The 115,343-nt window shown below is 43.4% G+C and carries 99 protein-coding genes, 7 tRNA genes, 1 pseudogene and 1 riboswitch; of the genes and pseudogenes, 38 read left to right on the top strand and 69 right to left on the bottom strand.

Features of this window, described 5'->3' with window-relative positions; genetic code table 11:
* Window positions 1–6: 6 nt before the first annotated feature.
* The 8 genes from ABEF84_RS01925 to ispH form a co-directional block, all read right to left on the bottom strand.
* Window positions 7–450, bottom strand: a complete 444-nt coding sequence (locus ABEF84_RS01925; protein ID WP_347473284.1) for a type IV pilin protein — start codon at window positions 448–450, stop codon at window positions 7–9.
* Window positions 444–896 (bottom strand): prepilin-type N-terminal cleavage/methylation domain-containing protein, encoded by a 453-nt coding sequence (locus tag ABEF84_RS01920; RefSeq protein WP_347454473.1) that lies wholly within the window; start codon window positions 894–896, stop codon window positions 444–446. The genes ABEF84_RS01925 and ABEF84_RS01920 overlap by 7 nt, the downstream gene beginning before the upstream one ends.
* A gap of 10 nt (window positions 897–906) precedes the next feature.
* A complete protein-coding gene (locus ABEF84_RS01915; protein ID WP_347473511.1) occupies window positions 907–4,824 on the bottom strand; it encodes a PilC/PilY family type IV pilus protein in 3,918 nt (1,305 codons plus the stop codon).
* A gap of 19 nt (window positions 4,825–4,843) precedes the next feature.
* Complete coding sequence (locus tag ABEF84_RS01910) at window positions 4,844–5,617, bottom strand: pilus assembly protein (protein ID WP_347454475.1); 774 nt, start codon at window positions 5,615–5,617, stop codon at window positions 4,844–4,846.
* Entirely contained in the window at window positions 5,618–6,586 is a 969-nt protein-coding gene (locus ABEF84_RS01905; protein WP_347454476.1) for a PilW family protein, read from the bottom strand.
* On the bottom strand, window positions 6,586–7,137 hold the full coding sequence (gene pilV / locus ABEF84_RS01900; RefSeq protein ID WP_347473285.1) for a type IV pilus modification protein PilV: 552 nt from the start codon (window positions 7,135–7,137) through the stop codon (window positions 6,586–6,588). The genes ABEF84_RS01905 and pilV overlap by 1 nt, the downstream gene beginning before the upstream one ends.
* Before the next feature lie 2 nt (window positions 7,138–7,139).
* Window positions 7,140–7,625, bottom strand: coding sequence for a GspH/FimT family pseudopilin (locus ABEF84_RS01895; RefSeq protein ID WP_347473286.1), 486 nt, complete (start codon window positions 7,623–7,625; stop codon window positions 7,140–7,142).
* Window positions 7,626–7,788: 163 nt separating this feature from the next.
* Window positions 7,789–8,739, bottom strand: coding sequence for a 4-hydroxy-3-methylbut-2-enyl diphosphate reductase (ispH, locus tag ABEF84_RS01890; RefSeq protein ID WP_347454479.1), 951 nt, complete (start codon window positions 8,737–8,739; stop codon window positions 7,789–7,791).
* 134 nt (window positions 8,740–8,873) lie between these two features.
* Between ispH and gmk the strand changes: the two genes are divergently transcribed.
* From gmk to bfr, 6 genes are all read left to right on the top strand, one after another.
* Window positions 8,874–9,497 (top strand): guanylate kinase, encoded by a 624-nt coding sequence (gene gmk, locus ABEF84_RS01885; RefSeq protein WP_347453512.1) that lies wholly within the window; start codon window positions 8,874–8,876, stop codon window positions 9,495–9,497.
* 74 nt (window positions 9,498–9,571) lie between these two features.
* Window positions 9,572–9,853, top strand: coding sequence for a DNA-directed RNA polymerase subunit omega (gene rpoZ / locus ABEF84_RS01880; RefSeq protein WP_004650579.1), 282 nt, complete (start codon window positions 9,572–9,574; stop codon window positions 9,851–9,853).
* A 211-nt stretch (window positions 9,854–10,064) separates the two neighbouring features.
* Window positions 10,065–12,167, top strand: coding sequence for an HD domain-containing protein (locus tag ABEF84_RS01875; RefSeq protein ID WP_347473287.1), 2,103 nt, complete (start codon window positions 10,065–10,067; stop codon window positions 12,165–12,167).
* A gap of 75 nt (window positions 12,168–12,242) precedes the next feature.
* Window positions 12,243–12,626, top strand: coding sequence for a RidA family protein (locus tag ABEF84_RS01870; protein ID WP_347473288.1), 384 nt, complete (start codon window positions 12,243–12,245; stop codon window positions 12,624–12,626).
* A 188-nt stretch (window positions 12,627–12,814) separates the two neighbouring features.
* Window positions 12,815–13,009, top strand: coding sequence for a bacterioferritin-associated ferredoxin (locus ABEF84_RS01865; protein ID WP_347453509.1), 195 nt, complete (start codon window positions 12,815–12,817; stop codon window positions 13,007–13,009).
* 239 nt (window positions 13,010–13,248) lie between these two features.
* The gene (bfr, locus tag ABEF84_RS01860; protein WP_347454482.1) at window positions 13,249–13,713 is read left to right on the top strand and encodes a bacterioferritin; all 465 of its coding nucleotides are present in this window, start codon (window positions 13,249–13,251) and stop codon (window positions 13,711–13,713) included.
* A 67-nt stretch (window positions 13,714–13,780) separates the two neighbouring features.
* Here the strand turns inward: bfr and ABEF84_RS01855 are convergent, their stop codons facing one another.
* On the bottom strand, window positions 13,781–15,415 hold the full coding sequence (locus tag ABEF84_RS01855; RefSeq protein ID WP_347454483.1) for a Wzy polymerase domain-containing protein: 1,635 nt from the start codon (window positions 15,413–15,415) through the stop codon (window positions 13,781–13,783).
* Between the two features lie 87 nt (window positions 15,416–15,502).
* On the opposite strand from ABEF84_RS01855, the gene ABEF84_RS01850 reads away from it, so the two are divergent.
* Together ABEF84_RS01850 and ABEF84_RS01845 are read left to right on the top strand one after the other, a co-directional pair.
* Window positions 15,503–16,681 (top strand): glycosyltransferase family 4 protein, encoded by a 1,179-nt coding sequence (locus tag ABEF84_RS01850; RefSeq protein WP_347454484.1) that lies wholly within the window; start codon window positions 15,503–15,505, stop codon window positions 16,679–16,681.
* Complete coding sequence (locus tag ABEF84_RS01845) at window positions 16,678–17,706, top strand: glycosyltransferase family 4 protein (RefSeq protein WP_347473762.1); 1,029 nt, start codon at window positions 16,678–16,680, stop codon at window positions 17,704–17,706. Before ABEF84_RS01850 ends, ABEF84_RS01845 begins: the two co-directional genes overlap by 4 nt.
* On the opposite strand, the gene ABEF84_RS01840 is transcribed toward ABEF84_RS01845, so the two are convergent.
* The 31 genes and pseudogenes from ABEF84_RS01840 to ABEF84_RS01690 form a co-directional block, all read right to left on the bottom strand.
* A complete protein-coding gene (locus ABEF84_RS01840; RefSeq protein WP_347473761.1) occupies window positions 17,707–18,792 on the bottom strand; it encodes a glycosyltransferase family 1 protein in 1,086 nt (361 codons plus the stop codon).
* 82 nt (window positions 18,793–18,874) lie between these two features.
* Window positions 18,875–20,302: a glycosyltransferase family 1 protein gene (locus ABEF84_RS01835; protein ID WP_347473760.1), complete on the bottom strand. Its 1,428-nt coding sequence runs from the start codon at window positions 20,300–20,302 to the stop codon at window positions 18,875–18,877.
* Between the two features lie 56 nt (window positions 20,303–20,358).
* Entirely contained in the window at window positions 20,359–21,255 is an 897-nt protein-coding gene (locus tag ABEF84_RS01830) for a GDP-mannose 4,6-dehydratase (RefSeq protein ID WP_347473759.1), read from the bottom strand.
* 19 nt (window positions 21,256–21,274) lie between these two features.
* On the bottom strand, window positions 21,275–22,309 hold the full coding sequence (gene gmd / locus ABEF84_RS01825) for a GDP-mannose 4,6-dehydratase (RefSeq protein WP_347473758.1): 1,035 nt from the start codon (window positions 22,307–22,309) through the stop codon (window positions 21,275–21,277).
* A gap of 209 nt (window positions 22,310–22,518) precedes the next feature.
* Window positions 22,519–23,943, bottom strand: coding sequence for a mannose-1-phosphate guanylyltransferase/mannose-6-phosphate isomerase (locus tag ABEF84_RS01820; protein ID WP_347473757.1), 1,425 nt, complete (start codon window positions 23,941–23,943; stop codon window positions 22,519–22,521).
* 319 nt (window positions 23,944–24,262) lie between these two features.
* Window positions 24,263–25,867, bottom strand: coding sequence for an IS66 family transposase (gene tnpC / locus ABEF84_RS01815; RefSeq protein WP_347473756.1), 1,605 nt, complete (start codon window positions 25,865–25,867; stop codon window positions 24,263–24,265).
* A 74-nt stretch (window positions 25,868–25,941) separates the two neighbouring features.
* Window positions 25,942–26,277, bottom strand: coding sequence for an IS66 family insertion sequence element accessory protein TnpB (gene tnpB, locus ABEF84_RS01810; RefSeq protein ID WP_000618091.1), 336 nt, complete (start codon window positions 26,275–26,277; stop codon window positions 25,942–25,944).
* Window positions 26,274–26,354: pseudogene (locus ABEF84_RS01805) on the bottom strand (IS66 family insertion sequence element accessory protein TnpB); the annotation flags it as partial. The gene tnpB (ABEF84_RS01810) and the pseudogene ABEF84_RS01805, both read right to left, overlap by 4 nt.
* A gap of 22 nt (window positions 26,355–26,376) precedes the next feature.
* Entirely contained in the window at window positions 26,377–27,981 is a 1,605-nt protein-coding gene (gene tnpC, locus ABEF84_RS01800) for an IS66 family transposase (protein WP_347453595.1), read from the bottom strand.
* A 74-nt stretch (window positions 27,982–28,055) separates the two neighbouring features.
* Complete coding sequence (gene tnpB / locus ABEF84_RS01795; RefSeq protein WP_000618091.1) at window positions 28,056–28,391, bottom strand: IS66 family insertion sequence element accessory protein TnpB; 336 nt, start codon at window positions 28,389–28,391, stop codon at window positions 28,056–28,058.
* Entirely contained in the window at window positions 28,388–28,771 is a 384-nt protein-coding gene (locus tag ABEF84_RS01790) for a transposase (protein WP_001055585.1), read from the bottom strand. The genes tnpB (ABEF84_RS01795) and ABEF84_RS01790 overlap by 4 nt, the downstream gene beginning before the upstream one ends.
* Window positions 28,772–28,934: 163 nt before the next feature.
* Window positions 28,935–29,318, bottom strand: coding sequence for a transposase (locus ABEF84_RS01785; protein ID WP_347473755.1), 384 nt, complete (start codon window positions 29,316–29,318; stop codon window positions 28,935–28,937).
* 21 nt (window positions 29,319–29,339) lie between these two features.
* Complete coding sequence (locus ABEF84_RS01780) at window positions 29,340–29,723, bottom strand: transposase (protein WP_347473755.1); 384 nt, start codon at window positions 29,721–29,723, stop codon at window positions 29,340–29,342.
* A 21-nt stretch (window positions 29,724–29,744) separates the two neighbouring features.
* Entirely contained in the window at window positions 29,745–30,779 is a 1,035-nt protein-coding gene (locus tag ABEF84_RS01775; protein WP_347473754.1) for a glycosyltransferase, read from the bottom strand.
* A gap of 97 nt (window positions 30,780–30,876) precedes the next feature.
* A complete protein-coding gene (locus ABEF84_RS01770) occupies window positions 30,877–32,592 on the bottom strand; it encodes an ABC transporter ATP-binding protein (RefSeq protein ID WP_347473753.1) in 1,716 nt (571 codons plus the stop codon).
* A gap of 3 nt (window positions 32,593–32,595) precedes the next feature.
* Window positions 32,596–33,444, bottom strand: coding sequence for a glycosyltransferase family 2 protein (locus ABEF84_RS01765; protein WP_404798973.1), 849 nt, complete (start codon window positions 33,442–33,444; stop codon window positions 32,596–32,598).
* Between the two features lie 69 nt (window positions 33,445–33,513).
* Window positions 33,514–35,337, bottom strand: coding sequence for a hypothetical protein (locus ABEF84_RS01760; protein ID WP_347473751.1), 1,824 nt, complete (start codon window positions 35,335–35,337; stop codon window positions 33,514–33,516).
* A gap of 102 nt (window positions 35,338–35,439) precedes the next feature.
* Window positions 35,440–35,796 carry a prepilin-type N-terminal cleavage/methylation domain-containing protein gene (locus ABEF84_RS01755; protein WP_347473750.1) on the bottom strand — a complete coding sequence of 119 codons (357 nt, stop codon included), beginning with the start codon at window positions 35,794–35,796 and terminating at the stop codon, window positions 35,440–35,442.
* A gap of 195 nt (window positions 35,797–35,991) precedes the next feature.
* Window positions 35,992–36,552, bottom strand: coding sequence for a TPM domain-containing protein (locus tag ABEF84_RS01750; RefSeq protein ID WP_347473749.1), 561 nt, complete (start codon window positions 36,550–36,552; stop codon window positions 35,992–35,994).
* Window positions 36,546–37,598 carry a TPM domain-containing protein gene (locus ABEF84_RS01745; protein ID WP_347473876.1) on the bottom strand — a complete coding sequence of 351 codons (1,053 nt, stop codon included), beginning with the start codon at window positions 37,596–37,598 and terminating at the stop codon, window positions 36,546–36,548. Before ABEF84_RS01745 ends, ABEF84_RS01750 begins: the two co-directional genes overlap by 7 nt.
* Window positions 37,599–37,632: 34 nt before the next feature.
* A complete protein-coding gene (locus ABEF84_RS01740; RefSeq protein ID WP_347473875.1) occupies window positions 37,633–38,223 on the bottom strand; it encodes a LemA family protein in 591 nt (196 codons plus the stop codon).
* A gap of 173 nt (window positions 38,224–38,396) precedes the next feature.
* Window positions 38,397–39,818, bottom strand: a complete 1,422-nt coding sequence (locus tag ABEF84_RS01735; RefSeq protein ID WP_347473748.1) for an FAD-dependent oxidoreductase — start codon at window positions 39,816–39,818, stop codon at window positions 38,397–38,399.
* A 73-nt stretch (window positions 39,819–39,891) separates the two neighbouring features.
* Window positions 39,892–44,367: a glutamate synthase large subunit gene (gltB, locus tag ABEF84_RS01730; protein ID WP_347454498.1), complete on the bottom strand. Its 4,476-nt coding sequence runs from the start codon at window positions 44,365–44,367 to the stop codon at window positions 39,892–39,894.
* Window positions 44,368–44,836: 469 nt separating this feature from the next.
* Window positions 44,837–45,688 (bottom strand): hypothetical protein, encoded by an 852-nt coding sequence (locus ABEF84_RS01725; RefSeq protein ID WP_347454499.1) that lies wholly within the window; start codon window positions 45,686–45,688, stop codon window positions 44,837–44,839.
* Between the two features lie 13 nt (window positions 45,689–45,701).
* Entirely contained in the window at window positions 45,702–46,781 is a 1,080-nt protein-coding gene (gene aroB, locus ABEF84_RS01720) for a 3-dehydroquinate synthase (protein ID WP_347454500.1), read from the bottom strand.
* A 28-nt stretch (window positions 46,782–46,809) separates the two neighbouring features.
* Window positions 46,810–47,346: a shikimate kinase AroK gene (gene aroK / locus ABEF84_RS01715; protein ID WP_034585528.1), complete on the bottom strand. Its 537-nt coding sequence runs from the start codon at window positions 47,344–47,346 to the stop codon at window positions 46,810–46,812.
* A 36-nt stretch (window positions 47,347–47,382) separates the two neighbouring features.
* The gene (locus ABEF84_RS01710) at window positions 47,383–49,557 is read right to left on the bottom strand and encodes a type IV pilus secretin PilQ family protein (RefSeq protein ID WP_347473747.1); all 2,175 of its coding nucleotides are present in this window, start codon (window positions 49,555–49,557) and stop codon (window positions 47,383–47,385) included.
* A 16-nt stretch (window positions 49,558–49,573) separates the two neighbouring features.
* On the bottom strand, window positions 49,574–50,101 hold the full coding sequence (locus tag ABEF84_RS01705) for a pilus assembly protein PilP (RefSeq protein ID WP_034585535.1): 528 nt from the start codon (window positions 50,099–50,101) through the stop codon (window positions 49,574–49,576).
* Complete coding sequence (locus ABEF84_RS01700) at window positions 50,101–50,820, bottom strand: type 4a pilus biogenesis protein PilO (RefSeq protein ID WP_404798971.1); 720 nt, start codon at window positions 50,818–50,820, stop codon at window positions 50,101–50,103. The genes ABEF84_RS01705 and ABEF84_RS01700 overlap by 1 nt, the downstream gene beginning before the upstream one ends.
* The gene (locus ABEF84_RS01695; protein ID WP_347473746.1) at window positions 50,817–51,461 is read right to left on the bottom strand and encodes a PilN domain-containing protein; all 645 of its coding nucleotides are present in this window, start codon (window positions 51,459–51,461) and stop codon (window positions 50,817–50,819) included. The genes ABEF84_RS01700 and ABEF84_RS01695 overlap by 4 nt, the downstream gene beginning before the upstream one ends.
* Complete coding sequence (locus ABEF84_RS01690; protein ID WP_034585542.1) at window positions 51,461–52,519, bottom strand: pilus assembly protein PilM; 1,059 nt, start codon at window positions 52,517–52,519, stop codon at window positions 51,461–51,463. Before ABEF84_RS01690 ends, ABEF84_RS01695 begins: the two co-directional genes overlap by 1 nt.
* 166 nt (window positions 52,520–52,685) lie before the next feature.
* Here ABEF84_RS01690 and ponA point away from each other — a divergent pair, with 166 nt between their 5' ends.
* Window positions 52,686–55,217, top strand: a complete 2,532-nt coding sequence (gene ponA / locus ABEF84_RS01685; RefSeq protein ID WP_347473745.1) for a penicillin-binding protein PBP1a — start codon at window positions 52,686–52,688, stop codon at window positions 55,215–55,217.
* 44 nt (window positions 55,218–55,261) lie between these two features.
* On the opposite strand, the gene ABEF84_RS01680 is transcribed toward ponA, so the two are convergent.
* From ABEF84_RS01680 to ABEF84_RS01635, 10 genes are all read right to left on the bottom strand, one after another.
* Entirely contained in the window at window positions 55,262–56,566 is a 1,305-nt protein-coding gene (locus ABEF84_RS01680) for an IS4 family transposase (RefSeq protein ID WP_347453003.1), read from the bottom strand.
* 115 nt (window positions 56,567–56,681) lie between these two features.
* A complete protein-coding gene (locus ABEF84_RS01675; protein WP_347454506.1) occupies window positions 56,682–57,485 on the bottom strand; it encodes a putative RNA methyltransferase in 804 nt (267 codons plus the stop codon).
* Window positions 57,486–57,543: 58 nt separating this feature from the next.
* The gene (mraY, locus tag ABEF84_RS01670) at window positions 57,544–58,662 is read right to left on the bottom strand and encodes a phospho-N-acetylmuramoyl-pentapeptide-transferase (protein ID WP_034588439.1); all 1,119 of its coding nucleotides are present in this window, start codon (window positions 58,660–58,662) and stop codon (window positions 57,544–57,546) included.
* Entirely contained in the window at window positions 58,663–60,066 is a 1,404-nt protein-coding gene (gene murF, locus ABEF84_RS01665; protein ID WP_034588441.1) for a UDP-N-acetylmuramoyl-tripeptide--D-alanyl-D-alanine ligase, read from the bottom strand.
* A 12-nt stretch (window positions 60,067–60,078) separates the two neighbouring features.
* The gene (locus ABEF84_RS01660) at window positions 60,079–61,575 is read right to left on the bottom strand and encodes a UDP-N-acetylmuramoyl-L-alanyl-D-glutamate--2,6-diaminopimelate ligase (RefSeq protein WP_347453495.1); all 1,497 of its coding nucleotides are present in this window, start codon (window positions 61,573–61,575) and stop codon (window positions 60,079–60,081) included.
* Window positions 61,576–61,586: 11 nt separating this feature from the next.
* Window positions 61,587–63,410 carry a penicillin-binding protein PBP3 gene (gene ftsI / locus ABEF84_RS01655; protein WP_347453494.1) on the bottom strand — a complete coding sequence of 608 codons (1,824 nt, stop codon included), beginning with the start codon at window positions 63,408–63,410 and terminating at the stop codon, window positions 61,587–61,589.
* 15 nt (window positions 63,411–63,425) lie between these two features.
* Window positions 63,426–63,761: a cell division protein FtsL gene (locus tag ABEF84_RS01650; RefSeq protein WP_347453493.1), complete on the bottom strand. Its 336-nt coding sequence runs from the start codon at window positions 63,759–63,761 to the stop codon at window positions 63,426–63,428.
* Between the two features lie 10 nt (window positions 63,762–63,771).
* Entirely contained in the window at window positions 63,772–64,683 is a 912-nt protein-coding gene (gene rsmH, locus ABEF84_RS01645; protein ID WP_347453492.1) for a 16S rRNA (cytosine(1402)-N(4))-methyltransferase RsmH, read from the bottom strand.
* A gap of 217 nt (window positions 64,684–64,900) precedes the next feature.
* Window positions 64,901–65,920: a sulfate ABC transporter substrate-binding protein gene (locus ABEF84_RS01640; RefSeq protein ID WP_347453491.1), complete on the bottom strand. Its 1,020-nt coding sequence runs from the start codon at window positions 65,918–65,920 to the stop codon at window positions 64,901–64,903.
* 242 nt (window positions 65,921–66,162) lie between these two features.
* Window positions 66,163–67,167: a sulfate ABC transporter substrate-binding protein gene (locus ABEF84_RS01635; RefSeq protein WP_347453490.1), complete on the bottom strand. Its 1,005-nt coding sequence runs from the start codon at window positions 67,165–67,167 to the stop codon at window positions 66,163–66,165.
* Between the two features lie 391 nt (window positions 67,168–67,558).
* On the opposite strand from ABEF84_RS01635, the gene ABEF84_RS01630 reads away from it, so the two are divergent.
* The 6 genes from ABEF84_RS01630 to ABEF84_RS01605 all read left to right on the top strand — a co-directional run bounded on the left by ABEF84_RS01630 (window position 67,559) and on the right by ABEF84_RS01605 (window position 70,859).
* Complete coding sequence (locus ABEF84_RS01630; RefSeq protein ID WP_034588463.1) at window positions 67,559–67,882, top strand: hypothetical protein; 324 nt, start codon at window positions 67,559–67,561, stop codon at window positions 67,880–67,882.
* 153 nt (window positions 67,883–68,035) lie between these two features.
* On the top strand, window positions 68,036–69,544 hold the full coding sequence (gene gltX, locus ABEF84_RS01625; protein WP_347454508.1) for a glutamate--tRNA ligase: 1,509 nt from the start codon (window positions 68,036–68,038) through the stop codon (window positions 69,542–69,544).
* Window positions 69,545–69,601: 57 nt separating this feature from the next.
* Window positions 69,602–69,677 (top strand) — tRNA-Ala (locus tag ABEF84_RS01620).
* 34 nt (window positions 69,678–69,711) lie between these two features.
* Window positions 69,712–69,787: transfer RNA gene (locus ABEF84_RS01615), tRNA-Glu, on the top strand.
* 158 nt (window positions 69,788–69,945) lie between these two features.
* Entirely contained in the window at window positions 69,946–70,287 is a 342-nt protein-coding gene (locus ABEF84_RS01610) for a hypothetical protein (RefSeq protein WP_347454509.1), read from the top strand.
* Between the two features lie 176 nt (window positions 70,288–70,463).
* On the top strand, window positions 70,464–70,859 hold the full coding sequence (locus ABEF84_RS01605) for a tetratricopeptide repeat protein (protein ID WP_034588496.1): 396 nt from the start codon (window positions 70,464–70,466) through the stop codon (window positions 70,857–70,859).
* Window positions 70,860–70,911: 52 nt separating this feature from the next.
* On the opposite strand, the gene ettA is transcribed toward ABEF84_RS01605, so the two are convergent.
* A complete protein-coding gene (gene ettA, locus ABEF84_RS01600; protein WP_034588465.1) occupies window positions 70,912–72,573 on the bottom strand; it encodes an energy-dependent translational throttle protein EttA in 1,662 nt (553 codons plus the stop codon).
* A 321-nt stretch (window positions 72,574–72,894) separates the two neighbouring features.
* Between ettA and ABEF84_RS01595 the strand changes: the two genes are divergently transcribed.
* The 11 genes from ABEF84_RS01595 (at window position 72,895) to ABEF84_RS01545 (ending at window position 85,927) form a co-directional block, all read left to right on the top strand.
* Window positions 72,895–74,172 (top strand): aminotransferase class I/II-fold pyridoxal phosphate-dependent enzyme, encoded by a 1,278-nt coding sequence (locus ABEF84_RS01595; protein ID WP_347454511.1) that lies wholly within the window; start codon window positions 72,895–72,897, stop codon window positions 74,170–74,172.
* Between the two features lie 298 nt (window positions 74,173–74,470).
* Window positions 74,471–75,358, top strand: coding sequence for an SDR family NAD(P)-dependent oxidoreductase (locus tag ABEF84_RS01590; protein ID WP_034588469.1), 888 nt, complete (start codon window positions 74,471–74,473; stop codon window positions 75,356–75,358).
* Window positions 75,359–75,576: 218 nt separating this feature from the next.
* Window positions 75,577–76,359 (top strand): bifunctional phosphoribosyl-AMP cyclohydrolase/phosphoribosyl-ATP diphosphatase HisIE, encoded by a 783-nt coding sequence (hisIE, locus tag ABEF84_RS01585; protein ID WP_034588472.1) that lies wholly within the window; start codon window positions 75,577–75,579, stop codon window positions 76,357–76,359.
* Between the two features lie 15 nt (window positions 76,360–76,374).
* A complete protein-coding gene (locus tag ABEF84_RS01580; RefSeq protein WP_034588475.1) occupies window positions 76,375–77,877 on the top strand; it encodes a UvrD-helicase domain-containing protein in 1,503 nt (500 codons plus the stop codon).
* A gap of 31 nt (window positions 77,878–77,908) precedes the next feature.
* The gene (locus ABEF84_RS01575) at window positions 77,909–79,297 is read left to right on the top strand and encodes an AAA family ATPase (protein WP_034588478.1); all 1,389 of its coding nucleotides are present in this window, start codon (window positions 77,909–77,911) and stop codon (window positions 79,295–79,297) included.
* Between the two features lie 412 nt (window positions 79,298–79,709).
* A complete protein-coding gene (locus ABEF84_RS01570; protein WP_347473744.1) occupies window positions 79,710–82,547 on the top strand; it encodes a monovalent cation/H+ antiporter subunit A in 2,838 nt (945 codons plus the stop codon).
* A 4-nt stretch (window positions 82,548–82,551) separates the two neighbouring features.
* Window positions 82,552–82,917 (top strand): Na+/H+ antiporter subunit C, encoded by a 366-nt coding sequence (locus ABEF84_RS01565; protein WP_347453482.1) that lies wholly within the window; start codon window positions 82,552–82,554, stop codon window positions 82,915–82,917.
* Window positions 82,917–84,728, top strand: a complete 1,812-nt coding sequence (locus ABEF84_RS01560) for a monovalent cation/H+ antiporter subunit D (RefSeq protein ID WP_347473743.1) — start codon at window positions 82,917–82,919, stop codon at window positions 84,726–84,728. The genes ABEF84_RS01565 and ABEF84_RS01560 overlap by 1 nt, the downstream gene beginning before the upstream one ends.
* The gene (locus ABEF84_RS01555; RefSeq protein ID WP_347473742.1) at window positions 84,728–85,246 is read left to right on the top strand and encodes a Na+/H+ antiporter subunit E; all 519 of its coding nucleotides are present in this window, start codon (window positions 84,728–84,730) and stop codon (window positions 85,244–85,246) included. The genes ABEF84_RS01560 and ABEF84_RS01555 overlap by 1 nt, the downstream gene beginning before the upstream one ends.
* Entirely contained in the window at window positions 85,243–85,518 is a 276-nt protein-coding gene (locus tag ABEF84_RS01550; protein WP_347453479.1) for a monovalent cation/H+ antiporter subunit F, read from the top strand. Before ABEF84_RS01555 ends, ABEF84_RS01550 begins: the two co-directional genes overlap by 4 nt.
* Before the next feature lie 10 nt (window positions 85,519–85,528).
* The gene (locus ABEF84_RS01545; RefSeq protein WP_347453478.1) at window positions 85,529–85,927 is read left to right on the top strand and encodes a Na+/H+ antiporter subunit G; all 399 of its coding nucleotides are present in this window, start codon (window positions 85,529–85,531) and stop codon (window positions 85,925–85,927) included.
* A 152-nt stretch (window positions 85,928–86,079) separates the two neighbouring features.
* On the opposite strand, the gene ABEF84_RS01540 is transcribed toward ABEF84_RS01545, so the two are convergent.
* The 11 genes from ABEF84_RS01540 to tpiA form a co-directional block, all read right to left on the bottom strand.
* Entirely contained in the window at window positions 86,080–86,484 is a 405-nt protein-coding gene (locus ABEF84_RS01540; protein WP_034587510.1) for a ribosome-binding factor A, read from the bottom strand.
* Complete coding sequence (gene infB / locus ABEF84_RS01535) at window positions 86,484–89,201, bottom strand: translation initiation factor IF-2 (RefSeq protein ID WP_034587511.1); 2,718 nt, start codon at window positions 89,199–89,201, stop codon at window positions 86,484–86,486. The genes ABEF84_RS01540 and infB overlap by 1 nt, the downstream gene beginning before the upstream one ends.
* A gap of 10 nt (window positions 89,202–89,211) precedes the next feature.
* On the bottom strand, window positions 89,212–90,696 hold the full coding sequence (gene nusA, locus ABEF84_RS01530) for a transcription termination factor NusA (protein WP_034587513.1): 1,485 nt from the start codon (window positions 90,694–90,696) through the stop codon (window positions 89,212–89,214).
* 35 nt (window positions 90,697–90,731) lie between these two features.
* Complete coding sequence (rimP, locus tag ABEF84_RS01525; protein ID WP_034587514.1) at window positions 90,732–91,256, bottom strand: ribosome maturation factor RimP; 525 nt, start codon at window positions 91,254–91,256, stop codon at window positions 90,732–90,734.
* A 223-nt stretch (window positions 91,257–91,479) separates the two neighbouring features.
* Window positions 91,480–91,556 (bottom strand) — tRNA-Met (locus tag ABEF84_RS01520).
* Between the two features lie 86 nt (window positions 91,557–91,642).
* A tRNA-Met gene (locus ABEF84_RS01515) sits at window positions 91,643–91,719 on the bottom strand.
* A gap of 66 nt (window positions 91,720–91,785) precedes the next feature.
* Window positions 91,786–91,862, bottom strand: a tRNA-Met gene (locus tag ABEF84_RS01510).
* Between the two features lie 81 nt (window positions 91,863–91,943).
* Window positions 91,944–92,020, bottom strand: a tRNA-Met gene (locus ABEF84_RS01505).
* 48 nt (window positions 92,021–92,068) lie between these two features.
* A tRNA-Leu gene (locus ABEF84_RS01500) sits at window positions 92,069–92,153 on the bottom strand.
* Window positions 92,154–92,206: 53 nt separating this feature from the next.
* Window positions 92,207–92,536: a preprotein translocase subunit SecG gene (secG, locus tag ABEF84_RS01495; RefSeq protein ID WP_034587516.1), complete on the bottom strand. Its 330-nt coding sequence runs from the start codon at window positions 92,534–92,536 to the stop codon at window positions 92,207–92,209.
* Between the two features lie 13 nt (window positions 92,537–92,549).
* Complete coding sequence (tpiA, locus tag ABEF84_RS01490; RefSeq protein ID WP_347473741.1) at window positions 92,550–93,341, bottom strand: triose-phosphate isomerase; 792 nt, start codon at window positions 93,339–93,341, stop codon at window positions 92,550–92,552.
* A 282-nt stretch (window positions 93,342–93,623) separates the two neighbouring features.
* Here tpiA and pilB point away from each other — a divergent pair, with 282 nt between their 5' ends.
* The 4 genes from pilB to coaE are packed head-to-tail and all read left to right on the top strand — an operon-like array spanning window position 93,624 to window position 98,073.
* Window positions 93,624–95,333, top strand: a complete 1,710-nt coding sequence (pilB, locus tag ABEF84_RS01485; RefSeq protein WP_347473740.1) for a type IV-A pilus assembly ATPase PilB — start codon at window positions 93,624–93,626, stop codon at window positions 95,331–95,333.
* Between the two features lie 31 nt (window positions 95,334–95,364).
* Window positions 95,365–96,597 (top strand): type II secretion system F family protein, encoded by a 1,233-nt coding sequence (locus tag ABEF84_RS01480; protein ID WP_034587521.1) that lies wholly within the window; start codon window positions 95,365–95,367, stop codon window positions 96,595–96,597.
* A 14-nt stretch (window positions 96,598–96,611) separates the two neighbouring features.
* Window positions 96,612–97,469 carry an A24 family peptidase gene (locus ABEF84_RS01475; RefSeq protein WP_034587523.1) on the top strand — a complete coding sequence of 286 codons (858 nt, stop codon included), beginning with the start codon at window positions 96,612–96,614 and terminating at the stop codon, window positions 97,467–97,469.
* A 4-nt stretch (window positions 97,470–97,473) separates the two neighbouring features.
* Complete coding sequence (coaE, locus tag ABEF84_RS01470; RefSeq protein WP_034587525.1) at window positions 97,474–98,073, top strand: dephospho-CoA kinase; 600 nt, start codon at window positions 97,474–97,476, stop codon at window positions 98,071–98,073.
* A 24-nt stretch (window positions 98,074–98,097) separates the two neighbouring features.
* Here coaE and ABEF84_RS01465 read toward each other — a convergent pair whose 3' ends face one another.
* From ABEF84_RS01465 to ABEF84_RS01455, 3 genes are all read right to left on the bottom strand, one after another.
* On the bottom strand, window positions 98,098–99,018 hold the full coding sequence (locus ABEF84_RS01465) for a DMT family transporter (RefSeq protein WP_034587527.1): 921 nt from the start codon (window positions 99,016–99,018) through the stop codon (window positions 98,098–98,100).
* Window positions 99,019–99,051: 33 nt separating this feature from the next.
* Window positions 99,052–99,801 (bottom strand): 23S rRNA (guanosine(2251)-2'-O)-methyltransferase RlmB, encoded by a 750-nt coding sequence (gene rlmB / locus ABEF84_RS01460; protein WP_034587529.1) that lies wholly within the window; start codon window positions 99,799–99,801, stop codon window positions 99,052–99,054.
* 152 nt (window positions 99,802–99,953) lie between these two features.
* On the bottom strand, window positions 99,954–100,277 hold the full coding sequence (locus ABEF84_RS01455; RefSeq protein WP_034587531.1) for a pyrimidine/purine nucleoside phosphorylase: 324 nt from the start codon (window positions 100,275–100,277) through the stop codon (window positions 99,954–99,956).
* A 413-nt stretch (window positions 100,278–100,690) separates the two neighbouring features.
* On the opposite strand from ABEF84_RS01455, the gene recN reads away from it, so the two are divergent.
* The 3 genes from recN (at window position 100,691) to ruvX (ending at window position 103,458) form a co-directional block, all read left to right on the top strand.
* The gene (gene recN / locus ABEF84_RS01450) at window positions 100,691–102,352 is read left to right on the top strand and encodes a DNA repair protein RecN (RefSeq protein WP_347473739.1); all 1,662 of its coding nucleotides are present in this window, start codon (window positions 100,691–100,693) and stop codon (window positions 102,350–102,352) included.
* Between the two features lie 115 nt (window positions 102,353–102,467).
* Complete coding sequence (locus ABEF84_RS01445; protein WP_347454521.1) at window positions 102,468–103,022, top strand: YqgE/AlgH family protein; 555 nt, start codon at window positions 102,468–102,470, stop codon at window positions 103,020–103,022.
* Window positions 103,015–103,458: a Holliday junction resolvase RuvX gene (ruvX, locus tag ABEF84_RS01440; protein ID WP_347473738.1), complete on the top strand. Its 444-nt coding sequence runs from the start codon at window positions 103,015–103,017 to the stop codon at window positions 103,456–103,458. The genes ABEF84_RS01445 and ruvX overlap by 8 nt, the downstream gene beginning before the upstream one ends.
* Window positions 103,459–103,518: 60 nt before the next feature.
* Here ruvX and ABEF84_RS01435 read toward each other — a convergent pair whose 3' ends face one another.
* Entirely contained in the window at window positions 103,519–104,142 is a 624-nt protein-coding gene (locus ABEF84_RS01435; protein ID WP_347473737.1) for an alpha-ketoglutarate-dependent dioxygenase AlkB, read from the bottom strand.
* A 151-nt stretch (window positions 104,143–104,293) separates the two neighbouring features.
* Here ABEF84_RS01435 and ABEF84_RS01430 point away from each other — a divergent pair, with 151 nt between their 5' ends.
* Entirely contained in the window at window positions 104,294–106,096 is a 1,803-nt protein-coding gene (locus ABEF84_RS01430; protein WP_347473736.1) for an ABC transporter ATP-binding protein, read from the top strand.
* Between the two features lie 81 nt (window positions 106,097–106,177).
* Here ABEF84_RS01430 and ABEF84_RS01425 read toward each other — a convergent pair whose 3' ends face one another.
* The 3 genes from ABEF84_RS01425 to ABEF84_RS01415 form a co-directional block, all read right to left on the bottom strand.
* Window positions 106,178–107,134, bottom strand: a complete 957-nt coding sequence (locus ABEF84_RS01425; protein ID WP_347473735.1) for a hypothetical protein — start codon at window positions 107,132–107,134, stop codon at window positions 106,178–106,180.
* 1 nt (window position 107,135) lies between these two features.
* The gene (locus tag ABEF84_RS01420; protein WP_347454527.1) at window positions 107,136–108,269 is read right to left on the bottom strand and encodes a glycosyltransferase family 2 protein; all 1,134 of its coding nucleotides are present in this window, start codon (window positions 108,267–108,269) and stop codon (window positions 107,136–107,138) included.
* A gap of 603 nt (window positions 108,270–108,872) precedes the next feature.
* Complete coding sequence (locus tag ABEF84_RS01415; protein WP_347454528.1) at window positions 108,873–110,222, bottom strand: TolC family outer membrane protein; 1,350 nt, start codon at window positions 110,220–110,222, stop codon at window positions 108,873–108,875.
* 292 nt (window positions 110,223–110,514) lie between these two features.
* On the opposite strand from ABEF84_RS01415, the gene ABEF84_RS01410 reads away from it, so the two are divergent.
* From ABEF84_RS01410 to cpdA, 4 genes are all read left to right on the top strand, one after another.
* Window positions 110,515–111,555: a hypothetical protein gene (locus ABEF84_RS01410; protein ID WP_347454529.1), complete on the top strand. Its 1,041-nt coding sequence runs from the start codon at window positions 110,515–110,517 to the stop codon at window positions 111,553–111,555.
* 89 nt (window positions 111,556–111,644) lie between these two features.
* Window positions 111,645–111,775, top strand: a riboswitch (TPP riboswitch).
* A gap of 87 nt (window positions 111,776–111,862) precedes the next feature.
* Window positions 111,863–113,761 (top strand): phosphomethylpyrimidine synthase ThiC, encoded by a 1,899-nt coding sequence (gene thiC, locus ABEF84_RS01405; RefSeq protein ID WP_347453464.1) that lies wholly within the window; start codon window positions 111,863–111,865, stop codon window positions 113,759–113,761.
* 76 nt (window positions 113,762–113,837) lie between these two features.
* Entirely contained in the window at window positions 113,838–114,461 is a 624-nt protein-coding gene (locus tag ABEF84_RS01400; RefSeq protein WP_347454114.1) for an NUDIX domain-containing protein, read from the top strand.
* Between the two features lie 5 nt (window positions 114,462–114,466).
* Window positions 114,467–115,279 carry a 3',5'-cyclic-AMP phosphodiesterase gene (gene cpdA, locus ABEF84_RS01395; protein ID WP_347473734.1) on the top strand — a complete coding sequence of 271 codons (813 nt, stop codon included), beginning with the start codon at window positions 114,467–114,469 and terminating at the stop codon, window positions 115,277–115,279.
* Window positions 115,280–115,343 lie beyond the last annotated feature (64 nt).

Raw genomic sequence — 115,343 nt, 5'->3', positions numbered from 1 at the left:
TTTAGATTAGCGGCCGTCCCAATTAGAGTTAGCTGTAGGAGTACAGGAGGAACCTTTAGTCCAACACCTATATCCTTGATAGTTTAATACCAATTCGCCATTGCCATCCTGCGTGCTCGATGACACTGGTTTGGCCGTCAATAACCACGTATCTCCAGTCACATCAGAAAGTTCAAATTCATACAGTTTTTTTGAAGCATTCGGATAATCCGATGACACGCCAAGATCACTTAAGGTCAAAGCATTTCCATTGGCTTTGACATAAGAGGAATTAAGTACTTTATAGCGTTGTAATAATCCGGCAATCCTAGTCATTTCAGCTTGAGCATCGACACGGTTAGCTTTAACAACATATTGAGTATAGCTGGGATAAGCGATAGCAGCTAAAATCCCAATTATTGCCACTACAATCATTAATTCAACTAATGTGAAACCTTTATTATTTACCATGGCTGACTTCCTGTTTGTGCACTATCATCCCAAGGCTCACATTTAAAATCCACATCACTCTCTAAACGTGATTTACACTTTAAACCTGTGCTACTCATAAGAAAATAATAGTTTTTAGGATCGGTTGGCGGCTCTACTTTAATAAACCATCCTCGTCCTTGAACTCCATCACCTAACCCTTTATTGGTACTATCTAAATCATAGATATTTAAACTATATCCATCAGGAAGTATCACATTCGTGGCAGTGAAATTTCGATAATTAAAATTTCTGGCACGATACCGTTCTAATTGCTCAGCAACTTTTAATATTTCCTGCTGAGCTTTCGCCTCATTATTTTTCCTGATGGTTTCCTTATAGCTTGGTATAGCGATTGCAGCAATGATCGCAAGGATCACCACCACAATCATTAGCTCAATCAAGGTGAAACCTTTGCTATCCTGCATAAAATTTCTCCTAGCGCTCATACCAACGCTGCGAAATAAATTTCGTCTTACCTTGATATGTTTTCAGGGTTTTATCTGTTGGTAAGTTTAAAACCAAGCCCCGTTTTTTGTCGATACCACCAAAACTGATACCAATATTTCCTTTACCTAATTCGATATCCTCTGGACGTGATTCTTGTTCATAGCTTCCATCAGCATTTTTCTTTAAACATTGGCCATAAGGTAAACAGAATTGTTTGGCAACACTTTTCCCTCGTACGCCCCCGTAGCAATTTACATCATCAATATCCACTGTAGCATCAAACACACTGGTATATAAATCATTAGCAATTACAACGTTGTCATTTAAAATACGGTTCTTATTAGCTAAAGGATAATACCATCCACCATATGTTAAGGTTGTAGCAGTATTACCATCAGCATTTTCAACTAATTTATTACCGCCAGAACCTGAAACCCTTACATCTACTGTAGTTAGCTCACTATCAGACATTACAGGCAAGTTTCTTTTGGTGACATCCTTATCATAAATAACATACAACGCATCACTCTGATCTGATTCAGACATTGGGAAACTTAGGTTACCTGAGCCAATTGTCACTACACCAAATAATCCATTACCCTCATTATGAACACTAAATGTTGGCGTGCTATAAAAACGCGGAACATTTGATGCTGTAGACATATCCATAATTCGGACAGCACGTTTGGCAAAATTAGTACTTTCACCTGCTGATTTTGATGAATCCAAATCGACTCGCCATAATTGGCCACCTAAGTCCCCAAAGTACAAGTGATCTGCAAGACCATCATTATTTCTATCAATAGCCTTAATTTGACTGACCACACTACGTTTCATGTTTGCAACATGCAGCGAATCAGATGAAGCTGCGCTTTCATCAGCATGCGCACTCGCCCACCAGAGCAGAGAACCATTTTCTGCATCAAATACATATACACCAGCACCTTTATCTGTACTTGATGAAGGTCGGAAATTTAAATTCTCATAAGCATCGTCATAACCACCACCTACGATCATGACTAACTTACGTGTACCTTTCCAGTTCACCCAGGTAATCGTTGGTTTGGACCAACTTTGTCCCATATAACTTAACGGGCTATATGCTGCCGCTCTCTGTGGATCAATTCTAAATTTGATTTTTGGTGTTCCACCTGATGAAGTGACATCAGATAAATCCAGAGCATAATAGCTTCTACCTCCCATTCTGAGACCGCCATAGAGCCATTGTTTACCATTCTTAACACTCACTACAGGCTCATTTGCAGAACTACCGCTTTGAGTTGCATATTCAGTATAGGCTGTCCATTGTCCATCTATACCATATTTCAATAAATTGCCTTGTTGAAGCTGATTTAAAAAGCCCTGATACTGATTTTCAATCATTTCATTTGGCACAAAAGTAAATACTTCTTTGCCCGCATCAGAATCAGAAGCACTATCACCTGCACGCACAATATGTAATAAACCTTGGGTTGTACCAAAGACTATTAGATCATCTCGATTAATATAGGTTAAATCGCCTGTCTGGGTATCAAACTTCGTTTTACCTTCTTGTGTAATCAATATTGGCTTAGAGTGCATGACTGCACCCATTTGTCTTAATGTCGCATTTGCATTAGTCAAGAAATTGCTAAAGGTTGTTTGCGCTCCAGCGGTATTACTTGCTAATTGATTCGCTAAAGCCGATTTCACATCGTAGCCAAATAAAGCTGCAATATATCCACGTTTAGGATCTTTAGCATAGTTATTTACATTATTAAGGACTTTTAGATCACTGGTTTTGATCTGTAATAAGTTCGAGTTATTGGAAACAGTAGTGACTTGACCATCCTCTGTGATTTTTCGATCAGTAAAAATTTTACGTTCTACATTATTATTCATACCAAGTTTAAGCTGACTTAAAGCACCACCTACGAGTACCTCTATATCCTCTTCTATTTCAACATTATTAACTGTTTTGATTTTAGTAATCATTTTTTTAATAGATGTATCTGCCCAATAGTCTTCTGGACTATCTACACTGACACCAGTTACTTCATCAACAATTTTGTCATTATTTTTATCGCGAAGAATATTATTAACAACTTTATATTTCTTTAAGTTACCAATCCATGTGGTTACCTGTGCATCAGGTGCTGGATCAAATTGAGGGAAATAACCCCAAGGCTGAATATTTTGGGTATCTAAATTATCTACCGGTACAGTCACTGAACCTGTAGTCACAGGTGGAATATATTTTTGAAGTTTTTTCAAAAATTTTAAAACGCTATCTACGACAGCTTGATCATTATTACCAACATAACTCCCCCCACCTCCAAGAATACCCCATTTGTCAGCATCCTTTTCATCAGAAGTACTTTTGTTGCTAAAATCATTACCAAAACCAACAACAGCTGTTTTAATACTTACTCCAGCAGGATTTAAGGTTGGGTCTAAAAGCGCTTTTGTATAAGCTCCGATGCAATCCCAACCATTACGCGAAGTCATTTTTGAATCTGAACTATAGCCAGATGTGAACTTGCCTAAAGTACTATCATTGTTACAAGAAAAACCACTAGACTTCGTATCTAATGTTTTTTTCATAAAATTTTCTAATACTGTTCTATCATGTTGCTTGGTTGCATTACTACTGCCACTGCTATAATAAGTTGGCGCACCATCAGTTAAGAAATAGATACCTTGAGTATTACACTGTTTTGCTGAAGTCACGGATGCTGGTGCAATATACTTTGTATCACCACTAATACCTGATCGATTGGCACTAAATCCTGATATGGATCCTGCATCAGCAACACCTGACGTTGTTTGCCCCATCATATAGGCAGCAACTTCAGCAAAAGCATAACCTGTAGGTGTACCACCTACGGCATTTAAAGCATTGACACCACGAATCATTCGCTTACGATGTGTTTCATAAGCAGTACCTGTATACGTTTGTATAAACTCACCTACAGCTGTCGCTGTTTGTGACCTAGTCTGCTTCTTCTTCTCGATAGCAGTCTCAGTTTCTCTTTCTTCAGTACAATTATAAGAAGGCCGACCCGTATCCTTTCTACACTCTGTTTGGCTATTTTGGGTAGAGGTTACTGTTCCAATATCTGACCAACCTGAATTATCTGAAGGAGACCAATTATTGAAGGTATAAACTTCATCCTCAGTACTAGCATATTGAGTTAACTCCGAAATACTTTTCGTAGACTGTACCCAAGTTTTACATACTGTAGCAGAGGTAGTCCACTCAACACATTCCTCTACACCTAGGGCATTACCCCTTTGTTTCGAAACCGATACTGCACCAGTTGATATAGATCCATCTCGCGACCAACTACTCCAAGTTGTCCAACCTCCCCAAGCCCCCCAGCTAGTCCAATTACTCATCCCCCTCCTAGAACTTGTTCTAGTTCTAGTTCTAGTTCTAGTTTGACTTCTTAGTACGTCTTGAGTTTGAGTTCGTGAGCCAATATACGTTGTAGGTGTTCTGACTCTATAAATCTCTCTAACACCTAAGCTCGTCATCTCCCCTAAAGGCTTGGCTTCAATAGTAATTCTCCCAAATGGACCATTTCGATTTGGAGAACTAAACTCAGATAAACCTACCACTAATTTGTCAGGTAATGGTTCTATTCCATCAGAAACACTGCCTTGCAACAACTTGATCATTCCCTCTTTAAGCTTATCTACCCTATTTGGGGAACAACCACTATTGGTATTGACCGTACCATTAGAATTATCGCAATAAAGCATACTTCCTGATAAGTCAACCATAAACATGATAGTCGTCTCTGAGCTTTGAGGTGCCTTATACAACTCTGTGTCACTTGCAAAACTAGGTAAAGCTGAGCAGATTAAAGAGGTCAGAATTGCCGTATGAACAGCAACTGTTAATTTTTTATATTTTGTTTTCATTTCAAAATCCCCAAATTTCTTAGCTCTTAGATGCATAACTAATCACGGCATAATCCACGACCTGTTGACTATAAGGAACGCCCAATTTGCTAAAACATTCTGCGACTGTTTCCTGTCCAGGAAATTGCTCAGACTTCACATTGATATGCTTCTTGAAACAATCATTGACATCCGTACTAAATGAACTCCAACCACTCCCCGAACCACTTGCAGCACCAGGAATAATAGTAGTAACTACCACCTGCACAGGCTGAACCTGATCTAGCTGTACTGTCGATACATCTGTTCCCAAAGGGTAGAATTTAAATGGGACATCTGTTTGCATACTGGTTTTCTTCACTGCCACCTGTGAAATCATAAAATCACGGCTACTACTGTAATCTGCAGAGGTATACTGGCAAAAACCTGTTGTACCCATTTCGGAATTATTAATCCCATTAGTATTGTTAGTAGGATAAATAATACTCGCTTTGTTAATATCAAATACTTTCGACTGGTTCTTAGGTCTAAAACAAAACACCAATTCTTTATTTATAAAAGCATCGGACTTCACCATACCGAATAAGCCTAAAGAACTTAAATTTTTCTGGAAAATGGCTGAATCCTGATTATCTCTTTCTAATGCAAAAAATACCGCATCTGCAGTCTGCTTCATTAAACTTTGTGCCTGGCTGTTAGTTGCCACATTCAAACCCACCAAACTTTGCTTAACCGCTAAAGTTCCTATAAGAACCATAAATATCAGCACAAACAATACAACTATTAATGTTGCTCCTCGTTGATATTGCTTCATTTATAACTCCTCCATAAGACCATAGCCATTTCTTAAAGCAACGGTTTGACTAACAACATCTCTCACATATTTTTCAGTCAAACTTGAATTAAGCGTGACATCAGAATTTAGGACTCTAAAAGAGTTAGGTAACGCATCATTTCCGCTAATCGTGTCATATCCACGAACTAAAGCCCCTATTTGCACAGACATGATACGAGCACGTGGATTGCCATCTTTTTCCAAACTATTGTCTGCCCCGATATATTCATCAATAGTCATATAACTAAATTCATCAGAGTCATTTTGTTTGACTCCCAGCAAAACATGGAAATAATCCACACGACGCATAATTATTTGACCATTGTCACCAAAATTTTGTATCCCTGTAGGCAAAGCATCGGTAGCAACTAAGCTTTTGTAACGGCCTGCATCACAAGCTAAAGCCAAATCTTTAGTGTCCCCATCTGCTCTTAAAAAATATCGCTGTACAATGAATAAACCTTGATCAATTTCATCTTGAGTTATGGCATTACCTTCACAATCAAAACCATTTGGATCGAATGCTTTGTATTGAATAACCAGTTGATCACTCGCTACATTTACATTACTTGGACCAACTTTAGATCTGGTGAGTTTTGCTATATCTACGGATGAATTTTGTAAATAGAGAGGAAGATTGGCAGATTGAATTTCTTCATCTTCTTCTGTCAATGATGCATAACTTTTAAAGCTTGTTAAAACAATGCCACTATATTTATTGCGATCATTAATAATGGATAAGTCTGCATCTAAATTTGCAAGCTTTATATCCTTGATCAGATAATTCAAACCAAAATTACCGTTATCTTGTAATTCAGCTAGGCTTTTCTGCAAATTATAATTAATACTTCCTGTTAAGAAGAGCTGGAGACCGGCCCCAATAACAATTAGCCCTATAACCAAGGACACCATAAGCTCAATGAGGGTGAAGCCTTTAGAATATTTCATTAGTAAGCCTCCAAAACCACACATTTAGAATCGGATAAAAAGCTGCCATTATTGGTACACGCAGTATCACCACTACCATCGATCGGCTGAGTTTCTCCCCAAGCAACATAAACACAATAACGTTGTAAGCTCATACTACCTGGGCATTCATTAAGTGCGACTTTCATACCTGCTCTATATGCACGATATAAAATTTCATTTGCGTCTTCTTGAGCAAAATCTTCACTTGAACATTTAGAGGCTCCTTTGCATGCAGGAGTATGGCTAGATATCGAGTATTTTCCAGCCATTGCCTTACTATAAGCATCAATTAACTCTTCGACATCATCTGCACTCACAGGAATTGACTTAGATAAACCTGACTTATTCGCCCTCATCCTTTCAGATAAATCTCTTGCTAAATTCATTGCTTGAATACGACTCGAGGCATCTAACGACGCCTCCATGGCTCGAACTTGCAATACAGAGAATCCTAAAACCCCTATAGACAGTAGAATTAAGGCCACCAGTACTTCTACAAACCCTACACCTTGTTGGTTTTTTATTTTCATTATTAACACCCTCCAACAAATGCAGAAGTTTTACTGCTGGATACCCGCCCAAAATGGGTTAAAGAAATAAAATTTTCAGCTTCCCCATTGGTTATTGTTATCTCTAAATTTGCTGGTAATCCATCAACATTACCTTGGGGTAAAAATTTAATTGAACTCAAAGGTGGAGACATTTCTGTAGTAGACCAGGACCCGCCTACACAAGCTCCCTCAATAAATTCCAAAGTTACGCCTTCAACTGGATTCCAATAGCGGTTAGCTGGATCGTCCTGACCATTTGTACCCAAATGCACAGTAATATCTTTACGATATAAAACAGCATCAGATCTCGCTTGGGTCAAAGATTCCTCTAAATCTGTAGTAGTTTTTTGTATTGATCGCTTGTCCATCGTGTCCTGAAATTTAGGAGCTGCGATAGTTGCAATAATCCCAAGTACTGCAATGGTTACCATGAGTTCAATTAACGTAAATCCATTCTTTTTCTGCATACCCTTCCCCAAGGCAATAAAACTTTACCTCATTAAAAATAGTATCGAAAGAAATTACAAAACCCACACGAATAGAGACAAACGGCATAAAAAAACAGATAACTGCAAAGTACAATTACCTGTTCATTTAGAAATAAAAATCAGTAAATTAAATAAGTCTTTGTCATGCTTGAGTAACTGGGATACGCAATTCTTTTGGTAGACTAAAAGTTATATTCTCTTCCCGACCATGTAATTCTTGCGGAATAGCAGCTCCCCAATCCTGTAAACGCTGAATCACTTGCTTAATCAAAATTTCAGGTGCTGAGGCTCCCGCAGTCACCCCAATCTGAGTTTTCTCATTGAACCATTCCTGTTTTAACTCATCTGCATTATCTACTAGATAAGCTGGTTTACCCATACGTTCTGCCAGTTCACGCAAGCGGTTAGAATTCGATGAATTTGGGGATCCCACAACCAGCACCACATCACAACGTGCTGCTAAATCCCGTACCGCGTCCTGACGGTTCTGAGTCGCATAACAGATGTCATCTTTACGTGGTCCCTGAATATTCGGGAATTTCTTACGCAAAGCATCAATAACTTTAGCTGTATCATCAATCGATAAAGTAGTTTGGGTGACAAAAGCCACCCGATCTGGATTTCGGACATTTAAAGCTGCAACATCTTCTTCATCTTCGACTAGATAGATGTCACCACCATTTTTTTTGTCATACTGTCCCATCGTGCCCTCTACTTCTGGATGACCCTCATGGCCAATCAAAATTGCTTCAACCCCTTCACGAGCATATTTGGTCACTTCAATATGAACCTTAGTCACTAATGGACAAGTTGCATCAAAGACTTTCAGCCCACGGCGTTCCGCTTCTTGTTGTACTGCTTTAGACACACCATGCGCACTAAAAATCACAATATTGTCATCTGGCACTTCATCCAGCTCATCGACAAAAATCGCACCGCGCTGACGCAGGTCATCTACTACAAATTTGTTATGAACGACTTCATGACGCACATAGATCGGTGGATTGAAACATTCTAAAGCCCGGTTCACGATCGCGATGGCACGATCCACACCAGCACAGAAACCACGCGGGTTGGCTAAAACAATTTGCATAGAATCCTCAATACTCACTCAATTTATAGCGTAACAATTGAAATAAATGTCAAACAATCGACGTACAACTATTTAGTTTAAAGCAGCTCTGCTCTAAAATAGAGAAGATATTTTATCATATCAGGAAAAATATCATGTCGGGTCTCTTGTTTGTCGTTTCTGCTGCGTCCGGAACAGGCAAAACATCCCTCGTTAAGGCATTACTTGAACGCGTCAATAATCTTCACGTTTCTGTTTCTCATACGACACGCGGGCAACGACCTGGTGAACTCGATGGCGTACATTACCATTTCTCTACTAAAGAAGACTTCTTAAATCTGGTCAATGAAGGTGGCTTCATTGAATATGCAGAAGTATTTGGTAACTATTACGGTACTGCTCAAGCGACGGTAAAAGAACAACTCGCCAAAGGCCACGATGTATTATTGGAAATCGACTGGCAAGGTGCACAACAGGTTCGTCGTTTATTCCCTGAATCCAAACAGATTTTCATTTTACCACCTAGCCAGTTTGACCTGCGTCAGCGTCTTTCAAATCGCGGTACCGATTCTGTTGAAGTGATTGAACACCGCCTTAGCTGCGCGGTTGAAGACATGCAGCAATATGTCAATTTTGATTATGTGATTATTAATGATGACTTCAACAAGGCCCTGCATGACCTTGAAGCTGTGATTATTGCCAATCGTCTGGTATTGTCTCAACAAGCCCAGCGTCATGAAAAACTGATCCAGGCTTTAATTACTCCAAAGGAAGAGTGATTAAAACTTGAGTCTTTAGACAAAGCATTTTATACTTCGCAGTCTGTTAAAATATTATCCAAACGAGAATTCCTATGGCACGCGTAACCGTTGAAGATTGTTTAGACCATGTAGACAACCGCTTTGAGCTTGTACTAGTGGCAAGCAAACGCGCGCGTCAATTGGCACGTCAGGGCATTGAACCAACTGTAGAATGGGACAATGACAAACCGACTGTTGTTGCTCTACGTGAAATCGCAGCTGGTCATGTTTCTAAAGACATTCTGAAACAACGTGATCAAGATTACCAAACATCTAGCCTTGACCTTGCACTTTCTGCAAATAACCTGAATTTAGATGGTTTTTCTTTCCAATAAGACGCCAATCTGCAAAAAAGCCTAGTTTTAAACTAGGCTTTTTTATTTTCTGACTTTTATATTCTGCGTAGAACGGTTATAACATAAGGTTCAACAATTAAGTTTGTCTTATTTTTCTGTGAAGAAGAACGGAATAATTCGACTTTGCGACTTGCATTTCTCCCATGTATTCGCATATTTTTTGTATAGAATTCAGTTTTAAAGGTGTTATATGCCAGGCCCACAGGTCAGCCAAGCCAAGCAACAGCTTAATATCATCATCGACGCTTATTTGAGTGCCAGTGAAGTCGAGCGCGTGCTTGCGGCCTGTGATTATGCCGATATTGCCCACGATGGGATTACCCGGAAAAGTGGTGAACCATATATTCTGCATCCGATTGCGGTGAGTTGTATTCTGGCGCATATGCGTCTGGATACCGAAACCTTGATGGCTGCCCTGCTGCATGATGTCATTGAAGATACTGAATTCACCAAAGAAGATATCACCGAAAAATTTGGCAAGACTGTAGCTGAGCTGGTCGATGGTGTGACGAAACTTAGCCATTCAAGTGATAAGGAATACAATAAAGCCGCTTCTTTCCGTAAAATTCTGCAAGCCACTTTACAGGATCCACGTGTCATTATTGTGAAACTGGCGGATCGTTATCACAACATGACCACGCTGGATGCGCTGCGCCCAGATAAACGTGCGCGTATCGCCAAAGAAACCTTTGAAATTTTTGTCCCAATGGCGCGTCTGGTTGGCATGAATGAGATGGCAGACAATCTAGAACACCTCTGTTACCAGAATCTCGATCTGGACATGTATAACAATGTACAAGCAGCCTTACAGCAAACCAAAGCTAAACGCTGTGAATATCAGGCGATCTGGGAACAGAAACTACATGAACTACTCGAAAAAAATGCCATTCAAGGCCGCATCAAAAAGAAAAATAACAATATCGAACTCCTCCGCCACTTCGTTAAAAATGATCTCAATCTGCAAGAACTGACTCATAGCCATGCCTTTGAAATTATTTTACAGAGCATTGCTGACTGTGACCGTTTTGCCGAGTTATTAAAAGAAAGTTTCCAGATATTAAGTTTTGAAGATCATATCCGCCGCCCACTGCCCGGTGGTAACCAGTCTTTAAATATGCGCCTGAAAGGTGTGAAAACTACGCTTTCCTTGACCATTCAAACTGAATTGATGCGAAAGGCTGCCCGTTTTGGCGTGGTGCTCGGTGAAAATGCGCCGCAAGCCTGCCGTTCTGCGATTCAGGCATCGATGCAAAACCTGAACGTGCTGGTGGATGGCGACTGTGCCAAAACTACCTTTAATGAGTTGCTAGACTATCTGCACCAGGAAAAAATCTGGGTCTATACCCCGCATGGTCACCTGCATGAATTACCACAAGGCGCAACGGCAGTTGATTTCGCCTATTCCGCTAGCCTGTTCCTCGGCAACCATGCCGTAGGGGCAAAGATTGACGGTGAAACCAAGCCCCTGTCTACCCCTCTCAATAGCGGTCAGGTGATTGAAATCATCACAGATGTTCTGGCTTCACCAAACCCGGACTGGCTTAGCTTTATCAATACCCAAAAAGCCCGTCGTGCCATTCAGAATATTTTGCGCAACCAAGATATCGATGAACAGCGTATGGTCGGTGAACAGGCACTAAATCGTGCCCTAAAATTATTTAATCGTTCTATTCAAGACCTAAATGAAAGCGACTGGAATAACATTCTGCAATGGCGGCATATCCCAACCCGTGAACGTCTGTATGAACAAATTGCAGTTGGCGACCTTTTGCCTCAGCTGGTGGCCAACCATCTATTTGCTCAAGACACTGAGCACAATGCGAGTTCAAACCGCCTGATTCAAGGGACTGAAGGTGTTGACGTTAAATATGCCCATTGCTGCAATCCGGTTCTGGGCGATCCAATTCAAGGCCATCTGACTCGTCGTGGCCTGATCGTACACCGCGCCCGCTGTGCAAATCTACTGCATGAGCAGCATCTGCATCCAGAAAATATCATGCCATTGCACTGGACCGATGAAGACAATGAAGATATCAGCTTCACGGCTTACCTATCCATTGAAATACCGATGAATGATGAGCAGATTTCCGATCTGATCTATCAATGTCGTAAGGCGCATTCCGGTGTTGAATCGGTGCGTAATTATGAAGGCAAGACTTATGTCAACGTGGTGGTGCATAACCGTAAGCAGATTGCCCAGCTGATCCGGGATCTGCGCATGCAATATGGTTTCCCACGCATTAACCGTTTACCACAACCAATCAGTATTGCAGAAGCTTCGAAGGCCAGTTAATCATTTAAAACGATAATGCTTTTGCCCATGCAATTGTTCGAATATGATGTATGTTGATGATATAAGGAGTAATTGATGTCCCGCCAAGTGATCCATACTGAAAATGCCCCTGCTGCGATTGGTACCTATTCGCAAGCGATTCTTGTTGGAAATACCTTGTATCTTTCAGGTCAGATTGGCTTGGATCCATACAGCATGGAACTGGTAGAAGGCATCGAAGCTCAGATTCGTCGTGTATTTGATAACCTGAAAGCTGTTTGTGAAGCTGCGGGTGGTACGCTGGCCGATATTGCCAAACTGAACATCTACTTGACTGACCTTTCTCATTTCCAGTTAGTAAACCAGATCATGGGTGAATACTTTGCTCAACCCTACCCTGCACGTGCTGCATTGGGCGTTGCCAGCCTGCCTAAGGGCGCTTTGGTCGAAATGGATGGCGTCGTAGTTATTAATCAATAACTTATAATCCATTAAAAGATACCACCCTTGCGCGAAAGCCCGAGTATTACTCGAATTTCCGCTCAGGTGGTATTTTTTTATCTAAATCAACCATCAGATTAAACGCATTTTCAAATGATTTTTATTGACAAACGATAATAATTATCAATAATACTACTTATCTTATTTCATTATTGTGGTTGGATCAGATGTACGTTTGTTTGTGCCGTGGCATTACCGATCAAGATATTAAAGAAGCAGTTGCAAATGGTGCGGAAAGCTACCGCGAAATCCGTGAATTGCTGGATTTGGGTACCTGTTGTGGCCGCTGTGCACCAGAAGCACGTATGATCATTAGTGATGAAGTAGCACAAATTGCCGCGCGTCTGGCAGTAGCAGCATAAGCTATTCCAAATTTATTTCCTATAACCATAATGATAAACCAATGATCTTCGATCATTCTTCCTCCCCCGCCTGACTCTGGCGGGTTTTTATTGCTTGCCATTTCACCTGAACCTTTTTGAGTGCGATTTTCATTTGCAGTTCAATAAATTACTCGCCATGATCCACTTGATTGATTTAAGATAAGTTCATTCAAAGCCCATCGTGATCAATGGGTTCACAGGCTATATGGAGTGATACGATGAAAGGCAATCGTGATGTAATTAATCAGCTAAACCAGGTGTTGTATCACCACCTTACAGCGATTAACCAGTATTTCCTGCATTCACGCATGTTTAATGACTGGAGTATTGAGCAACTTGGTTCTGCAGAATATAAAGAATCGATCCGCCAGATGAAACATGCGGACAAAGTGATTGAACGTATTCTGTTTCTAGAAGGTCTGCCAAACCTGCAGCACCTCGGCAAACTGTATATTGGTCAGCATACCCAGGAAGTACTGCAATGTGACGTGCGCAAGGTCAAAGAAAACATTGAAGTGATCCAGCAAGCCGTCGCACTGGCTGAACAGCAGATGGATTATGTGACTCGCGATCTGGTTCAAGAAATTCTGGAAAAAGAAGAAGAATATCTGGACTGGACCACAACTCAGCTTGACCTGATTGAAACTGTTGGTATCGAAAATTATATTCAAAGCCAGCTTTAATTCAGATACACATAAAAAAGCCATCATGATGATGGCTTTTTTATTGGGTTAATGAATGGTACGAAAATTATTTTGGCCTATCTTTCATGACATCTGCATAACTTAATTCAGTCTTCTGAATGGTATTCAAACGCCACAGCTGATGATGTGCTTCTTCTATATAGCCGTTAAAAGCCAGCAAACGAATGTACTTGATGAAGTTGTACTTGGTCGGATAGCTCGCCACCAGCTTTTCATACTGATGAATCTGTTCTTTACTCGCTTTGGAATAAGGGTTTAAACGAATCCAGTTAATCCGGTGATTAAATTCAGTCAACAAATAAATCGGTTTCTGATTGGTAATTTTTTCTGGTTCATGTTCATAACGGATGCTCTGTCCCAGTTTTGGTACTACGGTATCGTAATCACGGTAAATAACCGCCAACAGAACAACCCCAACCGCAAAAATAACTTTTATGAACCAGGTTGGCATGGTAAAAGTTTTGTATATATCTGTTCGCTGGGCCAGCACTGTGCCCATAATAAAACCGACTGGTAACAAGAAATAAGCATAGTGCTGCGGAAACTCAAACATCATATGCGTCACAAATGCGCCGATCATCAACATGCCAATCACGGATTCTGGTGTTTTCACCCAGCGTTGCAGCTGGTAGCCCAGATAGCCGAAATAAGCCAGAAAAGGTACACCAATCACGGCACCATTCCAAAGCAGGAAATCGATAATGAAGTTATGGGCACTACGGATCCAGACTGGCCCTTGCACCGTATCTGTAATAGAAACAAACGCCACACTGGTCTGATACCAGCCATATCCCCACCATGGTTCTGCGGTAATCGCATGCAGCATCTGTTTCCAGATCGCCATACGTGACATATCCCCAGTGGCACGGGATACCAGTTCACGGCTATAGATTTCCATGCCTGTTAGTTGTGCAATAAATGGACTTAATAAAGGAAAAAGCAAAATACAAAAGATAAAAAACAATAGCCAAGCTGTACTGTAATACCATTTCAGGCGAATAATGCCTTTGTATTGATAAAATGCCAGATAAAACAGAATCGCAGTTGAAGCCACCCATGCTGTCCGAGATTGACTTAAAGCCACACCCATCACGATTGGCACCGCGCAAGCGATTAGCCATTTGGTCTGGATTTTTTTCTTTTCATATAAATATAGGCAACTCATCAATGCGATGAGCAGAAAAGTTGCCATATTATTGGGTTGGGCAAAGTTCGCAAATGGGCGTGTGGTACCGCTAATATTCATCATGCCCGGCAACACAGCATCCAGATTAGACCACTGACACAATGCAATTAGCCCCGTGATTGTCCCTGAAGCTAAAAATACATAGCTGAGATTAGTAAAGGTTCCTTCCCGATCAAACTGTCCTATTGAAAGGTTATAACCTAATACAATCGCCAGCCAGAAACTCAATACATAGAGTGCTCCCATCATGGCAACACTAAAGAAAAATACCTGCCCTGCCAGCAACTGGATCAAAGGGACACAAGCCAGCACTAATAAAGGCAAGCCTATCGCAGGCAGTTTAATTTTTTCTTTTAAGAAAACCGTTACTAATACTAATAAAGCAAAAAACGCATATAACTCACCAGTATAAGTCACCCATGGGCGGTAATGTACAGGCATCAGCCATGCTAGAGAGATGAGAATAGCTGCTATTAGGGCGAGCATGAATTTCATGTGAACATCAGGCAAAAAAGGTTTTGCACATGATAATCAAAAAATAGTTGGCTGTGAAAAAAGCGTTTAAAATTCTAAGAATCCAGTATGATATTAACGGGGATCAAATTTAGATTTATTATTGATATGAACCAAAAAAAAATTTTAATTATTACTCGAAATCTTCCGCCTTTAATTGGAGGCATGGAGCGCCTTAATTGGCACATTGCTGATGAATTGAGTAAAAAACATGACATTCTTCTATTAAGCCATACGGAAGCAAAACAACACGCACCGAAGAAATGTCATTTTTTTGGCGCAACTCTAAATCCTTTACCTGTATTTTTGATTTTAGCTTTTTTTCAGACTTTTTTGATTTGTTTACGCTATAAGCCAGACGTTCTCTTTGCTGGCAGTGGTTTAACTGCTCCGATTACAGTGTTTTGGGCAAAACTTTTTAGAAAAAAAAGTATCGTTTATATACATGGATTAGATATAAATAATGGTAGTCGAGCCTATAAACTATTATGGCTTCCTTTTATTCGTCAGGCAAATCAAATTATTACCAACAGTACTCCTACAAAAAATCTAGCAATTAAAAATAAAGTTGAAGAAAGCAAAATTGAAATTATCCATCCTGGTGTTAATTTCCCCCCCCCTTCAAAAGATCCAAATCTTATAAATAAATTAAAAGGTAAGTTCGATCTACATGATAAAAAAGTCTTATTGTCGGTTGGTCGCTTGACAGAGCGAAAAGGTATTTTAGAATTTGTTGAATATTGTCTTCCATCTATTGTAAATGCTGAGCCAAATACAAGATTAGTAATTATTGGTGATACCGCTACTCACGCTTTAAATAACAAATTTCAAACCCAACACCAAATCTTAGAAATTGCCAAACAAAATCATATAGAAAAAAACGTCGTATTTACTGGGGCTATTAAAGATGAAGAGCTTTCTCAGTTTTACTATTTAGCAGATGCACATATTTTCCCTGTTAAACATATCCCCGAAGATCCTGAAGGTTTTGGAATGGTTGCTATAGAAGCAGCAGCACATGGAATACCCACGATAGCATTTGCCACAGGAGGAGTGATTGATGCCGTACAACACAACAAAACAGGCTATCTTATACCTTGTCAGGATTATCGAGATATGACTAATAGTGTAAGTAAAATCCTAAAAAATAAAAATTTAATATCAGATCAAGAATGTACACGATATGCTGAAAAATTTGCTTGGTATAATTTTAAAAATAATATTGAAAAAGTAATGGCAATTTTATGAAAAAAATTAAGCCTGCAATATGGTTTCCAGCAATTAAAACTAATACTGGTACCGATAAATTTACAGAGCAATTAGTTTCTGCTTTAAATCAAAGAGGATTAAGAGCTGAAATTACTTGGCTACCTCACCATGCAGAATATTTACCTTGGCTAGTCCCCGTCCCTCCACAACCGGACTGGGCAAATATTGCACATATAAATACCTGGTTACATCCAAGATTTTATCCTAAGAATATTTCACTAGTTGCGACCTTACATCACTGTGTCCAAGATAAATTTTTTCTTCCATATAAGACTGTTACACAAAAGATATATCATAAATTTTGGATTACTAAAATTGAAAAACATTGTTTGAAAACTGCTGATTTAGTTACAACTGATAGTCAATATACAGCTCAATGTATTAAAGATATTTTCGGTAATGATTATGCTCATGTTATCTATATTGGTATAGATAGCAAAACTTTTCATCCAAACGAATTATTAAGACCATTTGATAAAAATAAACCTTTTAAACTGTTGTTTGTTGGAACTAATTCAATTCGTAAGGGCTTCGATTTATTACCAGAAATAATGCAGAAGCTTGGTGAGGATTTTCAGCTTTTCTACACATCAAATGCTGAACAATATGAACCATTACCAAAAAATATGATTCAGTTACCCCCTCAGAAAACAACACAAGATTTAGCTAATACATATAGATCTATGAATGCTTTAATTTTTCCTTCAAGACTTGAAGGTTTTGGATTAGTAGTCGCGGAAGCAATGGCAAGCGGTTTACCAGTAGTAATAGCAAATAGTTCTGCATTAACAGAATTAGTTACACACTGTGAAACAGGCTTTTTATGTGAAAAAGACAATATTAGCGATTTTGTCCAAACTATTAGAAGCTTAAAAGAAAATCCAGAACTATGTAGAGAAGTAGGTAAAAAGGCTCGAAATATTGCAACCACGAAATTTAGTATTGAGGAAATGGTGAATCAATACATTGATCACTATACTAAATTAGTTAACATGGAAAAATAATTAAATATCGATATCATTGAATATCCTTAGCATACTCTCGGCACCAATTTTCCATGACATTCCAACTTTAGACATCGGTTTTTCTGAAGATAGTGCATTAAGAATGCCATCTGCTAAGCTATCTACCGATAAAGGGTTAATATAAATGCTCTCATCACCCCCTGCTTCTCGAAGTTCAGGTATATCAGAAGCAACAACTCTTGTACCACAGGCCCTCGCCTCTGCTGCAGGCATTCCATACCCTTCATACAATGAAGGCAGAACAAATACTTCTGATCCAGAATAAAGTGCTGCTAGATCTTCGTTAGGGATATAACCCAACTCCAAAATTCCATCAATATTTTGATCAATTTGATATTTTAATTTTTTGTTTTTCCACCCCATTTGTCCTACTAGAACTAAATTTAAGTTAGAGAATCCCTTATTACGTATAATTTTAAATGCATTCAACAATGTTATAAGGTTCTTACGAGGTTCTAAGGTTCCAATAAATAAAATATAAGGATTAAATAAGTTATATTTCTGACGTACTGCTAATATTTCTATAGAATTTCTTGGAGAAAATTCTTTACCTGTTCCAGGAACAACAATAGAATCTACCTGTCTATTTAGTAGATCTTTTACTCTCTCCGCTGTTCCTGAAGAAATAGCCACCACTTTTGTTGCATTGACAATATCTTGTCTAAAATACAATCGATGCGCAAGCATATTAATAAATGGCATCGTCTCAGGACATATTAAATGATTTAAGTCATAAACTGTTGCTACGACAGGAATGTTACCAATAAGATATGATGGATAAAGCGTTCTTGTAGCCCAAAAAACATCTAGATTATCTTTTTTTATAAGTGATGCAGATCTCCATTTTAGCCAGAAATAACCTGACATTAATGGATATGATCGATTTGATCTAATACAAAAATGTTGGAGATTTTCAGGGAAAGATAGTGAGCATCCCTCTGGACAATAAGCAATAAACTCTATATCTGGGCTCAGATTCACCATTTCATCTAATAAATTCCATATATAATTTCCAATTCCTGTACGCTTTCTAGCTAAATCTCTTGCATCAAACCCTATTTTCATAACATCATCAATCTATCATTATTTATTTTCAAGCAACTTAGTAAAAGAAATAAATAATATTTACTTCTTATATGACTATCTATTAAGATCTATATCGCCTAACTACACTTTCATAGATTAGTATTAATATTAGCCTTAGCTTTAGTACCAATTTTAACCCTCGCCCCATACCCAAACCTGCCATTAGCCTTAACTTAATATGTCTTAAAGTTAATTTATTTAATATTTTTTTTTGATTATAATATGCAATTTTCCACCACTCTTCGGGCTCGAACACCTTTTGCTCAGATACTTGATACTGAGCAACACAATTTTCTAAAGCAATCAAAGCTTTTTTTGCTGATCTTTCCCATGAAAAACTTTTAGAACGGGCTAATCCATGTCTTATAAGCTCTGCACGAAAATTTGGATTAGTCAATACTTCTTCTATTTTTGAAGCAATCTCATGCTCATCAAATGGATCAAATAATGCATCTTCTCGGCCTACGACCTCTGGCAAACTTGATGTATTCGAACAGACCACTGGAGCTCCACAAGACATTGCTTCCAATACTGGTAACCCAAACCCTTCATGCCAAGACGGGAACACAAATAGTTCACATAAATTATAAAATAAAATCATCTCTTCATCGGAAACACTACCTGTTATGATCACATGACTAGGGTCTAAATCACACGATTTAATACAAACTTCTAAGATTAGACGATCTATTTTTGGTAATTTTCCAATAATTGCAAGTTGCGTATTATTCTTTATCTCCGCTGGTAAATTTGCAAAAGCTTTAATAAGACCTAAAAGATTTTTACGTGGATCAGATGCGCCTGAATACATGATAAAAGGCTTTTGTAGACCAAATTTCTGGAGTATATTTTTTTTAATATCATGTTCGATATTTAGTTGTTTAAATTTTGAATCTGCTGCTGCTGAAATATTAATAATCTTATCAAGGGTTACACCTAAATACTCAATGGCCTCAAAGCGTGAGAAGCTAGAAATAGTAAGTAAAAGATCAGCCTGACGTAAGTACTCCAACTTCTCTAGATAGAATAATTCAAATTCTGGATTTGGTGTAAGATAGATATTTTTATATACTAAAGGTATCAAGTCATATGAAGTCACAGCTGTTAATAAACGACTAGGAGAAAGTCCAATACTATGAACAGCATTATCCACAAAACCTTCAATAAGGCTACTGATATACACTATATCTGGTTTCAAGTTAACCAAGAATTGTTCTCGAATTAATTCTGCATTATACCGACGTTTCCTATTGCTCGATTTTGAACCAAATACTGGTCCAGGAGCATACCAAATTAAAATATTTTCAATTGGTAATAAATCTTTAAATGTATCTTGAATTGGAATAATGCTTTCAGAAAATAAACCATTTAAAACGATTAAGATTTCGTGCTCACCTCGTTGACGTACCATTTCTTTCACTATTTCTATTGAATAGCGACCAATACCGCGATAGCGACTCGCACTCTGAGCACCTTGTAAATCAATCACTATCCGCATATCAAAGAAGCCATTTTTTAAACATGAAAGCTATATAATCATCTGATCTAAAAGCTATAATTAAACATCCATTGCAATGTATTTTTTAGAGGAATAGCCGGTACTTTACCAATCACGCTATCTAGTTTTGCACTAGTTCCGATCAACCGATGAACCTCATTCTCCCGTACAAAAGCAGGATTTACTTTAATTTCTGGACTATAACCTGATATTTCTCTCATCATTTGTAATACTTCAAGCAGCGAGTAACCTTGTCCAGAACATACATTAAATACCTCTCCTTGAGTTTTAGATTCAAGCAGTAACCGATAACACTTTACAACTGAACGTACATCAGAAAAGTCTCTCACTATATTCAAATTACCAAGTTCTAATAGAGGAACACGCTGCTTGAAATGATCAACAATTTTAGGTATTAAAAAATTTACTGATTGGCCTACGCCTGTATAATTAAAAGGGCGAACTACTGTTATTGGCAACTTATCCCCCCATAACCGAGCCATATATTCCATACCTAGTTTACTGACAGCATAATCATTAGCTGGTGCTGCCAAAACATTTTCATCAACAAGTTCAACCGAAGCATTACCGTAAATATTTGCACTACTTGCAAGTAATATAGAACGAGGAATATGATGACTTTTAAGTATTGCTTCTAATAAATTGCGAGTCCCTACAATATTCGTACGATAGATAGCATCCACATCATTATGAGCAACAAAAGCAATAGCAGCCAAATGCACCACTATATCTGGCTTTACTTGAGTGATAATATCTACTAGCTTTTCACGATCAAGCACATTACATTCATAGTTTATACTTGACTTACTTTGTACCGGCTTTGTTGAACTTAGGCCAATAATACTATAACCAGCCATGCGAAGCTCTTCTGCCAAGTAATAACCAGTAAACCCATTAATTCCTGTAATAAGTGCAGTGGGCAAAATAAACTCCAAAATTAGCCTAGAATGAAAACCCTTGAGCATTACGACGTAAATCTGCCTCAACCATCATCTTGCAAAGTTCTTCAAGACTAGTCTTTGGCATCCAACCTAATTTATTTTTTGCATATGTTGCGTCACCGATCAGCAAATCTACTTCTGCTGGTCGATAGAATTTTGGGTTGACTCTCATTACAGTTTTACCTGTAGCTATATCAATTGCAATTTCATTAACACCCATATTCTGATATTCGACAGCGATTCCTGCAGCTTTAAATGCCATAGTAACAAAATCACGTACTGTTTCAGTTCGATTAGTTGCTAGTACAAAGGTATCGGGTTGATCTGCTTGTAATATACGCCACATCCCTTCAACATATTCTTTAGCAAATCCCCAGTCACGTTTCGCATCAAGATTACCCAATTCCAATATATCAAGTTGGCCTAATTTAATTTTTGCAACGCTATCGGTAATCTTACGAGTAACAAATTCACGCCCCCGTAATGGCGACTCATGATTAAATAAGATACCACTTGATGCAAAAATTCCATGAGTTTCACGATAATTGATAGTCATCCAATGCGCATACAGTTTTGCTACACCATATGGACTACGCGGATAAAATGGTGTGTCTTCTTTTTGGGGAATCGCCTGTACTTTCCCAAACATTTCTGAGGTAGACGCTTGATAGAATCGAATCTGAGGGTTAACTATTCGGATAGCTTCCAATAAGTTTAAAACTCCAATTCCTGTAATTTCAGCAGTTGTAATAGGCTGCTCAAATGATACCCCAACAAAACTTTGTGCTGCGAGATTATAGACTTCTGTTGCTCCCGTAGTCTGTAACAAGCGAATACTTGCAGACAGATCCGTTAAATCGTATTCAATTAAATTTAAATTATTATTTCTTTCGATACCAAGCTCTTCAATACGCCAGAAATTGACTGAACTGGTACGTCGATAAGTACCGTAGACTTTATATCCTTTGTTCAAAAGCAACTGTGCTAAATATGCTCCATCTTGCCCCGTAATTCCTGTGATAACTGCTGTTTTCATATTCAGTCTCTATTAAACATTACTACTACGAGGGAATAACCCCTTCATTAAATTAATCAAACATCCAATAAGTCTAAAACAAGTTGCTAATAGAGCTATTTGACAATATTGTCATACACATTTTTGTTTCCCCCAATTCACGTATAATGAATACACGCTTGAAAAAATCTAAAATTTAAATCAATTCAAACAAACATATAAAAGTATTGTTATATTCGTCCATAGTCATCTTTCAAACGCACAATATCATCTTCACCTAAATAGCTACCTGATTGAATTTCAATTAATTCCAAAGGAATAGAACCAGGATTTTGTAAACTATGGACAGCACCTACCGGAATAAATGTGGATTCATTTTCAGTAACATAGTATTGCTTTTCTCCATGAGTTACTTTTGCTGTACCTTTAACTACAACCCAATGTTCCGCTCTATGATGATGTAATTGCAAAGATAACTTAGCTTTTGCATTTACTGTAATTCGTTTAACTTGATAACGTTCACCAATATCAATGCAATCATATTTTCCCCATGGACGAATGATCTCTCTGTGTTGCGAGAATTCTACCCTCTGCTCATTTTTCAGTTGCTGAACAATTTTTTTAATTTCTTGTGATTTTTCTTTATTTGCAATTAAAACCGCATCTTTTGTTTCAACAATGATCAAATTTTCTATACCTAATACAGTTACTAAACGAGAAGATGAATGGATATAATTGCCTTGACTTTGTTCAGCAATGACATCACCAAATATTACGTTTTGATTTTGATCTTTTGTATTAGATTGCCACAATGATAACCATGACCCCAAATCATTCCAACCAGCATCAAGACAAACAATCATGCCTTTAGCAGTATTCTCCATAATTGCATAATCAATTGAGTTTTCTGGACATTTTTCAAAGTCCTGCAAACTCACACGAATAAAATCTAGATCTACCGTCTTATTCTTCCAAGCCTTCAAACAACTCTCATAAATATCTGTTTGAAACTGTTGTAGCTCCTGTAAAAATAGTGATGTTCGAAACATAAACATTCCACTATTCCACAAATAGTTTTTACTAGATACATATTGATGAGCTGTTAATAAATCTGGTTTCTCTACAAACTTATCTAGTTGATAGACACTTTCTTCTTCAACTGGTTGATCAAGTCGAATATAACCATAACCTGTATGTGGCTCCGTTGGTGCAATCCCAAAGACAACTATTTTTTCTCGTATAGCTTGTTGTTCAGCAAGTAAAATGGCCTTCTGAAAGGCAAAGACATCCGCAATATAGTGATCTGCAGATAGAACCAGCAAACTTATCTGTTGATTAGGATGAAGTTCTTGTGCCTGCAAAGCAGCAAGTGTAATCGCTGGAGCAGTATTTTTTGCACAAGGTTCAAGTATAATCGAAGCATTTTCAATATCGATCTGTCTTAACTGTTCTGCCACTATAAACCGATGAGTTTCATTACAAACAATAATAGGAGGAAGAACTGATTTCGGAAAATTATCTAAACGCTTTAATGTTAGTTGCAACATGGTATATTTCGGATCTACCAAGTGTAAAAACTGCTTTGGATAGGATTGCCTTGAAAGTGGCCATAGTCGTGTTCCAGATCCCCCAGCTAAAATCACAGGTACAATCATTACTTTATCCTTACTTATTACACAATTCTAACTACGTCCACAATGGCTAATCTATCATAAATAGTTAAGTCAATATTTTTAAAAATCAACAAAAAACATAAATATATTAAATAAGCTGTTGATATGCTTTAAGGATACATCTTGAAATGTTTGTATAACTATATTTTTCAGAAAATTTAGCAGAAGCATTAAGAAGACTATCTTTATCAATAAGCATAATTTCTCTAGCAAGTTCATAACAAGCTGGCTTATCTGTGATTTTTATAGGATGAAACTCTTCGTTTAACGTAAGCGTCCGCTGAACCCCATGCCTATTTTTTTAATTTGAGTTGGATTTCCAGCGATGTGGTAGTAATTCTTCTATTTGGGTCGCTTTATGCGTCGGCAGCCTTTTCAGCACATCACTTAAATAGGCATACGGATCCAGCCCATTTAGCTTTGCTGACTGGATTAACGTCATGATGTTTGCCGCTCGCTGACCACTGCGCAGCGAACCTGCAAACAGCCAGTTCTTGCGCCCCAACGCCCAGGGACGCATCTGATTCTCGACCCAATTATTGCAAATAGGTAGATTGCCATCATCCAGATAGCGGCTTAAAGCTGGCCAACGCTTCAGAGTGTAATTGATCGCCTTGGCGGTGGGAGAACTCGATGGCACTGTCAGATGATATTGGTTGAGCCATTCATATAGTTGTTGCATCACTGGTTGACTATGCTGTTGTCGGTATTCGCGGCGGTCTTCCGCTGTACCATCGGTCTTTTTCCTGAGTTCTGCTTCTATCGCATACAGTTTCTGAATCAGCACCAATGCCTGTTCAGCGACCTGACTTTTCCCGGTCACATGCAGTTCATGGAATTTACGACGTGCATGGGCCATGCAGCCCACCTCTATGACCTGGCCTGATTTAAAGCGTGCTTTATAACCACTGTAATCATCACAGACTAGATAGCCCTGCCAGCCTTTCAAGAACTCTGCAGCATGCTGGCCTGAACGACTATCCTGAAAGTCATAGATCACTGCCTGAACTGGATTGTACTGTGTAGTGGCATAGGCCCAGACATAACCTTTCTTCGGTTTTTTATCATTCTCACCCATCCGCATGATGGTGACCGGTGTTTCATCTGCATGCAGCACCTGCTGTTGTAGTACCACCTCTTTTAAGGCATTGGCCAGAGGTTCCAGTTCTACACCGCAGCGACCTATCCAGTCAGATAAAGTTGATCTAGAAAGTTCGATTCCCGCCCGCTGATAGATCAGACGTTGACGGTACAGCGGCAAATGATCGGCATATTTCGATACCAGCACATGGCTGAGCAGTTCAGGTGAAGCAATGCCTTTATCAATCACATAGGCGGGCATCGCTTGCTGAGTCAGGGTGTCACACTGATCACAGACCCATTTACCACGCACATGCTGTTCCTTATAGAACTGTGCCGGTCTGAAATGCAGTTTTTCACTGACATCTTCGCCGATACGACGGAGTTGGCAGCCACAAGCGCATTGGGTTGATGCAGGTTCATGCTCAATACGGATGGTGTGTAGATGATCTGGCAGTGGTCGACGTTTAGGTTTATTGGTTTTGGCTTTCTGTGTCGCTGCATCGGTTTTGTCTGCATTTAGCCGTTCCAGTTCTAGATCAACCGCGGCAATATCTTCTTCAACCGCTTCGTCCCACAGGTGGATTTGTTTGGTCGTTAAGTGTTCATTCTTCTGGGCGAACTTATGCCGTTTAAACAGCGCCAGTTCATGCTCGTATTTTTGAGTGAGAATAGAAAGATGTTGAACTTTGGCATCCAATTGCTGGTTTGATTTTTCTAATTCTTGATTTGATTGTGCCAGAGACTGATGCTGCAGCGCCAACTGCCTGGTGAATTCCAGCAGTTGTTCATGGGTCAGTTGGCTTAAGTCAGGCAGCGTATTCATGACCGCAGTATGCCTGAGGTCATGAGAAGAATGAAATAGAACGTTTGGAGAATAGCAGAGTGGAACAGCCTGGTTTAGAGCATCGTCACCACCTGCTGTCGTCCAATGCGCTGCCAGGGCAAACCTTGGATCAGTGCCTGTAACTGTTCCGGGCTGAGGGCCACGGTTTCACCTTGGTGAACTTGAGCCCAGTGGAATTTTCCCTGTTCCAGCCGCCGGGCACACAGCCAGATGCCCAGTCCATCATGTACCAGCACTTTCATACGATGGCCACGTTTATTACAGAACAGGTAAGCACAATGCGGTTTGATGTAGCCAAAGGCTCTCACCACCTGAGCCATGGTCGTATCCATACCTGCACGCATGTCCATGGGCTGAGTAGACAACCAGATTTCATCAATGCGGATCATGTTGCAAGTGCCTTGAGTAATTCTGCCAAGGCAGGTATTTCTGATGTCTGCCATTTTAGCTGAATATCAGTAAGCGTCCGCTGAATCCCATACCAATTTTTAATTCGATTTAGGTTTCCAGCAGTGTGGCAGTAACTCTTCAATCTGGGTCACTTTATGTGTCGGCAGCCTTTTCAGCACATCACTTAAATAGGCATACGGATCCAGCCCATTCAGCTTTGCTGACTGGATTAACGTCATGATGTTTGCCGCTCGCTGACCACTGCGCAGCGAACCTGCAAACAGCCAGTTCTTGCGCCCTAAGGCCCAAGGTCGCATTTGATTCTCGACCCAATTATTGCAAATAGGTAGATTGCCATCATCCAGATAGCGGCTTAAGGCTGGCCAACGCTTCAGAGTGTAATTGATCGCCTTGGCGGTGGGAGAACTCGATGGCACCGTCAGATGATGTTGGTTGAGCCATTCATATAGTTGTTGCATCACTGGTTGACTATGCTGTTGTCGGTATTCGCGGCGGTCTTCCGCTGTACCATCGGTCTTTTTCCTGAGCTCTGCTTCTATCGCATACAGTTTCTGAATCAGCACTAATGCCTGTTCAGCGACCTGACTTTTCCCAGTTACATGCAGTTCATGGAATTTACGACGTGCATGGGCCATGCAGCCCACCTCAATGACCTGGCCTGATTTAAAGCGTGCTTTATAACCACTGTAATCATCACAGACTAGATAACCCTGCCAGCCTTTCAAGAACTCTGCAGCATGCTGGCCTGAACGACTATCCTGAAAGTCATAGATCACCGCCTGAACTGGATTGTACTGTGTAGTGGCATAGGCCCAGACATAACCTTTCTTCGGTTTTTTATCATTCTCACCCATCCGCATGATGGTGACCGGTGTTTCATCTGCATGCAGCACCTGCTGTTGTAGTACCACCTCTTTTAAGGCATTGGCCAGAGGTTCCAGTTCTACACCGCAGCGACCTATCCAGTCAGATAAAGTTGATCTAGAAAGTTCGATTCCCGCCCGCTGATAGATCAGACGTTGACGGTACAGCGGCAAATGATCGGCATATTTCGATACCAACACATGGCTGAGCAGTTCAGGTGAAGCAATGCCTTTATCAATCACATAGGCGGGCATCGCTTGCTGAGTCAGGGTGTCACACTGATCACAGACCCATTTGCCACGGACATGCTGTTCCTTATAGAACTGTGCCGGTCTGAAATGCAGTTTTTCACTGACATCTTCGCCGATACGACGGAGTTGGCAGCCACAAGCGCATTGGGTTGATGCAGGTTCATGCTCAATACGGATGGTGTGTAGATGATCTGGCAGTGGTCGACGTTTAGGTTTATTGGTTTTGGCTTTCTGTGTCGCTGCATCGGTTTTGTCTGCATTTAGCCGTTCCAGTTCTAGATCAACCGCGGCAATATCTTCTTCAACCGCTTCGTCCCACAGGTGGATTTGTTTGGTCGTTAAGTGTTCATTCTTCTGGGCGAACTTATGCCGTTTAAACAGCGCCAGTTCATGCTCGTATTTTTGAGTGAGAATAGAAAGATGTTGAACTTTGGCATCCAATTGCTGGTTTGATTTTTCTAATTCTTGATTTGATTGTGCCAGAGACTGATGCTGCAGCGCCAACTGCCGGGTGAATTCCAGCAGTTGTTCATGGGTCAGTTGGCTTAAGTCAGGCAGTGTATTCATGACCGCAGTATGCCTGAGGTCATGAGAAGAATGAAATAGAACGTTTGGAGAATAGCAGAATGGACCAACCTAGTTTAGAGCATCGTCACCACCTGCTGTCGTCCAATGCGCTGCCAGGGCAAACCTTGGATCAGTGCCTGTAACTGTTCCGGGCTGAGGGCCACGGTTTCACCTTGGTGAACTTGAGCCCAGTGAAATTTGCCCTGTTCCAGCCGCCGGGCACACAGCCAGATGCCCAGTCCATCATGTACCAGTACTTTCATGCGATGGCCACGTTTATTACAGAACAGGTAAGCACAATGCGGTTTGATGTAGCCAAAGGCTCTCACCACCTGAGCCATGGTCGTATCCATACCTGCACGCATGTCCATGGGCTGAGTAGACAACCAGATTTCATCAATGCGGATCATGTTGCAAGTGCCTTGAGTAATTCTGCCAAGGCAGGTATTTCTGATGTCTGCCATTTTAGCTGAATATCATTATTCGTATGAGGCACGGTGATACACAACGTGATCCTCTCATCAATAGGTTGGCTGATTGCAGCAGTGTAAGGCAAAGCAATAAATGCTGGATTCACATGAGTAGGATCCTGTACGGCACCCTCATGATGGCTGAAGATCCTGATCCAACGACTGACAAGGTTGGCATTAATACTATGTTGCAGTGCGACCGAAGCGATCGAGGTATTAGGATTTTTACAGGCATTGACAATACTGAGTTTGAATTCTTTGCTGTATTTTCTGCGTTTTTTAGCAACAGGAGGTGTTGCTGAATATATATCCATGTTCATGGATTAAGTCCCCACTTGTTTTTAGGTGGGAACTAAATTAAGGCTTATAGGATCGCTTGGTAAGGCTGTGTTAGCCGGATGCTTACTATTTTCTGCGTTTTTTAGCAACAGGAGGTGTTGCTGAATATATATCCATGTTCATGGATTAAGTCCCCACTTGTTTTTAGGTGGGAACTAAATTAAGGCTTATAGGATCGCTTGGTAAGGCTGTGTTAGCCGGATGCTTACGAATATCATTATTCGTATGAGGCACGGTGATACACAACGTGATCCTCTCATCAATAGGTTGGCTGATTGCAGCAGTGTAAGGCAAAGCAATAAATGCTGGATTCACATGAGTAGGATCCTGTACGGCACCCTCATGATGGCTGAAGATCCTGATCCAACGACTGACAAGGTTGGCATTAATACTATGTTGCAGTGCGACCGAAGCGATCGAGGTATTAGGATTTTTACAGGCATTGACAATACTGAGTTTGAATTCTTTGCTGTATTTTCTGCGTTTTTTAGCAACAGGAGGTGTTGCTGAATATATATCCATGTTCATGGATTAAGTCCCCACTTGTTTTTAGGTGGGAACTAAATTAAGGCTTATAGGATCGCTTGGTAAGGCTGTGTTAGCCGGATGCTTACGAATATCATTATTCGTATGAGGCACGGTGATACACAACGTGATCCTCTCATCAATAGGTTGGCTGATTGCAGCAGTGTAAGGCAAAGCAATAAATGCTGGATTCACATGAGTAGGATCCTGTACGGCACCCTCATGATGGCTGAAGATCCTGATCCAACGACTGACAAGGTTGGCATTAATACTATGTTGCAGTGCGACCGAAGCGATCGAGGTATTAGGATTTTTACAGGCATTGACAATACTGAGTTTGAATTCTTTGCTGTATTTTCTGCGTTTTTTAGCAACAGGAGGTGTTGCTGAATATATATCCATGTTCATGGATTAAGTCCCCACTTGTTTTTAGGTGGGAACTAAATTAAGGCTTATAGGATCGCTTGGTAAGGCTGTGTTAGCCGGATGCTTACCGTTTAACTCCTTAAAACTATCAGTAGGATAAGCAATAACTGGACACTCATTTGCAAAAGCCAAGTTAAGAGCACCAGACGAAGCTTGTCCATAATATCTATTACTATAGGGATACACACAAATATCAACTTCACGAATCAATGCATTAAGTTGATCATCACTTTCCACAAAACCAGTAATGTACACTCGATGTTTTAACCCTTCCTTATCTATAAGATCTGTAATGACATTATATATATTTCCCTTATCAAGGGGGTGCATCCCACCAATAATCGCAAACTTATAATGCTCAGGAAGATATTTCAGCGCCTTTACTGCATCTGTAATATTTTTATGCTCATTCATAAAACCAACCATTGCATATATGATATCTTCTGGCGAACACTTTAGCTTCTCTGTAATTTCGGTACTTACATGTTTGAAATCCTTCAATTTAAGTACAGGAATTGTGATTTGTAATATTTTATTTAATTCAATCCCATACCTATTTAGATCATTGCTAGTATTTTTATTATGAGTAATTAATAGATCTGCTTTTCTGATTGGGTAAATATGGTTTTTATTAATTCTAAAATGGCGCCATTTTTGACGTAAATAATTGATAATAAAACTACTTAATTGTGTACTTTTTAGAATCACGCTTGGAGAAGTATGAATTGTTACTACAACTTTCTTGTCCATAGACTTTGCAATGTTAATAATTTGAGCAAATTGACTCCCAGAATAAAGAGCAAACTCATGTTGTATATGAAGGATATCAAACGATTCCAGCTCTTTAGCAAGTTTATGCTTAACGACATTGAATTCATCTTTTTTCATTAAGCGTGTTTTATAAGGTCCTGGATCAAAGAATTTTGTTTCAATCTCTACATAATTAGCAAAAATATTCATAAAATTTTCTTGGTATTTACCAATACCACAATTATCAGAGCTACAAGGACTAAATTGTAATACATATACCTTTTTCATGATTATATACGTTCCATAGATCTACTTGATTACATCATCTCATGCTATCGCTGATATTTTTAATCAACCTTTTTTTATAACCCTGATAAATTAGTATTTATAGTTTCAAAAGCCAGTCACACCCAGCTACCGCACTTTCTCGATGCGCAATGATCACTAAGGTTACTTTCCCAGCTAAACGCTGAATTGCTTCATTTACTGCTTCTTCTGTGTCTTTATCCAAAGCACTTGTTGCCTCGTCCATAAAAATTACTTGTGGTTTTTTATATAATGCACGAGCTATTCCAATTCGTTGCTTTTGCCCGCCTGACAGCATTACCCCTCGTTCACCAACAATGCTAAAATAACCTAAAGTTAATTGATTTTTAATAAAATCATCAATTTGTGCCAATTTAGCCACATATTCAACACGATCTAGATCAATATTCTCTTTAGGTATACCAAAAGCGATATTCTCTGCAATTGTTTTATCTACCAAATAAATATTTTGCGGCACGTAACCAACTAAGTTTCTCCATGCTGCAATGTTCTGATCATTCAACTTAACCCCATCAATCAAAATTTGACCGTCTTGTGGAGTGAGCAAACCCAACATAATATCCATCAATGTACTTTTACCACTCCCGCTCTTCCCTACTATACCGATAGAGCTATTCTTAGGAATACTAAAACTCATATTTTTCAATACTGGCTGATCCAGACGATTTGGATATGAAAAACTAATATTTTCTATACAGATAGAATGTTCAAAATTTAAAGTCAAATTCTGGTTATGTTCACATTGAAGATATTTATTGTTCTCTATAGAAAACTCAGCTTGAAGAACCGAAAATATCTGACCAGAAAATTTTATTTGTGAAATAGAGCGATAAATATTTTGTGCTGCAGGTAACATGCGGTAAGCAGAAAAACCATACAAACCCAGTACAGGAAAAATATGTGAGACTTCTTTACCAGAAACTACTAAAATCATCGCCAGGCCAATTAAGCAACCATAGCCTACTGTTTCAATAATATTAAGGGGAACTTGTCCTAAAGTATCACGTGTCGCAATATGTCTAGCAAATACCCTTGATGATTGTTCAAATTGATCAATATAACCTTGTTTGGCATTATTGATCATTACATCTTTAATACCTATTAATGCCTCTTGGCAAGCCTGGTAACGTACTTGATTTGCTTGAGTGAATTCTTGCCCAATTCGAGTTAATTTTTTTCTTACTAAAGTGTATATACTGACATAAAATAATCCTATTACTAATGCAGTTATAATAGCCATAAGTGGATCATATAAAAGCAATATGCTGATCATAGCAATCAATACTACGCCGTAAGATATTAGAGTTAATACAGGCAAAATCATATTTAAAATGAGCTGATCAATCTCAGATAAAATATTTTTAACTAATGTAGAACTATTGCGTTGAATGAAAAACTCGTAGTTTTGCTGTAAGTAAATTTGGAGTAAACGTGTCGCAAAATAATGTCGCTGTAAACTTGCAAAACGATTTACAGCATACTGTGTCACAATTTTAAATAATGTTGAGCATATAACAATAGTTAAGGAAATAAATCCTAAAAGCAGTATGAAATTTTGTTTATTAGACGTACCTGTAATTTTATAGAGATGATTTAGATAATAATTCGATTCTATCACCTCAATATTTGATAACACAGCCAAGAAAGGCATCACTGAAATCACACCAGTCGACTCTATCAATGCCATGATGAGAATTAAAATTAGAACATAGAATAATTTATGCTTATCAAGAGGAGACAAAATTTGCCAAAGTTGTTTAAAACTCGTTAACACGGTTTATTTCTCTTTATACATCAAAGCTGTAATTTGTTCTGATATTAAACCCATCAAAAAAATCATAATACTCCCTGTATAAAGCAATGCACTCATATTTGTGAACCGCCCCATTTCCCATAATGTATAACCATACCACCCTGTTGCCATTAAGAACAAAACAATCGCAATCGGCAAAAACATTTTTAAAGGTGAAAACAGTGTCGCAATTTTAAAGATAATTAAAAAGAATCTCACCCCATCCTTCATCGGGCTGATATGACTTTTACCTATACGTTTAGCCGCATGAATAGGTACATAAGTGACCGAGTAACCCGCTCTAAAAAAAGCCATCGTGCTGGTCGTTGGATAAGAAAAACCGTTTGGCAACAAATATAGGAACTCTCTAAATTTTTCTGCACGTACTGCACGAAAACCCGAGGTTAAGTCTTCTACCTTATGTTCCGTCATATAGGTTGCTAAATTATTATAAAGACTATTTGCAATCCCACGTCCTAAGCTTGCCTGAGAACCTTTCTGTCTTGCACCTACAACTAGATCATATCCCTCTTCTATTTTTTTTAATAATCCAGGAATATCATTTGGATCATGTTGTCCATCTGCATCCATAAAAACGATTACATCTCCCGTTGCATGGCGGGCGCCAGTCTTTATGGCTGCACCATTACCTTTAGAATATGGATGTGAAACGACTTTAGCTCCTGCATTTTCTGCTATTACTTTCGTATTATCTGTAGAGCCGTCATTGACTACGACAATCTCAATATTTAGACCTAACAACTGAATACCTGAAATTGTTTTCCCAATGCTTCCCTCTTCATTCTTTGCAGGTATAACAATGGATATCCACATTTCAGAATTCATTTTGAGCCCCTATATAAATTTCAAACAACACACATAAATAAATATTTTAAAACAAAATTAGCTATTTCTACTTTGCATTAGTTTAATCCAATCTACATAATCCTTGTTTGCTTTATTTTGCTCTAATAAAGCATTCAAAATTTCTTGGTTATTTTGATCATGTACTAAATGGGGTGGTATCGCTTTCTTAAATAACTCTAGCGCTAATGAAGAATTTTTACCGTATTGGTAAACGAAAATTGCAAGTTGTAAATAATCCTGTTCCGCTAAATTTGATGATTCTGCATAAGTCTTAATCGCTTTGTTAAGTTGAGGAATATCTATCGTATAGCCTTTGCGTACATTATCCATCAACAAATATAATGACTGCTTTCTTGACCATCCCTCTGGAGTTGACCTTAAACTTTTATAATAATTTTCCCAATCCTTTCCATCATCAGTTCCAAGCAAACTTTTATAAATAATAATATTTCCATCTAAAGAAGCAGACTGTATATATTGTTTTGCTTCCTCTGTTACGGCAATAGCATTGTATAATTCAGTTTTCTTTTTAGTCTGATTATATCGTCTAAAATAGACCGTAGCATATTGATTCCATGCACGCACAGACGTGGGTTCCGCTTGTGTCATTTTTTTCCCTAAAAGCACACTATCTCCCCATACATAAGCTAGTGTTGCTGTACTAGACAAACAAAATCCCACAACGAATATATAGCTTATTATTTTTAATTTACGTGTCATAGCATATTTTTCAGCAATCAATCTCAATAAGTCAAAAACTGCCAAAATTATACCAATTAATGGAAAGTGATTACGATGTTCAAAGATAAGCTCTAACCCGACAATATTACTTGTTAAAAAATGACCAGCAAAGAACAATAATATGCCAAATGCAAATAATGGTCTTTTATTACGCCACTTGATTGCCCATATAAAAAGCGTGACTAAAAAACTCAATGAGATTATGGTCGTCCAAGGTGAAAAAAGTCCACGTGATACTGGATAAGTATCATAGATAAAAGGGAACGCACTTGGTATAGGTAACAACATTTGCCCAATATACATAACAAGCACTCGAGTCTGGGTCAGCAATCGCTCTAAACTTGAAAAATCACGACCAGGGTAACTTTCCCAATACCAATGATTCGGTATCACAAAAAAGATAAATAATAGGACTGCACTAATACCAAACAGTGTATAACACTGTTTCAAGCCCTTGCTAATTTTTAGTTCAGCTGCATTAAATCTTAATACTGTGAGTTCTAAAACCAAAAGATATAAGGGAAATAAAACTGCATCTTCCTTACACATTAAAGCAAAGAACCACAAAACAACGACAGTACTACCATAAAAATAGTATCCTTTTCCTTGTATTTGATTATGTCGCATGCTTAGGTAAGCCCATAACCCTGCAAAAATAAACAGAGTAGTCATGGTCTGCATACGCTGTACAACATATAAAATGGAAGATACTTGTATTGGATGAATTGCCCAAATAGTTGCAAGAACCAAAGCCCAATAACTTGCTTGTTTTTCTTGTATTTGAAGTAAAATAAATAACTTTTTCAGAAACCCGACCAATACGAGAATACTAATAAAATGAATAAATAGATTGGTTGATTTAAAAGTATAAGCATCCATAGCACCTGCACGCCAATAATCGAGTGCAAAGGTCAACATAGGCAGTGCCCGTTCACCATGACCATGATGGAAGCTTAAACTTGCATAAATTAATTGTTCTAAACTAAATTGATCTAAATATAAAATATTATTTTGCAATATAGATGGATTATCATCCAGTATAAAATCACCATTCAGTCCCGGTAAATATAATAGTATTGCAAAAAAACTTATTATTAAAACAGTGATTCTAAACTTCACCCTTACTTATCCTAACTCATATTTTTTATTTAATAATGTAAAAAAGGAAAGCACTCGAAAGTACTTTCCTTTTAAATTAAATTTAAAATCATCAAAAATGAATTAAGATTCTAATTCACATGAACCTGTACCAGCTTTACAAATTGATTTTTTCTTCAATGAAGCATTGCCGCGTTCAATTGGTGTAAACTCTTTATCAGCATTGCCAGTATAATCTGTTATGCTAATAGATTGCCCCGTAGCACAAGCTTTACCAGCAAACGCTGTAGGTGTATCACCATTCGCAGCATCAGCAACCGCAGTTCCTACATAAGCTTTGGCTTCAGCTAAACATGCGCTATTTGCAGACTTTTGCATATAGTCACGGTAAGCCGGAAGTGCAATCGCAGCCAAAATACCGATGATCGCTACAACGATCATTAATTCAATAAGAGTAAAACCCTTTTGAGTAGTTTTCATAACATTCTCCACAAATGTATTGTTTAATTATTAAGCTTTAAAAGCTAATTTATAAATAGCATCAAGTGTGCCAATACTTATTATAATATTTTCAAGATAAAAAACAGTAGTTTGAGAAAATATTTTTCAATTTGTGATTTTTATGTTTTCTTTTGTGTAAGTAATTGACAAATATTGTCAGTTAGGTGACATAGATTAACCCAATATAATCGGTTTATTCCCTAATTCATTTTTTAAATCCACTATCTTCCGATCATAATATTGATCCAAAACTTCTCCTATTTGCTTTACCCCCTCAATGACTCCTTGTCTAAATTTATGTTGTCTTAATTGCTGAATAATATTTTGGCAAATTTGATCCCAAACTTCCTGAGTCGTTGCCTGTTTAATTCCCCGATCAATCACGATTTCAACTTTATGTTCACATAAGTTTAAATAAAGTAGCACACCACTATTATATTCAGTATCCCAAACCCCAAGTTCAGCAAATAGCTGTCGTGCACGGGCGCAGGTATCCTGATAATAGGCCTGCTTTGCAGGAATACAGGCTTCGATCACCACCTGGATTTCACCGACATGCCCATGCTCAGCTTCTTCCACTGCTAGAGCGATCGCATATTCATCCTGCTTGGTAATAAAACGTTTAGTTGCCTGTAAATAAAATAAATGTTTGAGCCAACGCTTCAAACTTGGCTGCACCAGTTCCTGCAATTTTGGTTGCGTGACAATTTCTGTCGAATCAGTTGTTGTTACCATGAGCCTGATGCTCCTCCCCCACCAAAACCACCGCCGCCTCCACCGAAGCCACCACCAAATCCACCGCGCCCGCCGCCGCCACGACCAGCGCCCGATGCAAAGGCATGTAGAATCAATTGGGCCAGTGAAGTAATCAAAACAAAAAATACCCCTGCACCAATCAATAGGCTGGCAAACAATCCCAGACCATTGACCAGTCCAGCAGCCATCCCAGCCACAGCAGCAGTTGCCGCACTGAGCTTTCGACCAAAAATCATGGAGCCGACAACACCGGCAATAATGATAAAGATCACAGCGCCAAAAGTGGCTTGCGAAGCTTGCTGGGCTTTATAAGCCTGTTCATGGCGTTCTTTCAGTTCATCGGCAGCCTGAGCAGCGATTTCCGGGTCTAGATTTAGTATTCGTTCTATTTCTGCCAAACCTGCATCAATGCCTTGAGCATATTGGCCTTGCTTAAAATATGGTGTAATTCGGTCATTAATAATCCGACCAACTACAATGTCTGGCAGTATGCCTTCTAAGCCATAACCAGTCAGGATCTGAATGCGGCGATCATTCACCGCAATGGTCATCAACAAGCCATTATCCCGTTTAGCCGAACCGAGTTGCCAGGCTTCTGCAACCCGCATGGAATAATCGAAAATGCCTTCCTGTCCGGTGGTAGGTACAATCACCACACCAATCTGGCCTTTACCTTCATCATAGAGTTTCAGAATACGCTGACTGATCTGCTGTTTTTCTGTAGGGCTAAACAGATTGGCCTGATCAATCACAGGTTCATTCAGACTTGGTAAATCGCGCTGGAACTGCCCTTCAGCCATATCATTAGCAATTTGTGGCTTGGTTACCTGATTTGATTCCGGCTGAGAAAACTGTTTTTGAGTCTCGCTAGCCTGATTCTGTCTTTGTAAAATTTCACGAGCGACAATCACTTCTTCAGTTTCTGAATCCGTTGCCGTGGCTGTTTCTGCCAAGACTATTGAAGTCTGCGCCATACCTGACATCAGCAGGATAGCGAGAAAGAACTTCAATAGCATCTTGAACATCATGGGCTTCACCTAAACCAGTCAATCAGCAGTTTTAGTCAAACGAAACTTTAGGTGCGGACTGCGCATTTTGATCCGCACTAAAGTTCGGTTTAGGATCCATGCCAATCACTTTGGCGGTCATCACTTGCGGGAACTGGCGTGCATAAGCGTTAAAATCCTGAACCGTAGTGATATAACGATTCCGTGCTACTGCAATGCGGTTTTCAGTGCCTTCCAGCTGTACCTGTAAATCACGGAACTGTTCATTGGCTTTTAAGTCTGGGTAGTTTTCAGTTACTGCCAATAAGCGTGACAAGGCGCTAGTCATCTGAGCCTGAGCTTCCTGATACTGGCGGAACAATTCAGGATTTTCCAACACTTCTTTATCAACTTTTAAACCAGCGACATTGGCACGAGCCTGAGTGACTTCAGTCAGCACCCGCTCTTCATGTGCGGCATAACCTTTTACAACATTAACCAGATTTGGTACTAAATCGGCACGGCGCTGGTACTGGTTCTGCACTTCAGACCACGCAGCAGTCACTGCCTCATCCTTGACCTGCAAAGTGTTATAACCACAGCCGGATAAAGTTAAGGTCCCGGTAAGCATCAAAACAGTGAGTGATTTTTTTAAAGCCTTCATCATTGTTCCTCAAATCTTTCATTGTATTTATCTAATTAATTTGATTTTAAACATAATTTTCAAGCCTTGTGTTATTTTTTATAAATCTATGAATTTCGTATTTTTTCCTATTTGATATTCTGAAAATAAAAAACCCGCACTAAGCGGGTTTTTAAAGACTGATCTAGGCGAGATTAAACATCCAGATAATCCAGGATACCTTCAGCAGCCTGACGACCTTCCCAGATCGCAGTCACCACCAGGTCAGAACCACGAACCATATCGCCACCAGCGAAGATTTTCGGATTCGAAGTCTGGAATTTGTATTCCTGCTGTTCTGGTGCAACCACACGGCCTGAACCATCCAGATTGATATTCACATTCGCAAACCAGTCTGCTGGGCTGGTACGGAAGCCGAATGCTAACAACACTGCATCTGCCGGAATGATTTCTTCAGAACTTGGAATTGGCTCTGGGCTACGACGACCACGACTGTCTGGTTCACCCAGTTGGGTGGTTACAAACTTCACGCCAGTCACTTTGCCATTTTCACCAACAATTTCGATTGGCTGACGGTTGAACTTAAATTCAACGCCTTCTTCACGTGCATTGCGCACCTCACGGCGTGAACCTGGCATGTTTTCTTCGTCACGACGGTAAGCACAAATCACGGATTCAGCGCCTTGGCGGATTGAAGTACGGTTACAGTCCATCGCGGTATCACCACCGCCCAGAACGATCACTTTTTTGCCTTCAACACTGATGTATTCAGCAGGATCTTTTTCCCAACCTTGGCAACGGTTTACGTTGGCAATCAGGAAGTCCAGCGCATCATAAACACCATCCAGATCTTCACCTGCAAAGCCACCTTTCATGTAGGTATAAGTTCCCATACCCATAAAGACAGCATCGTAATCAGCGAGTAACTGGTCAATGGTGACATCTGTACCGATTTCAGTATTCAGACGGAATTCCACGCCCATGCCGGTGAAAATTTCACGACGGCGTTTCATCACGTCTTTTTCCATCTTAAATTCTGGAATACCAAACGTCAGCAGACCACCAATTTCTGGACGCTTGTCGAATACCACTGGTTTTACACCATTACGGACCAGAATGTCGGCACAGCCTAGACCTGCAGGACCCGCACCAATGATCGCCACTTTCTTGTCGGTCCATTTCACGCTGGACATATCTGGACGCCAGCCCAAAGCAAAAGCAGTGTCATTGATGTATTTTTCAGCATTACCAATGGTGACTGCACCAAAACCATCATTCAGGGTACAAGCACCTTCACACAGACGGTCTTGCGGACATACACGACCACAGACTTCTGGCAAAGTATTGGTCTGGTGACACAGTTCTGCTGCCTGGAAAATACGGCCTTCTGCAACCAGTTTTAACCAGTTTGGAATGTAGTTGTGTACCGGACATTTCCATTCACAGTATGGGTTACCACAGCCCAGACAACGATGGGTCTGGTTCGCAGCAACTTCTGCGGTAAATGGTTTATAGATTTCCACAAATTCTGCTTTGCGGACATCGATATCTTTTTTCTCTGGATCTTGGCGTGGTACATCCAGGAACTGAAAGTCATTACTTAGGCGTTCTGCCATGTCTCTCTCCGTGGGTAGATGCAAGGAGCTCACAGTTGCCTTGCATCTGCCTATCTATCTGCAGGTAGTGGAATTATTGTGGATCAGCTTGAGTAGTCTTCAACAGCGTTTGCAGGTTGGCAGCTTTTGGTTTTACCAACCAGAACTTACGGCTGTAGTAGTCAAACTCATGGCGGATCTTGTACGCCCAAGCACTACCGGTTTCTTTAATATGTTCATCCAGGATGCGACCCAGAAACTCTTTATGCTCTTCCATCGATTCAGTTGAAATACGGTTCAGCTCAATCAACTCGTGGTTGTAATGGTCAACGAAGTCATTATCCAGATCAAGCACATAAGCGAAACCGCCAGTCATACCTGCACCGAAGTTGTGACCTACTTTACCTAATACAGTCACGATACCGCCAGTCATATATTCACAGCAGTGGTCACCTGCACCTTCAATGACTGCGAAGGCACCTGAGTTACGAACCGCGAAACGTTCACCTGCAGTACCTGCAGCAAACAGTTTACCGCCAGTTGCACCATACAGACAGGTGTTACCAATAATCGCAGTATTTTGAGTCTGGAATGGCGAACCTTTTGGTGGGAAGATCGAAATACGGCCACCCGCCATACCTTTACCCACGTAGTCATTCGCATCACCTTCAAGGCTGATATGCAGACCACCGGCATTCCATACGCCCAGTGACTGACCAGCAGTACCGACCAAGTTCACCTTAACAGGATGTGATTCCATGCTCAAGTTGCCATAGCGTTTTGCAATCTCACCTGAGATACGCGCACCGATCGAACGGTCACAGTTACCAATGGTATAGCTGTATTCACCGCTAGTACCCGCTTCAATCGCTGGCAGCATATCAGCCACCATTTTCTCAGCCAGAATACCTTTGTCGAATGGTGCATTGCCCTGAACTTCACAGTACTGTGCTTTACCTTCAGCAGCAGGATGCGATTCCAGCAGTTTGCTCAGGTCAAGGTGCGCATGCTTGTCAGTTTCACCTGGCAGGATTTCCAGCAGGTCAGTACGACCGATCAGATCTTTCAGGCTAGATACACCCAGCGCTGCCAACCATTCACGCGTTTCTTCAGCAATGAAAGTGAAGAAATTGATCAGCATTTGCGGTTCACCAATGTAGTGTTCCTGACGCAAGTGATCCTGCTGAGTAGCGACACCAGTTGCACAGTTGTTCAAGTGACAGATACGCAGGTATTTACAACCTAAAGCAATCATTGGAGTCGAACCGAAGCCGAAGCTTTCAGCACCCAAAATCGCTGCTTTCACCACGTCCAGACCGGTTTTCAAACCACCGTCTGTCTGTACGCGCACTTTACCACGCAGGTCATTCACACGAAGTGCTTGATGCGCTTCTGACAAGCCCAGCTCCCATGGAGAACCCGCATGGTGGATAGAGGAAAGTGGAGAAGCCGCTGTACCGCCGTCATAACCAGAAATGGTAATGAAATCGGCATAGGCTTTCGCAACACCTGCTGCAATCGTACCAACACCTGGTTCAGAAACAAGCTTAACTGACACCATCGCCTGTGGGTTAACTTGTTTCAAGTCGAAGATCAACTGTGATAAATCTTCGATTGAATAGATATCGTGATGCGGCGGTGGCGAAATGAGGGTAACGCCCGGTACAGAGTAACGTAAACGCGCAATCAGTCCGTTTACTTTACCACCCGGCAACTGACCACCTTCACCTGGTTTTGCACCTTGAGCCACTTTAATTTGCAGTACTTCTGCTGATGTTAAGTACGCAGGAGTTACACCAAAACGGCCAGATGCAATTTGTTTGATTTTCGAGTTACGGATGGTGCCGTAACGCGCTGGATCTTCACCACCCTCACCTGAGTTTGAACGACCACCGATGGTATTCATGGCAATCGCAATTGCTTCGTGTGCTTCAGGTGACAATGCACCCAAAGACATACCCGCAGAGTCAAAGCGAGGCAGGATCTCTTCCACAGATTCCACTTGTTCCAGTGGAATCGAATTGTCTGTTTTCAGCTTGAATAAGTCACGGATCGTAGCGATCGGACGGTTATTCACCAGCTCAGCATATTCTTTAAAGTCTTTATAGTCACCAGAACGAACTGCTTTGTGCAGTGCATTGATTACGTCCGGGTTAAAGGCATGGTATTCCTTGCCGAATACGAATTTCAGCATACCGCCCTGATCGATTGGCTTACGTGATTTCCACGCGGTGTCTGCCAGTTTTTTCAGATCATTTTCAAGGTCTTGGAATGTTGCACCTTTAATACGGCTTGGTACGCCAGTGAAGCATTTCTCAACGACTTCATCAGACAGACCAACAGCTTCGAACAACTGACCGCCACGGTAAGACGCAACAGTTGAAATACCCATCTTAGACAGGACTTTCAGCAGGCCTTTTTCAATCCCTTTACGGAAGTTGTTTTGTGCATAGACCGGGTCACCCAGCAATTCACCTTTAGCCACCAAGTCATTGATCACGTCATACGCCAAGTATGGATAGATTGCGGTCGCACCAAAACCTAACAGAACTGCAAATTGGTGTGGATCACGGGCAATACCAGTTTCCACAATCAGGTTGGCATCAGAACGTAGGCCTGTATTGATCAGGTAGTGATGCACTGCACCAGTCACCATCAAGGCATTGGCTGGCAAATAGCCTTCACGGATTTTCTTGTCAGATAACAGCAGTAAAGTTTTACCGTCACGGATTGCCTGAGCCGCTTCTTCACAAATACGGGTGATCGCAGCTTCCAGACCTTCTATTTCTGGGTAGTTCAGATCGATGTCGGCAATTTCGTAACCTTTACGACCGATCGTACGGATCTGATGCATTTTCGAGTTAGACAATACCGGACTAGAAATGATCAGACGGTCCGCATGTTCCGGGCTTTGCTCAAACACGTTCTGTTCACGACCCAGGCAAGTTTCCAGTGACATCACAATCGATTCACGCAGTGGATCGATTGGCGGGTTAGTGACCTGAGCAAACTGCTGACGGAAGTAATCCGATACATGACGTACCTGGCGAGACAATACCGCCATTGGCGTATCATCACCCATCGAGCCCACAGCTTCCTGACCGCTTTCTGCGATCGGACGCAATAACTGGTCACGCTCTTCGAACGTTACCATGAACATTTTCTGTGCTGCTTTCAGGCTATCACCTTTCAAGCCTTGTTCGCACAGGTATTCTTCCAGTTCAGGGCTACCTTGAATGCGTACAGAATTTTCACGTAACCATTCACGGTATGGACGCATACGTTTCAGGTGATTATTCACATCCTGAGTATCCAGCACCTTACCAGTCTGTGTATCCACAACCAGAATCTGACCTGGACCTACACGACCTTTAGACACCACGTCTTCAGGTTCATAACCCCATACACCGATTTCAGATGCCAGAGTGATGTAACCATTTTTGGTGATCACCCAACGTGCTGGACGTAGACCGTTACGGTCAAGCATACAGATCGCATGACGGCCGTCCTGGATGACTAGGCCTGCAGGACCATCCCATGCTTCCATGTGTTTAGAGTTGAACTCGTAGAATGCACGTAAGTCAGCATCTAAAGTTTCAACGTTCTGCCAAGCAGGTGGAACCAGCATACGCAGCGCACGGAACAGATCCATACCACCGCCCACCAGGATTTCCAGCATATTATCCAGACTAGAAGAATCCGAACCGGTACGGTTCACGATTGGATTCAGCTCAGTCAAACCTGGCAGTAATGGGTTTTCAAATTTTGGCGTACGTGCCATTGCCCAGTTACGGTTTGCAGTAATAGTGTTGATTTCACCATTGTGCGCCAGGTAACGGAACGGCTGAGCCAATGGCCAGCGTGGCAATGTATTAGTCGAGAAACGTTGGTGGAAGACCACGATATGTGATGCCAGACGCTCATCAGCCAGGTCAGTATAGAAGTCAGCAATCGCTGCTGGCATCATCAGACCTTTATAGCTGATCACAGTTGAGCATAAGGTAGTCACATAGAAGTATGGGTCATTCGTTAGTTGCTGCTCAGCACGACGACGTGCCAGGAATAACTTACGGTTGAATTCAACTTCAGTCACACCGATTGGGCAGTTCACGATGACCTGTTCAAAAGCAGGCAGAGATTGCATTGCAATCTCACCCAACACATCATTATTGGTTGGGACAACACGCCATGCAATTACGCGACAACCTTCTTCTTCAATTTCCTTGGTCAGTATCTGTTTCGCATGCGCAGCAAGCGCTGGATCAAGGTTCAGGAATACTGTACCAACAGCAAAAATTTCGCTTAAGGTAATGTCACTTAAACGTTTTGCTTCTTCACGGAAGAATTCTTTTGGCATCGCCAAAAGCAGACCACAACCATCACCGGTCTTACCGTCTGCAGCAATACCACCACGGTGGGTCATACAACTTAAACTATGAATTGCGGTCTTGACGAGATCATGGCTTGCATCACCCTGCATGTGGGCAATCAAACCGAAACCACAGTTATCTTTGAACTCATCCGGTTGGTATAAACCTTGAGCGGGAGCTACATTATTAGGCGATGGCATGTGCATAGCGTACCCTTCTTTCACAAAGCCCTGGCGGGCTGTTTAACAATCTAAATCCTTCTTGCGATGGCGTCCGATTTACTTTCGAGGAATTTCTAACGGCAGAGCAAAACTTTTCTTCACACCTTGAAGATAAACCTTTTCAGATTTATATGCATGAAAAATAGAGTTTGAGACACTCGGAAATCACATAAAAATAACAACTAAATGTGACACATTCGCATAATCATCGAATCATTTTCGCGCCAAAACAGGGAGATCAATTCAATTCATGCACCAATAAAGCAATTATCATGCCAATTTGATGCAAAGAAATAAAAATGATACTAATGACATATATTTACTGAATTTAAACCACAAAACTGGTCATTTTTATTGCGTATTTTTTGCACCAAAAGCGCACATTTATCAGGTTTTATAATTTTGGTTGCGCCATTTTAATCCATCTATATTTTATCTGTTATTTTTCTTAATTAAATGGATCACTTATCTCCAGTTCTTCACTATGCTGACGACCATTCGACGGTGCATGTGGAGCAGAAGGCACCTGACTTTCCGAGCGTTCAACATCCACCACATTACCAGATGAATCGCGGCGGGTAATCGTGGTACTGGTGGTACTTTGCGTATTGGAAGAAGAGGCCTGGTTCTGCGCTTGTGCTCGCGGTGCAACTGTTTCTTCTACTTTTGGCAACGGCACATTTTTCAGTTGCACTGCATAAAGCTTCTGGCTGGAAGTCAGCTCATCTGAGCCCAAGTTATTGACATAAGGTTGGTAATTCTGGATTTGAGCGACCACTGGTTTAACTGATTTCGGCAGCCCCATATTTAGTTCTGTGAGTGCCTGCTGCGCTTCATTCGCTGATTTAAACAAACCATATAGCAACACATATTGCTCAGGAAGGTTATCGCCAGAAAGACGCAGGTAAGTAAACTGGTTACGATCGACCTGTTTTCTTAAAAAGTTTTTCAGAATCACTTCATCAGAAACACGAAACAGCTCAATCACATACTGGTTCTTCATTTCATTGACAAATTTGGTGCCACGAAACTCCGCTTCATGATTTGCATTCACAATGGTGCGTGTGGTCATGTCCAGTGGATGCACTTCATCGGTTAATGCACCAAGTTGGGTCATTGATGCCACTTTTTCAGGCTGAATCATCAACTCAACTTCAGTTTCCGGTTTTTTCTCAACCGGCGTCACTTCTTCAGAATCCGTAACTGCCCAAAAAACGAGCGCAAAAAACAAACAGCCTATCGCACTGACCAGCCAGAAATAATGCTGAACCTTTTGCCATGGCGTGCGAAGAGCTGTCATATACCGTATTTACCTATGCCTGATTAGCCAGAATGGCCTGTTTCATCAATTCTACATCAAAGTCACGTGTGATAATGGCCTCGCCTAATTTCTTTAATAAAACCAGACGCAATTGACCATTCAGGACTTTTTTATCGTGGGCCATATAACCCAGAAAATCATCCAGTGGAATTTTAGGACAAACGATCGGAAGTTTGGCACGAGAAATGATTTTTTTTGTACGCTCAACATCAGCTGCAGAAATCCAGCCCATGCGGTGCGACAGATCCGCAGCCATCACCATACCCGTCGCCACTGCTTCGCCATGTAGCCACTCACCATAACCCAGATAAGATTCAATCGCATGGCCAAAAGTATGACCAAGATTCAGTAGTGCACGCTCACCTTTCTCTTTCTCATCATTCGCGACAATACGTGCCTTATGCGCACAGGAACGATAAACTGCGTTCGCCAGTAATTGCTCATCACGGGCAATCAGGCCATCCATATTAGCTTCCAGCCAGACCAGAAACTCTTCATCACCGAGCAGCGCATATTTAATCACTTCTGCCAAACCGGCAGATAATTCACGATCTGGTAAAGTTGACAGCTGTGACATATCTGCCAGCACTACTTGTGGTTGCTGGAAAGCACCGATCATGTTTTTGCCGAGTGGATGATTAATCCCGGTTTTACCACCGACACTAGAATCAACCTGTGAAAGCAAAGTTGTTGGCACCTGAATAAAGTACACTCCGCGCTGGAAGCAAGCTGAAGCAAATCCAGCCATATCGCCAATCACACCACCACCCAGCGCCAGCACCGTACAGTCGCGATTAAAGCCCGCTTCAAGCAGCGCATCAAAAATCAAGTTCAGGTGCTCGATATTCTTGTATTTCTCGCCATCCGGCAAAATACAGCTTACTACAGTCTTACCCAGATTTTCCAACGCAGCCCTATAGTGCTCTAGATACAACGGTGCCACCGTATCATTGCTGACAATCATCACCTGTTTGCCATGAATATATGGCTCCAGCAATTCCTGAGGATTTAAATCGCTACCAATAAAAATTGGATAACGGCGTTCACCGAGTTCGACATGTAAGGTTTGCATGATGGGATAACCACTTATTCAACTGAACTTATTTTTTCGGAAGGATGAGATTCAAAATACGCTGCGCCAGATCACGTGCAGCCCCCTGATTGGTCTCAATGATGTAATGTGCGACTTCTCGGTATAACGGATCACGTACTGCAAGCAAATCTCTGAGTTTCTGCTCAGGGTTTTCGACTTGTAATAGCGGACGGTTTTTGTCGCGATAGGTTCGCTGAAGCTGAATTTCAACAGGAGTATAAAGATAAACTACGATACCGCGGTTTTTAAGATATTCACGATTGGGCGCCTGAGTCACCGCACCACCACCCGTGGCAAGTACCAGTTGTGGTCGTGAAGTTAACTCATCAATGACAACCGTTTCACGACTACGAAAACCCGCTTCACCTTCTTTTTCAAAGATCCACGGAATCGTTGCACCTGTTTTCCGCTCAATTTCATGATCACTGTCAAGAAATTCTCGTCCTAACAATTCTGCTAAATGTCGTCCTACAGTTGTCTTTCCCGCCCCCATCGGCCCCACCAAATAGATATTTGGCAGGGATTCAAACTCTTTGCTTGGCAAGGAGTCACCTATTCATTTTGTTAATTTCAAAATATATTAATGATTTCTTGAAACACTGTCATTAACAATTCGAGGGGTAACAAAAATCAGGAGCTCACGTTTATTATCCGATTTAGCATCCTTACGGAACAAGCGGCCTAAATATGGAATATCCCCTAAGAAAGGAACCTTGGTCTGACTGTTAAGCGTCTCCTGCTCAAAAATACCACCAAGAACGACGGTTTCACCATTTTCAACCAGGACATTCGTGTTCAGGCGGTTTTTATTGAGATAGTATTCACCCATTGGTGTTACCCCAGCGATACTGTCACTGGAAATATCCAGATCCATTTGCACTTTTCCATCAGGCGTAATACTTGGAGTCACATCAAGCTTAAGTACTACATCCTTAAATTCAGTTGTAGCTGTAGCACTCGCACCACTCCCTTCAGTAGACTGATATGGCACTTCAAAACCTGATTCAACAGTCGCTTTCTGCTTGTCTGCAGTCAGTACTTTCGGAGTAGAAATCACCTCACCATAGCCATCTGCTTGTAGTGCAGAAAGTTCAAGATCAAGCATAAAGTCCGAGAGACTAATCAAACCAAATGCAATTTTACCTGCAGCATTAGCTACACCTAAATCAACATTAAGGTTATCTGGACGTTGAATTTCATATTTCCAGCGACCTGTTTCATCATCCAATTCAGGTTCGCGCAGATCCCAAAGGGTGGTATCACTTCCACCCACCAGAAGATGATTATTATTGGTAATACCTTGAGATAAAACTCCCCATTTCACCCCAATCTCTTTGGTAAATTCTGTAGATGCACGGACAATACGTGCTTCCACCATAACCTGCTTCACCTGCACATCTAGTAAATCCACCATATTACGAATTTTATCGATAAATGGCTGAGTATCATTCACAATTAAAGTGTTAGTACGAGCATCTATAGATACAGAACCACGAGGACTTAATAAACTTTCCTTATCCTCATTATTATTTGTACTAGTATTTGAACTAGAATTGCTATTTGAAGCACCTTTATTCTGAGTAATTAACTTCTCAATATCAGCAGCCTTAGCATAATTCAACTGGATATATTCAGTTTGAATTGGTGCAAGTTTAGCACTTTGTGCTAATGCTTTCGCTTCTTCTTCTTCAGCTTTCGCTAGCTCTGTAACAGGAGCAATCCAGATCACATTCCCATTACGACGTTTATCCAGGTTCTTGGTTTTCAAAACGATATCCAGCGCTTGATCCCAAGGAACTTCCTTAAGACGCAAAGTAATATTCCCTTGTACGCTATCCGCTGCGACCATATTGATATCAGTAAAGTCCGCTAACAACTGCAATACGCGACGAACTTCAATATCCTGGAAATCTAGAGAAATTTTCTTGCCAGTATAATGATGGGCTGCTTTAGGACGTAATGGATTTTTCTCTTCCGGGCGTTTCAAACTAACTGTGAGTTTATTATCCGTTTGATATGCCATATATTCATAGCTATCTGAAGTCTGAATGGTAATCACGCCTGAACCATTTTGGTTGACTGCATCTACAGTAGAAACCGGTGTGGCAAAATCATTTACATTCAGACGACGGGTTAAATGTACTGGGATCTTGCTACCCAATGCCCGAACCACAATTTTAGTACCTTGTTGCTGTACATCGACTGGGGTATCACCACTCGCCAAATCAATGACGACTTGCCCTTCACCTTTAGCACCACGCTGGAAACCAATATTGGTAATCCCTTGAACAGCCTGTTGAACTACTGGCTGAACATTAGCCACTGGGCTATTGGAGTTGATCTTTAAAATAAAGGTGTTGCCTTCGACACGTGTAGTAAATGCACCCGCATCAGCCAAATTCACGGTTAAACGTGCACGTTGTGCGTCTGAAGACACATCAACAGAACTTGCTTCTTTTGTTGCAACAGGAATATTACTCTGTTTCAGATTCTGCTGTGCCTGTTCAAAATCCAGAATCAGACGAGATGGAGATTCCAGCTGATAAGCTTGTGGCTGAGGTGGCAAACCATTAAACATCACACGAATTTCGGTTCCTTGCCCTGGAACCTGCATTGGCACCACATTAGTGATTGCGATTTGTGCACTTGCTGCCTGCATCACTGCAATCGCAACTGCCCCCATAGAAAACTGACGAAACACATGATTCATTGTATTACCATCCCCAAAAATAAATTCTTTAAAACTTTTATTCATTATTATTCCCTTTCACTTATGGTGTTGGTCCCACCAGAACCAAACTGCGAGGGCGTTCCACATACCCATCACGTCCATCCGGAATAATCTCAACCAAATCAATCTGGGTTGGAGTAATATTGACTACCCGTCCATGATTTAACCCCATATAGCTACCACGTTGAATCCGTTCAACTTCCCCATCAGGTGTGTGAATCAATGCCAAAATCTGTCCAGCCTGATTTTTGAGACTCCCCTTCATCGTCAAAGTTTCAAGTGGATAGCTTTCCAACGGTTGTAACTGTCTGGATAAATTTGGATAAACACGCTTGCCTGCCATCACTTTTAGCTCTGCTGCCAGAGAACTTGGCAAGAAAGGACTTTTCAGCTGATGTGCCGCATAATTGAAGGTTTCTGCAGGGACAAAATCCGGGGCAGGTTCAATCGGCAAAGCTGGCTGGTTGCGGATATTTGCCATTTCCTGATTGACGTAGTCAATACGTGACTCACATCCTGCCAAGATTAATCCGGCAGTGAGTGCTGAAGCAATTTTTAACATCTTCATTACTGTGCCCCCTGACCGTTTGCAGCTGTATTATCTGCTGTACTATTAGTATTAGCGTTTCCTACATAGCGATAAGTTTTTGCTTTCACCACATAATCAATCACTGGAATATCAGTTTTCTTCTCTTTGTTTGCCGTACCAGTAATTTCAAAATCATGCAGTGTCACGATACGTGACAGACCTGCAATACCACTAACAAATGAACCAAAAGAATGATAATCACCTGTTGCTTCAATCGAGATCGGTTGCTCAATAAAGAATTCCTGCTTCACTTCAGGTTCAAGACGGATATTTTTGAACTTCAGGCCGGCGTTGACACCGCTCAAGTTAATATCTTCAACCAATCCAGGAATTTCTGTTTCTTTCGGCAACTGCTCGAGTTGCTGGTTAAAACGCGCTTCCATTTCCTGCAATTGTTGCTGATATTGTTGCAAGTTACGCAGCTTGGAATCCTTATCACGGAACTCATTGAGCAAGTTTTGCTCCTGAGCATTCGCTTGTGCAATGGCTTCGATTTGGCCGCGGATCAAACCAAAATAAGCCAGCATCATTACCACAAAGACAATAAAAATCCAGCAGGTAATTTTAACTGCGATCGGCCAGCTACCATAATTATTTGGATCCAGGGTATTAAACTGCTGGAAAAACTTCTCCACCGTCATTTTATTTTTCGGTGCAACAACTGACTCTTGACCTAAATCTTCAAATTTTTCGCTCATGATGTCGCCCCCTGTGTAGTTGTCTCAGCTGCCTGTGGTTGCTGCTCGGAAAGCACAGGCTGAGCAATCTGGTCAAGATCAACAGTTACTGTGAACGTTCCATAAGACTCTTCAATACGCGGAATCAGAGAACTTGGTGCTTTATCCTTCTTCTCTTCCGCTGCCAGGAACGAATTCATAAATGCATTGCGATACCAAGGAGAGGCTTCCAGATTACGAAGCAACTCTGCCACGGTATTTGGACTTGCAGCCTTGCCTTCAATCGTGAACTTATCCCCGGTACGTACAAACTTGGTGACATACATATCACTTGGCGTTACCCGCACAATTTCATCAATAAGATGCACCGCAATCGGACGCTGGGTTTGCAAGCCCTGAATCAGTTTCATACGCTCTACAATCGCATCACGCTGCTCTTGCAAACCATCCAATGATTTCAGCTGCACATCCAGATTCTGGTTGGTACTAATAATTAACTGATTAGCCTGTTCCTGATCCTGTAATTTCTGATCGTAATAGAACCAACCACCCCCTGCTGCTGCCACACCGAGCAACAAAGCCCCCACGCAATATGCGATAAATTCATTATTTCTTTTGACTCTTAGCTCATCACGCCAAGGCAATAGATTAATTTTTGCCATTAATCAAAACTCCTCAATGCCAGACCGCATGCAACCATGAGTGATGACGCATCATTTTCAATTTTTTTAATATCAATTTGAGGAGAAAAGCCCATCTGTAAGAATGGATTTGCGATCGTGACACGGTAGCCCAGTTTTTGTTGTAACAGTTTTGCCAGGCCTGGAATATTGGCATTCCCCCCTGCCAATAGAATGTGATCAATCTCATTAAACTGAGATGATGAAAAGAAGAACTGTAATGAACGTGCTGCCTGTTGCACCACAGCATCCAGGAATGGCTCTAATACCTCGATATCATAGTCATCTGGCAATGCACGAGTTTTCTTGGCACGTCCAGCTTCCTCATAAGACAAACCATAACGGTTCTGGATTTCCTGCGTGAGCTGTTTACCCCCAAACACCTGCTCACGCGTATAAATAATCTTGTTATTTTGCATCACCGACAATGTCGTCATGCTATGACCAATGTCCAGAATACCCACGGTATTCACACCCATCGGCAATGTATCTGAAAACACCCTGAATGCATTTTCAATCGCGAAACTTTCTACATCGGCAATCTTTGGAGTCACACCAGCAATTTCCAGCACCTCTGAACGTGCTTCCACGTTTTCAATACGGGTTGCGACTAGCAATACATTGACACGGTTTGGATTAGACAGACGATCTGGCAAGACTTCAAAATCAATACTTGCTTCATCCAGCGGGAATGGAATGTATTGTTCGGCATCTTCACGGATCTGAATTTCACGTTCATCATCCGTCATATCTGCATCCATTTCGATCGTTTTGGTGATCGACATGGAGGTAGGAATCGCAAAGGCTGCCTGATTAGACTGGGTATTGGCCAAGTTCATGGCACGAGCCAGGGCATCGCCGACTGCTTCCGGATTTAAGATGTTTTTTTCAACAACACTGCCTTCCGGTAATGGAATTAGAGCATAACTCTCGACCCAATACCGTCCGCTTTTCATGGAAAGTTCCAAAACTTTAACAGACGTCGAACTGATATCGACACCTATTAACCCCTTGTTTGGCTTACGATATAACCTGCGCACAATATCATTCCTATTATTTTTTTATCCCCAAAAATAAAACACCCACTAATGCAATCGGTCTATTAATTTTATCTAGATACAATAACTCATCTAACATTATGTATATCTAAAGGATATACTGACCCTTCATTAGTTTGCCATTAGCTCTTATTAAAACTTACTTGTTATGAAAAAGCTATCTAGTTCAGGCCTAGTTCATCCATTTTTTTTGATCATTATCATAATTGTGATCTCAATTCCGATGGGTTTTTACGGTATGTACCTCTATATTGCCCCATCTTTGCCTGAAATGTCTACGCTTAAAAAGGCACCTTTACTCAAACCTTTACAGGTTTTTAGTTCTGATCAGGAGCTCATCGCTGAATACGGTGGCAAACTTTCCGTACCGGTGGAATACGAGCAGATTCCACCAGAATTCATTCATGCCTTCCTAGCCGCGGAAGATTCAAGCTTTTTCGAACATAGTGGTATCAGCTTTAAGGGCTTAGGCCGTGCATTAAGTGAAAGTGTCACTGGCTCGGACGTGCAGACTGGTGGATCCACCATCACCATGCAGGTAGCAAAAAACTATTATCTAAGTCCAGAACGAACCTTAAAACGCAAACTGACCGAGATTTTCTTGGCACGTAAAATTGAGCAGAACCTGACTAAAGAAGAAATTTTGACCTTATACGTCAATAAAATTTTCCTGGGCAAAAATGCTTATGGTATCGCGGCAGCAGCCAAGATTTACTACAACAAAAGCCTGGATCAGCTTTCTATTGCTCAAATGGCGATGATTGCCGGCTTACCAAAAGCACCCTCTAAATACAATCCTGTGGCCAATCCAAAACGTGCACTGGAACGCCGCAACTGGATTCTAGGTCGTATGCTACAACTCGGCTATATCAACCAGAGTCAGTATCAAAAGGCAATTGCTGAGCCGATCAATCTGGATATGCCAGACCGCAGCACCCGCAATAAATTTCCCTATGTGGGAGAAATGGTTCGTGCCGAACTGATCCAGAATTTTGGTGAACAGGCGATTGATTCCGGCTATAAGGTCTATACAACCATTAATAGCCAACGTCAGGCTTATGCTGAACTGGCTGTGCAGGAAGGTCTGGAAGCCTATGACCGTCGTCATGGCTGGCGCGGTGCTGAAGCCCATGATCAACCTTTGACAAATTTCCAGCCTTTTGCCAATACTTACCCTGCTCAGGTCACCAAAGTTAATGCTAATTCTTTTGAAGCCTTAATGCAGGATGGTACGAGTGTTACTGTGCCTTGGTCTGGCATGTCCTGGGCACGCCCCTATCGCAATGCCAACAGTGTCGGTGGTGCACCGAGCAATGCTTCACAAATTGTCAAAGTCAAAGATATTGTTCGTTTACGCCCAAATGAACAGAAAACCTCATGGGCATTAGTACAAATTCCAAAAGTACAAGGCCAACTGATTGCGCTGAATCCAAATAATGGTGCTATTGAAGCTGTGGTCGGTGGTTATAATTTTTACCAATCGACCTTTAACCGTGCCATTCAGGGCTGGCGTCAGCCAGGCTCAACCATTAAACCATTTATCTATGCACTGGCTCTGGAACGTGGCATGACGCCTTATACCATGGTCAATGATGCACCAATCACCATTGGAAAATGGAGTCCTAAAAACTCGGATGGACGCTACTTGGGGATGATTCCTTTACGTCGCGCCCTGTACCTGTCACGCAATACCGTGTCGGTCCGCCTGCTTCAAACTGTGGGTATTGAACGTACTCGTCAATTATTGATGGATTTTGGTCTGGAAGACAAACAGATTCCACGCAACTACACCATTGCCCTCGGTACACCACAGGTACTGCCAATTCAGATGGCGACTGGCTATGCAACCTTTGCTAATGGTGGTTACCGCATTCAGCCGCATTTTATTAGCAAAATCGAAGATGCGTATGGGAACATTATCTTTGAAGCTAAACCTGAATATGCCTGCATTTCCTGTATTAATCAGGAAGAGGAAGAAATTGAGTCTGTAAATGTTGTCACACCAGATGATGAAGTCATCGAGCTAAATAATCGCACGATAGAAAACCAAACAACTCAATCTAAAGCTACCATTGAACATAGCAATTACCGTCAGGCTCAGCGCATTTTGAAATCCAGCTCGGCTTTTGATATGGCTAATATTCTGCGTGACGTGATTCAACATGGTACCGGTCGTGCAGCACTGCGCATTGGTCGGGGCGACCTCGGTGGTAAAACCGGTACCACCAATGATGCCAAAGACGCCTGGTTCGCTGGCTTTAATGGCAAACTGGTAACTGTGGCTTGGGTTGGCTTTGACCAGCCTACAACATTAGGTCGACGTGAATATGGCGGTGTTGCTGCCCTGCCAATCTGGACCGATTTTATGGCCAATGCTCTAAAGGGCACCCCAGAATCCTGGGTACGTCTGGATCGCAAGGCTAAGGGACCGCTCAACCGAACCAAAGTCGTCAATCAGGATGGCAAGGAAGTCCAGCATGACAATCATGCTACGCCTCCACTGGCAACGCCACTTTATCGTCCAGTGCCTGTAGCACCTAAACGTGAAGTAAATGACTTTGCCGATTTACCGGGACAGGAAATCCAGGTACCAGGTGAGAGACCAACTCGTGGTCAGGAACAACCTCTACAACCCAAGCAAATCGACTCGCTAGATAGTCTGATTGAAGAAGTTCAGTAATCTTGGTTCCATAAAAAAGCCCTCAATTGAGTAATGCCAGTCAGTTAAGAGATTGACTGGCATTTTTTTGGGTATTTCTGTGGTTTCCCTTTCACAACTCGTGGGTAGTTTCTACTTCTTTTTTTCGGTAAAACATACCTTTTAGATTTTTCCATTAAACTTTCTAGATGTTTAGGCAAATTGCCTGCGGAAGCCAAAGAATCAAACTTCAATAGGTTAAGGATAGCAATAGAGGTAATATGAAAGCTCATTCTCAAAGGACTGACTTTTGCACGTTGAGCCATATATTTCATTTGTCTTCTTAGAATATTATAGGCAATAAAGACTCCCCATAACTCTTGATAAATCAAGGTAGGTTGTTTACTCCTTAAATGCTTCCCTTCCTGTAAGTTACTCTTGATTTCTCGGTAACACATTTCTATTTCCCAACGCTGGGCATAGAGTTTTGCTAAAGCTAATAATGGATATCTCTTTGAATCTATTAGTGAAGTGATATAACGTCTAATCTTACCTGCCTGCTCAACCTCAATGAGACGTGCTTCCCAATAATCTCCTAAGGCTGGATTAAGTTTTTTAGCTCTTGTTGATATCGGCATTCTAATATGAAAGTCATGTTGCGAATTACGCTCCACAATCTCATACCGTAAATTATCTTTTGCACGCATAAGCCAATGACTTTCTTCTGCACGTTTTTGCCACCCGATGAGAAAATCTGCAGAGAAATAGGCTCGATCAAATAGGGTAATACTGTGTGAACAAGGAGATAATTGGCTTGCCAGTGTGAGTTCACCTTGATCCATACTGCCTATTTGAGCATCTATAATTTCATGGGTCGCGGTATTTACTAAGCAGGTTGCTCTCACTTGTGGATAAGGAGCATCAGCAGTTTTTCCTTTAGATGAACCAAAGTGTGCAAAATTCTCATCTGTATAAGGCATAGACCAAACAACACCATCAACAGCGCACACACTCAGACCGTGAAAGTTTGAGTATTGCTGCTGAGATTCTTCAAACCAGGCTTGGCTAAGTAAAGAAAATAGCGCATTTAAAGGTTCTGATCCTAAACGTTGTCGTGCTTGTACTACTGCGCTAGGAACACAATATTCTGTTGTACCAAATACAAGTTTTAGTTGTTCTACGACATATCCGATAGGTTGATTTCGAAATAAAGCGAGTCCAATGACAAGCCATACCACATGTTCAGCGGGTAACTTCCTTCTTCTAATTGATGCCTTACCTGTTTGATTCAGACTTTCCTCAATCCAGTTGAAATCAATAAATTCACTAAAATGGCTAAGTGAAGGTAAAGAATGTTGAAGGGTGCAATCTAAATTTTCAGATAAAGTCATAAAAAAAAATGAGCGTATTTACATACACTCATTTTTACTACATTTTACTAATATTTGCTTAACTGACTGGCATTACTCAATTGAGGGCTTTTTTATATTCAACTCGAATCTCATCTTATTTCTTTTGAAACAGATAAATTTGGAATTGTGCAGTCACTGCAAACTGGTCTTGCTGCTCCAGTGCCAAACGGCGTTCTGGCTTAGCTTTATACGCATACGGCGTCATGGCAATCAGGTTTTCCAGATCGTTTTTTGACAGATTCAGCAGGGCTTCTACCACCTCTTCACTTACCAGATTGAACGCATCTTCTAGCTGGGCCACAAATTTCTGTGGCTCATGGGGCTTCACTTCCTCAAACAGTGCTTCACGCATGGCATATAAATGCTGTGGAGCTGGAGTAACAACCATTAGATAAGATTTTGGTTTCAGTACCCGTAGAATTTCCTGTTTCGGAATCGGACTAAACAGGCTAGTACACAAGTCTATTGAATGGTCCAAAACCGGCAAGGTTGCACCCGTTCCCACCACCCAAGTAATTTCTTTATTCAGCTTAGCCGCAACCTGAATGGCATTTTTGGCAATATCCACCCCGACACACTGCATCACTTCCTGCTGCATGGCATCGGTGTAATAGCCTTCACCACAACCAATATCCAGCAGGTTTTCAATACGTAGTTCACGAATCTTTCTCACCACGGCTTGCTGTAACGGTGCATAGTGGCCGGCACTTAAAAAGGCACGACGTGCCTGTACCGATTCTGGCGTATCTCCCGGATTTTTACTGTGTTTATGCTGAACCACATGCAAATTTACATAGCCCTGCTTGGCCACATCATAGCTATGCTGGTTGTCACAGCGCCAGGTGCGTTCATTTAATTTGAGCTGCTCACGACATACCGGACACATGAGTAGGTTCATGAATTTATTCTCCAAAACAAAAAAAGCCGGCATGCGCCGACTTTTTCAAATGCATTTCTTAACGTAATTTTAAGGTCATTAGACCCAAAACTACCAGCATAATTGTAATAATCCAGAAACGGATCACCACTTGGGTTTCACGCCAGCCTTTCTTTTCATAATGGTGATGCAGCGGTGCCATCAGGAACACACGCTTATTCCGCATACGCAATGAGCCGATTTGCAGGAACACAGATACCGCTTCGACCAGAAACACGCCCGCCATAATCGCAAAGACGATTTCTTGACGAACCATCACCGCGATGGTACCGAGCATCGCACCCAGCGATAAGGCACCGACATCCCCCATAAATACTTGGGCTGGATGAGCATTAAACCACAAGAATGCCAGACCGGCACCAATCATTGCAGCACAGATCACCACAAGTTCAGAGGAGTATTTGACGTAGGGAATATGCAGATATGTCGCGAAACGCACATCACCCGCCAAGTAAGCAAAGACGCCTAAGCCAGCAGCCACCAGCACGATCGGCATAATTGCCAGACCATCCAGACCATCGGTCAGGTTCACCGCATTGGATGCACCATTAATCACAAAATAAGTAAAGATAATGAAGCCGATACCCAGAGGAATAACAGAGAGCGGAATACTGTGATCCTTAAAGAATGGGATCAGGACATCCAACATATTGGCCGTTACGACTGAATTTGGCTGCTGCTGTGCAATTACGTAGAGTGCTATACCTGCGCCCAATGAGCCGACAGAGGTCCAGAAGAATTTCTTGCGTGCAGGCAGACCAGCATTGTCCTTATAACGGATCTTGATCCAGTCATCTGCCCAACCAACGGCGCCAAAGATCACCATCACAGCCAGCACAATCCATACGTATGGATTGGATAAATCTGCCCATAGTAGAGTTGAGATACCAATCGATAAAAGAATCAGCACACCACCCATGGTTGGTGTCCCCATTTTCTTGGCATGGTTCTCAGGCGCAAATGAACTCACCGCCTGACCATATTTCAGTGCCTGTAATTTACGGATCATCACCGGACCCAGCACCAGACCAATGGTCAATGCCGTCAGAACACTGAGCAAAGCACGTAAGGTTAAATAACGAACCACCTGGAACGTGCTGTCATAGCCCGCCAGTTGTTCAAATAGCCATAACAGCATTTAGAGTTTCTCCATCAATGCAGCCATCAATGTTTCCATATGGGTAAAACGTGAACCTTTGAACAGGAATGACATCGGCTGGGGTTGATGTGTTTCAATCAAACTAATTAAGAACGGCAATGCCTGTTCCTGATTCAGGAACGCTTGCATTTTCTTGCCATATTGTGTACTACGGGCACCTTCCTGTGCAGCCGGGGCAAATTCACCCACAGCGACCACAAAGTTCAGGCCCTTTACCGAAACCAGATCGCGACCAAGCTTGTAATGCTCAATTGCCGCAGAATTACCTAACTCACCAATATCACCAGTGACCATGATGCGAATGCCTTCTTGCTGTGCCAGTACATCAGCCGCAGCACGCATCGAGTTTGGATTGGCATTATAGGTATCATCAATAAACAGATAACCTTTATGCTTGATAAAGTTTAGACGGCCTTTGGCACCGACAGCCTGTTCCAGACCAGTGACGATATTATCCAGACTGATCCCAATCGCCAAAGAGAAAGCCGCTGCTGCGGTCGCATTCTGCACATTATGCTCACCAGCAAAAGGTAAATTTACAGTCTTACTGCCTTGCGGTGTATTTAGGGTAAAAGTCGCTGACTGTGGATGTAGCTCTACATCCGTTGCATAGACTTCCCCACCCTGACCAAAACTTAAGGTTTTTTCAGTTTTGACTGCCGCACAAATCTGTTCAGCATAGTCATCTGCAGCAGGAATAATCGAGGTTTCGGAAATATGGGAATAGATTTCTGACTTGGCACGGCAGATCCCATCACGGCCACCGAATTCACCCAAGTGAGCTGTACCGATATTGATAATACCTGCGACATGCGGCTGTACCAGACCCGCGGTGTAATCAATTTCACCCTGATGGCTAGCACCCAGTTCCATCACCGCATATTGATGCTCAGGACGTAACTCCAGCAACATGACTGGCACACCCAGATCATTATTCAAGTTACCGCGAGTGACCAAAGTTGGTGCCAGACGAGACAGGATACTACCGAGCATTTCCTTAGTCGTAGTCTTGCCACTACTACCAGTCAACGCAATCACTTTCAGTTGTGAATTCTGCTGACGACGGTAAGCACCCAGACGACCTAAAGCCTGACGGGTATCATCTACAACCAACTGGAAAATATCGGCTTCAATAGGATGATCGACAATTGCGACCTGACAGCCTTTTGCAGCGACTTGAGCTACAAAATCATGGGCATCAAAGCGTTCACCTTTCAGGGCCAGAAAAGCATCACCCGCTTCAGCGTCACGGGAATCCATCAGGATACGTTTGATTTCACCTTCAGGCTGTTTGTCATTCAGCCAGTAGCCTTGAGTCGCCTGCTGTAATTGTTCTGCAGTCCAGGGCACTAAAGGCACGGTACTGGTGGTTGAAGTATGCATAAATTCGTCCTTTTACTGCGCTGGGTAAGCTGAATCCGGGTTGCTGTGCTGGGCATCAATTGCCCCTTGCACTTCCACCACATCATCAAACCAGTGACGCACGCCATCAATTTCCTGATAGTTTTCATGCCCTTTACCGGCAATCACTACAATATCACCTGCTTGCGCATGTTTCACTGCAAACTTGATTGCTTCACGGCGGTCATGGATTTCCTGATAGGTTTTTCCCGAAAAATCGATTCCCTGCTTCATGTCAGCAAAAATCTGGTTTGGATCTTCAGTCCTTGGATTGTCCGAAGTCAGCACCGCAATATCTGAACCATCCAGCGCCGCTTGGGTCATCAATGGGCGTTTACCACGGTCACGATCTCCACCACAACCAAATACTGCCCAAAGCTTGTTATTCACATGGCGTTTTAAGGTCAGCAGCACCTGAGTCAGAGCATCTGGCGTATGTGCATAATCCACCACAAACAGACGTTCGCCATCACGAATCACCTGCATACGGCCTGGTGCCCCTTTAAGCTGTGGCACAGTGGCAATCAGTTGCTGTAAATCCGGACCTACCTGCTCTGCCACAATCAGGCTTGCCACCAGATTTTCTACATTAAAATGACCCAGCAATGGACTATGTACGGCAAATTCACCTTGTGCAGTGATCAGTTTAAATTCAGCACCCGAAATACTGTACTGAATATCTGTTACCTGATAGTCAGCTGCTTGCGATAGTGAATAGGTTAAGATTTTTGGCTGTGCCGGATTGGCTTGAGCTGCTGCAATCATCACCGGTGCATGCGCATCATCCAGATTAATCACTGCAACTTTCAGTGATTCAAACTTGAATAAACGCGATTTGGCTTCAGCATAAGCTTCCAGCGTTTTGTGATAGTCTAGATGATCACGACTCAGGTTACTGTAAGCCGCAAATTCAATATCGCAGCCATTTAAACGGCCTTGTACCAAACCATGTGAACTCGCTTCAATCGAAGCAAATTCAGCACCCGCCTGTGCATAACTATGTAAGGCATTTTGCAGTTGCAGCGCATCCAGTGTGGTATGTGAAGAAGCTTCCAGATTCGGCAAGATCCCGTTACCCGTAGTTCCCATCACTGCACAAGACCTGCCTTGCAACATCAGTAGTTCTGCGACCAGACGGGAAATTGTGGTTTTACCATTAGTGCCGGTCACCGCCAGAATACGGGCTTGCTGAACCGGTTGAGTCGCTTGCAGATAACGCCTCTGCCATTCCCCCATCAGGTGACGGACATTCGGTACCACCAGTGCTGGAGCCACACCAAGATCCTGCTCGGAAATCACCGCCAATGCACCCAAAGACAGGGCTTTTTTGGCATATTCTGCAGTTTTCTCCGGATGAGAAAGACTGGTCAGGGCAATAAAAATTTGCCCCAGTTTAACTTTGCGGCTGTCCAGCTCGAAACCCTGAAAGGATTGTCGCATCCATTCAGCGCTATCTTGAACGGCGTAGAGATCCTGAAATGTAATTGACATTGATCACCTATTTACTGGACTTTGGGAGATTCTAAAGGTTTGTCCAATGGGACATTCAATAAACGCAAGGATTCTTGCATCACACGGGCAAATACCGGCGCGGCCACCAGACCACCATAATATGCCCCGGTTGGATTTTCGACCACGACGATCATTGCCAGACGTGGATCGCTCACCGGTGCAATACCGGCAAACAGGGCACGGTATTCACTTTGCGAATAACCCTTACGGTCGGCACGCAGCTTATGTGCAGTACCAGTTTTACCTGCGACGCGATAACCTGGAATATTGGCCTGCTGTGCGGTACCACCCGGCAAAGTCACGGACTCCATCATCAGCAAGACCTGTTCAGCAATTTTTGGATCCAGAATCTGCTCGCCTTTTGGCTGTTCTTCCAGTTTATACAGGCTTAATGGTACCTTGGTGCCTTTGTTAGCAATCATGGCATAGGCATCCGCCAGTTGCAGCACAGTCGCATTCAGACCATAACCATAAGACATGGTTGCCACTTCAGAAACGTTCCACTTGCTTGGCGGTAGGATCAGACCGGCACTTTCACCCGGGAATTTCACCGCTGAACGCTGACCGAAACCTAAACGCTTATAGAAAGTTGGCAAAGTTTCATATGGCAGTGACAGGGCAATTTTGGATACCCCAACGTTGGAAGATTTCTGGATGATGCCACCTAGCGTCAATGGGCCATAGTTATGCGTATCACGAATGGTATGGTTACCCACGCGCATACTACCCGGGCTGGTATTAATTACCGAATTGGCAGTGTATTTACCACTTTCCAGTGCCATGGCGACAGTTAGGGGCTTCATTGTTGAACCGGGTTCGAAGGAGTCAATCGCACCGCGGTTACGCATCGCATCCTTGTTGCTGACACTATTCTTGTCATTCGGGTTATAGGATGGCCATGAGGTCATCGCCAGAATTTCACCAGTCTTCACATCCACCGCAATCGCAGTTGCTGAACGGGCGTTGTTGGCCACACCTGCAGCAGTCAGTTCACGATACATAATGTATTGCAGACGCGAGTCGATACTCAGGGTAATATTTTCCCCAGCTTCAACTTCCTTGATGATTTCAGGATCCTTGATCCGGTTACCCTTCTTGTCACGCACAATCTGCTGCTCACCATCCACACCGGCCAAGCGGGTATTCAGCTGCATTTCCAGGCCTTCAACCCCCATGCCTTCACTGTTGGTCAGGCCGATAATCTGCGAGTTTGGCTGTGGCTGCGGATAGTAACGCTTATAGTTTTTCTCGGTATACACGCCCTGGAAGTTGCGCTTCATGATCAGCTCAGCCTGTTGCGGCGGAACTTCTTTTTTCAGGATTAGATAACGGGAACGTTTACGCTCGTCCATTTTCCGGCGCAATTCGGCACGATCCATGCCCACGGCATCAGCAAGCTCATCCAGATTCAGGTTTTTGTCAGGTAACTGGCGTTTCAGCTTGCGGTTGTCAGGATCTTTCTTGAGCTCTTTCATGGTTTTGGTGTAGAGTTCTTGATTCTCGAAATAGTCTCGCGGATCAATCACTACACGCATGACCGGGGTACTGATCGCCAGCGGAATGCCATTACGGTCGTAAATCACACCGCGCATGGCCTTGATCTTGTCGGACCTTAAAATCTTGGCATTAGCCTTGTTCTGCAGGAATTCCTTATTGACGATCTGTACATAGAAAGCACGTCCGATCAGGGCTACGAAGCACAATAGCACCACCGCCCACATCAAATAAAAACGGCTAATATCAACGCTTAACGTATTCTTAGTGGTCACGGACTGCTTTTTGCGTACCACTGGCTTGGTTTTCTTGTCTACCATGTCTGAGCGCTAGCCTTATTTTTTTGCATCTGAAGTTTGTTGTGGCAGGGAAATTACCACAGTCTGGGAAATCGGTGGAGAATACATACGCAGCTGGGTCACAGCACGGGTTCCGATCTGAGCTGTGGCGCCAAAGGTTTGCTGCTCGATCAGCAGACGCCCCCATTCTGCATTTAGGTCATCACGTTCACGCAAATAGCTGCTGAGCTTGCGATAATCCTGACGATATTCAAAGACCTGAAACACCACAAATACAGCACTGACGAATACCATCATCAATAAAATGCCGTAAGCAATGGCTTTCTTCGTCCCTGCCTGCTTCAATTTCCTTTCGACCACTTCAGTTTTCATTATTTGCCTATCAAGCTAATCTTTCTGCCACTCGGAGCCATGCACTACGCGAACGAGGATTAGCTTTCACTTCCTCCTCACTGGCCTTGATCCGGGATACTTTTTTCAGTCGACGTGTATCCTTCTGTTGCTGTGGCATCCCCCAGCCCGAGTCTTCCTCTAAAGTTGATTCTTTTTGAATAAATTGTTTAATCAAACGGTCTTCCAGTGAATGGAAGCTAATTACTGCCAAACGGCCTTCAGGTTTTAGCACCTCAACCGCCTGTGGCAGGAAAACTTCAATATCTTCTAATTCTTTATTAATAGCAATACGAATAGCCTGGAAAGTTCGCGTTGCCGCATGTTTATTCTTTTCCCATTTTGGGTGGGCTACTTTCACAATTTCTGCCAACTCACCTGTCGTTGCAATATAACCGGCATTTTTAATGGCTTTGGCAATCCGGCGGCTATAACGCTCTTCCCCATACTGGAAAATAATATTCGCTAAGGCTTCTTCTTCAATATTCACCAGCCATTCTGCTGCGGTTGGACCTTGCGAGTTATCCATACGCATGTCCAGCGGACCATCTTTCATAAAGCTGAAACCGCGCTCCGCCTGATCCAGCTGCGGAGAAGAAACACCCAAATCAGCCATCACCCCATCAACCAGTTCAACACCGCGTTTTGCCAGCTCTTCTTTTAACTCAGCAAAGCTGGCATGAATAATCTGAAAGCGTGAATCTTCCTTTTCCAGTTCTGCTGCCGCTTCGAGTGCTTGAGGATCCTTATCAAAGGCATAAACACGAGAATTTTCATCTAATTTAGACAGCAGCAAACGGGTATGACCACCGCGTCCAAAAGTTCCATCCACATAAATTCCCGTAGTTCGACCAGCCAACAAGGCATCGACGGTTTCGTGAAGCAATACAGAAATATGGGACATAAAAACTCAATCAATAGGGCAAAAAATTTAACTGCACATTATCACTCTGTTTGATTAAAGCTCCAAACGACTTTTTGTAGATAAATATTACTTTCTATAGAGAAAACCGTTTTTCATCACATTTTTTTAATAATAGCTAAGGCAGCTTGCTAGAACACTGCTTCATGCACCATAAAAAAGACCAGCATGGTGCTGGTCTTTTTTACTCAATTCGGTCTTAACGTTTTGAGTTATAGATCTGGTCGAAAACCCCACCATTGGCAAAGTGAGTTTTCTGTGCATTGGCCCAGCCACCAAACACTTCATCAATGGTGAAAGTTTTGATTTTCGGGAACTGCGCAGCATATTTCGCTAACACTTTAGGATTACGCGGACGGTAGTAGTAGCGTGCTGCCATATCCTGCCCCAGTGGAGAATATAAATAGTTGATATAGCCTTGGGCTAACCATTTATTGCCATTTTTCTCAACGGTACGATCCACGATCGCCACAGAAGGCTCTGTCAGAATGGTTAAAGATGGATAAATGATGTCAAACTTGTCTTTACCCAAAGTTTTTTGTGTGACTAGTGCTTCGTTTTCCCAAGTCAGCAATACATCACCAATATTACGTTCAGCAAATGTGGTCATCGATGCACGTGCAGCCGAGTCCATAACCTTCACGTTCTTATACATTTTGCCGACGAATTCTTTAGCTTTTTCCTTGTTACCGCCAGGCTGTTTCTCTGCATAACCCCATGCAGACAGGTACACCCAACGTGGTAGACCACCAGTTTTCGGGTTTGGGGTAATGATTTCCACACCCGGCTTGGTCAGATCGTTCCAGTCTTTAATATGTTTTGGATTGCCCTTACGTACCATAAATACGATGGTTGAAGTATAAGGCGCAGAGTTATGCGGAAAGCGTTTTTGCCAGCCGGCTTTGATCTGACCAGATTTAACGATTTCTTCAATGTCATTGGCCAGCGCTAAGGTCACCACATCGGCTTTCAGACCATCCACCACAGAACGTGCCTGCTTGCCTGAACCACCATGTGACTGTTTAAAGTTCACATTAATCCCGGTACGGCTTTTCCAGTAAGCACCAAACGATTTATTGAATTCATCATAGAATTCACGGGTTGCATCATAAGACACGTTTAGGAATTCACGATCTGCAGCCTGAGAGGTAGTAGCAGTAAATGCCAGACCAGTTGCCAATAAGGCAACACTAAATACTGATTTTAACTGAGTTTTCATAGGAATCGGGGAGATTATCTGTAATAGATATAACTATATGAAATAAAGTTATTTTTCGCAATTCAGCAAACCAAATGGATACAAGGTAACATTACGTTATTTTTTGTTTTAATTTCATGTTTTATATAATAAAAATTTAAATAATATAAGTTTATACAGCGTATATAGCATTTTATTCTTTAGATATGAAAAAAAACGGATAAGAGGCTTATCCGTTTTTCTAGTTCGATCAGTGATTTAGCTTAACGACGGTTTTCAGATGAAATCTGGTCGTAAATCGCGCCATTCACGAAATGGGTTTTCTGTGCTTTGGCCCAGCCACCAAATACCTTATCGATAGTAAAGGTCTGGATTTTCGGGAACTGTGAGGCATACTTCGCTGCAGCCTTTTGGTCACGTGGACGGAAATGGTATTTCGCTGCCAGCTCCTGCCCTTTTGGTGAATATAAGTAGTTCAGGTAGCCTTTTGCCAGGTTGGCATTGCCATTTTTTGCCACAGTTTTGTCGACAATGGCAACAGATGGTTCAGCCAGAATCGAAATCGATGGATAAACGATTTCATATTTTTCCTTGCCCAGACCTTGGGTCGCCAGTAATGCTTCATTCTCCCAAGACAGCAGCACATCACCAATACCGCGTTCAGCAAAAGTGGTCAAGGAACCACGTGCGCCAGAATCCAGCACTTTGACATTGGCATACAGTTTTTTCACCAGTTCACGCGCCTTGGCATCATTGCCACCCGGCTGTTTCAGTGCATAGCCCCAAGCGGAGAGGTAAATCCAGCGCGGTGCGCCACCAGTTTTTGGGTTTGGCGTGATAATTTCTACACCTGGCTTGGTCAGGTCGTTCCAATCTTTGATGTGCTTTGGATTGCCCTTACGTACCAGAAATACAATGGTTGAAGTATAAGGTGCCGAATTGTTCGGAAACTCTTTCTGCCAGCCTTTATTAATCAGTCCTGCATTGACGATTTCTTCAATGTCATTTGCAAGCGCCAAAGTCACCACATCCGCCTGCAAACCATCTACTACCGAGCGCGCCTGCTTGCCTGAACCACCGTGTGACTGTTTAAAGTTGACCGTTTGTCCGGTTTTCTGTTTCCAGTACTTACCGAACTCTTCATTATATTCCTGGTAGAATTCACGGGTTGGATCATAGGAGACATTCAGGAAATCTTTAGCACAAGCCAGTTGTGCTGTGGCTCCCGACAGCGCTGCGAAAATTGCTGATACAATTATTTTTTTCATTACAAGAACTCTTTTGTTTATCTATTGCGCACTATATAAATTTAAAAATCAATTAACAATCATATACTTATAACAATAGATTCGAAGTTATTCTGATTTTCTGATATCTTAAAAATGACAAATCTCAGCAATTTTTATACTTTTGGCCTATCAACCGATTACTTTAAGCTATAATCTTCATAGTCTCTTCATAGTGCTATGTTACAAATAGCGCTCTAAGATTTTGATCTCTGATTTTTTAGAAATTTCCACTGTCATATTTATTCTTTTTGTAATTTTTGTGACTTGGTTCTACTTTTTAAGAGTGAAGTGTGTTTGAATTATGTTCGAACATTAACAATAACTCTTAAGAAAACAAATCCAGCAACACAACAAGAGAGGGAGTTTGGACATGAAAGTGACTACGTTCAAGACCGGCATCCTGAGCCTATCGATCCTGCTTACAGCACAACTGAGTCATGCTGTTGTAGCTCATCCAGAGCTTGTAAATACGGCTGCTCCAGCTGTAAGCCATACTGCGTCGAAAACAACTGTAGCAACCACAACCAAGTCTTCTCCAATTGAAAAGGCGATCCAACAACAAAAAACTGAAAAAAGCCTGCATAGCGAAGAAAACCTGAAAGTGATGACTGCGATCAAAGTGCGTCCTGCACAAAATTTCTTTGCTTCACAGAATCAGAGTTTCAGCCGTTTTTTACAGAATTTTTTTCTTTAACAGCAACTCCTGATTCCTCATCTCAGGATCAACTCTCTCAAAGCGCCAATCTCACAGATCCCAAGTCACATCATTCAATGTTGAATTAAGCATTAAGTGATGTGGCTTTTTCGTTATAATAGCCAGAATTTTTATATTCAGATCCATCCGACTATGACTGTTCGTACTCGTATTGCTCCATCTCCTACAGGCTTTCCCCATGTAGGAACTGCCTATATCGCCCTGTTTAACCTGTGCTTTGCCAAACAGCACGGCGGTGAATTCATCCTCCGTATTGAAGATACTGACCAGCTGCGCTCTACCCCTGAATCTGAAAAAATGATTCTGGATTCTTTACGCTGGTTAGGCCTGAACTGGTCTGAAGGTCCGGATGTGGGCGGTCCACACGCCCCATACCGTCAATCAGAACGTATGGACATCTACCGCAAATATGCCGAAGAGCTGGTGGATAAAGGTCATGCGTTCTACTGTTTCGCGACTGCACAAGAACTGGACGAAATGCGTGCTGAACAGCAAGCCCGTGGTGAAACCCCACGTTATGACGGCCGTGGTCTAAAACTTTCTAAAGAAGAAGTTGCACGTCGTCTGGCTGCAGGTGAACCGCACGTGATCCGTATGAAAGTGCCAACCGAAGGTGTATGTAAATTTAATGACATGCTGCGTGGTGAAGTGGAAATTCCATGGGCACAAGTGGACATGCAGATCCTACTGAAAACGGACGGTCTGCCAACTTATCACCTGGCAAATGTGGTCGATGACCATCTGATGCAGATCACTCACGTGATCCGCGGTGAAGAGTGGATTCCATCTGCGCCAAAACACCAGTTGCTATACAAATACTTTGGCTGGGACATGCCAGTGCTGTGCCACATGCCACTGCTGCGTAACCCAGACAAATCTAAATTGTCTAAACGTAAAAACCCAACTTCAATCAACTACTACAAAGATATCGGTGTACTGCCAGAAGCACTGTTGAACTACTTGGGTCGTATGGGCTGGTCAATGCCAGACGAACGTGAAAAATTCACTCTGGCTGAAATGATTGAAAACTTCGACATTAACCGTGTGTCTCTGGGTGGTCCAATCTTCGACGTAGAAAAACTCAACTGGCTCAATGGTCAGTGGATCAAATCACTTTCTCCTGCAGAGCTGCTAGATACCCTGCTTGCTTGGAAAGCGGATCGTGCCAAACTGGAAGAAATTGCTGCTGCAATCCAGCCACGTATTAACCTGCTGTCTGAAGCGGTGAACTGGTCTGCACATTATTTTAACCACTTCCCGACTCTGACCAAGGAACAGTTTGAAAGTAAAAAACTGACTGAAGAACAGATTCGTCAAAGCCTACAGTTCGCGATCTGGCGTCTGGAAAGCCAATTTACCTGGAACAATGACACCGTGAGCCAGACCTTGATGGATCTTGCGAGCCAGATGGGCATCAAGCTGCGTGATTTCATGCCGACATTCTTTATGGCGATTGCAGGTTCGACAGCTTCTACGCCTGTGATGCAAACCATGGTCACCATTGGCCCAGATCTAACTTTTGCCCGTCTGCGTCATGCGCTGGAAATCGTGGGTGGTCCAAGCAAAAAAGAGCTGAAAGCTTGGGAAAAACTCAATGAAAGTCTGAAATTGCCGAAAAATGATGCAGTTGATGAAGCTTAATTGATTTTTTAGTTGACGTGTGTACGTTATCTTCATAATATAGCGCACACACAGACTGGGGTCATAGCTCAGTTGGTAGAGCGCTACAATGGCATTGTAGAGGTCAGGAGTTCGATCCTCCTTGACTCCACCAAATCAATTGCTTTACCTGTGTATTTGCCTCATTTGTCCCTATCGTCTAGAGGCCTAGGACATCGCCCTTTCACGGCGGTAACCGGGGTTCGAATCCCCGTAGGGACGCCATATTCAAGATCATGTGAAAGTGATCTTAATAAAAAACCCAAGCATTGCGACTTGGGTTTTTTATTGTCCAGAATTTACCTTTTTATGCTTGAGCCTGTTTTGGCTTTCTGTATGATTCTGATTAAAATAACTGATATTTAAAAAATTCTGGAGCTGCAATGCAATACCGTTGCCCAAAATGTCAAAGTCCTAAAATCATGCCGGTTGCACAGCCTGGTCAGCACGTTGCACGTCCTGTCGTGCCAAAAAGCCTGGTACTTCTTGTTCCTGCCCTATTCGTTCTGCTTCTGTTAGTCGTGATCAGCATTGGTATGTGGATTTTCGGTGATGGTGCAGGCACGACCCTGCAAACTGCGACTGTGATCGTATTTATCATCTGTCTGATCGCAGGCTTTATATTCTATAAAGATTTGCCTGATTTCAAAATCTCAATGCAAGCTTTTATGCAAAGCCAGAAAAAATGGAAATGCCGTGAATGTAATCACGAATGGGAAATCTGATTTCTCTGTACTTTTCCAAGACCGCTACGGCGGTCTTTTTTATGGCGGCTTTTATCTTGTAAGCGGGTAACTTCGTCGGATCACTGAATGAATATCAAAAAAATTGGGGTAATCTAGAAGAATTAAAAGGATTCCATGTAATTGCAAGGACGCATTTCAATAGGAACAAAAGTAAAATGCTAAAAACTATAATAAATTTTCTACTTTCACGAGATGATACAACTGCAACAAAAATAAAATCCTCTTCCGAGACACATACCTATTATTTGCAGGCCCTCCAGTTTGAATCTCTTTGTCATACACTACAACAATTACAGAAAAAACGTTTCGACGTCGTCCGTTTTGAACAGCAGCAGACCTATCAGCGTAATGCTGTGTGGAATTTTCTCAGTGCTGCATTGCGCGGTCACCCGGAAGCACAGTATCGACTTGGGATTTATTATCTAAATGGAGAGTTAGGCTTAGAACAAAATGAAACACAAGCTCGGCAGTGGCTGAATCAAGCAGCACAGCAAGGCCATAGTAAGGCTGAAAAACTTTTGAATCCTCCCTATCGACCCCTGCTGATTTAAAAGCAGGGGCATAAAAAAACCAGCCCTCGGGCTGGTTTTCGATTAGATGGGATTAGCCACCAATTTTGCGATATTTCTGACGTTTGATTGCCAGATCATCACCATATTTCTTACGGCGGTATTCTTCAAACTCAGTATAGTTACCAGTGAAGAATTCTGGAGTTTCATCTTCAAATGACAGGATGTGTGTCGCAATACGGTCCAGGAACCAACGGTCGTGCGATACCACCATCACGGTACCTGGGAAGACCAGAATCGCATCTTCCAGTGCACGTAGAGTTTCTACATCCAAGTCGTTTGATGGTTCATCCAGCAGGATCACGTTTGCACCCTGTTGCAGGATTTTCGCCAATTGCAGACGGTTACGCTCACCACCAGACAATTCGCCTACACGTTTTTGCTGATCCTGACCTTTGAAGTTAAAGCGACCGATATAGGCACGAGAGGCAATTTCGTAATCACCCACTTTCAGGATATCCAGACCGCCAGACACTTCTTCCCAAACGGTTTTGTTATCATCCAGTGTGTCACGGATCTGGCCAACATACGCCACTTTTACAGAGTCACCTAGAGTTACCGTACCGGTATCTGGTTGCTGTTCACCAGTCATCATACGGAATAGCGTAGTTTTACCCGCACCGTTTGGACCCACGATACCGACAATTGCAGCTGGTGGTACGCTGAAAGACAAATCTTTATACAGCAGACGGTCGCCGAAAGATTTGCTGATGTTTTCAACTTCAACTACCTTGTTACCCAGACGTGGACCAGGTGGAATATAGATTTCAGAAGTTTCGTTACGTTGCTGGAATTCGCGAGAGTTAAGCTCTTCAAAGCGCTCCATACGCGCCTTGTTTTTCTTTTGCTGGCCTTTGGCATTGGCACGAACCCATTCAAGTTCTTTTTTCAATGCTTTAGCAAAAGATTCTTCCTGCTTCTGTTCTTGCTCTAAACGGGCATTTTTTTGTTCCAGCCAAGAAGAATAGTTGCCTTGGTAAGGAATACCATGTCCACGGTCAAGCTCCAGAATCCACTCAGCTACGTTATCCAGGAAGTAACGGTCGTGGGTAATCGCCACAATTGTGCCTGGGAAATCTTTCAGGAAGCGTTCCAGCCAAGATACAGATTCTGCATCCAAGTGGTTCGTTGGTTCGTCCAGAAGCAACATGTCCGGTTTAGACAGTAACAAACGGCACAGTGCCACACGACGGCGTTCACCACCAGATAGTTTGGTCACGTCTGCATCCCAAGCTGGCAGGTTTAGTGCTGCCGCAGCCTGTTCCAGCTGGTTATTCAGGTTGTGCGCATCCCAAGTCTGGATAATCGCTTCCAGTTTTTCCTGCTCTTTTGCCAAAGCATCAAAGTCAGCATCTGGATCTGCATATTCAGCAAAGACCTGATCCAGACGTTCAAGCGCGTCTAGTGCTTCACGCACGCCATCTTCAACGTTACCACGGACATCTTTAGTTGGATCCAGTGGTGGTTCTTGTTCAAGGTAGCCGATTTTGATACCCGGCTGTGCACGTGCTTCACCAGAGAAATCTTTATCTACGCCCGCCATAATACGAAGCAAGGTCGATTTACCTGCACCGTTTAGACCAAGTACACCAATTTTGGCACCTGGGAAAAATGATAAAGAGATGTCTTTCAAGATTTCGCGCTTCGGCGGAACCATCTTAGACACACGGTTCATCGTGTAAATATATTGGGCCACGTAGGACTCCTCAATAGTAAAACCAGAATGGGGATTGAAAGTTGCGATCCCCTGCTCATAATGAGCGAAAAAATAATCGGCTATTATACGCAGAATGTCTCGAAAACATAAGCCATTCACGTGAAGTTAATGGCTTGTTACAAGTTTAGCCCCGATTATTTTTCAAGCATCACGTTATCGAACAAAAGTTCGCTTATGCTGTTGACGCTATATCGCTAAATAGGATAATTATTTGAATAAATATGTGCTTTTCTTGATATTGCAAGTGCTAATATTTGATCAGTTTTCATCCTAACAAAATACAATAGAAGATCTATCACTATGACTTACAAACCAGAAACTTTAGCCATTCACGCCGGTTACACCCCTGAACCAACCACCAAAGCCGTAGCAGTGCCGATTTATCAAACCACTTCTTATGCTTTTGATAATACCCAGCATGGTGCTGACCTGTTTGATCTGAAAGTTCAGGGCAATATTTATACCCGCATCATGAACCCAACCACTGCGGTACTGGAACAACGTGTTGCAGCGCTGGAAGGCGGGATTGGCGCACTGGCACTGGCCTCTGGTATGGCTGCAATTACCTACGCGATTCAGACCATTGCTGAAGCCGGCGACAATATTGCTTCGGTTTCAACTTTATATGGTGGTACTTATAACCTATTCGCACATACCCTGCCAAAACAAGGCATTGAAGTACGCTTCTTTGATTATCAGAATCCGGAAGCACTGCGTGACCTGATTGATGACAAAACCAAACTGGTCTTTGTGGAATCAATTGGTAACCCACTCGGTAATATTATTGACCTCGAAGCAATTTCCAAAATCGCACATGAATATGGCGTCCCAGTCATCGTCGACAATACTGTGGCAACCCCTGTACTGCAGAAATCTTTTGATTTCGGTGCCGACATTGTGGTGCACTCACTGACCAAATATATTGGCGGTCATGGTAATTCGATCGGTGGCATTATCGTGGATAGCGGTAAATTCCCGTGGGGTAAATATCCAGAACGTTTTAAAGCGCTGAATACGCCTGATCCAAGCTATCATGGCGTGAATTATGTCGAAGCACTCGGTGAAGCTGCTTATATCGCCCGTGCCCGTGTGGTGCCACTCCGTAATACCGGTGCTGCAATCAGCCCGCAAAACGTATTCTTGATTCTGCAAGGACTGGAAACCTTAAGTCTGCGTATGGAACGCCATACCTATAACGCGCTGAAAGTTGCAGAATATTTGCAACAACATCCAAAAGTTAAATGGGTCAATTATGCCGGTCTGAAAGATCACCCGCAGCATGCCTTGGCACAAAAATATGTGAAAGGCAAACCTTCTGCGATCCTGACTTTTGGTGTGGAAGGTGGCCGTGAAGGCGGTGCGCGTTTTATCGATGCCCTGCAATTGTTCACCCGTCTGGTCAATATTGGGGATGCCAAGAGTCTGGCCTGCCACCCGGCAACCACGACTCACCGTCAGCTCAATCCAGAAGAACTCAAGTCAGCTGGTGTCAGTGAAGACATGGTTCGTCTGTCGATCGGGATTGAACATATTGATGACCTGATTGCCGACCTTGAACAGTCGCTTGCAGCCGTCTAAGCGCCATTTTGAAGCACGAAACTCCATCATTTTTGATGGAGTTTTTTTATGATCACTTTACTTTTCCCGAGCTTTATCCTATGGTTAGATCACTATAAATATCAATTGAAACATAGTTTAAAAATAGAGCAATTACTCTAAAAATTCTCTTATTTTCAATCACTTATTCTCTAGATTTTCCTGCATATTTGTTTATTATATAAAGACTCCAAGGTGTACAAAGTTTTGTACATATCTACGTAAAAACCAAATAAGAAAAAACGTAAATCTACAGCGCATTATTCAGGAATAAATAACCGTGAAATCCAAACTACAGAAACATTTGAAGAAACGAGTTCAAGGCAAAACCATCCTCATTACTGGCGCATCCAGTGGTATCGGTCTGACTGCAGCACATCGTCTGGCAGATGCAGGTGCACATGTTTTACTCGTGGCACGTACCAAAGAAACCCTTGATCAAGTCAAAGAAGAAATTGAAGCTAAAGGGGGGATGGCTTCGGTTTTTCCTTGTGATTTAAATAATCTTGAAGCAATTGATGAAGTCGCGAAGCAGATTATGGCCTCTGTCGACCACATTGATATCCTGATCAATAATGCTGGCCGTTCCATCCGCCGTGCCGTGCATGAATCAGTAGATCGCTTCCACGACTTTGAACGGACCATGCAGCTGAATTATTTCGGTGCTGTGCGTTTGGTGATGAATATCCTGCCACACATGATGATGCGTCGTCAGGGCCATATCATTAACATCAGCTCGATTGGTGTCTTGGCCAATGCTACCCGCTTCTCGGCGTATGTGGCATCAAAAGCTGCACTGGATGCTTTCAGTCGTTGTCTGTCTGCAGAAGTGAATTCGCACAAGATCGCGATTACTTCAATCTATATGCCACTGGTACGTACGCCAATGATTGCGCCAACCAAGATCTATAAATATGTGCCAACGCTGTCTCCTGAAGAAGCATCGGATCTGATTGCCCATGCGATTGTGAAACGTCCGAAGAAAGTGGCGACCAATCTGGGCCGTCTGGCATCGATCACCTATGCGATTGCCCCAGACATTAATAACAAGCTGATGTCGATTGGCTTTAATCTGTTCCCAAGTTCATCTGCTTCTGTCGGCCAGCCACAAAAACTGAATTGGGTGCAAAAAGCATATGCGCGTATCTTCCCGGGTGAGCACTGGTAAGTTTTATTCAAACTCGATTTGCATCAAGCCGCCAACAGGCGGCTTGATTGTTTTGATCACGCTTCAATTGAAATAGCCCGTACAGTCACGACAGATCCTGTCATTTCACATGCAGATTTTTGCCGCAAACGCTCCCAGATCACGTACACTATTCACCGGATATTTTTAATCCGCATAACTGCAACATTTAATTTCTGATTTAACAAATGGACACCCTTATGAATAACCTGCAATGGCTCGATGAAGTAAAATTTAACGAACAAGGTCTGGTACCTGCCATTGCTCAGCATCATCAAACTGGTCGCGTATTGATGGTAGCGTGGATGAACCGTGAAGCACTGGCATTGACTGCAGAGAAGAATCAGGCCGTGTATTTCTCACGTTCTCGCAACAAGTTATGGCATAAGGGCGAAGAATCTGGTCATTTCCAGACCGTACATGAAATCCGTCTGGACTGTGATGCGGATGTGATCATTTTACAAATCGAACAGCATGGTGGTATTGCCTGCCATACCGGTCGTGAATCCTGCTTCTACCGCAAATTGACACCGAATGGCTGGGAAATTGTCGATGCACAAATCAAGGATCCAGTAGCAATCTACGGCGAAAAATCAAAAAATCCGCATACCCTTGCCATGAATGCTTCTAATGCCAAATCAGAACAGGTCGAAGTACTGTCTTATCTGGGTAAAATGATGGCAGACCGTAAAAAAGCTGATCCGGATTCTTCTTATGTCGCTAAGCTGTATCACAAAGGCCTGAATAAAATTCTGGAAAAAGTTGGTGAAGAAAGTGTTGAAACCATCATTGCTGCCAAAGATTTCAAATTTGAAGCCAATGAAGACAACAAAAATGACCTGATCTACGAAGTGGCAGACTTGTGGTTCCATACCATCGTAATGCTGGGTTACTTCGACCTGGATCCACAACTGGTACTGAATGAACTGGCACGCCGTCAGGGTCTGTCCGGTCTGGTTGAAAAAGCCAACCGTCAGCACTAAGTCTTGAATTTACCTGTGTCAGCGACTAATAAACCGAGCGCCACCTATGAGCAGGCCACTGCCATTGATAACGCACGTCTGGGCAAATCCTTTAAGGTCATTGCCTATGCCGGCACAGGTAAAACCACGACTTTACAGATGATCAGTGATGCCATGCCCGAGCGGCGTGGCATGTATCTGGCATTTAACAAGTCGATTGCCACTGAAGCACAAAATAAATTCCATCGCGGTGTGGATTGCCGAACGTTCCACTCGCTGGCCTTCCGCAGTGTTCCACGTGGAGTCACCGATAAGCTGCGCCTGCCACGTCTGAGTCCAAGTTTTATTGCCAAGGAATATCGCCTTGAGCCGATGACCTTGCGCCGTATGATGGGCGGTCGTTATGAAAAATATGTGATGATGCCGTCACGCCTAGCCAGTCTGGTCGCCAATGCAGTCAGCTATTTTTGCTCGACCAGTTCGCAGTACCCTGCCCCGCGACATATTCAGGCGCCGAGCTGGCTGCATCCAGATGATGTCGATGCCTTGCAGAAAAAGCTCTACCCAGCTGTTGAACGTCGCTGGCTGGAATCCATTGATCCGAATCATCAGGCCGGCATCGGACATGACATTTACCTGAAACTGTGGGCATTGTCTGAACCGAACATTCCAGCTGATTATGTCCTGTTTGATGAAGCCCAGGATGCCGATCCACTGATGCTGGGCATTTTACTGAAACAGCGCAGCACTCAAGTGATTTATGTCGGTGATGCACATCAGCAGATTTATGCCTGGCGTGGTGCGGTCAATGCCATGCAGCAATTGCCACTCCCGGAATCACGTCTGACCACTTCCTTCCGTTTTGGTCCTGAGATTGCCCTGAATGCCAATGCCATTTTGGGTGCACTGAATGAAACTGTGCCCTTGCTCGGCAACCCGCATTTAAATTCTAAAGTGGTCAATAAACCGCATACCAAAATGCGCGATGCGATTTTATGCCGGACCAATGCCCGGGCGATGGAGCTGCTGCTCGCGGGTCTGGTGCGTGGTGAAAAAGTCAGTCTGCAGGCCGATCATGCCAAGCTGAATCGTTTTGTCGATGCCGCGGCGATGCTAAAACAGGGCAAACGCGTAGTCGATGTACCGGAACTGGCTTGGTTTAATTCCTGGCATGATGTACATGAATACTGCGAAACCAATGAGGGCAGTGACATCAAGCCACTGGTCAAACTGGTGGATGAACATGGCACCGATCCGCTGAAAAGTGCCTTGGCCAAAATCACTCCGATTGGTCAGGCTGAATACATCATCTCCACAGCACACAAGGCCAAAGGCCTGGAATGGAATCGCGTGCATATCGAAGATGATTACCAGTTCAAACTGAATGAAAAGGATCACAAGATCAGTGATGAAGAGTTAAGGCTGCTTTACGTGGCCTGTACACGTGCTAAAGTAAGCTTAAATATTCACCACATTTATGACCTGATTCAACAGCTGAAAATCACAATGCCTCAATCTTTGAGACAAGCAGCCGGCTAGGCATGGATGTAGGCATCACGATAGGTGGTCTATGCAAGTCGAATCCATACAACTGAAACACTCCCTGCACTTTTCTGATATTAAACTCGAATTTCATTATCACAAGCTGCCAGTCACGCTAATTCTGGGTGATCAGGGTAGCGGCAAAACCGCCCTGCTGCGTCATCTATATCAGGCACTGACCTGGTTTGCGGCACGTTACCGTGACCTGCGTACCGCCGGTGTGGTGATGCTGGATCAGGACATCATGCAGCACCGGCTGCAATCCAAAATTGACATCAAAGTTCGTTTCCCCGAAGAAATTGGCAGCTTTCCTGAAAGTAGCGACCAGCAAACGGTTTCCACCCAGGAATGCAGCTGGCAACTGTATAAAACCCTGAACAGCCAGGGTGTAGGACTAAGTAAAGCTGAAACCACGCAGCTCGAAGCTATGATCAGCTTGTATCAAAAAGCTTTGGCCAAAGACCCAATACTCGGTCTGCCGCTGATCGCCTATTACCCGGCAGAGCGTTTCGTCAATGAAATCAATCTGCTCAGCAAAAATAATCCCGCGATTTTCCAGGCTTCACATGCCTATGAAGTCGCGGCCATTCCCTTTACAACTTTTACCCGCTTTTTTGAATGGTTCCGGGAAATCAGTGATATTGAAAATGCCCAGAGCGCACAGATTCTGGAACAAATCCTAAACCATGCATCACAGCAGGAAAAAAAACACAATCTGGATGAACTGGCCAAACATATTGAACACGCGCAGATTCAGGTAAATACCCCGAGCCTCAACAGCTTGCGTGAAGCCTTAGCCATTGTGCTGCCGGAAGTGACCAATCTGTATCTGCAATACCAGCCGAAAATACAGCTGATGGTCACCTATCAGGGCCGTACCCAAACCTTGCAACAGTTACCGAACAGCATCCGCAACTGGATTGCCTTGATCGGGGATATCGTGCGCCGGTTATGTCTGCTCAATCCGAAAAGCCTGTTCCCTTGCAAGGAAGGTAACGGCATTTTGATGATTGATGGTATTGACCATCAGCTGGATCAGGACATGAGTGCGGTGATTCTCTCGCGTTTGAATCAGGCTTTTCCTGGGCTGCAGATTGTGGCAACCGGTAATCGTCCAGAACTGCTGGAACAGGCTGCTGAATTTCAGTGCCTGCAACTGGAAGACCAGCAACTGTATGCCATTCAACCTGACAATATTCAGCACCAGTTTGAACAACTCTATGCAGAATTGGGACTCGATGCAACGGAAGAAGAGTTGGAGGCAGAGGAACACAGCCTGACAGAACCGGAAATCGAACAGGTCACGCCTGAATCAATGTTGCAATTGATCCAGCAACAACTGGATGAAAACCAGCAGCAGGAACTGCTCCGCTTACTCAGCCAGAAAGATAGTCAGATTTCTCAGCCACCCTTTTAAAATTCAAAATGAATAAAAGCCCATCTCTCTTGCGATGGGCTTTTTATTTTGTAAGTAAACAAGCTCAGCCAATTTTCTCAATAGAATCGTGAAGTTTGATCTTTATTTTCGCTCTTATCTGAGCCGTTTGTTTAAGCGGGCACCCCATCAATCCTCATCTAATTCGTATAATGGTCAAGGCGTGCACAAAATGATTGATGTTGTTGTTGTCCTGTAATATGATCGGAATTACTTGCATTTTTCATTGTAAAATCGGAATTTGCTATCGTTTACGAGTTGCGCAATACAACTGCTTTAATTCTTTTGAATACGTTTTTGGTTTTCAAGATTGAGACATTTGGACTGCTCTTTGCCGTCCTGTAATCCTTGAAAGATAATGATTCACCCTAGGTTTATGACCTAACTCACGACAATGGATACGAGTGTGCTGCCGATTATTATATTGTTACCCTTAGTATTAGGCACAACCCTTGTCTCGTGGCTGAAACGATTTTCGCGCGAGGTAACCGCCTTAGGCGCAATTGCCATCAGTCTTAGCAGCTTTGCCTTACTCCTGAGCCAGGCCCCTGCCGTATTCGGCGGTGCAGTCATTACTGAAAGCTGGTCCTGGCTACCTCAGCTAGGTATTGATTTTAGCTTTCGTCTGGATTCTCTTGGCTTGTTGTTTGGCCTGCTCATTAGTGGTATCGGTACTCTGATTTATATCTATGCCTATTATTACCTGAGTCCCAAGAATTCGCTGAGCAAGCTTTATCTGCTGCTGATGCTGTTTATGGCTGCCATGCTCGGGATTTCATTGTCGAACAACTTGATGATTCTGCTGGTGTTTTGGGAACTCACCAGTATTTCTTCATTCCTGCTAGTGGGTTACTGGAGCAATTATGATGCGGCCCAGCGCGGTGCACGGATGGCACTGACCATTACCGGGATGGGTGGTCTGGCGATGCTCGGTGGTTTTATTCTGCTCGGTCAGATCACTGGAACCTATCAGATTAATACCATCCTGACCATGACCGAACTGATCCAGTCGCATCAGCTATTTATCCCTACATTATTGCTGATCCTGCTCGGCGCATTTACCAAAAGTGCACAGTTTCCGTTCCATTTTTGGTTACCGAATGCCATGGCTGCCCCCACTCCTGTGTCTGCCTATCTGCACTCGGCCACCATGGTAAAAGCCGGCCTGTTTCTGGTGGCACGCCTGTTGCCGATTTTTGCTGGTGCTGCGCTGTTCCATAATATTGTCACCTTTATCGGCCTGTTTACCCTGTGTATCGCCGCCTTCTTTGCCATTTTTAAGGAAGACCTGAAAGGCCTGTTGGCATACTCCACCATCAGCCATCTGGGCCTGATCATGTGTCTGCTCGGCATTGGCACACCATTGGCAGTGGCCGCTGCAATTTTCCATATCATCAACCATGCTACCTTCAAGGCAGCACTGTTTATGATTGCCGGAATCATTGACCATGAATCTGGTACCCGGGACCTGCGCAAGCTGTCCGGCCTGTGGCAATTACTGCCTTATACCGCAACGCTGACCATGGTTACTGCGGCTTCAATGGCAGGTGTTCCGCTGACCAATGGCTTCTTGTCCAAGGAAATGTTCTTTACCGAATTGCTGGCCAATTTAAACGGCCCGGTCCTGATTGTTTCAGCGATTGTTGCGACACTGGCCGGGATCTTCGCCGTGGCTTACTCAGTCCGTTTAATTCATGGCGTATTCTTCGATGGCCCGGTTGGCCCCTATGTCCCGAATAAAAATGCCCATGAACCGGCTTTTGGCATGCGTGCACCAGCAACTTTTCTGGCCATACTATGTATTTTAGTGGGTCTGCTCCCTGCCCTACTGGTCGAAGATATCGTCAATAGCATCACCCATGCGGTGACACAAAATTCTTCCTTTGAAGGTGTGCATCTGGCGATCTGGCATGGTTTTAACGCGCCGTTATTGATGAGTGTGATCGCACTGGTCGGTGGGGTACTATTCTATTTTGCACTGGCTAAAAAAGGCACCATTCGTGAAATTGATCTGGATCCCATGCTAGGAAAATTACAAGGCCGGATCCTGTTTGACCTGTTCCTAAAATCCCTATTACTGAATGCCCGTACGTTCCGCCGCGCCACTGAAAATGGCAAGCTGCAAAGCTATCTGCTCTGGATCGTGATCTTTACGGTTGGGCTGGTCGCGGTTCCACTACTCGGCAACAATTTGAGTACTGGGACACGTGAGCTCACTCATGCGCCGATAATGGCTATTGTCCTCTGGTTGCTACTGTTCTCGGCCTGCTGGATGATGCTGTGGTTCCATCATGAACGGATTAAAGCTGTGTTAATTAGTGGTGCGGTTGGTCTGGTAGTGACCCTGATCTTTATTTGTTTCTCGGCGCCCGATCTGGCGTTAACCCAGATTACCGTCGATGTTGTGACGACAGTCTTGCTGCTGATGAGCCTGTCCCTGCTGCCGCAGCTGACCCCTTATGAATCCAGTTCGACCCGTCGCTGGCGTGATGCCATTATTGCGGTTGCCGGTGGTCTTGGCATTGCTTGGATCAGCTGGCTAATTCTGACCCGGGACCATAATTCGATTTCCTGGTTCTTTATGCAGCAGTCTCTGCCTTTGGGTGGCGGTGCTAACGTGGTGAACGTGATTCTGGTAGATTTCCGTGGTTTCGATACCTTCGGCGAGATCACCGTGCTCGGTATTGCCGCGATTGGGGTTTTGAGCTTAATGGATGGTATGCGTGCCCACGGCGCCACCATCACTCAGGGTTTGACTTACCGCTTTAACCCTTCCCCACTGATGCTTCGGGTTACTGCATCCTGGGTGTTACCCGTCGCTCTGGTGGTAAGTTTGTATATCTTTATGCGCGGTCATAACATGCCGGGCGGTGGCTTTATTGCTGGCCTAATTACCTCATTGGCACTAGTGATCCAGTATATCGCGCTTGGTCAGGATCAGGCAGAACAGTTACTTGGGGCTAAGTCTGGACGTCTATATGAAATCTGGATCGGGGCAGGCTTAAGTATCGCAGGCCTGACCGGAATCGCCGCATGGTTCTGGTCACGCCCATTCCTGACCAGCGCGCATGTGCATGTCCATCCGCCACTGCTCGGAGACATGCATCTAGCTTCAGCAGCCTTATTTGATGTCGGCGTTTATGTCACCGTACTCGGTGCGACCATGCTGATGATTTCCGTGCTGGGAGACTCACGTCACACCAGCATGACTGGCCCAGTACCAAGAGGATAATGCAATGATCAGTCTCGAATTTTTATTGGTCTCTGCAATTGGACTCCTGACGGCCACCGGTATTTACCTGATTTTGCGTGCACGTACATTCCCGGTGGTTCTTGGTCTGGCCATGATCGGCTATGCTGTGAATTTATTTTTATTTGCCATGGGGCGTATTCAGCTCAATGCGCCAGCGGTACTGACCGAAACTACAAAATCGACCGATCCATTGCCACAGGCGCTGGTATTGACGGCGATTGTGATTGGCTTTGCCACCACCGCCTTTATTGTGCAATTGGCACTGCGCAGCCGTTATGAATCAGGAACAGACCACGTTGATTCCAAAGAAGACATACCCCCACATGACCCGCGTGAGGATGAGCCTTAATGACTGATCTTTACAACTTCTGGGTTCAACATACACCGATTTTCAGTATCCTCCTGCCAGCATTTACCGCCTTTATTCTGGTGCTGCTGGGCAATCCGGGTTCAGGCTCCCTGATTACTGACTGGCGTCAGCCTTGGCGTCGCGGGATTAGTCATATCTCGACCTTCCTCGGTCTGATCATGTCGATTGGCTACCTGATCAGTACCAGTCAGGGACAGATTCAGGTCTATACCTTAAGTGAATGGTCGGCACCTTTCGGCATCGTGCTGGTGCTAGACCAACTCTCCGCCCTGATGCTGGTGCTGACCTATGCATTGGCGGTTCCGGTGATCTGGTATGCCAGCCGCGACTGGGATATTCGTGGCCGTTATTTCCATGCCATGATGCATTTCCTGCTGATGGGGCTAAGTGGTGCTTTCCTGACAGGCGACTTGTTTAACCTGTTTGTGTTCTTTGAAATCCTGCTGATGGCCTCCTATGTATTGTTATTACATGGACAAGGCAAAGCCCGTTTCCAGCTCGGTATTCACTATGTGACCATTAACCTGCTGGCTTCTGCCATGTTCCTGATTGGTTTGGGAATGATCTACGGCAGTGTCGGTAGCCTGAATATGGCCGATGTCGCGCGCCTGATCTCAACGCTGCAACCAGACCAGCACAAGCTGGCCGTTGCCGGTGCCCTGCTACTGTTTGCTGTGTTTGGGATTAAAGCGGCAATGCTGCCGGTCGGTTTCTGGTTACCAAAAACCTATGCCGTAGCGACCACGCCAGTAGCCGCTGTGTTTACCATCATGACCAAGGTCGGGATCTATGCGATTCTAAGAGTCAATGGCACGGTCTTTGATGATGAGTACAGCCATCAGATTCTGATGAATATCCTGTTATTCATTGGTCTGGTGACTTCACTGTATGGGGCCTTTGGTGCCATCGGCACGGATCGTCTGCGCCGTTTTGTCGGCTTTATGATCCTGTCTTCTGTCGGCACCATTCTGATTGCGATTTCCCTGAATACTACCCAGGCCTGGGCCGGCGGTCTGTACTATATGGTACATAGTACCGTGATTGGCGCGACCTTCTATCTGCTCTGTGGCTGGATTACTTCGCAGCGCGGTGAATACAAGGATCATTTCAAGATCGCGCCGCAGATGAAGCAGAATACCTTGGTGTCGATTGTTTACTTCCTGATTGCCCTGATGATGGCTGGTCTGCCCCCATTTAGCGGCTTCTTCGGCAAAATTTTTATTTTGCAGGCCACTGCCGATTCACCTTATCAGATACTAATTATTATCACCGTGCTAGTGGTAAGCCTGCTCAGTATTCTGGCTTTTACCCGGGTCGGTTTTATCCTGTTCTGGCGTTCCAGCAAACCGGATGAAAACATGCATTCTGAAGCACATGCTCAATATCAGGCTCTGCCAAAACGTGCGCCGGCTCGTAACGATAAGGTGATTTACCTGTTGCTAGCTGGACTGATGGCCTATGTGGTATTTGCTTCACCGATCTATAATTATGCTCATAGCACAGCCGTGCAGATAAAAGACCATGCCATTTATGAAGCTGCCTTGCTGAAGCGTGATGCCGAAGGCAATGTGATTAGCGTACAGCCATTTAATCCAGAATATGTGCCGGAAACCAAATATGGTGGTGAAGTCCAAGATGCAAATGCACATCTGATTCCTTATATAATTTCGCCGGCGACACTGGAAGGTAAGAATATTTCTGAGTTTAAGCAACGCCAGATTCAGGAACAACAGCATGAACAGCAACGTGCACCAAGCGATAACCAGCTGAAACCACAAGGAGGACCATAATGAAAGAATCATTCTTGCGCCGCTGGTTCCCTCACCCGCTGGTTTCGGTGATTGTCGGCATCAGCTGGGCCATGCTGAATCATAGTCTTGATACTGGAACTCTGGTGACGTCGATTTTTCTGGCTATCCTGATTCCACGACTGGTCCGCCCCTTTATTGACTACACCCCGAATATTCACTGGCTGCCCGCAATCCGCCTGTTTTTTGTGGTGATCTGGGATGTGATTGTGGCCAATATCAAAGTCGCCATATTAGTGCTGGGTCCAACCAAGAACCTGCATCCGAAATGGTTCCGGGTACCGCTGGATACTGAGCATGAGGAAGTGAATGCTTTGCTGGCAATGATCATCACCACCACACCAGGTACCGTGTCTGCCGGAATTGACCAGGACCGCGGTGATATTCTGGTGCATGCCTTAAGTACCGATGATGAGGCAGCAGAAATCGAAACCATCAAACAGCGCTATGAACGTCCACTGATTGAAATTTTTAGTGCACAGAAAGGAGAACAAGCATGACCATCTTACCCTATGCTTTGCTGATCAGTCTGGGCGCGGTAACCATTTCAATGTTCCTGTGTCTGGCACGTCTGGTCATGGGGCCATCCATTGTGGATCGTCTGCTGGCACTGGATACATTGTTCCTGAATGCCACCTGTCTGGTGGTGATCTTGGGGATTTACTGGACCAGCACTTTTATGTTTGAAGGAGCTTTACTGGTGGCGATGCTGGGTTTTGTCTCAACCACCGCACTGGCACGCTACTTTACCACCGGCCATGTGATCGATTAGGAGAATACAGATGCAGCTCTATTTAGAAATTCTGGTCTCGGTTTTCCTGATTATAGGTTCATTCTTTATGGTGATTGGTGGGATCGGCATGGTGCGTTTGCCGGATCTGTTTATGCGTCTGCATGCTCCGACCAAATCCAGTACTTTAGGTCTCGGCAGCTTCCTGATCGCTGCCATGCTTTTCTCGGCGATGTTTGGCCGCTTTGGTTTTGCTGAAATCCTGATTACCCTGTTTACCTTTATCACTGCACCGGTATCTGCAAACCTGATGGCGCAGGCTGCGTTACATCTACGTTTGCGCTCGATGAGTGGTGAAGTACCCGAAGCGTTAGAACGCCCGTTACCATGGCAAAAAACGCGTCGTCGCGCCTTCTATGAAAAAAAGAATCGTGATGAAGATTTAAAATAGAAAAGGCTTTCATCCTTCATTTTCTTTTCTCCCTCTGGGAGAAAAATAAAAAAGAGGGTGTAAATATAAATGAAAGCCCTTTTTCTTTATTTATTCCTAATAACCATAAAAAAGCCACCCGAAGGTGGCTTTTTTATTTAGCTTAAACAAGCTTATTCATCATCTTTCTTGTCATCCACTGGAGGTAAATCCTTCACAGCTTCTGCAATCAGACCAAACATATAGTTACCATACGCATTGGTTTTATCGTAATGGAAACGCAGACGTGGCGTAATACGTGTCTTGATACGACGGCTCAGTTCATGGCGCAGGAAACCTGATGCTTTATTCAAGACATCCAAGGTTTCTTTATTGGCTGCTTCACTTTGCTCATCGCCAAGTTCACGCCCCATTACGGTCACATAAACTTCGGCATAGCCTAAATCTGGGCTGACTTTCACCGCCGAGATGGTCACCAGACCACCCAGACGTGGATCTTTAAGCTCCTGACGGATCAGTTCAGAGAGTTCCCTCTGAACTGTATCGGCCATACGCTTAAGACGCTGACTACCCGCCATTAAAGACTCCGTTTAATTAACTGAACATCGTACACTTCGATCTTGTCTTGTGGTTTGATGTCTTTGTAACCTTTCACAGCCAGACCACATTCCATACCGGCACGAACTTCTTCAACCACATCTTTATAACGACGTAGAGATTCAAGTTCACCCTGGAAGATGACGACATCATCACGCAGGACACGGATCGGTTTGTTACGGTGCAATACACCTTCAAGTACCATACAGCCCGCAGCAGCACCGAATTTACTAGAGTGGAATACTTCACGTACTTCAGCCACACCCAGAATTGTTTCACGGTGTTCTGGAGCCAGTTTACCACTCATCGCATCTTTCACGTCATCGATCAATTGGTAGATCACAGAGTAGTAACGGATGTCGATACCATCAGCATCTGCTTTTTGACGTGCAGTGTTGTCGGCACGAACGTTAAAGCCTAGCAGTACCGCTTCAGAAGATTCAGCCAGTGTTACATCAGATTCAGTGATCGCACCGACACCTGAACCAATCACACGTACTTTTACTTCGTCAGTAGACAGTTCAGACAATGCAACGATCAGCGCTTCTAGCGTACCGCGTACATCTGTTTTCAGCACCACATTGACGATAGGCACATCTTTTTTGCCCATAGACGCCATGAGGTTTTCCAGACGCATTGCAGATTGACGTTCCAGACGTTTCTGACGTTCACGGTCTGCACGAGCATCAGCGACTTCACGCGCTTTCTTCTCGTCGTTCACCACAAGTACTTCATCACCTGCCATTGGTGCTTCTGGAAGACCTAGAATTTCCACAGGAATTGAAGGACCAGCAGATTTGATACGTTTACCGTTTTCATCAGACATCGCACGAACACGACCATAAGATGAACCGGCAAGTACCAGGTCACCGACTTTCAGTGTACCGTTTTGTACAAGAATAGACGTTACCGCACCACGACCTTTATCCACACGTGCTTCAATCACCACACCTTGTGCTGCACCTTCTTCAGATGCTTTTAGCTCAAGCAGTTCAGCTTGAATTGAAATCAGGTCAAGTAGTTCGTCGATACCCGCGCCAGTGTGTGCAGAAACTTTCGCTACCGGTACGTCACCGCCCCATTCTTCAGGCACGATTTCTTTGGTGGTCAATTCATTCAGTACGCGATCTGGATCAGCTGAGTCTTTATCCATTTTGTTGATCGCAACGATGATTGGCGTACCCGCTGCACGAGCGTGGTCAATCGCTTCTGCAGTTTGTGGCATTACACCGTCATCTGCTGCAACAACCAGCACCACGATATCAGTTGCCTTGGCACCACGTGAACGCATTGCAGTGAACGCTGCGTGTCCCGGAGTATCCAGGAAGGTGATGATACCTTTGTTTGTGGTTACATGGTAAGCACCGATATGTTGGGTAATACCACCCGCTTCGCCTGCAGCCACTTTGGTACGACGGATACGGTCCAGAAGCGATGTTTTACCATGGTCAACGTGACCCATGATAGTAACTACTGGAGGACGAGTCGTCTGTGCACCACGTGCTTCTTCAGCTTGTTCCAGCAGGTTATCTTCCACTGCAGTTTCAGAAACTAGTACCGGATTATGGCCAAGTTCTTCAACCACTAGCGCAGCGGTATCCTGATCGATGGATTGGTTCTGAGTAACCAGCTCACCCATTTTCATCAAGGTCTTGATTACTTCACGAACTTTAATCGCCATTTTCGCAGCCAAGTCAGCCACAACGATAGTTGCACCGATTTCAACATCATAAACCTGTTTCTTCACAGGTTTTTCGAAACCGTGTTTGTTTGACTGGCTAGACTTCAGACCACGTCTGTGTGAGTTGTCACGGAAAGACTGTTCTTCGCCACGACGACCGCCTTTCTTCGGACCACGGCTGTCTTTGTTGCCGCCACCGCGTTTGATTTCACGGTCTTCTTTGTTGAATGAATCTTCATATGCCTGACCAACTAGGCCCGCTGCAAGTGGAGAATCATCAATCACACGAATGGTTGCAGTGGTATCTTCAGCAGAGTATTTAGACGCCATTTTACGCATTTGCTCAAGCGTACGCTGTTGCGCTTCTTCAGCTGCCTTACGACGTGCTGCTTCTTCTGCTGCTTTCAGTTGAGCTGCCTGTTCTTCACGTGCCTTACGTTGTTCAGGAGTTTCAACCTGTTTGGTTTGCTGTTTAACAATCGGCTTGTTGTTTGATTTGCGTTTAACTACAACAGCTGCTTTAGGCGTTTCCTGTTTTGCAGTTTCCTGTTTAGCCGCCGCGCGCATTGCTTCCAATGCTTTTTTCGCTTTGCTTTCACCAGATACAGGTGCTTCAGCAGGCTTTTGCTCTGGCGCTTTTTGCGCAGCTTCAGCTTGCTGTGCTTTCGCTTGCTGTTCCGCTTGTGCTTTCGCTAAAGCTTCTGCCTTGATTTTCTCAGGGTCTGGCTTCACAAATGTATGCTTCTTACGAACTTCTACATTAATGGTTTTCGCCTTACCTGAAGTACTTGCCACTTTAGCAGTACTGGTCGTTTTACGTTTCAACGTGATTTGTCCTGCATGACCGTCCGAACCTTGTGACTTTTTCACATGACTCATCAGGTGATCTTGTTGTTCGGCGGTAATAATGTCGTCAGATTTGCGCTGTGGTAAACCTGCCTCACGAACCTGTTCCAGGAGCTTCTCAACTGGGCGACCCACGCTGAGGGCTAACTCTTTAATTGACTTGTCCGTCATATACTACCTCCTAGTTAAACCATGATTCGCGCGCTTTCATAATGAGTTGACCTGCTTTCTCAGCATCCAGACCTTCGATATCCGCGATATCGTCGGTTGCCTGGTCTGCCAGGTCATCTACGGTTACCACACCACGAGCTGCTAGAGCTTGCGCGATCTCTGCTGTCATGCCTTCCATTGCAACAAGTTCTTCACTTGGCGCTTGTACGTTTTCTTGCTGTTGTAATGCATCAGCAAGTGCAATTTCTTTTGCACGGCTTTGCAGTAGTTCAACGAGTTCCGCATCCAATTCAATTTCATCAAATGTTTCTGGCGGTACGTATGCAATTTCTTCAAGCGAGGTGAAGCCCATTTCTACCAACGCCATCGCCAAGTCTTCCGCAATATCCAGACGTGTTACGAACATGTCTAGGTATTTTTGTGCTTCGCTTTGTTGACGTGCGTAGTATTCTTCTTCCAGCATCATGTCCAGCTTGTAGCCAGTCAGTTCAGATGCCAGACGAACGTTTTGACCCTGTGAACCAATCGCACGTGCCAGCTGGTCGCTGGTTGCGAAAATGATGTCTGCAGTACGCGCATCTTCATCGATCACGATACTTGATACATCCGCTGGTTCCAGTGCGCTTGCGATGTACTGAGCAGGATCATCCGACCATACCACAACATCAATACGCTCACCGTTCAGTTCCTGTTGTACTGCCTGGATACGTGTACCACGCATACCAATACAAGCACCAACCGGATCAATACGGTGGTCATTAGTTTTCACTGCAACTTTGGCACGTACGCCCGGTTGGCGTGCTGCTGCCTTAATTTCAATGATTTCTTCCGCAATTTCCGGAATTTCTTTTTTCATCAATGCAATCAGCATTTCAGGTTTCGCACGCGAAAGCTGTAACTGCGCACCGCGACCTTCACGGTTTACATTGAATAAAATTGCCGTAACACGTTGTTTCGGACGAAGAATTTCCTTCGGAATCATTTCTTCACGTGCCAGATATGCTTCTGCATTGTCACCCAAGTCAATAATGAAACCATCTTTGGTTTGTTTTTTCACTTCACCATAGATCAGTTCACCGACTTTAGATTCGTAAGCATCTGCAACCAGCGCACGTTCTGCTTCGCGGATCTTCTGTACAATCACTTGCTTCGCGATTTGCGCTGCAATACGACCGAAATCGATAGATTCTACTTCCAGCTCACGGATATCGCCGATCGACCATTTAGACTGGTCCACATCAGAAATCGCGTCCTGGCAAGCTGGCATTTCATGATCTTCATCAGCCACTACTTCCCATTGACGGAAAGTACGGTAGTCACCAGTTTTACGGTCGATTTCCACGCGAAGACGCGCTTCTTCCGAGTTTGTTCCTTCGTAGAACTTCTTCTTGGTCGCTGCAACTAAAGCTTGTTCCAGTGCCTCGAAAATTGCTTCACGAGGTACACCTTTTTCGTTACTAACCGTTTCAACGACGGTAAGAATTTCACGTGCCATAAGTCACCTATTCGTTCAGATTCTTATTGATTTGATTAATCTTGGTAGATCAAATTTGCTTTATCGATATTGTGACTGTCGATTTCCAGCACCTGCTGTTTTTCCACTTCCACTTGAATCGTTTCATTTTCGAGGTCAACGGCTACCAGTTTTGCCTGGAATTTACGACGGTTGTCTACAGCCGAGATCAAACGTAACGCTACAGTCTGACCAATATAGTCTGCCATCTGTGGCAACTGGAAGAATGGACGGTCCCAGCCCGGAGAAGACACTTCGAGTGAATACTCACCGGAAATTGGATCATGTACATCCAGAATCGCACCGACCTGTTGGGTTACACGTACGCAGTCCTGAACCCCAATTCCACGACCCTGCTCTTCTTCACCATCTTCGTTGATGACAGGGGCAGCATTTTCATCGACCGGCTTGTCGATATAAATACGTAATAGAGAACGCTTGCCCTGTGGCAGGAATTCAATACCCCACAGGTTGACATCACAGGCTTCAACTGCTGGTGCAATCAAGTCCTGAAGTGCTTGAGTTTTATTTGATAGCTTCATTTACTCTCGTCATCTGGTGCGAATTTATGATCTATTTGACCACTACAAACCAATACAAACTATAGTAGTAGTGAAACATGGAACTTTGACCAAATAATGTCGACACTACACGATAGCCAATAAAAAAGGGCGTAAATCGCCCCAATTAATGCACAATTTCGGATTTTTTCAAATCCCACTGTGCAAAAAGGCCCACCTTGTTGTGAGCCTCTTTTTAGAAACTTGGTAGCGGGGGCTGGATTTGAACCAACGACCTTCGGGTTATGAGCCCGACGAGCTACCAGACTGCTCCACCCCGCATCAACGTGCAAAAATTATATACAAAAGCCGATAAGTTTTCAATCAAAACCGGTCGATTGATATATGGTCTATTTGTTACTGAAAATTGGTAGCGGGGGCTGGATTTGAACCAACGACCTTCGGGTTATGAGCCCGACGAGCTACCAGACTGCTCCACCCCGCATCAGCGTACAAATTAACTTTCAATTCAGGATCTGAATTGCCTTTAAAGTTTGCGGCTTTAAAGGATTGGTAGCGGGAGCTGGATTTGAACCAACGACCTTCGGGTTATGAGCCCGACGAGCTACCAGACTGCTCCATCCCGCATCAACGTGCAAATGACTTATCTCAACTTAAAACTCAATTTAAGTTGCCTCTTGAAAGTTTGCGTCTTTTAAAAGGATTGATTGGTAGCGGGGGCTGGATTTGAACCAACGACCTTCGGGTTATGAGCCCGACGAGCTACCAGACTGCTCCACCCCGCATCAATAGATATGTGCTGCATGCACCAACTTATGTTCTGGATAACAAGTTGGTGCGGAAGGGGGGACTTGAACCCCCACGCCCGAAGGCACTACCACCTCAAGGTAGCGTGTCTACCAATTCCACCACCACCGCAGCTGCAGGCATTCTAGTCGTATCATGTACAAAAAGAAAGCCTTTAAGCGAAATTATTCACCTGATTTTGGTGCAGTTGGTGAAGTTTCAGTCGATTGAGCTGGTGCAGTTTGCGTGGTTTGCACGCTACTCAAGCTATATGCATCAGTAGTTTGTTTCTTGGCAAATACTGCCAGTGTCAGGCTGGTAATAAAGAACAAAGCCGTGAAAACTGCAGTTAAACGGCTCAAGAAATTGCCTGAGCCAGACGCACCAAAGACGGTTGCAGCACCGCCACCACCAAAAGATGCACCAGCATCCGCACCCTTACCATGCTGAACTAATATCAAGACAATCATCAGTATCGCTAAGATAATATGTACTACCAGCACAAAAGTTTGCATGCTGAACTCCTAATTATTGTGTATTTGCAAATGCCTGAGCAATTTTATGGAATGACTCAGCATTGAGTGATGCACCACCCACCAGTGCCCCATTAATATCAGGGCAGGCTGCTAACTCTACTGCATTTTCCGGTTTAACACTACCACCATAGAGAATCGCCATGCTTTCGCCATAACCGGTAATCTGTTTTAAACCTTGACGAATTTGCGCATGCATCGCCTGTGCATCTTCTGGAGAAGCCGTCTTACCGGTACCAATCGCCCAGATCGGTTCATAAGCAATCACCACATTTTTCCACTGCTCTGCATCAACCACCGTAGCAATATCACAGATCTGCTGCAGTACCACTGCTTCGGCCTGCCCTGCTTCACGCTGTTCCAGACTTTCACCCACGCAATAAATCACAGTCAGACCTGCATTTAAGGCATTCTTGATTTTGGCATTCAAAATCTCACGTGAATCGCCAAACAGTTCACGACGTTCTGAGTGCCCTACTAAAACGTAATGAATCCCGCTATCTGCGAGCAATTCAGCGCTGACTTCTCCAGTATAGGCCCCTGTACCGGCAATACGAGATACATCCTGAGCAACGGTATATACCGGACGAACGGCATTGGTTAGCTCTGACTGAATTTGCGTCAAGGCGATCGCCACAGGTGCTATGCCTAAATGACATTTCTCTGCTGGAATCGGCTGGGCTTCAAGCAAGTCTTTCACCCCACGAACCAGCGCAAGAGCATCTGCCTGCAGCGGATTCATTTTCCAGTTGCCCACCACCCATGGCGTAATCGTCGCAAACGACATAAATAACCTTTTTACGTACATATCTTGAATTGGGCACATTCTACACGGAATTGGAAAGTTTGAAGAAGAGTTTTCAAGAGACATTTTTCAGTTAAAGACTATTCAAATTGATCATTTTTTGTTATCACTTAACATTATTGGGGATTTGTTCTTCTGACCAGTTCCATCTTTTGAATATTAATGGGAAGAAGACAGCATTTTACGCTATGGTAATTTTACGTAAGCAACGTATAATTTTGATAAAGCTATTACAACAATTCTGATTCACAGGCATATTGAAGCATGACAGCTATTCAGGGATCTTTACGATTTACGGGGTTTATTCGTCGACTTGTCGATGAAGGGGTTATCTCTGCACCAGATATGCAGAGTGCTTTGGCCGGTGCAAAGCAAGAAAAAATCGACATCGTTCCATATCTGATTGAACGCCATAATATTTCACCAACTAAAATCGCTGAAACCATTTCGACTGAATTTGGCGAACCGCTGTTTGACATCAATGCCTACGATCCCGCCTTGATTATCCGTGAAGACTTTGATGAAAAGATCATCACCAAACATCGTATTTTGCCGATCTTTAAAAGTGCCAATATCCTGTTTGTTGCGACCAGCAACCCGACCAATGTCGAAGCAATTGATGCGATCCGTTTTGCCACCAAGCTCAATATTGAAACAATTATTGTCGAGTATAATAAACTCGAAAAACTGATCGAACAGAATTTTGCTGAAGAAAGTACCTTCGATTTTGATGATGATTTCGACCTTGATGTAGGTGTGGACGCGTCTGATTCAAATACTGAAGAGGAAGATACCAATACCGGTGATGAAGCACCGATTGTTAAGTACATCAACAAGCTGCTCATTGATGCAATTCGGATGGGTGCATCAGACTTACACTTTGAACCGTATGAAAAAATATACCGGGTACGCTACCGTATTGATGGTGTATTGCGACAAGTGGCAACACCACCGCTGCAACTCGCAACACGTCTTTCCTCTCGTTTAAAAGTCATGTCACAGATGGACATTTCAGAAAAACGTGTTCCTCAGGATGGCCGTATCAAGTTAAAACTGTCCAAAAACAAGGCCATTGATTTCCGTGTTAACTCATTACCCACGTTGTTTGGTGAAAAAATTGTACTGCGTATCCTAGATCCGTCCAGTGCCATGTTAGGTATTGATGCATTAGGTTATGAACCCGATCAAAAAGCCCTGTTTATGGAAGCCTTGGACAAACCACAGGGTATGCTGCTGATCACGGGTCCGACTGGTTCTGGTAAAACCGTCTCCTTATATACCGGCCTGAATATTCTGAATCGTGAAGATACCAATATTTCTACCGCCGAAGACCCAGTGGAAATCAACTTACAGGGCATTAACCAGGTGAACGTTAACCCGAAAGTAGGATTAACCTTCGCTGCAGCACTGAAATCATTCCTGCGTCAAGATCCGGATATCGTCATGGTCGGTGAGATCCGAGACCTGGAAACAGCTGAAATTGCGGTTAAAGCAGCGCAGACTGGTCACATGGTGATGTCGACACTACACACCAACAGTGCTCCAGAAACACTGACCCGTTTACGCAATATGGGTGTACCATCATTTAACATTGCCACCTCAGTCAATCTGGTGATTGCCCAGCGTCTGGCGCGTCGTCTGTGTTCACAATGCAAAAAACTGGCTGATATTCCAAAGCAGAGTCTGCTGGAAATGGGCTTTACCGAAGAAGATTTACAGAACCCGGAATTCCAGATTTATGAACCTGTAGGGTGCAATGAATGCCGTGAAGGTTATAAGGGCCGTGTCGGCATTTATGAAGTCATGAAGGTGACACCGGAAATTTCACGCATTATTATGGAAGATGGCAACGCCATTCAGATTGCCGAAGCTTCCGCACGCGCAGGTTTTAACAATTTACGCCGATCAGGGTTATTAAAGGTAATGCAGGGGGTGACTTCTCTTCAGGAAGTCAATCGTGTTACCAGCGAATGATCAGGTGCTGATATAAAATAAGGATAAATGCATGGCTTCAGTGAAAAAAGGTCAGATGATGCCAACCTTCCTTTATGAAGGGGTAGACCGCAAAGGGGTTAAAATTAAAGGTGAAATGCCAGCACGCAACCTGGCCTTAGCCAAGGTGACACTGCGTAAGCAGGGCATTAGTATCAAGAGTATTCGAGAGAAAAAGAAGAATATTCTTGAAGGTTTAATGAAGAAACGAGTTACCACACTAGACATCACGATTTTTACCCGACAACTAGCAACCATGATGAAAGCAGGTGTACCTTTGGTACAGGGTTTTGAAATCGTCGCCGAGGGTCTAGAAAACCCTGCTATGCGCGAAGTAGTACTTGGCATTAAAGGTGAAGTTGAAGGGGGTAATACCTTTGCTGGCGCACTGCGTAAATACCCACAATATTTCGACAAACTGTTCTGTTCACTGGTGGAATCCGGTGAACAATCTGGTGCGCTGGAAACCATGCTAGATCGGGTAGCCCTATATAAAGAAAAAAGTGAGCTATTAAAACAGAAAATTAAAAAAGCGATGAAATACCCAATATCGGTAATCATTGTTGCAATTATTGTAACTATCATTCTGATGGTCAAAGTTGTTCCAGTTTTTGAAGAGCTGTTTGCTGGTTTCGGTGCTGACCTACCCGCTTTTACTAAGATGGTAGTAGCCATGTCTAAATGGATGCAAGCTTATTGGTTCCTTTTGATTATTTTTATCGGAATTGTGATTACAACTTTTCTAGAAGCCAAAAAACGCAGCAAAAAATTCCGTGATTTTCTCGATAAAACAGCTCTTAAAGCCCCCATTTTTGGCGATCTAGTTTATAAAGCAATTATTGCCCGTTATAGTCGCACCTTAGCAACGACTTTTGCTGCCGGTGTACCGCTCATTGATGCTTTAGAATCTACTGCAGGGGCTACCAATAACGTGGTCTATGAAGAAGCAGTGATGAAAATCCGTGAAGACGTTGCCACTGGTCAGCAACTGCAATTTGCGATGCGTGTCACCAATAAATTCCCATCGATGGCAGTACAGATGGTTGCCATTGGCGAAGAATCTGGTGCACTGGATGCCATGTTGGAGAAAGTGGCTACCCATTATGAAAATGAAGTCGATAATGCTGTCGATGGTTTAACATCAATGATGGAACCATTAATCATGTCTGTTTTAGGTATTTTAGTTGGTGGCTTAGTCATTGCGATGTATCTTCCTATTTTCCAAATGGGTTCTATTGTTGGATAAAAAGGCTACAATTCTTGAATAGTTTAATTGATTTTTTAATTCAAAACCCGACTGCGCTCTATATCGCAGTTGGGCTTTTTAGCCTCTGTATCGGCAGTTTTCTGAATGTAGTGATTTACCGCACGCCAAAAATGATGGAACAGGAATGGCGAACCGATTGCCAGCTGTTTTTACATCCAGATCAGCCGATCATTGATGAAAGCAAAATCACTCTAAGCAAACCAGCATCCACTTGTCCGAAATGCCAGACACCTATCCGCTGGTACCAGAATATTCCTGTGATCAGCTGGCTAGCTTTACGCGGAAAATGTGGCTCCTGCCATACTCAGATAAGTGCCCGTTATCCGTTTATTGAGATTCTGACAGCAGTATGTGCACTCATCATTTTGGCAGTCTTTGGCCCAACCGTACAGATGCTGTTTGGACTACTACTGACTTATGTGTTGATTGCATTAACCTTTATCGACTTCGATACACAGCTCCTACCAGATCGCTTTACCCTGCCACTCGCTGCACTGGGTCTAGGGATTAATAGCTACAGTATTTATACCTCACCCTCTTCAGCGATCTGGGGGTATATTATTGGTTTTCTGTGCCTTTGGCTCGTGTATTACCTGTTCAAGATCATTACAGGGAAAGAAGGTATGGGCTATGGTGACTTTAAGCTCTTGGCTGCGCTAGGTGCTTGGATGGGTCCACTGATGCTACCGCTGATCGTATTGCTATCCTCACTGGTCGGTGCCATTATCGGCATCATCCTATTAAAAGTCCGCAAGGAAAATCAGCCTTTTGCTTTTGGTCCCTATATCGCCATTGCCGGCTGGATTGCTTTCCTTTGGGGTGAACAGATCATGAAAGCATATTTGGGTTAATGAATTGAAATTTGTATTAGGTCTAACAGGGGGCATTGGCAGTGGTAAGTCTGCTGCCAGTGACTGGTTTGAACGCCGCGGCATTGTCGTGGTCGATGCCGATGTGGTGGCACGCGAAATCGTGGAAATCGGTCAGCAAGCCCTGTTGAAAATCAAAGAAACCTTCGGTGACTGGGTTTTGCATGAGGATGGCTCTCTGAATCGCCGTGCCCTCAGAGAACATATTTTCCAGTCTACAGAAGCACGTAAAACACTGGAAAATATTACCCACCCTGCCATTCGCCAGTCGATTATCCAACAATTAGAACAGGCACAGAGTCCTTATGTGATTCTGGTCTCTCCTCTGCTATTTGAAACCAACCAGCATGAACTGACCAATCACACCTTACTGATTGATGCCTCAGAAGAATTGCAAATTCACCGCGCCTCACAGCGTGATCATCAAACAGTTGAACAGATTAAGAAAATCATTGCTGCACAAATGCCTCGTGCCCAGAAACAGCAACTGGCTGATGATATTGTACTGAATGATGGCCATTTGGATCATTTATATGCCCATCTAGAAAAGTTACATGAGCAATATCTAAAACGAGCTCAAGCTTAAATAAAACATCCCTAAAAAAAGCAGTCATTTAGACTGCTTTTTTTGTTGTTCTAGCTGGACTGCCAAACTGTCCTTGTGCTGCAACCAGCGCCAAGGCTGTAAAGCCCCAATCGCCATGCCGATCAGGCCGCAAACAATCGCCAGACTTAAAGGTTCATCCAATAACGGTACCGCCAAAATTGCAGCGATAAACGGCGCAAGGGTCACGATACTGCCGGCCTTAAATGCCCCTAGACGCTTGATGGCTTCTACATAAGTCAGTGTCGCTACGATGACTACAAATACCCCATGAAACAGTACCTGAGAAGCCATTTGCCACGGTTCCGCTGCATCGAGACGTTTCGGGAAAAACAGCAAATATAGCGGCACATAGACAATCGCCGACCAGATCGCGACACTGGCCATGGAATGCCAGGCAGAGAGTTTCCATTGACGTAGCAATACAGTAAATACACCCCACCACATCGCACTGATAAAGAACAGCAAATCACCGAGACCTAAAGCTACACCGGATTCACGGAACATTAGCCAGCTCATCATACCAATCGCCAGCAGCATAATTGCCATACTAATCCAGGTATGTCTGTCAAAAGCCTGTTTAAATAGAACAAAAGCTGCCAGTGCCGTACACAATGGAATACAGCCATTCAGGAATACTGCTGCATGCGCTGCCGGAGCGTAATGAAAAGCCGTATAAGCGGTCAGGCAATACCCTACCCCACCAATCATGGCTAAAAGAAAGGATTCTTTACTCCATAAAAACGCTGTGTCTTTTTTATAAATCAGCACCGGCATCAAGATCAGAAAAGCCAACAGGAAGCGCAGTGCCACCAGATCCCAGGCACTAATCCCCCACTGGGCACTGAGGCGTGTGCTTAAGGTAAAGCCTCCCCAAATACACATGGTAATTAAAACAAAGGCATAACCTTGCGTTCGGGGAGACATAGACTTCTTCTTTCGTGATTGATCAATAAAAAATTAAGCTTGACGCTGACGGCAGGCCTCATACAAAGCCATACCCGTTGCCACGCTGACGTTCAGGCTTTGCAGGTTGCCTGACATTGGAATATAGACCGTCTGATCACACTGACTTTGGGTAATTGGACGCAGGCCGGTGTCTTCTGCACCCATCACCACACAAACCCCAGTCCCGGTAAAATCAAATTCCTGGATTGGTAACGCTTTCTCGTCCAGCATGGTACCTACGACACGGATATTAAATTCTTCGCGGATTTGTCCCAAGGTACGTGCCAGATTGGTCACTTGAATAAATTTAACCTTCTCTGCACCACCAGCCGCTACTTTACGTGCGGTCGGGGTCAGACTGGCAGAACGGTCTCGTGGCACAATCACCGCTACCACACCCATCGCTGCTGCAGTACGGATACAAGCGCCCAGGTTATGCGGATCCGTCACTTGATCCAGCGCCAGTAACAGTACTTGAGAATCCTGTTTTAACAGCTCTTCTAAATCTTTTTCATTCAAGGTTGGATGCGGACGCACCGCAGCGACTACGCCTTGGTGAAAAGGCAGACCTGCCAGTTTTTCCAGTTTATCCCGGCTGGCTTGTTGCACGCTGATGCCAAAAGGCTCTGCCAGTTCCAGTACACGCTTCAGGCGCTGATCATCACGGCCTTTTAGAGTAAAAAGCGTCAAGACACGCTCAGGCTCTAGCTCCAGCAATGATTCAACTGAATGCACGCCATAATAATACTCAGGTTTAGCCATGAACGACCTCGAAATAAATTGGGAAATTGCAGCAAAAGAAAAATCCTGCAAAGCCAGCTTCACAGGATTTTGATCATCAAACTAAGTTTAACCGATTCAGCAGAAAATTTCCTGATCAGCTTCAATCTAAGCAGATTGAATTAGATTTGCAATTAGCCTTCAAAATGGCAGACATAATCCAGCACATCATCAGTTTCAATTTTGAAACGGCTGTTGCCTGGTACATAAAAAGACTGACCGGCACGGAACAGTTCACTTTCTTCACTATCTGCGATTTGAACACGGCATTCACCAGAGATAATTTCCATACGCTCAGGCACATGTGTTTCAAATGTAAGTGGAGTTTCAGTCGGTAAAATTACCCCTAAGGTTTTCTTGGTACCATCTTCAAATTGCACTACATGGCTGATGCACAGACCGCCAAAATATACATTTGATTTCTTAAGTACTGAAACTTGGTCAAACTGAGCTGACATCCGTTTATCTCCAGAGCACGGGTTTTATAATATTCAATGGCTGTAGTTTAAATGTGCCTTTCTAACTAATCAATCAATGTTTACCTGACCTGACTGATATTTTTTTGTATATATTTTGCACCCCATAGATTCATAAATCCTTATAAAATAAACTGATGTAGTCACTACTAATATTCATTTTATTCTTTTCAGCACATTCCAATAAAACTAAAGTCGGATAATTTTCCCCTGCCACACCACATATTTAGAAATGGGAAAAATTCCGACTACAGCATACAAAAACTGCTTACCCTCTCCCGCATAATTTAAGATAGAATCAAAAGGCTTTATCCTGATTTATAATGATATTCATGATCTGCTCAATGCCAGATCAACCTGATTTCAATCAAACTTTTCGCAGCTTGGATGCGTTTATGCTGACACATTTAACTCTGATCAACTTTGCCTTAGCTGAACACCTCGCCATTGATATCCATCAAGGTTTTAATGTGCTGACGGGTGAAACCGGTGCAGGTAAATCACTCTTGCTGGACGCGCTTTCTGCCTGCCTAGGTGAACGAACTGATACCAATTATGTGCGTTATGGTGCAGAAAAGGCGGATGTGACAGCAACCTTTAGCTATCAGGACAACAGCCCGGAAGCTTTATGGCTCAAAGAACATGAGCTGGATGATGAATCCGGTGAAATCCATCTGCGCCGGGTGATTTTTGCCACGGGCCGTAGCAAGGCCTGGATCAATGGCCGTCCAAGCAGCCTGTCAGAACTGAAAGAAATTGGTCGCCTGCTGGTGCAGCTGTATAGTCAGCACAGTCAGCAACAATTACTGGAACCGCCTTATCCAAAACGCTGGTTGGATCGTTACTACAACTTTCATGAACCGGCTCAAGCCGTACGGGATGCCTATAGCACCTGGCACAAAAATATCCGCCAGCATCAGGCAGCACTGGATGCCCAAGCGACCCGTAAGCAGCGCATTGAAACCCTTGAGCTACAGCTTGAAGAGTTGGAAGATATTATCCAGATTGATTATCAGGAAATTGAACAGGAATTTGATCGACTCTCTCATCATGAAACTATCATGCAGGACTGTGCCTATAGCCTGAATGGTCTTGATGAAGCGGAACAGAATATCAATCAGGAACTGTCCTCCATTTTGCGCCGGATTGAATCGCATGCTGGACGTAGTGAGCAGCTATCGGAAATTTACAATTCCCTGCTGAATGCACAAAGTGAAATTGAAGATGCGACGGCGAATTTACGTCATTTCATGGATCGCCAGAGCTTTGATCCGGAACGCATGGAAGAGCTGAATTCACAGCTGGAAGTATTGCATCGTTTAGCTCGTAAATACCGTACCCAGCCAGAACTACTGAAAGAAGAATATGAAGCCTGGCAGACCGAACTGGATCAGCTACATCAGCTGGAAGATCCGGAAACGCTGGCTGAACAGGTGGAACTGTCTTATCAAGACTTCATTGCCAAGGCAGAACATCTGGATCAGATCCGTCGTGAAGCCGCTGAACCTTTGGCAAAACAGTTAACCGAACAGGTGAAACAGCTGGCGCTGCCAGAAGCCTATTTTGAATTTAAATTTGAAGCTTTGGATGAACCAGGTAGCGAAGGTCTTAGCTTTATCCAGTTACTGTTTACTGCGAATAAAGGCATTCCGGCACAGCCGCTGGCCCGCGTCGCTTCAGGTGGTGAACTGTCACGTATCGCGCTGGTGATGCAAGTCATGAATGCCGAAAAGACCGAAGCCGAGGTGCTGGTCTTTGACGAAATTGATGTCGGGATCAGTGGTGGCACGGCAGAAATTGTCGGTCGTCTGCTGGCGGATCTGGCGCAGCATGTACAGATTCTGTGTATTACCCACCAGGCACAAGTGGCAGCACAGTCTGATCAGCATCTACTGGTGAAAAAACAACAAACTAATCCAGCCAGCAGCACCATTATTGATTTAGAAGAAGATGAGCGCATTCAAGAACTTGCCCGCATGACTGGCGGTATAGAAATTAATGAAACCACCTTGCAACATGCACGGCAGTTACGTCATCTTAAGTTTCAGCATGTTTAAAAATCTTACAATGGTCACAAAAAACTGTTGGTGAATTGGCAAAGCTCTAGTAATTTAAAAGTATAGATCACACGATTTCTTTGCCAAGAAATTGATTTTAAGGAGAAGCTTTTCGGTGACCAAACAATATCTGACACACCGTTGTCTGATTGCTCCACCAGAAATGCGTGACGATTTTTTTGCCCATACGGTCATTTATCTCGCACGACATGATGAAGATGGCGCACAAGGCATCATTATCAATCGACCTGCCGGTATTCAGATTAAAGAACTACTGAATGACCTGGAGATCGAAGCCGATAATGTTAAGCCACATGAAGTATTACAGGGTGGCCCTTTGCGACCTGAAGCCGGCTTTGTCCTGCATACCGGCCAACCGACCTGGCATTCTTCCATTGCAGTCGGTGAAAATGTCTGCATCACCACTTCCAAAGATATTCTGGATGCCATTGCGCATAATGAAGGTGTCGGACGCTATCAAATAGCTCTCGGCTATGCCAGCTGGACTAAAGGTCAGCTGGAACAGGAAATTGCCAAAGGTGACTGGCTGATCTGTGACGCGGATATGGACCTGATTTTTAACTTGCCTTATGACGACCGTTGGGATGCTGCCTATAAAAAAATGGGCCTGGATCGCAACTGGTTATCTTCTGAGATTGGACATGCCTGATCTGAATGCGCCACATATGATTATGGCATTTGACTTTGGTACACAAAAAATGGGCATGGCGGTGGGACAATCGCTGATTGAAAGTGCCAATCCGCTTGCCCTGTTCCCGATGAAAGACGGCATTCCCAACTGGGACGCTTTGCTGAAAATCGTGAAACAATATCAACCGACCTTATTTTTAGTCGGTTTACCGTTAAACATGGATGAAACCGAATCGGAGCTTTCAGCCCGTGCGCGCAAGTTTGCCCGTCGCCTTCGCCATCAGACCAACATTGAAACTCTCATGGTGGATGAACGCCTGACTACCCGCGAAGCTCGCGATGAGCTGGAACATTACCAGACCGAAGGTCGTGGCAAAAAACTCGCTGCGGACAGCGTTGCCGCTGCCCTGTTTATTGAAAGCTGGTACCGCCATCCTGTCGGTGTGAATCCTTAACATCCAAAGCATCCATCTGGATGCTTTTTTTATGATCTTTTAAAAACCGAATTTCAGTTTTTAATTTTTAGGAAAGAAATAGCGAAAGGTCAAATTAATTCGAGGCGTCAAGACTTTGCTGGTTTTGCTGATCTGATGTTTCCAGTACTGTTGAGTTTTCCCACGCATGACAATCAACTGACCACTCTGTAATATCAGCTCAACCACTTCACTGGTCTGATTATGCCTGAAACGCATTTTGCGAGTCGCACCAAAACTTAAGGATGCAATCACGGTTTCACGCTGTGTCGAAACCAAGCTGGTTTCATTGTCACTATGCCAGCCCATACCCTGCTGACCATGTTCATACAAATTCGCCAGACAGGAATTAAACGGATGCCCAACCCGCTGCTCAATATGCTGCTTTAATCGAAATAGAGCCGGTTTCCAAACATGGGCTTTCTTGAGACTACCCGAATAACGGTATTGGTAATTTTCATCGCCATACCAGGCAATTTTCCGCTCTGTGAGATAATGTTTGCCAAATAGGAATACTTCATCCTGCTCCCAAAGCAGATGCCGTAGAAAATACTGCAAATATTTCTGGCTCTGTTCCCCAGTCAAAATCAGGCCATAATCTTCGACGATTCCATCATAAGGCAATAAATTCGACTGTGGCTCAGGGGCAAATAAATCCAGTGTCATCACAGCATATTTCTTAAAAGATATTTTTATCCTGTCAGTTTCAACAGATTCAGACAACCACTACCTAACAAATCAATACAAATCATATTCTTGTGAACAATGCTATGAGCGCCTACACTTGATTTAACTTTCACTATAAAAATAATGCTGCATGGATCTTTGGCAACTGTTTCAAAAGCTGCGTCCCTTTGTCCGGCCCTATCGGCTGCTGGTCATCGCCACATTGATTCTGACCTTGGTCGGTTCCTTTGCCGCGCAGGTGAATGCGCTGACCCTGCAATATGCGGTCGATAGTATTAATGCCTTACTGGAACAAGGTCTTGGCTTAAGTGAAGGCTGGCATATCCTGATTACCATTTCCGCTATTTTACTGACTAAGGAAGTAATCAATGCACTGGTGCAGTTTGGGCAGAAATTCTATGGTGAAAAGCTGCGGATTTTTGTATCGCAGGATCTGGCACAGGGCATTATTGAAAAGTTCCTGACTTATCGTCTGGCTTTTTTCAATCAGGACAATAACCAGGCCGGCAAACTGCAAACCCGGATCGACCGTGGTATTGGTTCACTGACGCGATTAGTACAGATTTTCTTTATCGACATTTTGCCTTTATTTACCAGTGCCATTGTTGCACTGGGGCTAATGTACTACGCCAATATCTATGTCGGTCTGGTAGCGACGGCGATTGTACCAATCTATTTCTGGTTAACCTATAAACAGGCCCAGAAACTCGGTGGCTGGCGCCGCAGCCTGCGTGACGGACGGGAAAAGAAAAGCCAGGGTATTTTAGGCATTATCAATTCGATTACCGTAATTAAATCCTTTAACCGGGAATCGATTGAGGCAGACAAGCAGCTAACGCTGCAACGCGAACTGACCGACAATCAGATGAAAACCCGGCAGACCAGCTTCCTGTTTGATGGCCTGAAAACTTTTATTGAACAGATCGGGATTGTGCTGATTATTATCCTGACTGCCTATTTCGTACTGGCCGGCCAGATGAGTATCGGCATGATCATGTACCACGTACTGCTGTTTAATAATGTTTCAGCACCGATCCGCTCCCTGCACCGGATTTATGATGAAGTGAACGATGCCATGATCTATTCAGAAAGCTTCTTCAATATTTTGGAAGCCGATCATGAAATCGAATCCAGCGGCAAGCAAAAACCGTCAATTCAGGGTAAGTTCGAACTCAAGCATGTGGATTTCTATTATCCGAATGGCCATCATGCGCTGAAAGATATCAATATGGAAATCCGCCCCAATAAGATCACCGCTTTGGTTGGTTTATCTGGTGCAGGAAAATCAACCCTAATCAGTTTACTGGACAAGTTTTATGAACCACAGCATGGTCATATCACTTTAGATGGAATTGATCTGCAGGATTTTGATACCCAATATTTACGTGACCATATTGGCTTGGTTCTCCAGAAAAATCACATCTTCCAGGGCACAATTTTTGACAATATCCGTTATGGCAAGACCACAGCCAGTCTGGAAGATGTAATGGAAGCAGCCAAGAAAGCCTCGATTCATGAGCAGATTATGCAATTGCCGCAGGGTTATGACTCCGATGCCTTGCAACTTTCTGGCGGACAGCAACAACGTATTGCCCTTGCACGAATGTTCCTTAAAAACCCACCGATTATCTTCCTGGACGAACCAACGGCGAGTCTGGATGCTATTGCCGCGGAACAGATCAAACAAAGTCTGGATCAAATCAAACAAGGCCGTACCGTGATTATCATTTCCCATAGCCTGTCGCAGATTATTGATGCCGATTACACCTATGTTATGAAAGAAGGCGCGATTGCTGAACATGGCGAACATGACGCCCTGTATCATCAGGACGGCGTATATAAGGAAATCTTTGATGCGATGGCGAAGAGCCTGAATATTGAGAAAATTGCCAAGACCTTTGAGGATGATGCGGAGGAGGAGACGCATAGTTAGCATGATCTGCTAATTTTTCGCATCAAGAATTTGCAAAAATAAAGCGGCCTTTTAGACCGCTTTATTATATAGATGTTAATTCTAAAACTGCATTATCCACTCACCGCGAACATAACTATAGTCATAATCTGGCCCATAGTAGGATGCACTTCGATTATAGCCAGCATTCATCCGTAAAAATTTTGAGTCACGAACGGGACTTTGCAGATTAAGCTCAAACAATCGAGTCGCTTGACTTGACATGTCATTAATTTTTTCACGCCCCACCCCAGCTGTCAGGCCGGCTGTCCACCCTGAAAATCTTTGACGCCAACCCACGGCAAGCATGGATTCTTGATAATCTTCCGGGTTGAAATACTGGTGGCCGACATCTTCCTCAGTGCTATGGTACATGCGGTAACGAGCCTGCAGTGTTAGCCCCAAATCCAGTGAAGGCTGATAAATCAGTTTTAAGCGGCCATGATCACGGCGGTTATCATCGGAAAAAAACTGCGAACCTGCTACACCAACGACAGTCACATGCTCACCTAAGCCCTGATCTACAGCCAAACCAGCAAAGGTAAAATGGGTTCCATTTTCTAAAGCAGGTCGAGTTTCTACCCAATCCCGATTCGCAAAAACTTCTAGTGCTGTTTTTTCAGCAACAGGTGTGCGGTAACTTCCATCAAAAGTGAATAATGTATGGTCGTTCTGCTGAAAGACACCCGCTTCCATCGCCCAACCATTGGCTGTGGCGGTATCAATTTTACGTCCGATAAAAGCGACCTTTTGTCCATCTGCATGCCAATCATTTGCTTTATAACGATAAGCACTTGCGCGCAGACCTAAATAATGATCCGCATCGTCATATTTTGGGAGAAATTCTGCGGATAATTTACCAGTCTGAAAATCTTCACTATCTTCACTGAAAAAGAACTCCGCACCGGCAGCATATTCATTTTGCTCTTGCTCAGCTGTATAGTTCTTTGCCCAGCTCGGACTTGTCATCGAGATAATCAAAGGAACAAAAATAGATAAACTGATTTGATGGCTTGTCATGTTATTTTGTTCCCCATGTTTTTCGTGTTCTCAACACTTCATCCAGATAACCCAGGATACTGGCGGGCTGCAATACAAAACTATAAGCCAGTACATAGAATAAAAAACCACTAAAGTTTTTACGTACTTTCAGCTCCAGATCATTAAACATGCTACGCTCAATGCTGTAATTTAGGAGTCCGAGTAAAAATGCCATCGGTAACAATACCAGCGTCATGATGCCGACAATCCAGTAATGCCCAAAACATGCCAAGATAACCCCAGGAATAAAGCCAAAGGTAAAGGCAATGTCTAACCACGGGAAAAACAGGTTCCAGTGAATAAAAAATGTCGATAACCTTGGCTTGATCAAAATTGTAGGATGCTTAATAAAAGCTTCAATCATGCCGCGTGCCCAGCGCTGACGCTGTTTTACAAAAACTTTTAATGTGGTCGGGGCATTAGTAAACAGACAGGCATCTTCACAATGTCCAACCCGATAGCCTGCTTTTAATAGAGCCCAGGTTAAGACAATATCTTCACCCACACACTCAGGCCATCCCCCCACTTCAATCAAGGCATTACGATCATAAATCGAGAATGCACCTTGAGCGACCAAAGTTCCTTGATATAAGGATTGCATACGCTTGGTGGCGGCAATACCGAGAAAATAGTCCCATTCCTGGATTTTAGTTAGCAAATTCTCACGAGAATTACGCACCAGAATTTTACCTGCCACCGCACGGGTATTCGGTGGATCCGCCTTATAGCGTTCAACAATATTGATCAAGGCTACACGGTGTAAATAAGAATCCGCATCCACGGTAATAATCAAATCATGTTTCGCCAGCTTCAAACCTTGATTTAATGCATTGGCTTTACCTGCATTTTTCTTTAAATCCAGCAAGGTTAACCATGGATATCTTTCTTGAGCCTTTCGGACAATGTCAGCAGTATTATCTTGAGAGCCATCATTAATAACAATTACTTGTAGTGGGCCTGGATACTTTTGCAAGCCAATACTCACCAGCGTATCTTCAATTGAAGCGGCCTCATTATAAGCAGCGACCAGCATGCTAATCCCAGGATAAGTAGCCAAAGGTTCCCGCTTAGGTCTTCGATCCATCATCAGGCTTAAGGCTGCAAATGAATTCATGAATCCAGGGATAATCGCGATCCCATAAATCAGAAATATTGCCCAAAATTTACCAATATAAGCACTCAGGTCATGCATCCAGTTTTGGGCGATCCATATTGAAAATACCATCCAAAAAAAGGCGCCGATGAAAGCTGCGACGAACTTAAACTGTACAGAGAAGTAAATTCGGGAAGCTTCTCGTTTACTTTCGTCAATAAGCATAGATTTACTCTTCAAGATGTCATGATTTACTAAAAACTTGGCTGGCAATCTTCAATAAATTTAAACAAAAGAAGAAAATTAATGAGCTTTTTCTTATAAATTAACGATTAAAAACATCGCCATTAAAAATCAAAGTCATTTTTACTCTTGGATTGGAGATTGTCTGCTATTTATACGATTATATATAATTTTGTATGATTTTTGATAACAAATTCTAATTATTTGTGACTCAGTTATCCTTTTTATAATTTTAAAATCTTTTCCCTTCCGGTCTTATAACTCTACTTTTATAGGAAATACAAAATGATCTACGTTAATTTTTAATTTAATTTTATCTTAATTTAAAAAAATAAAAGCCTGCTAAAAGCAGGCTTTTTAATCAACAGTTAAACTGCAAATTTAGTTATGACTATACTCCATCAACCAGGCATTCATTTCTGCCAGTTGCTGCTCATTTAGCTGTCCTACGGAAGCCTGCAGCTGCAAAACATGAATCAGATAATCATATTTAGCATTCAGATAATCGGTCTTGGCGGAAAAGGCATTACGCTGTGCCAGTAGCACATCCACCATAGTTTTCAAGCCTTCCTGATATTGTGCCCGTGAAGCTTGAGACACAATTTCTGCTGACTCCATTGCAGCCTTGCGTGCCTTTAGCTTGGCCTCATCGGTTTCCACCTGTAGATAAGACTGTTTGACATCGGTATTGGCCTTGCGGATCGCGGCATCCAGCTGGGCTTCGCTACGTTGTACTTGCACTCCAGCCTTTTGAATATTCTTGCTGGTTCGACCGCCGGTAAACAGGTTCCAGTTCATCTCCACCCCAACCTGATCAAAATCGCCATTGGAGGACAATACAGTTTCAGGCGTTTGTTTTAGATAGCCATAAGTCGCTACGGCCTCAACCTGCGGATAGCGGGCAGCTTCTTCAACCCTTTTGGCATCTTCAGAATAGCGTTTTTGCAGGCGTGCCTGCAGGATTTCTAGATTCTGGCTTTGCGCCAGTTCAGTCCAGGACTGGATATTGGCCGGCAATGGTTTCTGGAACTGGAAATCATCGCGTAGCACGGCCAGATTGTCCTGATACGGTCCGATCAACTGAGCCAGCTGTTCTTGAGCTAGAACCAACTGAACTTGAGTAGCAATACGATTGGCCTGTGCACTTTGATACTGGGCATTGGCTTCACTGACATCACTGCGCGCCACCAGTCCTTCTTTCAGTTTAGCATTCATCATACGCAGCTGCTCTGCCAGTGCCTGTTCTTCCTGCAAATAGGCACCCGTTAGGGATTGCTGACGTAGCACATTAAAATAAGCTTCTGCCACCTGCAAGATATGTTGCTGTTTCTGCAAACGCAGATTGACTTCACTGAGTTCGACCGAAGTCTGGACCTGCTTGTAACCCTGCCAGGCATCCCAGCGGAATAAAGGCTGCCGTGCAGTTAAGGCAATCTGTCGGGTCGTAGTACTCGAACCCTGCAATTCGCCAAAGTCAGCTGGCAAGCCTTCGAGCTGGGAACTATCACTAGACTGATTTTTTCGGGTCACATTACCAGATAAAGTCACGGTCGGGAGCAGATTCCCTGTGGCAATCCCCAGATTCAGCTGATCAGCTTGGTACTGTAGTACATTTGCTTGCCAGTTAGGATCATTCTGTTTGGCACGTTCATAGGCATCGACCAGATCCAGCGCAAACACCGTAGAACTGCTGCACAGCAGGCTGACACTGAGGATGAATTTTCTCTTCATTTATAATGTGAATCCCTAACTACGGCATGGCCCTAAATCAGCGAAGATCGCCAAATGTTTGAATTTTAAAGTGATACAAATATTACTAGGATATTCCTAAACTTACGTATGACTTTTATTAATTTATTGCATACGAATCGGTGAATTTATCCTATATTGATTCATATTTTTCTGTCTTTCACAACAGCTTAACAAACAGATTCACAATACTAAACAGTCTCTTTGCTGCAGATGTATACAATAGGCTCAATCCTGCTGTCATTCATCATCTAGATCAGAGCCTCGAATCCTAGTGTCTACACGTTTGTCTTCAATCTTGGCCTCTTGCTGCATCGTTTTGTTGCTGTGGTTGCTGTTCGCCTGTCAGCAACCTACCGAACCACAGGTCAAGATTGAGACAGCAGAAACAAGTGTCCAGAAAAATACCTCTGCTGAAGATTTTAGCCTGATGTGCCAGAACATCGAAAAACAGATGGCGGAAATCAATGATCAACGTACTACTTTTGCACTGGAACAGATCAACCAGAACCTGAAAGTCTGTCTGCCCCTGCTCGATCATCAGCAGCAGAAAAATCTGATGAAACATGCCAATCAGATGTATGAGCGTTTTCTAAAAGTAGAGCGCACCCCAGCCCAACAACACGCCTTCGAGCAATATGCGCTGGAAATGGCTCAGCATCCGACCATTCAGCAAAGCCATTATGCAGAACTCACTGCACGAGATCAGTATCTGCTGAAACACAAAGGACAAGCCTATGTCGAGCTGATTGATCTGGGGGAAAACCAGCTGAATTACCGTCGCAGTCCGGAATATCTGGCACGAGTGTTTGCGCCTTATTTGCCTGAAGCGGAAAAAGTCTTTATTGAAACCCTGGCACAGCAAAATCAGGAACCGGTCTTTAATCAGGAGCGTCTGCTAATCGAACCGGCTGAAATCGCGGCACGGATTATGGTCTGGGAAGATTATCTGGAACGCTATCCAAAAAGCATTTACCGTAAGGATGCTGAACATTTGCTACAGCAATATAGCTATTTCCTGTTTCACGGCTTGGAGCAAAAGCCCATTTCCCAGGATTATCGAGACCGCTATGCTGTAGATAGCCAGTATCGGGAAACCATAGTTGGCCTATCCAAAGGCAATGAAGGTGGCATCAGTAGCCAGGCCCAGCGCTTCTTGGAATTTCTGGATATGGATGAAGAGCAGCGCAGACAGACTATTCCAAAAGAATTACGCAATAGTCCAGTTTGGGAGCAGATTGCAGCTTATGCTGACATTCCAGTGCCCGATCCCAACTACAAGAAAAACTGTTTTAAAGATGCCATTTGCATCTAACTCCTGCTGACGCAAATCATCATTACAATAATTCTGTAAAAGAACGCCCAATCCGTCTACTTTTTAGTCCTGAACTCGGCTATGATCTGCCTAGCTTGACGGAGCGCGAGTAATAGCTCGCTGAGATCACCAAAATAATGCTGCATAGCACAATTTGATGGTGAGTACCGTTGAACCTGATCAGGTTAAGACCTGCGTAGGAATCAAGCATGTAAAAACCCTAGCCTCCTTTTATCCATTCAGGATAAAACCGCCCGCGTTTTTGGTCGTGCTTGATTCGTTGATGTCATTCATAAGGATCATTGCCATGAACCAGTTAACGAATCTCTCAAGTTCCACTTCTGCCGACGCTCATCACGAGCAGGAAGCCCGAGATCTGACCCGTATTTTGCCTGCTTCACGCAAAGTCTATATCCAGGGTTCACGCCCGGACATTCAGGTACCGATGCGTGAAATCTCCCTGACCGATACCCCAACGGGCCTCGGTGGTGAAAAAAATCTGCCCTTGATGGTTTATGATACTTCCGGTGTTTATACTGATCCTGAAGTCAGCATTGACCTGAATAAAGGCTTGCCCTCTGTACGTGACAACTGGATTGAAGAACGTGGTGATACTGAAATCTTAGAAGATTTGAGTTCCGAATTCGGCCGTCAACGTCTGCGTGATATCCGGACAGCCAATATCCGCTTCGCGCATATCCAGAAACCGCGCAAAGCCAAACGTGGCCACAATGTGACCCAGATGCACTATGCCAAACAGGGTATTATCACCCCTGAAATGGAATACATTGCCATTCGTGAAAACCTGCGCCAGCGTGAAGGTGTCGATATGCGTCAGCATGCCGGGCAGAATTTTGGTGCACAGAATTTAAGAGAAATTACCCCGGAATTTGTCCGCCAAGAAGTTGCAGCCGGTCGTGCCATTATTCCAGCCAATATCAACCACCCGGAATGTGAGCCGATGATTATCGGCCGTAACTTCCTGGTCAAAATCAATGCCAATATCGGCAACTCGGCACTCGGCTCAAGCATCGAAGAAGAAGTATCCAAAATGACTTGGGCGACCCGCTGGGGTGCTGACACGATTATGGATCTGTCGACTGGTCAGAACATTCATGAAACCCGTGAATGGATTATCCGTAATTCACCGGTGCCAATCGGTACAGTACCGATTTATCAGGCACTGGAAAAAGTCAACGGCGTAGCTGAAGACCTGACCTGGGAAATCTTTAAAGACACCCTAATTGAGCAGGCGGAACAGGGCGTAGACTATTTCACCATTCATGCTGGTGTGCTGTTACGTTATGTTCCACTCACCGCCAACCGTTTGACTGGAATTGTCTCTCGGGGTGGTTCGATCATGGCGCAATGGTGTCTGGCGCATCATCAGGAAAACTTCCTGTATACCCATTTTGATGAAATCTGTGAAATCATGAAAGCCTATGACGTGTCCTTCAGTCTGGGTGATGGTCTGCGTCCGGGCTGTATTCAGGATGCCAACGATGAAGCACAATTTTCGGAACTGCGTACTTTGGGTGAACTAACTCATCGTGCTTGGGAACATGATGTACAGGTGATGATTGAAGGTCCGGGCCATGTACCAATGCACATGATCAAGGAAAATATGGACCTGCAGCTGGAAGTGTGTAAGGAAGCACCGTTCTATACTTTAGGGCCGCTAACCACCGATATTTCACCGGGTTATGACCATATTACCTCTGCGATTGGCGCAGCCATGATTGGCTGGTATGGCACGGCGATGCTGTGTTATGTGACCCCAAAAGAACATCTAGGCTTACCAAACAAGAAAGACGTCAAAGACGGTATCATCACCTACAAGATTGCTGCGCATGCGGCCGATCTGGCTAAAGGCCATCCGGGTGCACAGGCACGTGACAATGCGCTGTCCAAAGCCCGTTTTGAATTCCGTTGGGAAGATCAGTTTAATCTGAGCCTGGATCCGGATACTGCACGCAGCATGCATGATGAAACCATGCCGAAAGAAGCACACAAGTCTGCCCACTTCTGCTCAATGTGCGGTCCAAAATTCTGCTCAATGAAAATCACCCAGAATGTGCGGGATTATGCGAATAATCAGAAAAACGCAGAACAGGTAGCAGAGACCAATCCAGAGGTTGAAGCAGGTCTGGAAAGCATGAAAACCACCTTCCAAGAAACCGGTCGGAAACTATACCATAAAGTCTAATTCCCACTGAAAATCAGTTGTTTTTGACAAAAACTCAGATAGGATGAAACACATGTTTTCATCCTTTTCTGATTTTATGAAGATTATTCAGCAAGCGTCCTATAACAATAAAGATGTTGAGATTCAACAACGCGAATATCTCTATCAGGGATTTTTAAAAGTAGAAAAAGTCCAGGTGAGCCATCGCCTGTTTGACAGCAATGAATATATTCCACCGATCCAGCGGGAACTGATTGAACGTCGCCCGGCCGCTGGTGTCCTACTGTATAACGACCAGCAACAAAAATTCGCCTTGATTGAACAGTTCCGTATTGGGGCGCTGAATGACTCGGATTCGCCTTGGCAACTGGAAATTATTGCCGGTGTGCTCGATGGCGATGAATCGCCAGAGGACTGTATCCGCCGTGAAGCACTAGAAGAATCGGGTTGTGAATTGAAAGATTTGCAATTCCTTTATAGCTTCTATCCATCTGCGGGTGCCTGTTCGGAAATTTTTCATCTGTTTGTTGCTCAAGCGGACTTACCGGAACAGGGTGGCGTGCATGGTATGCCGGAGGAAGGGGAAAATATCCAGCTGCATGTGTTTGATTATGCAAACCTTCCAGAACTATTCCGGAATCAACGCCTGAAAAATGCTCCGGTGATTATGGCCCTGCAATGGCTGCAACAGCATATTGCAGCAACAGCTTCCAAGGAGTAGCGGACATGACACAGACTTCTACTCCTGCTGTTGAAAAAGTCTGGACCCTGATCCAGATCACTGATACCCATCTGATGGATCAGCCGGAATTAACCTTTGCCAATATGAATCCGGAACAGAGCTTTCTGGATGTGGTCAAAGATATTAAACAACGTTTCCCGCAGATCGATGCTGTGATTCATACCGGCGATCTAGCACAGGTGGCTGCCGAATCTACCTACCAACGTTATCTACAGTTTATGCAGGACTGGCAGGTGCCACATTACCAGATTCCCGGCAATCATGATGATAATCTGGCGATCTTTCCATTCCATAACAATAAGAATGAAGTACATGCGATTCACTTTGGTTCCTGGACCTTAATTTTGCTGAACAGCGCGGTAAAAGGCCGAGTCGATGGTTGGGTGGAACAAAAGCAGCTAGAGCAACTGGAACAGTTATTGCTTGAACATCAACAGCAGCATGTGATCGTGGCCTGTCATCATCATCCTTTTGCCATGCAGTCGCACTGGATTGATCAGCACCGCTTGAAAAATTCCGAAGCGCTGAAAGATGTGATTGCCCGACATAGCAATGTGAAAATGGTCCTGTTTGGTCATGTACATCAAGATTCAGAAAATGAATGGCAAGGTGTGCGCTATCTATCGACCCCATCGACCAGCGTACAGTTCAAGCCACTCAGCGAAAACTTTGCCCTAGATCAGGCCCAGCCAGGCTATCGCGTGCTGTTACTGAAAGAGAACGGAGAGTACGAAACTTACATTAACAGAGTGAGATTAACACAGCCTAAAATTAATACCGAAATTTCAGGTTATTAACTTTTCAATTTGTTTTTTTTGCTTTACTTTATTGCTCTTTAAGGAAACGTGATATCTACAATTG

Source organism: Acinetobacter sp. ANC 7912 (genome assembly GCF_039862785.1).
Taxonomy (GTDB): Bacteria; Pseudomonadota; Gammaproteobacteria; order Pseudomonadales; family Moraxellaceae; genus Acinetobacter; species Acinetobacter thermotolerans.
The sequence above is the reverse complement of the archived record's forward strand: the minus strand, read 5'-3'. Positions and strand labels throughout refer to the sequence as shown.

Coding starts and splice junctions, on each gene's coding strand:
- ABEF84_RS01925 (WP_347473284.1), bottom strand. CDS start 450: ATGGTAAATAATAAAGGTTTCACATTAGTTGAATTAATGATTGTAGTG.
- ABEF84_RS01920 (WP_347454473.1), bottom strand. CDS start 896: ATGCAGGATAGCAAAGGTTTCACCTTGATTGAGCTAATGATTGTGGTG.
- ABEF84_RS01915 (WP_347473511.1), bottom strand. CDS start 4,824: ATGAAAACAAAATATAAAAAATTAACAGTTGCTGTTCATACGGCAATT.
- ABEF84_RS01910 (WP_347454475.1), bottom strand. CDS start 5,617: ATGAAGCAATATCAACGAGGAGCAACATTAATAGTTGTATTGTTTGTG.
- ABEF84_RS01905 (WP_347454476.1), bottom strand. CDS start 6,586: ATGAAATATTCTAAAGGCTTCACCCTCATTGAGCTTATGGTGTCCTTG.
- pilV (WP_347473285.1), bottom strand. CDS start 7,137: ATGAAAATAAAAAACCAACAAGGTGTAGGGTTTGTAGAAGTACTGGTG.
- ABEF84_RS01895 (WP_347473286.1), bottom strand. CDS start 7,625: ATGCAGAAAAAGAATGGATTTACGTTAATTGAACTCATGGTAACCATT.
- ispH (WP_347454479.1), bottom strand. CDS start 8,739: ATGCAAATTGTTTTAGCCAACCCGCGTGGTTTCTGTGCTGGTGTGGAT.
- gmk (WP_347453512.1), top strand. CDS start 8,874: ATGTCGGGTCTCTTGTTTGTCGTTTCTGCTGCGTCCGGAACAGGCAAA.
- rpoZ (WP_004650579.1), top strand. CDS start 9,572: ATGGCACGCGTAACCGTTGAAGATTGTTTAGACCATGTAGACAACCGC.
- ABEF84_RS01875 (WP_347473287.1), top strand. CDS start 10,065: ATGCCAGGCCCACAGGTCAGCCAAGCCAAGCAACAGCTTAATATCATC.
- ABEF84_RS01870 (WP_347473288.1), top strand. CDS start 12,243: ATGTCCCGCCAAGTGATCCATACTGAAAATGCCCCTGCTGCGATTGGT.
- ABEF84_RS01865 (WP_347453509.1), top strand. CDS start 12,815: ATGTACGTTTGTTTGTGCCGTGGCATTACCGATCAAGATATTAAAGAA.
- bfr (WP_347454482.1), top strand. CDS start 13,249: ATGAAAGGCAATCGTGATGTAATTAATCAGCTAAACCAGGTGTTGTAT.
- ABEF84_RS01855 (WP_347454483.1), bottom strand. CDS start 15,415: ATGAAATTCATGCTCGCCCTAATAGCAGCTATTCTCATCTCTCTAGCA.
- ABEF84_RS01850 (WP_347454484.1), top strand. CDS start 15,503: ATGATATTAACGGGGATCAAATTTAGATTTATTATTGATATGAACCAA.
- ABEF84_RS01845 (WP_347473762.1), top strand. CDS start 16,678: ATGAAAAAAATTAAGCCTGCAATATGGTTTCCAGCAATTAAAACTAAT.
- ABEF84_RS01840 (WP_347473761.1), bottom strand. CDS start 18,792: ATGAAAATAGGGTTTGATGCAAGAGATTTAGCTAGAAAGCGTACAGGA.
- gmd (WP_347473758.1), bottom strand. CDS start 22,309: ATGAAAACAGCAGTTATCACAGGAATTACGGGGCAAGATGGAGCATAT.
- ABEF84_RS01820 (WP_347473757.1), bottom strand. CDS start 23,943: ATGATTGTACCTGTGATTTTAGCTGGGGGATCTGGAACACGACTATGG.
- tnpC (WP_347473756.1), bottom strand. CDS start 25,867: ATGAATACGCTGCCTGACTTAAGCCAACTGACCCATGAACAACTGCTG.
- tnpB (WP_000618091.1), bottom strand. CDS start 26,277: ATGATCCGCATTGATGAAATCTGGTTGTCTACTCAGCCCATGGACATG.
- tnpC (WP_347453595.1), bottom strand. CDS start 27,981: ATGAATACACTGCCTGACTTAAGCCAACTGACCCATGAACAACTGCTG.
- tnpB (WP_000618091.1), bottom strand. CDS start 28,391: ATGATCCGCATTGATGAAATCTGGTTGTCTACTCAGCCCATGGACATG.
- ABEF84_RS01790 (WP_001055585.1), bottom strand. CDS start 28,771: ATGAACATGGATATATATTCAGCAACACCTCCTGTTGCTAAAAAACGC.
- ABEF84_RS01785 (WP_347473755.1), bottom strand. CDS start 29,318: ATGAACATGGATATATATTCAGCAACACCTCCTGTTGCTAAAAAACGC.
- ABEF84_RS01780 (WP_347473755.1), bottom strand. CDS start 29,723: ATGAACATGGATATATATTCAGCAACACCTCCTGTTGCTAAAAAACGC.
- ABEF84_RS01775 (WP_347473754.1), bottom strand. CDS start 30,779: ATGAAAAAGGTATATGTATTACAATTTAGTCCTTGTAGCTCTGATAAT.
- ABEF84_RS01765 (WP_404798973.1), bottom strand. CDS start 33,444: ATGTGGATATCCATTGTTATACCTGCAAAGAATGAAGAGGGAAGCATT.
- ABEF84_RS01755 (WP_347473750.1), bottom strand. CDS start 35,796: ATGAAAACTACTCAAAAGGGTTTTACTCTTATTGAATTAATGATCGTT.
- ABEF84_RS01750 (WP_347473749.1), bottom strand. CDS start 36,552: ATGGTAACAACAACTGATTCGACAGAAATTGTCACGCAACCAAAATTG.
- ABEF84_RS01745 (WP_347473876.1), bottom strand. CDS start 37,598: ATGTTCAAGATGCTATTGAAGTTCTTTCTCGCTATCCTGCTGATGTCA.
- ABEF84_RS01740 (WP_347473875.1), bottom strand. CDS start 38,223: ATGAAGGCTTTAAAAAAATCACTCACTGTTTTGATGCTTACCGGGACC.
- ABEF84_RS01735 (WP_347473748.1), bottom strand. CDS start 39,818: ATGGCAGAACGCCTAAGTAATGACTTTCAGTTCCTGGATGTACCACGC.
- gltB (WP_347454498.1), bottom strand. CDS start 44,367: ATGCCATCGCCTAATAATGTAGCTCCCGCTCAAGGTTTATACCAACCG.
- ABEF84_RS01725 (WP_347454499.1), bottom strand. CDS start 45,688: ATGACAGCTCTTCGCACGCCATGGCAAAAGGTTCAGCATTATTTCTGG.
- aroB (WP_347454500.1), bottom strand. CDS start 46,781: ATGCAAACCTTACATGTCGAACTCGGTGAACGCCGTTATCCAATTTTT.
- ABEF84_RS01710 (WP_347473747.1), bottom strand. CDS start 49,557: ATGAATAAAAGTTTTAAAGAATTTATTTTTGGGGATGGTAATACAATG.
- ABEF84_RS01705 (WP_034585535.1), bottom strand. CDS start 50,101: ATGAAGATGTTAAAAATTGCTTCAGCACTCACTGCCGGATTAATCTTG.
- ABEF84_RS01700 (WP_404798971.1), bottom strand. CDS start 50,820: ATGAGCGAAAAATTTGAAGATTTAGGTCAAGAGTCAGTTGTTGCACCG.
- ABEF84_RS01695 (WP_347473746.1), bottom strand. CDS start 51,461: ATGGCAAAAATTAATCTATTGCCTTGGCGTGATGAGCTAAGAGTCAAA.
- ponA (WP_347473745.1), top strand. CDS start 52,686: ATGAAAAAGCTATCTAGTTCAGGCCTAGTTCATCCATTTTTTTTGATC.
- ABEF84_RS01680 (WP_347453003.1), bottom strand. CDS start 56,566: ATGACTTTATCTGAAAATTTAGATTGCACCCTTCAACATTCTTTACCT.
- ABEF84_RS01675 (WP_347454506.1), bottom strand. CDS start 57,485: ATGAACCTACTCATGTGTCCGGTATGTCGTGAGCAGCTCAAATTAAAT.
- mraY (WP_034588439.1), bottom strand. CDS start 58,662: ATGCTGTTATGGCTATTTGAACAACTGGCGGGCTATGACAGCACGTTC.
- murF (WP_034588441.1), bottom strand. CDS start 60,066: ATGCATACTTCAACCACCAGTACCGTGCCTTTAGTGCCCTGGACTGCA.
- ABEF84_RS01660 (WP_347453495.1), bottom strand. CDS start 61,575: ATGTCAATTACATTTCAGGATCTCTACGCCGTTCAAGATAGCGCTGAA.
- ftsI (WP_347453494.1), bottom strand. CDS start 63,410: ATGGTAGACAAGAAAACCAAGCCAGTGGTACGCAAAAAGCAGTCCGTG.
- ABEF84_RS01650 (WP_347453493.1), bottom strand. CDS start 63,761: ATGAAAACTGAAGTGGTCGAAAGGAAATTGAAGCAGGCAGGGACGAAG.
- rsmH (WP_347453492.1), bottom strand. CDS start 64,683: ATGTCCCATATTTCTGTATTGCTTCACGAAACCGTCGATGCCTTGTTG.
- ABEF84_RS01640 (WP_347453491.1), bottom strand. CDS start 65,920: ATGAAAACTCAGTTAAAATCAGTATTTAGTGTTGCCTTATTGGCAACT.
- ABEF84_RS01635 (WP_347453490.1), bottom strand. CDS start 67,167: ATGAAAAAAATAATTGTATCAGCAATTTTCGCAGCGCTGTCGGGAGCC.
- ABEF84_RS01630 (WP_034588463.1), top strand. CDS start 67,559: ATGAAAGTGACTACGTTCAAGACCGGCATCCTGAGCCTATCGATCCTG.
- gltX (WP_347454508.1), top strand. CDS start 68,036: ATGACTGTTCGTACTCGTATTGCTCCATCTCCTACAGGCTTTCCCCAT.
- ABEF84_RS01610 (WP_347454509.1), top strand. CDS start 69,946: ATGCAATACCGTTGCCCAAAATGTCAAAGTCCTAAAATCATGCCGGTT.
- ABEF84_RS01605 (WP_034588496.1), top strand. CDS start 70,464: ATGCTAAAAACTATAATAAATTTTCTACTTTCACGAGATGATACAACT.
- ABEF84_RS01595 (WP_347454511.1), top strand. CDS start 72,895: ATGACTTACAAACCAGAAACTTTAGCCATTCACGCCGGTTACACCCCT.
- hisIE (WP_034588472.1), top strand. CDS start 75,577: ATGAATAACCTGCAATGGCTCGATGAAGTAAAATTTAACGAACAAGGT.
- ABEF84_RS01575 (WP_034588478.1), top strand. CDS start 77,909: ATGCAAGTCGAATCCATACAACTGAAACACTCCCTGCACTTTTCTGAT.
- ABEF84_RS01570 (WP_347473744.1), top strand. CDS start 79,710: ATGGATACGAGTGTGCTGCCGATTATTATATTGTTACCCTTAGTATTA.
- ABEF84_RS01565 (WP_347453482.1), top strand. CDS start 82,552: ATGATCAGTCTCGAATTTTTATTGGTCTCTGCAATTGGACTCCTGACG.
- ABEF84_RS01560 (WP_347473743.1), top strand. CDS start 82,917: ATGACTGATCTTTACAACTTCTGGGTTCAACATACACCGATTTTCAGT.
- ABEF84_RS01555 (WP_347473742.1), top strand. CDS start 84,728: ATGAAAGAATCATTCTTGCGCCGCTGGTTCCCTCACCCGCTGGTTTCG.
- ABEF84_RS01550 (WP_347453479.1), top strand. CDS start 85,243: ATGACCATCTTACCCTATGCTTTGCTGATCAGTCTGGGCGCGGTAACC.
- ABEF84_RS01545 (WP_347453478.1), top strand. CDS start 85,529: ATGCAGCTCTATTTAGAAATTCTGGTCTCGGTTTTCCTGATTATAGGT.
- ABEF84_RS01540 (WP_034587510.1), bottom strand. CDS start 86,484: ATGGCGGGTAGTCAGCGTCTTAAGCGTATGGCCGATACAGTTCAGAGG.
- infB (WP_034587511.1), bottom strand. CDS start 89,201: ATGACGGACAAGTCAATTAAAGAGTTAGCCCTCAGCGTGGGTCGCCCA.
- nusA (WP_034587513.1), bottom strand. CDS start 90,696: ATGGCACGTGAAATTCTTACCGTCGTTGAAACGGTTAGTAACGAAAAA.
- rimP (WP_034587514.1), bottom strand. CDS start 91,256: ATGAAGCTATCAAATAAAACTCAAGCACTTCAGGACTTGATTGCACCA.
- secG (WP_034587516.1), bottom strand. CDS start 92,536: ATGCAAACTTTTGTGCTGGTAGTACATATTATCTTAGCGATACTGATG.
- tpiA (WP_347473741.1), bottom strand. CDS start 93,341: ATGTCGTTTGCGACGATTACGCCATGGGTGGTGGGCAACTGGAAAATG.
- pilB (WP_347473740.1), top strand. CDS start 93,624: ATGACAGCTATTCAGGGATCTTTACGATTTACGGGGTTTATTCGTCGA.
- ABEF84_RS01480 (WP_034587521.1), top strand. CDS start 95,365: ATGGCTTCAGTGAAAAAAGGTCAGATGATGCCAACCTTCCTTTATGAA.
- ABEF84_RS01465 (WP_034587527.1), bottom strand. CDS start 99,018: ATGTCTCCCCGAACGCAAGGTTATGCCTTTGTTTTAATTACCATGTGT.
- rlmB (WP_034587529.1), bottom strand. CDS start 99,801: ATGGCTAAACCTGAGTATTATTATGGCGTGCATTCAGTTGAATCATTG.
- ABEF84_RS01455 (WP_034587531.1), bottom strand. CDS start 100,277: ATGTCAGCTCAGTTTGACCAAGTTTCAGTACTTAAGAAATCAAATGTA.
- recN (WP_347473739.1), top strand. CDS start 100,691: ATGCTGACACATTTAACTCTGATCAACTTTGCCTTAGCTGAACACCTC.
- ruvX (WP_347473738.1), top strand. CDS start 103,015: ATGCCTGATCTGAATGCGCCACATATGATTATGGCATTTGACTTTGGT.
- ABEF84_RS01435 (WP_347473737.1), bottom strand. CDS start 104,142: ATGACACTGGATTTATTTGCCCCTGAGCCACAGTCGAATTTATTGCCT.
- ABEF84_RS01430 (WP_347473736.1), top strand. CDS start 104,294: ATGGATCTTTGGCAACTGTTTCAAAAGCTGCGTCCCTTTGTCCGGCCC.
- ABEF84_RS01425 (WP_347473735.1), bottom strand. CDS start 107,134: ATGACAAGCCATCAAATCAGTTTATCTATTTTTGTTCCTTTGATTATC.
- ABEF84_RS01420 (WP_347454527.1), bottom strand. CDS start 108,269: ATGAATTCATTTGCAGCCTTAAGCCTGATGATGGATCGAAGACCTAAG.
- ABEF84_RS01415 (WP_347454528.1), bottom strand. CDS start 110,222: ATGAAGAGAAAATTCATCCTCAGTGTCAGCCTGCTGTGCAGCAGTTCT.
- thiC (WP_347453464.1), top strand. CDS start 111,863: ATGAACCAGTTAACGAATCTCTCAAGTTCCACTTCTGCCGACGCTCAT.
- ABEF84_RS01400 (WP_347454114.1), top strand. CDS start 113,838: ATGAAGATTATTCAGCAAGCGTCCTATAACAATAAAGATGTTGAGATT.
- cpdA (WP_347473734.1), top strand. CDS start 114,467: ATGACACAGACTTCTACTCCTGCTGTTGAAAAAGTCTGGACCCTGATC.